The following is a 115,343-nucleotide window of genomic DNA, read 5'->3' as shown; positions in this document are numbered from 1 at the left end:
CAATGTCATTTTATTATTTTTCACGTATGATGCACCAAATCCGATTGAGTTCGGGATATCAAAAGCCTTACTCTTCGTAGTATCGGAAGCAACCACTTCCGCAGAACCTGAACTATTCGTCTTATAAGCCATATTAATATATGTAGCGTTCAAACGGTTTTTCGGAGAAAAGACCAAACCCAATGTAACATTTTCAGTTTTACTAATCGGATGAGTGTACTGAACACCGAAATCCAACTTAATATCTCTGACTTCCAGACTCTGAGCCCGAACAGAATTAAAACCGGAACTGTTTACAAACGAATTAGCCTGTTCGTGCTTAGTTGTACCAAAAAGATATCCGACATTTGCTCCGACAGCAAGACGCTTCTTCCATATATCTATAGACAATCCTAAATACAAATCGTTTAATCCGCCTGAACCATTATATGATTCTATATAAGTTCCTTCATCATTTGTCCTCAAAGCACCAAAGCTATATCCTACATAAGAATAAGGTAAAAGCCCGACACTCATGGCAATACGCTTATGAATAGGGAACTGTAAAGCGATATATTCAACATTACCATTTACATTATTTTGCTTATTGATCCCGTCATCAAACCACGAAAGCTGGCCGGATGCTCCGAAATCAAAAAGAAATGTCAACGAATCCATACAGCTGTAAGACGCAGGGTTCATGGGGTTTATCTGGCTCGACGATCTCAGTCCGAAACCAACACCACCCATTGCCCGTCCGGCTCCGAATGAACGATCAGCTAATTCACCATACCCAAAACGGGTATAGGGCGAGTTAGTGTTATTTTGTGCCGCTAGCGACAACTGTGTAAATATAAGAATGCTTGCTATTAGTAGCTTATTAATCTTCAACATTATACTCTAAGATTCTGTTTAATCCTGTCAACACTAAATTAATGTCTGCAAAGATGGAGTTTTTTAGCCGTCTTTCAAAATAAAACGAATGACCGCCTGTTAAAAAAACCAAAAGGTTAGGATATTTTATCCGTAACATTTCGATATATCCATCCATCTCGTAAACAATTCCATTTACTACTCCTGCCTGAATAGCACTCTCAGTACTGGTGCCTATCAGAGGTATTATCTCCTCTTCCGCCACCAAAGGTAGTTTTTTTGTATAAAAGTTCAAAGCCTTGAAACGCGTAGTCATACCCGGAGAAATATTTCCCCCGAGGAAAGTACCCGATGCTTCGATCAATTCGTAAGTAATTGCTGTGCCAGCGTCAATGACCAGCAGGTCTTTTCCCGGTTCCAGGTAATTCGCACCGACAGCCGCCGCCAGCCGGTCTTTCCCTAATGTTTCGGGCGTTTCATATTGAACCGAAATAGGCAACTTTACAGTTTCATCCAAAAAGATAAAGCGCCGAAGTTTACCCCGAAGGTAATCATTCAGCACTTCGTTTTTGCCTATCACAGTCGACAATATTCCATGTTTAAAATCGTATTTCCCAAAGAGAGACTCCAATTCATCAACATCGAATTTCTTGTATACGAAAGAGGCTACCATATGCTTCTTATCGTATACCGCAACTTTTGAAGAGGTGTTTCCTTGTTCTATTATTAAATTCACGTGACTGAAATTTTCCGCAAAGAAAAACAAAATTGACGAGATATCACGCATAACCAAGGGATAACCTGCTAAATTTCTTTGAAACTTTTCCTTTATCAATGAAAGCGACAGCTGCTAATTCTACTGTTGTCCAACTCCTTTCCCGGCTTCCAATTACAACTACCTGCCCGGAAAAATTGAATTATCTGGCAGAGAATGATATTCCCCCTTGACATATTCTTTGTCCGACAAGGGTCGAACAACTGTCCCACCTTTGTCAGACAGCTGTCTGACACCCGTCGGACAAAGAATATCCCGGGGGTTGGCAACTTTACATCAGGGCTGGTTGAATTTAAGAGCCGGATAGTTCTAATTAAAAGCGAGGCCGGACAAACAAAAGCCCGTATCCGTTTGTTCTATCTACAAACTAAAGAATAAGAGATTATGGGAATTATTGGTTCAATCGTTATTGGGATCCTGGCCGGTTTTCTGGCAGGAAAGATTTTGAAAGGGAGTGGATTCGGGTTGATCGTCAATCTGATTGTCGGTATAATCGGCGGTGTACTGGGTGGATGGCTATTCGGTTTGCTGGGACTGAGCGTAAACGGAGTGATCGGAAGTCTGGTTATGTCTACCATCGGTGCTATCGTTTTATTATGGATCGTTTCACTATTCAAAAAATAGCTCTACCTTTGTGCGGTAAAACAATTATCGTATGAAGAAGTACCTGCTTCTGCTTTTTTTGCTCCTTTTGCTGGTTCCGGCAAAGGCGCAGATCAAATTAAGCGACGAAGCTCAGATCAGTATATTAACAGCTGCTCCGTCTGATGAAGCAGTCTTTACCCTGTACGGACATACAGCCGTACGGGTTAAAGATAGTTTACATAAAATAGATCTGGTATTTAATTATGGTATATTCGATTTCTCCAAACCGAATTTCATCTACCGCTTTACGAAAGGGGAAACCGATTACAAGCTCGCCGCCTATAACTTTCAGCATTATATAATCGAATATCAAATGCGCGGAAGCGAAGTGACCGAACAGGTATTAAACTTCACACCCGATGAGATAAACAAGATTTGGAATGCATTATATATTAATGTACAACCGGAGAACTGCGTTTACCGTTACAACTTCTTTTTCGACAACTGCGCCACCCGTCCTGTCGCCATCGTGGAAGAACAGGTCGACGGGAAGATAAAATATAATGATCCGCCGGAACCGCAAACGTTCCGCGATCTTATTAATTATTGTACGCGCAATAACTCATGGCTAACCTTCGGATGCGACCTGGCACTGGGAAGTCCGACAGACCGCGTAGCTACTCCCCATGAAATGATGTTCCTTCCTGTCTATCTGAAAGAAGAATTCGACAAAGCAACGATCGTCAACCCAGACGGAACGGAAAGAAAGCTGGTGAAGTCGACCACCCGCCTGGCAGAAGAACTGACAGACGATGATCAGGGGGAAAAAGAATGGTTCACTCCTATGTTATGCAGCATGATTATTTTCCTGCTGGTATCACTGATCACTTATATGGAATGGAAGAAAAAAACATACTTCCGCCTGGTGGATTGTATCCTCTTTCTCCTTGCAGGAGTGGCCGGTACGGTATTGTTCTTCCTTTGCTTTATATCGACCCATCCCTGCATCTGGCCTAACTGGTCGATCGTGTGGTTGCAGCCGTTTGACCTGGTAGCTGTTATTTTGTTTGCAGTAAAAAAGTACGGAAAGGCTGCATATTATTATCATTTTATTAACTTTGCGGCGCTTACGCTGCTGTTGGCGGGTTGGTATTTCATCCCACAACACTTAAATATAGCCTTTATTCCGCTTGTCGCCACCCTTTGGCTACGTTCAGGATTCGGTGTTTACAGAGGGCGGATGCACATTTGAAGATATGGACAATCGAATGAGAAAAATAATAACGTCGCTTATTGCGATCCTGGTAGTCACTAACCTGGAGGCACAACAACGTACCCCGAAGTTAGTGGTTTGCATTACCGTCGATCAATTAAGGGGCGATTATGTGGAATACTTTTACAACACATTCGGCGAACGCGGCTTCAAGCGGTTGATGAACGAAGGATTGGTGTATAACAACATCAAATTCGAATTTTCCAACATCGACCAGGCCAGTGCCTTTGCCACCTTGTTTACCGGAAGCAATCCCTGCTTCAATGGCGTCAGCGGCGGTAAATACTACGATTTTGACAAGGACAAGGAAGTTTCCATCCTGTATGATGCAGAATATCTCGGTAACTATACACGTGAGAATTATTCTCCTAAAAAGTTATTCAGCTCCACGATCGGAGACGAACTGAAAATAGCTTCCAAAGGAAGAAGCGACGTTTATGCCATCGCCCCCGATGCGGAAAGTGCGATTCTTTCGGCCGGACATGCGGCGAACGGTGCTTTCTGGATGGACGATGTAAACGGAAAATGGGCAACAACAACCTATTATAAAGGTATACCCTGGTATGTTGACCGTTATAACAACGGAGTAGAATCGCTGTCGGCACGTCTGGACAAGATGGTGTGGACTCCTTCCCTCCCCTTGGAGAAGTATAACGCTTTCCCCTATGTACTGGACGAAATTCCTTTCAAATATACCTTTAATGAAAAGACAAACGATTGTTTTCCGAAGCTGAAAACGACGCCTTTCATTAATAAAGAGATAAACAGGTTAGCCCTGCAGTTCCTTGAATATGGCGCATTCGGTACACGAAGTTGTCCGGACATGCTGTCAGTTACCTATTATGCCGGTAATTATAAGGGGACAATGAGCAAGGACTATACCCGCGAGATCCAGGACACTTATTATCAGCTGGATAAAGACCTGGAGCAACTGCTCGATGCCATCGACAAAAAGATCGGCTTGGCAAACACACTGGTCGTATTTACCGGTTCCGGATATTACACGAGCGAGGAAGAATATGCCGACGGATTACTTATCAACGGCGGCGAATTCCATCCGAAACGTTGCGTAGCCTTGTTAAACATGTACCTGATGGCCATGTACGGGCAGCAAAGCAGTTGGGTAAAAGGTTTCTATAACAACCAGATATACCTGAACCGCAAGGCTATCGAAGATGCAAAGCTCGATCTGGTAACCATACAGGATAAAGCGGCTGCCTTCCTGATGGAATTCAGCGGTGTACAGCATGTCACTACCGACCACGCCCTGCTTGCCGGCGAATGGAACGAAGGTACAGTCAAGTTCCGTCAGGGAACCCATCACCTGAAACGTGGCGACCTGATCATCGAGCTGCAACCCGGCTGGATCATCAACAACGACAATCCGAAAGAAAAAGTAAAAATAATTCGTAATAATGCAGTAATTACCCCATTGGTATTTATGGGTAACGGTCTCAAACCGGAACATATCTACCGTGAAGTGAAAGCCACAGAGGTAGCCCCTACGGTAACCCATGTGCTGAGGATACGGCCACCGAATGCATCCCAAAATCTACCACTTTGGGAGTTGACAATCAAAAGATGAGACCTCTGACCGGTCGCATATATCAGATGGGATTAATTCTGGCACGGTATTTGATAGCAATATATCATTCCGGTGATCAATTAAATCCGATCGTCAACAAATAAACACTTTACGAAATAAAATAAATTAATATATATCATGGGATTTAATGAATTTATGACGAAGCTGTTCGGCAACAAGTCGCAGCGAGACCTGAAAGAGATTACTCCGTATGTGGATAAGATCAAGGCCGTATATCCGTCAATCCAACAGCTTTCTAACGATGAACTGAGAGCAAAAACAGATGAGATCAAACAACGTATCCAGGACTATGTAGCCGACGAGCGCGCGCAGGTTGAAGAACTCCGCAAAGGCATCGACGATAAAGAGCTGGAAGAACGTGAAGCCATCTGGGCAGAAGTAGATAAAATTGAAAAGGCGATCACCGATAAGATGGAAGTAGTTCTGGAAGAATCTCTGCCGGAAGTATTCTCTATCATGAAAGAAACAGCCCGTCGTTTCTCTGAAAATGAAGAAGTAGTTGTTACTGCTACTGATTTCGACCGCGACCTGGCTACCAAACATGACTTCGTACGTATCGAAGACGATAAAGCCATCTTCCTGAACCACTGGAAAGCCGGTGGTAACGAAATTACCTGGGACATGGTGCACTACGACGTTCAGTTATTCGGTGGTGTCGTTCTGCATAAAGGTAAAATCGCCGAAATGGCAACCGGTGAAGGTAAAACATTAGTGGCTACCCTCCCGGTATTCTTGAATGCCCTGACCCGCAATGGTGTACACGTTGTAACCGTGAACGACTATCTGTCAAAACGTGACTCGGAATGGATGGGGCCGCTTTATATGTTCCACGGACTTTCCGTAGACTGTATCGACAAACACCAGCCTAACTCGGATGCGCGCCGCGCCGCTTATAATGCAGATATCACCTTCGGTACAAACAACGAATTCGGTTTCGACTACCTGCGTGATAACATGGCGATCAGCCCGAACGACCTGGTACAACGCAAACATAATTACGCCATCGTCGATGAGGTCGACTCCGTATTGATCGATGATGCCCGTACCCCGTTGATCATTTCAGGCCCGATCCCCCGTGGTGAAGAACAGTTGTTCGAACAGTTCCGTCCGAACGTGGAAGTGGTGGTTAACGCACAGAAAGACCTATGTTCAAAACTGTTGATCGAAGCTAAAAAGAAAATGGCCAGCAGCGATCAGAAAGAAGTAGAAGAAGGATCTATCCAACTATACCGCTCATTCAAAGGATATCCGCGTAACAAAGCGTTGATCAAATTCCTGAGCGAACAAGGTATCAAAGCACAGATGTTAAAGACTGAAGAATACTTCATGTCTGAAAACATGCGCCACATGCACGAAGCAACCGACGAGTTGTATTTCGTGATCGACGAAAAAAATAACAGCGTCGAACTGTCCGACAAAGGTATCGACTTGCTGACCGGACGTACGGACGACCCGACGTTCTTCGTATTGCCGGATATCACTTCCGAACTTTCCCAGTTGGAAAACTTCCAAGGAACCGAAGAAGAAAAACAGGCAAAGAAAGACGAAATCCTGGCAAACTATTCTGTCAAGAGCGAACGTGTACATACGATCAACCAGTTATTGAAAGCCTATACTTTGTTTGAAAAAGACGATGAATACGTTGTGATGGATAACAAGGTAATGATCGTCGACGAACAGACCGGACGTATCATGGACGGCCGCCGTTACTCTGACGGTCTGCACCAGGCTATCGAAGCCAAGGAAGGTGTAAAAGTGGAAGCTGCCACACAGACTTTCGCTACCATAACCTTGCAGAACTATTTCCGTATGTATCATAAACTGTCAGGTATGACAGGTACGGCAGAAACGGAAGCCGGTGAATTCTGGGACATCTACAAACTGGATGTCGTAGTGATCCCGACTAACCGTCCGATCGCCCGTAACGATATGAACGACCGTATCTACAAGACCAAACGTGAAAAGTATGCCGCTGTGATCGAAGAGATCAGCGCATTGGTTGAAGCCGGACGCCCGGTACTGGTAGGTACGACTTCCGTAGAAATTTCGGAATTACTGAGCCGTATGCTTACCCTGCGTAAGATCCAGCATAATGTATTGAATGCGAAGTTGCACCAGCGTGAGGCCGAGATCGTATCGTTAGCCGGTCAGAGCGGAACGGTAACTATCGCAACCAACATGGCCGGTCGTGGTACCGACATTAAGCTGTCGGCTGAAGTGAAAGCCGCAGGTGGTTTGGCTATCATCGGTACGGAACGTCATGAGAGCCGCCGTGTAGACCGCCAGTTGCGTGGTCGTGCAGGACGTCAGGGTGACCCGGGTTCTTCTGTATTCTATGTATCACTGGAAGATAACCTGATGCGTCTGTTCGCTTCCGACAAGATTGCCGGACTGATGGATAAGCTGGGCTTCAAGGAAGGCGAAGTTCTGGAACACAACATGCTGAGCAAATCTGTTGAACGTGCACAGAAGAAAGTGGAAGAAAACAACTTCGGTATCCGTAAACGTTTGCTGGAATACGACGACGTAATGAACTCACAACGTAACGTGATCTATACCCGTCGCCGTCACGCCCTGATGGGAGAACGTATCGGTCTGGACGTATTGAACACGATTTACGATACTTCTATGGCTATTGCCGAACAGCATTCCGACGGTCTGGACTATGAAGGTTTCAAACTGGAATTGTTCAAAACATTCGCTATGGAAAGTCCGTTCGATGAGGAAGAATTCAAGAGCCTGAAGGCCGACAAACTGGCTGACAAGCTGTTTGAAAACGCATTGCAGACATTCAAACGCCGTATGGAACGCATGACCCAGGTTGCTAATCCGGTTATCAAACAGGTTTACGAACACCAAGGTGCCATGTATGAAAATATCATGATCCCGGTTACAGACGGAAAACGTATGTATAATGTTTCATGTAACCTGAAGGAAGCATACGAAACAGAAAGCAAGGCGATCACGAAAGCATTCCAGAAGTCAATCGTACTGCATACTATCGACGAAGCATGGAAAGAACACCTGCGCGAAATGGACGAACTGCGCCACTCCGTACAGAATGCAAGCTACGAAAACAAAGATCCATTGTTGATCTATAAATTGGAATCTTACAACCTGTTCAAGACAATGGTTGACGTTATGAACCGTAAAACTGCTGCTGTCCTGATGCGCGGTCAGATCCCTGTTCGCGAGGAACCGACTGAAGAGCAGAAACAGGCGATGGCTCAACAACAGGCTGCCGCAGCCGCAGCTGCCGAACGTCAGCGCATCGAAGTAAGACAGGCTGCTCCGGAACAACGCCAGGACATGAGCCGTTACCGTACTGAAAAAACGGATATCAGCGGAAACAATGACCCGGAAGAACGTGCTCCGCAACAACCCAAACAAGAACCGGTTCGTGCCGAAAAACGCGTAGGCCGTAACGATCTTTGCCCCTGCGGTAGTGGAAAGAAATACAAAAACTGTCACGGACAAGGTTTATAATACCTGACAGGATAACAGATAAGAAAAGGGTAGCCGTAAAAAAGCTGCCCTTTTTTGTATCTTTACCCCTCAAATGAAAGTATCATGAAGATAGTTATCGCCATCGACTCACTTAAAGGATGCCTCTCCTCCTCCGCCATTGCAGACGCAGCGGAAGAAGGGATACGGAATGTCATTCCCGGATGCGAAGTGGTAAAAGTCCCCATAGCCGACGGTGGCGAAGGGACGGTGGAAGCACTGACCGAAGCGACTCGGGGAAGTATCATAACGATCCCTGTCCATAACCCGCTGATGCAGCCGATCCGGGCCAGCTACGGCATAACCGGAGACAGCCGGACAGCTATTATCGAAATGTCGGCAGCCAGCGGCCTTGCCCTGATTCCCCCGAAAGCGGGCAACATCATGCATACTACCACGTATGGTACCGGGGAAATGATAGCAGACGCCATCCAACGCGGCTGCCATAACTTCATAATCGGCGTAGGCGGCAGTGCCACCAACGATGCAGGTGTCGGGATGATGCAGGCATTAGGTTTCCGTTTTACCGACCAGTCTGGCAACGAAATAGAGAAAGGAGGTAAAAGTCTTTCCTCCATTCAACGGATCGATACCCGTAATCAGCTTCCGCAACTACAGGAATGCACCTTTCATATCGCTACCGATGTTACCAATACTTTCTACGGGCCACAGGGCGCCGCCCGTATATTCGGCCCCCAAAAAGGAGGCAGCGAAACACAAATTGAAGAGTTGGACAAAGGTATGAAACACTTGGCAACCCTCATCCGCCAAACCTTCGGTAAGGAAATCGACAACCTCGCCGGGGCAGGAGCCGGTGGTGGTATGGGAGGGGGATGCGTAGGCTTTCTGCAGGCAAGCATTTCCCCGGGCATAGACCTGGTGATGGACTATCTTCATTTCAGCGAAACGGTCAAAGGTGCAGACCTGGTTATTACGGGAGAAGGTAAAATAGATCGGCAGACCTTATTCGGCAAAGTCCCGGTCGGAATAGCCGGAGTAGCTGCCGCACAAAATATTCCGGTCATCGCTATCACCGGGCAAGTGGATGTCGATCAGGAACTGAAACAGGCCGGTATATCCGCCATCTTCCCTATCCATCCGTCTCCTGTCAGCCTGGAAGAGGCCATGCAGCCCGTTTACGCCGTCCGCAACATCAAACGGACAATGGAACAAATCTGTCAAACACTACTTATTTTAGTCAAAAAGTAAAATAAAGAGCTTTTCCGGAGCATAATGTCATACTTTTCCGTATATTGCAGCATAATAACTATTAAACATTAACATTATGATCATCGGAATTCCCAAAGAAATCAAAAACAATGAGAACCGGGTAGCACTTACGCCTGCCGGGGCAAAAGAGTTGGTAAAAAAAGGGCACACCGTTTATGTACAGCATACAGCGGGTGAAAACAGTGGTTTTCCTGATTCAGCCTATGAGAAAGCAGGAGCACAGATACTCCCGTCGATCAATGACGTTTATCAAATTGCTGAAATGATCGTAAAGGTAAAGGAACCGATTGCCGTAGAATATCCGTTGGTACGGAAAGGGCAACTGGTCTTTACTTATTTCCATTTCGCCTCAGATGAAAAACTGACACTAGCTATGATGGATAGCGGTTCGATCTGCCTGGCTTACGAAACGGTAGAGAAACCGGACGCCTCACTCCCACTCCTTATTCCCATGAGTGAAGTCGCGGGACGTATGTCGGTACAGGAAGGAGCCCGCTTCCTCGAAAAACCCCAGGGAGGAAAAGGCATCCTGCTGGGCGGCGTACCGGGAGTAAAACCTGCCCGCGTATTGGTTCTGGGAGGTGGTATTGTCGGCTATAATGCAGCTTTAATGGCTGCCGGACTAGGAGCAGACGTTACGATAGCGGATATCTCACTTCCCCGTCTGCGTTACCTAAGCGAGGTTATGCCGGCAAATGTAAAGACACTGTATTCATCTACACATAATATAGAAACAGAGCTTCCGGCTACCGACCTGGTGATCGGTGCCGTATTGATCCCCGGAGCCAAAGCTCCCCACCTGGTCACAAAAGATATGCTGAAGCTTATGAAGCCGGGCAGTGTGCTGGCCGACGTAGCCATCGACCAGGGCGGTTGCTTCGAGACTTCGCATCCGACCACTCATGCCGACCCGGTTTACACGGTCGACGGTATCGTTCATTATTGCGTGGCAAACATTCCTGGAGCCGTTCCGCAAACATCCACCCTGGCATTGACCAATGCCACGCTGCCTTATGTTCTGAAACTGGCTGACAAGGGTTGGAAAAAAGCCTGCAAGGAAGATAGGAGCCTGCTGCTCGGATTAAACATTATCGAAGGTAAGATCGTTTATCCAGCTGTAGCCGAAGCGTTCAGATTACCCTGTTATCCGGCTGTATTATAAACAAAAAAGGTGCAGATTATGTGGAAACCTTCAGTTGTAAGGCGGCCATAATCTGCACATTCTTTTCCTCCTAAAAGAATTCTCATTCCCTTTTAATTCTAAAAAGATGTAAAATTGCTTTGATACTTTTATCATGGTTACTAACTTAGCGCATCATAAAATTAAATTTAAATCGTTTAACAACCATGAAGAAAATTGTTTTGTTATTGGCTTTTTGCCTGAGTATTGGAAACTTATTTGCACAAGACGCTGATAAACTGCGTGATGAAGGCGATGCAGCATTAAAAGCGAAAAACTATCCGGAAGCTTTTACAAAGTACGATGCATTCCTTAAACAGACGAACAACGAAGATGCCGACCGCGTTTTCAATTGCGGTTTCGCTGCTTTCCAGGCCAAGAAATATGAAGATGCCGTAAAATATTACGACCTGGCCATCCAGAAAAATAAAAACGTAGACGACGCTTACACCGGTAAGGCTATGGCATTACGTAACCTGAATAAACCCGCTGAGTTTACAGCTACTGTAGAAGCCGGATTGAAAGTTAAACCGGGTGATACAAATCTGGAAAAACTGCTTTACGGATATTGCATGAAGCAGGCACAGGCTGCGCAAAAGGCAGGAAAAACTGCTGATGCAGAAGAGTTGTTTAAAGATGTATTAATCGTTAGCAACGCGAAGTATAAAGAAAATGCGCTGTACAGCTTAGGTGCTATGTATTACAACGAAGGTGCAAAGATTCTGGCTGCTGCTACCGACCCTGCTAAATACGAAGCAGAAAAAGACAAAGCTGACGTTCAGATGAAGAAAGCAAAAGAATACATCGAACAGGCTGTTGCCCTGAATGCAGCAAATGCCAACGCCAAAAAGATCCTTGATTCTATCAACGAAACATTGGCAAAATAATTTCTATTACATTGCAACATGGGACTTGGTTCCCAATATATAGTAAAAGGGCTATCCAAAAGTTGGATAGCCCTTTTACTATTGTTCATTTCAGTTAAATTTAGTATCTTACCATTGCAAAAAATATTACATTTGGCTACAGGCTGCATTAAATCCTGTATTCTTTCGGAGAACATCCAACTATTCGTTTGAACGCTCTGCTGAAATATTGGGGATATTGATAACCCAACGCATAAGCAACGTCACTGATCGACTTGGACGGATCGGCTAATAGTTCTTTTGCAACAGCCATTGTTTTTACCAAAATATATTCCTGGGCGGACGTTCCGGTTTCTTTCTTGATTAAGTCACCGAAATAATTAGCAGACAAATGCAACTGATCCGCACAATAAGCAACGGTAGGAGTTCCTAAGGATAAAGGTTTTCCGGACGTAAAATAGTCATTCAGCAACTTTTCGAAATCGGTCAACGTATCTTTATTCGCCTTCTTACGAGTGATAAATTGCCGGTCGTAGAACCTGACACAATAGTTAAGCAACAACTCGATGGCCGAAGAAATAATTAAATTACTGTGTTTGTCCTTCGCCTCCCTGATCTCCTCGTCGATCTTCATCATGCAATCTATTATGGTCTGGCGTTCCTGCTTTGAGAGGTGCAACGCTTCATTTACAGCGTAGGAAAAGAAAGTGTAGTCCTGCATATGATGCCCGAGATGCGTGCCATGCAATAATTCGGGCTGAAAGGTCAGCCACCATCCCATTGGCTGAAATTCTTCTCCTGTATCGTCATTGCCGATCACTTGTCCGGGAGCCGCAAACACCAGGGTATTTTCCTGAAAATCATAATAATTCCTTCCGTATTTGATCTGATCGGCACATTGAATATCTTTCAGGTAAACGACGTAAAAACCAATATTCTTACGTACATGACGTAACGGACTGATCTTTGACGCATCGATCACACTAACCAACGGATGCGGTGTTTCGATACCCAGAAAGTCATTATAGTCTTTAACCGTATTCAGTTTTATGATTTTATCCATGCCGGTGCGTGATTTATGTTTTCGACAAATGTAATAAATATCTGCTAGTTATATGATCCGATCAGTAATAATTATACGTATATCCGTAATTCGTATCATACGGAATCTTTTCGGGTACGGTAATTTTGTAGTATGCTAAATAATAATTAAATGACAATAGAATAAATGAATAATAGGGCACTTATGACGATCGATCTGTTTAACAAATTGACGGGCCGGGAAACCCTGCATCCGCTGATTAGTATTATTGACCTGTCGAACGCAAATCTGAACCGCGATATCCGCATGACGTGTGATTTTTACGGACTTTTGTATTATGTAACGTTAGACGGAAATCAATATTCCGGGAAAGACAAACTCCGCCTCATCCATCCCGGAGAACTGGTAGAAATCCCATCGCTCGAACATCGTTCAACCAATGGCTATACGGGCATTATATTCCATCCCGATCTGTTATATGAGACATCATTAGAGGGGCGTATCGATAGTTATCCGACACGTTGCCGCTGCCGGGAACCGCTATCAGAACATGAGCAACAGGTCATATCGGACAGTCTTCAAAAGATCAGGGCAGAATTGCATCATGCCATCGACCGCCACAGCGCATCGATCATCGCTTCGCATATCGAGTTGCTACTCAATTACTGCGTGCGCTTTTGTAATCAGGCAAACTAGACACAGTTACTCATATCAGTAATAATTATACATGAATCTGTAATTTATGCCTGTTCCGGATGGTTTATACCTAGTAATTTTGTACCAGATAAATAAAAGTAGAAATAAATGAAAGTAAGACTCGGATTCGCTGCTACATTATTATATATCCTGTCGTTGGCGGGAAATATGGTAGCACAAGCTCCCCAAACAGAACAAATGATGGATAAGAAACGACAACACATTGTGGAGATTGCCGCCCTGACCGCCAAAGGCGATCTCGATAAATTGAAGACGGTCCTCATTGCCGGATTGGAAGACAGCATGACCGTCAATGAGATCAAAGAGACGATAGTACACGTACATGCTTATTGCGGATTTCCACGGGCATTGCGCGGCTTGCAGACTTTTGTCGATGTTCTCAACGAACGCAAGGCAAAAGGTATCGAAGATAAAGCCGGACGGGCAGCTTCACCGATAACCGATTCACGCAGTAAATATGAACGCGGACGGGATATTCTTGCCGAAATATCAGGTGTCCCTGCTGATGCTCCGAAAGCTGATTACGCTGTGCTGGCTCCCGAAATAGAAGTATTTCTGAAAGAGCATCTCTTTGCCGATCTCTTTGAACGGGATGTACTGACCTATGCTGAACGGGAGATTGCCACCGTATCGGTATTAGCTGCGATCGGCAACGTTGAACCGATGATGAAAGGACATATGAATATAGCTCTGAATGTGGGCGTTACTCCCAACGAACTGCGTAACCTGCTTGCTATTGTCGAGAAACTGGTCGGACGAAGTGAAGCCGATAAAACGGCAGTCCTGGAAACATCTTCGGCGACGGCGATATTTCCGAAGGGGAATGCCATAGAAGGAGTAAATTTCAATGGAACGGCTTATCTGCAACGTCTGATGACCGACAGCGAAACATTTGACGTGGTAGTGTCCGATGTTATATTTGAACCGTCAGCCCGTAACAGCTGGCATTCACATCCGGGAGGCCAGATTCTGATCGCGACTGCCGGTAAAGGGTATTATCAGGAAAAAGGGAAACCGATTCAGGTTCTTAAACCCGGAGATGTTATAGCTATTACTCCTGACGTGAAACATTGGCACGGTGCGGCCCCCGACAGCGGATTTACACATATTGCCATCAACACAAAGGTTTCACTGGGTGCGACCGAATGGTATGATCCGGTGACAGATGAAGAATATAATGATTATAAAGAATAATAGTATGAAACGAATATATATAAGTTTGTTGGCAGCATTTGCATGGATAGGAGTTCACGGACAGGATACAACAACCGATAGACCGCTCACTATCGCCAAACAAGGTAGTTTCGCTGTCAGCGGAACAGTTTTACAACGTCCGGGGACATACGACAACCATAAATTCATCGGTTGGGGAACCCCTGTCGAACAGGGACAAACATACCATGCAGACCATGCTGTCGTAGATTTTCAGATTCCGGTAGAAGCCCGTCAACTTCCGCTGGTGTTCGTACATGGTTACGGACAATCAGGACGTTGCTGGCAGATGACACCCGATGGTCGGGAAAGCTTTCAGACATTGATGCTGCGGCAGGGATTCGGTTCTTACGTAGTTGATATGCCCGGTCGGGGACGTTCGGGACGGACAACTGCCGAAACGGTATTGAAACCGAAAGCCGACGAACAGCTTTGGTTCGATATTTTCCGTATCGGCGAGTGGCCTTCGTTCAATCCCGGCGTACAGTTCCCTACCGATTCGTTATCGCTCGACCAGTTTTTCCGTCAAATGACGCCCGACATCAGTGCACATGATATGAAAACCGATCTTACCGCGCTTGATGCATTATTCGATCGAATCGGTAACGGGATTATCGTAACACATTCGGCCGGAGGTTTTCCGGGATGGTTGGCTGCTATAGAGAACCAGCATATTCAGGCTGTCGTTTCTTACGAACCGGGAGGATATGTCTTTCCCGAAAATGAAGTCCCCAACCCTATGCCAAGCCTCACAGGAACACTTTCCGGAACAGGCGTTTCGATGGAAGACTTTATGAAACTGACGAAAATCCCCATCGTACTCTATTTTGGCGATTACATACCGGAAGAAATGACAGATAAACTGGGCGGTGAAAACTGGCGCGTACGACTTCAAATGGGACGTAAGTTTGTTGAAGCAATTAACCGCCACGGAGGAAACGCCAGACTGGTTGAACTTCCCGAAATCGGCATCTATGGGAATACACATTTTATGATGTCCGATCTCAATAATGTCAAGATAGCCGATTTATTGACTGAATGGTTACATGAAAATAAATTAGACAAATAATATCCCAATAGAACAGTATGAAAAACTTATTATTAATCTCGCTTTTACTTTTCTCCGCAACAACAATAGGTGCCTGCTCGGAGAATAATGATATTTCTTTTCCAGATACGGAGCAGCCGGAGTCTTCCGACCTGCCTTCCGGGAACAGTAAAACATTAGTGGCCTATTTCTCGGCAACCGGCACAACACAAGCAATAGCCGAACGTATCACCGAACTGACCGGAGCTGACATATACCGTATTAATGCAGCCGATCCGTATGCGACGAATCCTTATGATGATACCGAACGGATACAAAACGAAGCATATAACGACCTGCGCCCCGGTGTAGCAAACCTTCCCGACAAAGAGGCGATTGCACAATACGACACGATATTCGTCGGATCGCCTTGCTGGTGGCATCAACCGGCAATGGTGGTCTGTACATTCCTCGAAAATTATAATTTAGGTAATAAAATAATCATTCCGTTTTTTACTTACGGTGCTACAACTTACCTGAACGAATCGATGCAAAAGATTTATAAGGTAACGCCTGAGGCTATTCATATTCCGGCAACATTACCCGAAGATCTTGATCCCGAGAATATCCGTGAACCACAAAATGATGATGCCGGGATAGATATGCCGAATGGTCCAGATGATGTAGAAGCATGGTTGTTGAGAATCAAATCGAATCAATGATAATTAATTACAAACGAATAAAATGGAAATAAATAAGACATCAACCTCACCCGGCGGACGTATTACAGTAATTGATGCCCTGCGTGGTTTTTCACTGATCGGTATCTGCCTGATTCATGCTATGCAACATTTTGGAGCGATAGGAACAATGGCCCCCCAAGCAATGTTTCCGTGGGAAGGAACGCTGAATGAGATTTTCAAGTGGTTTATAAATTATCTGGTTTTCGGCAAATTCTTCATTATCTTCTCTTGCCTGTTCGGTTTAAGTTTCTTTATCCAAATGGACCGGGCGGCAAAGAAAGGATTTGATTTCCGGAAACGTTTCTTGTGGAGATTGTTATTACTGGCAGTGATTGGCTATTTGCATGGTTTGATTGTTCGTGTGGACATCTTGCTGATATATGCGATATTAGGTTTCGTGTTGGTATTAATGTATAAATGGCCGACGAAATTACTGGCAGGTATCACCTTGTTTCTTTTCCTGGGAGGCGCCTCACTTGTACCGGTAGTCTATAAAAGTCTGACGGCACCGGCTATAGAGCAGGTGGAACAGGTTACTGCCAGACCTGCATCCCGTCCGTCAGGTCCCCGGCAGGTTCCTACTTTATCTGAAACGATAAAGAATAACGCCTGGAACGGACTGGTCGGTAAAATGAGATTCCAGGTATCGAGCGGACGTATCTACCAGACTTTAGGACTTTTTATCTTAGGACTTATTATAGGACGTATCCGTTTATTCGAACGCATGGATGAATTCCGGAAACGGTTAAATCGCTGGGCATTGGCTGCCCTCGTATTATTAGGTCTGCTTTACGTAGTGAGACCTTATATTCCGGCTGTTGCCTGGGGAGAAGTTTCTTTCTATTCATGGATGGGATCGACTACCACCAATCTGATTAATCTGCTGACCGCTTATCTGTGGGTAATCATTGTAATAGAAGTTTATCGTTCACAAAAAGTACAACGGGCTGTAGAACCATTGGTCAGTTACGGCCGTATGGGGTTGACAAACTATATCGTACAGTCTGTGGCCGGTGTCTTCATCTTTTCCGGTTTCGGATTGAATTGGAGTCATTTGGGAGTTTTCCTGAGCGTATTGGTTTGCCTTGCTTATACAGGCATACAAATCGCAATTAGTCATTATTGGCTGAAAGGTTTCCGTTATGGCCCAATGGAATGGCTGTGGCGAACGGGAACCTATATGAAATGGCAACCGCTGATACGCTAACTGTAAGTTTTTATATCTCCATCTAAAAAAACATCGTTCCGCTGATCATCAAGTATCACCGGAACGATGTTTTTTTGAAATCACTTTATCTCTTTGACCACCCGGCAAGGATTCCCTACCGCCAGTACATTCGATGGAATATCTTTTGTTACCACACTGCCGGCACCGATCACGGTATTATCACCGATGGTTACTCCCGGCAGGATATTTACACCGGCACCGATCCAGACATTATGTCCGATAGTTACGGGACGGGCATATTCAAGACCACGGTTTCGCTGCTCTGCATCCAACGGATGGCCTGCGGTATAAATGCCGACATTCGGAGCGATAAAAGCATTGTCACCGATACAGACCTTAGCCCCATCCAGAATAACCAGGTTTACATTGGCATAGAAATTCTCTCCTACTTCAATATTATATCCGTAATCACAAGCAAAAGGCGGTTCGATGATCAGACTGTTTCCGGTCTTACCCAAAAAGGATTTCAGTAATTGCGTCTTTTCTTCCTGCTGAGAAGGACGCAAACGGTTGTAATCGTAAAGCAGTTCTTTTACTCTTTCACGGTCTGCCAACAATTCTTTATCATAATTGGCATCGTACAACAGGCCAAGGTGGCACTTTTCTTTTTCTGTCATCTTGTTTATTTTATTTGTTACAACCGGATCCTTTTTCCCGCCGGTCACTGATTCAATACATGTATCGTATGACAAGCCACCAGCGCAGCTGTCTCCGTACGAAGACGGCTTTCTCCTAATGAAATAGGTTCAAAACCCTGCTGTAAAGCCAGCCCTATCTCTTCAGGGCTAAAGTCTCCTTCAGGGCCGATCAGCACTAAGGCGTTTTCACCCGGGCGATACGTTTGTTTCAATAATGTTTTATCTCCATCCTCACAATGAGCGATGAACTTACGACCGTCAAAAGGTTGGCTCACAAACGATTTAAAATCAGTCATTCCTTCCAGTAGAGGTAATGTAGCCTTTTGCGACTGCTTCATGGCACTGACCAGGATCTTTTCCAGACGGGCAGGTTTTATCTCCCGGCGTTCTGAAAAACGACAGTTCAGGCAGGTAATAGCATCAATACCGATCTCGGTCGCTTTCTCTGCAAACCATTCCATCCGATCCATATTTTTTGTCGGGGCAACTGCGATATGAAGACGGAAGTTCCATAAAGCCGGTTGCTGCCAACTCTCCAGAATGGACACTTCGCAATGTTTATGATGGGCACGACTGATAGCCGCCTTATAAAAAGCCCCTTTACCATCAGTCAGTAAAATTTCATCGCCTTCGGTCAGACGAAGTACACGGATGCAATGACCTGCTTCCTCTTCCGGTAGTTCCGGATTTACTGCAATATCCGGCGTGTAAAATATCTGCACAACTATTTAGTTTTCTATTATCAATATTCAATTAACCTAATATCATGCCTATAATCGTGGCTGACAACACAGAGACTAAAGCTCCCGCTATCATGGCCGGAAACCCGAAACGGGTTATCATTTCCTTCTTCTCAGGAGCCAATACGCCCATTCCGCCCAATAAAATCCCGATAGACGAGATATTGGCAAAGCCACATAATATATAGGTAGACATCAATATGGATTTCTGATACATGAACATACCGGCATCCTTCCACTCCTGCAACTGGAAATAAGCCACGAATTCATTCAGTATCGTCTTCTGTCCCAGTAACGAACCAACCAGCATAATGTCGGAAGACGGAATACCTATCAGCCACATGAACGGCGCCAGAATCACTCCCAGTATGAACTGGAATGTCAACCCCTGCGCTTTTCCATCCGTTATCGAAACGATCCAGTCGTTCAAACCGGTATACCGTCCGATCAGGCCATCCAATATATAATTAGCCAAAGCGACCAATGCAATAAAGACCAGCAACATAGCTGCGATATTCACCATCAGCCGGATACCCGTCGAAGTACCGGCAGCCAAAGCGTCCAACGCCGTCGGATGAGCACTTTTCTTTTCTAGGCTGGCAGCATGATCGACAGCCGGTTCCGTTTGCGGACAAAGCATCTTGGCCAGTACGATCGATCCGGGAGCCGCCATCAAAGAGGCTGAAATCAAATGTTTGGCAAATAAAACCCTTGCCACCGGATCACCACCGGACAACATACCGATATAAGTAGCCATCACCGTACCGGCAATGGTTCCCATTCCAGATACCATCACCAGAAAGATCTCAGAGCGGTTCATAGCCGGCAGATAATTCTTAATCAACACCGGCGACTCTGTCATTCCCATAAATATATTACCGGAAGTCACAAGACCTTCCGCTCCTGAAATATTCATAAACTTCCGCAGTAGCCAGGAAAAAGCCCCTACTACACGCTGGATAATCCCCCAATGATAAAACAAAGAGACCAAAGCCGAGAAGAAAATAACAACCGGCAAAGAGTGGATCAGGAATATAAAGCCATTACTTTTCGTGGCATACGGGCCTAATAGGAAACCAACCCCAGCCTGGGTAAAATCCATCAGTTTAATGAAAGCCTTTCCCATCAACTCAAGTGCTGTCCCGATAAACGGAATATACAGAACAGCCAAAGCAAATATTAATTGCATGAAAAGCCCACCGCCAATCAGTTTCCAGTCGATCCGTTTACGGTTATAACTCAGGGCATATGCGACAGCCAGAACCGTTATAATACCCAATATTCCACGCAAAAGCGATTCAAGGCTTATTCCACTCTGTTGTTCTATCATTCTGCTTCGTCCTCCTCTTCCCGCCGACGAATTTCGTCTTTATACATCTTTGCGTATTCGTAATTCTCATCGGAGACGGCTTCGTCCAACCGTTCGGTCAATTCGTCTTCATCCAGCAAAGAGAGCCATTTCTTCAGCTCTTCCGCGTCTTCGATATCTTCGGGTTCTTTATCCAATAGAGCATATTCTTCATCATCCTTATCGGTCATAGAAGAAGCATCTTCCAATACGACCCCACATTCGGCAACGATCTGGTCGGTGGTATAAATATCACATTTCACACGCAAAGCGATAGCGATCGCATCCGAAGTACGGGAGTCCAGGCGTACCTGCGTAATTCCATCATCGAATAACAATTCGGAATAAAATACCCCATCTTCAAACTTATAGATAAAGACCTCACGCAACTGAATGCCGAAAGCCTGTGCGAAAGTGACAAACAGATCATGAGTAAGAGGTCTGGGGGGGGTAATATGTTCCAACGCGATTGCGATAGATTGTGCCTCCGATGTCCCTACTATAATAGGTATACGACGGGCTCCTTCTTCTTCAGCCAATATCAGTGCATACGCACCCGATTGGATCTGACTATTAGTCAAGCCCTGAACCCGTAATTTTATTTTTGTATCCACACCATATAATTTTATAGTAACTATACAAAAGTAATATTATTTCGTAATTAAAAGAGGGAAAGTTATAAAATGATTGGTAAGGTGTATAAAAAAGAAAAGGTTGTCTCCCGACAACCAATCTTCATTGCTAACCTTAAATCTAATACCATGAAAAACACAGTGCAAATATAAGCACTTTATGTTATTCAGCATAGTTTTGCAGCATAAAACAACTGCTATTTAGCAATATTTCAGTAAAACACCTCGCTTAATAAGGTGTATTAACAATTAATTCTTATCCTTCATATATTCATCCGCCTTCTCCTTCATCCGTTGCACGCGTTTAGCTGTTTCCGGATGGCTTGAAAACATTTGACGGAATTTCGATGACTTCGGTGCTTCTTCACTCAAACTCATCAGTTTATTCAATGAATTATGCATGCTGTACGGATCGAGACCATTGGCCACACTGAATTCAAAACCATAATCATCCGCTTCATTTTCCTGTTTTTGCGAATATTGTGCACCAGCCAACGCTGTTGCCAGGTCACCCAACTGTGAATCAGACAATTTAGCGACAACATCACTTGTCGCTCCGGCGGCATTCTTTGCAGCAGAAGTAAGATAAGCATTCTTCATGGCATCTTTTGAATCGGAATGAAGCACATGCCCTATCTCATGTCCGATAACTGCCATCACTTCATTGTCGTCCATCACTTCCATCAATCCGCCGCAAACGCGAACACTACCATCACCACAAGCAAAAGCATTCACATCAATGACATTATAAACTTTGAAGTTCAGGTTCAATCCGTCTACCTTGATATCTTTGGTCAATCGTTCCAGACGTTGCCCCATTTCCGTATCGGAACCGGCCACTTCATTATGGGTATCCATCCACTCGATATATTCCCGGCTCATAGTTACGATATCGGCATCGCTCAGTGTAACAGCTTTAGCAACATCGGTTGCTGCATTTACCACCTTTTTGGTGTTAATCGTTTTCCCTCCGATCTTAAACTGTGCAGACGCCGTCAGACTGACACCTGCCAGAAACATGAATGATAATAACGTTGTTCTCATACTCTATTTGTTTATTGCATACTTAGTTTGTTTGCATCTGTAAGAATTCTGCCAACTGGTTAAAAGTAATATCTTTCAAAATGACCTTTTTGTCTTTATCCAGTAAATAAATTGTGGGTATGGCTTTCAGGTCATATATTTCATCATTTTTTAAAGAGATCGACTGATCATAAGCATTTATCCAACTTGCTGGAACATCTGGGATATGCTTTTTCCAGGCTTCCTGGTCCTCATCCGGATAAACTGCCAGTATCTTCAACGTCTTATCCGCCTGCATTTTGTCTAGCAACGGCCATCCCGCTATCTGTCCGGTTATTTCTTTACAGGCATGACAATCGGGATTATAGAAGAACAGCAATACATAAGGAGCTTTTACCCCATACAGTGTACCTGTTTTCCCATCTGCAAGCGTATAGGTGAAATCCGCCGCCGGCTCTCCCACCCTGTTTTTCAATGCTAATTCCAGCAAATGAGCCGGACGGATCTTGTTCACCTCATCAAAGACCGGGGCAGACAAGATGGACTCTAACACATAAATATACAGAGATTCATCGCGCATCGGTGAATTGGGATCGTATAAATATTTCTCATACAGACCGGCCATATGAGTAAACACGGTACTGTCGGCTTCTGCCTTGTGCATCATCCCTTTGATAGAAGACGAAGCGACTTCTGGAGTTACATACTTCATCAGATCGATATAATTGGAAACGGCTTGTTCCGTTACCTCCGGCATATGAACATATGCTGTATCGGTAAAATCAAATTTATCCCAATAATGCTCCACTAAATATTTAGCACGTTCGCCCGGTTCCGTGATCATACTGGGGACAGGAACCATTTCAAAGGTTCGCGGCGTTGTATCCTCTTTCTCTGTTTTTGCAGTTTGCTGACCGTGACATGAATTAAATATCAACGCAAATGCCAACAAACAAAGCATTCTGACTATCATATCTTTATGTTTTTATAGTGCAAATATAATAGTTACTACAGTTTAAGATATAACTTTATTCAATTATTTTACATAGAAGTTCAAATGAGTTCATCTGTTAACATTCCGATCTTACCGTATAATCACCTTTTCGGTTTTTTGTCGGTTACGAGTAGTTACAGTTATCAGAACTACTTGTTCGGGAATTAATACATTAAGTGAAACAGAACTCTGCCGGATGGATTGTTTGTTATACATCAATCTACCGCTCAAAGCATGTATCTTTACAGACTCGATCGGATCGTCCGCAGGACTGCTCGCTATGACCCGTCTCTTGTAGGTAGTAATACGTATACCAGCATCCGGAATATCGTCCTTATCTATTTCTCCTATTCGGAGGAATAATCTTCCTTTCACGGGGCCGGAGTGGTTATCGAATGTATATTCAGGGTTCTCCCTCATATTTTGTAACGTCCCAGTGTAAGTGTCCTGCAGATAGATATCCTGAGACGCATCAAAAGTCTCCATTCCTGACAAACGAAGAGTAAGCTCACCTTTGACATCGGTACGGATACCCAGTTCGACAGGTTCCGACAAATCCCCCAGCGTACGTATAGAAGCCGCCTTTCCATCCAACAACGTATATAAAACAGCCGGTTCCGTCTTTTCTTCCGAGAAGAGAGTCCACATATCTTTACGTGCACTATACCGATTATCTTCAAACGGAACATATTTCAGGCGGATATGGCTTTGGGATACCTGATCCCGCAACACATCCATCTGTAGTATCGCCTCTTCCATATTCCGGGTAGAGCGGAGGGTAACGCCAGAGGTTGTTGTCGACATCATGAAGTCGAACTGAAGACGGGATAGCTGACCTGTCTTTTCTACAATAAAAGATTGCATAGGTGCAATAAGCTTCGGATCACTTGAAAATACTCCCGGATTATACGCTTCAAATGTCTCATTATCCGACCATATATAATAGCCGCCTGTTATTTCCGGATTGGCTGTTTTAAATTGGCTAAAATCCAAATGCGACATAAAAGGGTTACCCAGCAGGGCAGTCGTATAGCTGTATTGATCATTATTTACAATCACATCAAAACCAGTGACATCCCTGTTCAAAGGCAAGTTACCATCCATACTAATACATTGTTCATAAATAAACCGCCCCAGACCGGAACGGTCTATTGTCGTTGTTTTACCCAGATAAACACCATGGTAGTTCCAAATTGAATAAGCAGTACTGTCTTTGGGAAAACGGAAAGATTGCAGTTTGGCAGCAATATCTTCTCCTTTATAAACTCCGATAGCATATCCCAACCCCGGAGACAGCTCTTCGGTTAGCGTATTGAAAGGGTTCGAGAAATCACCTGTCACTTTTGCCGGATTTTCTCCTGTCTGTGGATTGGATGTATTATATTTCATCATATAGACTGCCGGATTCTGCCGCTTCACACTTCCTTCGACAAAATAATCACCGGAATACATAGCACGCAAAGGAGCCGAAACCGTATACCAGCGACCATGCTTTACATCTAGATCCACCTCAGCAAATCTATAATTCAGATAATTCGTACGGGCCACTCCGCCTCCCATTTTAAAAGTTATCGTATCACAAGCAGGTCGGAGAGAAAAACCGCCATCATTCCGCTTTTCTTTCTGTAGATTCAGATTAGACTGATTCCGGGTATAATTATTTACTATATTCAATGAATCTACCGTCGGCTTTATCAGTAAAGGATAATGGTCTAACAGGGTAGTCTGATCCACAGTGATCGATTCATTGGGGATAATTACATTGGTGCAGTAACCAGGCACTCCGTTATCCCAGTTACGGAAATCGTTCCAGTTGTTTGTCTCGCCATTACCGGTCCAGGTGGTTACTTTAGGAAATAAGACAAACTCATGCATGGAAGCTTCGGTACACCCCACCGAGTTATTGGCTGTCAACGAAACGGTATAGAATCCGGGAGCATAGTCTTCCAACTTCAATTTCACCGCTTTTGCCGTAGTATCAGAGACTACTGTCCCCCCCACCATCCAGGTGTAACTTGCGTAAGGATTATTTTCACTGACTTGCGTATCCTGATTTGTAATAGTTATATACCCGTCTTCATCCACATCTGAATAACAGAAAGCTGTTCGATTGTCGGACAGTGAAGGAGCAGGAATCTTATCTACGGAAGCGGCAAAAAGCAGCTCACGAGGCTCTGATATAGCCATACAGGCATAATTCGGAGTACCGTCAAAAGATCCCGACTGCCCCACCACCAAACGATAATATCCATTATTGGCTGCAGTAAAAGGATATATTTCGAATTTAGATTTATCAGTTGTTATCACACCTGAAGTAACTTCTCCGATAACACTGGCAAGGGGTTGCCACGGGCCATCCTTGCCAATAGGGCTGTACTCCCATTGATAATCGAGGTAATTACCCAAGGTTCCGTCATCGGTATAGGTACCATGCAAGGTAAGCACTCCCTCATCTTTTCCACAAACATAACCGTTTACGGAGGGTACGAGGGTAACGGGTGGGATAACCAGATAGATTTCAATATCATCCATTAACACATCATTTCCCCCTCCGGTGCCAAAATTGTTATTAACGACTTCCAGAGTTATACCGGTTACTTCATCCGGGACAGGGAATCTGAATCCGAACTGTCTCCAATTATTACCTTCCCCATCGAGCATATTACCGGAAAGATATTCGGCTAATGTCTCTCCGGTATCTGTGTTTGTCAATATAAATTTAAGATTTACTTTTTCCAGTCCGTTCCATTTCACAAAGCTGGTAAACCAACCTGTAATAACTAATTCGATATTACGGCATGCACCCAGGTTCGTTAATTGATGAGTATAAAAACGTCCGGGAGTTTCCGTAGCGTTCACAGCTACCAAATAACCATGAGTCTCATTCGGAAGGTCTTCATAAATATGGTCTGGCATAGCCATCCATCCGTTTGAGCTCCCTGCTGGACTTTTCTTCGTAATCATATAACCACCTTCTGGTAAATTACCGTCACCGGATTTATACAGTTCGTAATCAATCTTTATATAATCGATTGGTTCTTGCTTAACATTTGGATCTCCGGGAGCTGTTCCTCCAAAGTTCTCCCTATGAATACGGCGGGCATTTGCCGGAGAAATAACAGCATCTACACTGCCGCACAGATAACCCGGCAACAAATAGTACGCAACTCTTTTGTCCAAAATAGGAACTCCATTCATATCGCATACCTCTACCCAATAGGTTCTTGCTTTAAACTGTCCGTCTGTATTTCTTTCGTTCTGGACAGATAAAGTATGTGTCATTCCGTCGGACAATATTATGGGATCCTTAATAGCCTCCACTGAAGAATATTTCTGATCATGATCATACTCATCCTGATCAGGCAACAGATCTTCCAAACCTCCGAATTCACTGGTATACCATTTATACGTAACACCAGTTATTTCCGGTGCTTCCATATGGATGAGCGAAGGCAAATAGCCTGGTTCACCCAGACTCACCATTCCGGGAAGATACACACTGCTTCCTCTGTAAGATCCAGCCTGATCCTCCGTCATGTTGTCCGGACATACGAAATAGGTTTTCGATTTAGATGCATCTTCCGGTATAAATTTAACCCAATCAGAATGGGTCGGCCCATTTTCCCCTGTTACTATAAAACGATAATAGACAGTTTCATTAATGGCATTTGTAGTATAATCGGTCATAAAATTTCCATTTGCGACAGTACCGGTAGCCCCGGTTCCACTACAATTGACCCATTCCCCGGTCTCGGTACGTTGCTGCCATTGATAGGTAAGCGAACCTGTCAAACTGCCACATGCATAAGATCCTGTAAGGGTTTCTTTCTTACCGGACAACACAATTATTTCCGTCTTTGCAGGTGTAAATATCTGTGCCGGACTTAATAGCTTTATTTCAATGTCATCCAACGCAAACCCCTTCCCCCAGTCCCAGGCTCCTTCCGCAAACAAGGAGAGTGTGGCGGTAGTAGCACCTTGCGGTACAAAAAAATCAAATCCGTATTGTATCCAAAGAGAATTACTACCTCCGCGGATATCTCCGGTTGTATATTCCTGGATATTCCCGTTGTCGAAACTGACAAGAAATTTGAAATTCTGCTTGGTATTGCTGTTTTTCTCCAGGTTAGCAATCCAGGCTTTAAACGAAAGTTTCGAACCACCACAGAGATTAGAAAGCATCGTTTTATAAAATGGCATATTTTCACCGTCCGACGTTCCCCTGGCATGAACCAGCAGAAAGTAACCGTCTTTACAACTGGAATGATCTGTTACATCCGTATTCCAGTTTGTCGTGCTTTCAGAGTGATCCTCATTTGTCCAGTAATTCAGATATACCTGATTCGTTATTATATAATTACCACTACCGGGGTTAGGCCTTACGGTTCCCTCCGATGCCGGAGTATATTCATACCCGGGAATAACGTATGGATTGTCGGCTTTATAAATAAAATTCTGTGTAGAACCACACCCTCCAAAATCTTCTCTGACCAGGTAGTTGGCATCCCGAAACAGTTGCACAGGTGCTGAAGCCAAAGCATCTGTAAAATCAGCATTATCGTCGTTTCCCTTGATCGCCAGGACTCGGTAATAGTAACCGTCTACCACAGCAGGTACAGTCACAGTAAAAGTCCCGCTTTCACCTGTCGCCGTACCGTCAGATCCGGCAATATCGGCCCATCCATTGCCGTCGGCACTTCTTTGCCATCTGTAATTGATAGTAGGACTGATATATTTATAATCGACCGTAAAATCCACATTGAAACCGACAATACTTCCCGACACAGGAGATTTGATAGTTATAAATGATTCATATCCGGTAAGGGAGATATCATCCAATCCAAGCCATAAGTTATCGCCCACGGATGATATACGTATTTTAATAGCATCGTCCTGGTAATTACCGGAAATGTAAAACAACAATTTTCTTTCCTCCCATTCGTCGCTAACCTTAAACTTAGCGAAGTCCATCACAACACCTGCAGCATCTTCAACCTCCAGCTTAAATTGATAGGGAAGAGTATCGACCCTTCCCCACAAGGCTACCTGCCATGTACTGAGAGAAAAGGTTTGTCCTAACATGTCCGTTGTTACCGGAATACTGGCTTCATAAACAGTCTTCTCTGTATTTGTACGGTTCACAGCATACATAAAATAACCTTTTGAATTGTCACCTGAGATACTGTGATCCTCAAAGCCTCCTTTGCCACCACCATCTCCATCTCCCCAATTCCATTCTATACCCGGAAAACCAGGAATAGGCAACTTCCATCCGGCCAGTTTTGTGATTGCGTAAGTGGCTGCTCCTCCTATATCCAGTTTGATCGGTCTTTCACCGTAAGCTTGCTCGGCTTTGTCCCTGTTGTATAATCTGTCATCCGGGTCTCCATAAGTAAAATCCGTTGTTATTGTCGGGTGCGGGCCAGCAGTGATCCACCAGTCACCCGAAGCTCCTGCTTGGTTTGTCGAATCGGTAGAAGGCCAACTTCCGCCAAAGTCCTCTTTAAACAGATAATCGGTCGCAGTGTACTCTACTGTTATTATGTCCGAATACAAAGTTTTACTACCGGCAGCGACCACAAGCCGGTAATAGACCGGACCTGGTGCACTTTCTGCCGCCGGGACGAACTCTGCTGTAAAAGATGTTCCATTAGCCCCTCCTGTCACTCCCGTACCGGTGGCCTGTACCCAAGAACTACCGTTGTATTTCTGCCATACATAGGAATATGCTTCATTACCTAAAGGATTATTGTATTTTGCCTGAAAAGGATCAGTAACCCGTGTATTGATTTTCGTATAGGTGTATAAAGAAGCAGGCGAAGCCATCTGTATAGCCTTCATGCTCACTGTAATATCGTCAACCCCAAATTTGTGCTTCTTATTATCATACCCATATTTATCAACAAGACTAAAAGTAATGGCTCCATCTTGTGTTGCCGTAACAGAATGAGACCAAAACACCCAGCCGCCATTCGAGTTCGCATAGTTAGCCGAAGTTTTTGTCTGACCGCCAAGTCCCGTTCCCGTGGCCTGTATTTCAAAATTATATCCGCCGTCCACATCATCATAATAAACACCGAACTGAACAGTTTCTCCCTTTTTTACATAAGGTATTGTAGCAGCATAGATTTTTTTGGGATTAGTGCCTGCTTCCTTTACGGCAAACAGGTAATAGCCGGATCCTGTAGTATGATCAGGATGAGGCCATTGCGGAGGTTCACCATGACCGACAAGGTTTGAATTTTTAGTGATGATACATTTTCCGGCATCATCGGCCATCGGTACAGAGGTTGCATAGGTGAAATCATAGAAATTCCATATGCCCGGATTCGGATCTATATAATTACCACTAAACCCGGGTCTCTCAAAATCTTCATTGACAACGTTTACTTTGGTTGCCTGCTGTGCTTCCACCTGTCCACCTACCAATAATAGTCCCAGGAATATGATGAATTGTATCTGCTTATAACAGATTGTCTTTTTTGAAATATTTGTCATAGCCCTTATACTTATTTAGAATATGATTGACTGATTTCTGATCAGAATATTCGCGTTACTTTTTGTCTCCGGTACAGCAGACCGGGTAGCATCCTCTATAAACTCAGATTTGGGTTCCGGCAAGACTGGTGCTCCGATTGAGATCATATTTTCTATATTCAGTTTATACCAGTTATTCCGCACCACACCGAAACGTCCGTATTTTCCGACACCTTGTGCTTCGGAGACGGAAAAATGCTCGATCGGCACTTCATAATATATTTCACCGTTTTTATAAAATGAAAGATTGGCCGATTGTGCCGGCTCCTCGTTTTTCCAGTCGGAGAAATTAAAGCTCGGATTATCTACTTTAAATTGGTTGATAGCTTCCAGAATACCATCCCGAAGATATATATGGATGTGTTCCGTTGTAGTAGCTGAAGCATAGATCGCCACATCTTCCGGACGGAGAATAAAAAATGTGGTATTGTCTTTGTTATAATTATTGTATTTATAATTTTCGATATCCGTATTCCCTCCTTTGAAGACGAAAAAACCTTCGACCGACTTTAACGGAAGTGTCGGATTCTCTTCCGTTTCACTCATATCAAACTGTTCTCTTTTTAGAACCGCTCTAAAGATAACCCGGGTTACGACATCTTTCTTTTGTTCATTCTGAGTCATAGTATTTTCAGGGATATACACCGGTTGGGTATCTCCTTGTTTCCATGACCAATAGTTATAGTATTTATAACCGGAGAGTTGGGGATACAGCTTTTTGGCCGTACTGCCGGATGCACCCGGAATTAATTCGTTGCTGTTTGATATATACCTGAAATTATTCTTGAGGTTGGTTTCCCCTGTCCCAGAAAGAGCGGAGAAATTAGGGTCTTCGGCATAAAAATACTCCCGATCTATGTGTCCCTGCTCTTCCATTTCGGTACCTCCGGCTTTATACGTAAGATGTCTGAGCCAATAGCTTTTTTTATTGATAACATCGACCTCCCAGGTAAGGTCGGTTGCCACCATGTAACGTACCCGGTCGGAAACAAGTCCCAGGCCGTCATACGTATGAAGATAAGGTTTGGCACTACACTGTTTCGTTTTCCGGTTAAACTTACCGTTACAACCTTGTACCGGACAGTCTATACAATCTTCCGGTATATCGTAATCGTCTCCCCAGGGAGCGGCAAGTTGGTTATTATAATCCAGTAGCATCACAAATCGTCCGTATGGAGCTACCGCCGTAGATTTGGTACTCGTTCCTCCCTTATAATCACAGGTGACTTTAGCCGCAACACGCTCCAGATTGATGAAGGCCGGGCTATTCACTGCTTTTTCTTTGGTGGCATAAAAGTGTCCCGGTACCAATTCGACAAGGTTCTGAGAATTCATCATCAGGAAATAAGCAGGTTCTTCGTATGTTCCCTCTACGCCGCTTACCGTACGGGAACGATACATACCGGCAGTATTGAATGCAGCATCAAGCGCTGTGAACGCTTGCCCCACTTCCGTTTTGGCTTCGATCGAATCATTCGGATTGATTACAACAAGCATATCATAGTTACCCCGTTCAAACGTACGGGCTGTTGTCTGAATAAATATCCTGTTCCCATCAGTAGCCCAGTTGTAAAGGTCGCCACCGGTTATTTTAAAGCCACTGTTTTCAGGTTGTACCTGTATATCCAAATCCAGACAGTATTTAACCACTTTACTTTCATAGAGTACCATTCTTATTCCATCTATCAGGATTTCCGAAATGCTTCCCCTGTCCACCCCATTATAGGCCTTTGTATCCATATAATCTTTGGGTAGAGGTATTCTCATAGCCAATGAAAAGATATTCCCGGTACCGTTGGGGGTGCTTTCTTCGGGTATGTTTCCGGGACCATCATCTATAAGGGTTTCTGTGCCCGTGCAAGAGACAAGCCATACGGCTAATCCCAATACTACCAAAATACGATACATATACTGCTTCATTCTTCTTATACTCTATTTAATCATTTGACACCTCCCTGAATATGCTCTCAGAGCCCTATCCCCTGCTCCCGCTCCACCCAGGGTAGGATTGTAAACTCAACGGATAACCAGGAGTCTTCTTTGTCATCCGGATCAGGCCTGTCTTTCGGTATCTCACCCGTGCCATAATTCCTTATACTGGTCAGTGACAGATTATACCAGCTATTGCGGACAACGCCATACCGACCATATGCCATGGGTTTACTTTGAAGCCCGTCTCTGAAATGCCGAATAGGCACATAGTAATAGTTAGGGGCGTTTGCTGCAAAGAAACTGACCGTTCCATTCGATTTAACAACATCTTTCGAGGTCTCGGGAACGTCCGTATATCTATTAAAATCCTCAGAGCCTTTCATTCCATTTAAAATATCAGGTAAAGCAATAATCCTGGTATTTGCAGCTTCCTCCGTAAGAACTTCCCATGTTTTACCAGCACTGGTAATAATCGTTGCCGGATTACTGTAAGCAGCATAAATCTGCTGTATATCCGTGAAAGTGAAAGCCATATTACGGAATAAGAAGTATGGAGAACCTAAGCCCAACGATGTTCCAAAATATGTTGTTTTTGGAGTAATGACCGCAGAGATCAGCACACAGGTAGTTACATCCTCCCATTGCTCCAAATCGGTCATTGTGTTTTCTGTGACGTATGCATCGACAGGATCACTGGATGTTGAAGGTACTAAAGTAAGAGCAATAGTTCCGGTTTTATAAGTAAACTCATTTGTAAGCGAAGTTATAAGAGTTGGATTGCGGCTATGGCTGATTCCATCCCAATTGGGGTCCGTAGCATACATATAGATACGATTCTCGGCTGTTGCTACTTCCTGGGTGGTCTGGGTAGCAGATCCTGACGAAATAGTAGTTTTGTCAAGCATGGGAGCCGCGTTTCTCATCCAGAATGTTTTTTTGTTTACCACATCGACATCCCACTTAATTTCACCAATAGTTGCCCCCAGCCTCGTTGAAGCAGCGGCTAGATTATCCGCAACACTCAAAGTCACTTTGGCTACTGCACGCTCAACATCTAGTTTTACCGGAGCAGCTTCAGCTTTGGCTTCGGTATCGTAAATATCGTTTCTAGCCACATCGGCCAATCCCGCAAAGTTACTCATCAGAAAATTGTCTCTTGTAGTCTTCCCTTTGGTAAGCAGGTCGACAGTGACCTTTGCAGCAGCCGTCATAACCCCCAGTTTCTGACCCTCGATCGTTAAGTCCTTCAGAACGGCAGGCGGATTAAGAAATACCGCAAGTTTATAATTATCTTTTTTAATTTTCCTGGCCTTTGTTTTATAAGTTGTAGTATTCGTCCCCAACGTTATACTGTGCATATCACTACCAGGCATAGCGGGAGTACCTATATCTGTAAATTCAATCTGATACTTTACCTCACTAGTAGCAGGATCGTCGCCATTATATAAAACAACAAGAGCTGAATTTACTTTATTTTCATTTGCAGTTCCATAATGCAGGTCATCATCCGCTTTTGTCTTCATGCCAGTTCCGCTACCGTTGATGAATGTAAGGGAGATATACCCCTCCAGCTCATCTTTATCACCCGCATTGCCCTTATCCTCATATTCGTGGGAATAGTCCAAGCAGGATGTAAAGATCAGTCCTCCTGTCAAAATAGCCAAAACGACCTTTTTAATAGATATAATTTTTATAATAATCTCCTTTCCAACTAAAGCTCTCATCATAGTTTTTACTCCACACAGCCACTCAAGGCCATGAATAATTATTCCTCATAAATCATGGGAGAGATTTCATTTCGTATAGCCGTTCGGTGACGCCTACATAAAAAACAGAGCCTGACTAATCATATCCGTACGAAAACGCACTGATACTTTTCCGGCTTTCACCTGCAATTTTTAATCGTGATCTATAACATTATTCATTATATATGGTCTCTACCCATGTCATATCTACAAAACACTCTTATGATTTTACAATCAAAACTGTGGTCTTAATGTATACAAAGGTAGCTTATTTGTACATACAATTGATTAATTACAATTAAAAAAAGCACAGAAACTCAGCATTTTAATATCTGTTTGCTTTTATTCATAAAGTCCTATCCGTCTCAGGATACGCTACTAATCTCTTTTAATTTGGAGGATAAAAAGAATCAGATGCCTTCGTAAATTATTATTAATAGCTATAAACAAAATTGTCGATAGCTGTCAGCAACATTACTGACGGCTATCGACAATTTCACACCCCACCAGGGAGCTTTTACTTGATACGACCTGTGCCATCCAGGAAGTTCAGGTAAGCCTTTTGGCCTGCTGAAACATTCACTGCTTCCTGATCACCTCCGTTTTTACGGTATTCGATCTTATTAGCCAGGATAGCAAACTCGGTGCGCCACCAGTCGGTTGACGGTAATTTAATGCACATACGTAAAGCGCCGCCAGCTACAAAAGCGGGTGAAACAAATTCGCCTTCACCGGAAGGTACGGTAAACTTGCGGGCATCGTCAAATGTGTCCCAGCCGCCGGAAGGATCACCGGTCAGGTAGATATCGGGAGCAAGGAATTCGAGGGTGTAATTCAAGTCCTTTCCTTCCAGTTCGGTTGTAACCACCATGATATACCAGCCTGCATTCTTCACACCGATATTCTGTCCGCCGCTTCCGTCATCCACTCCGGATACGCCGGCATAAGAGGCCGATGCAGCAGGAACAAGGCCTTCCGAATAAGCCACCTGGTTACCGTCCCAGGTTGGCTGGGCATTGAACTTCATTACATTATTACCTCCGAAATACTGTACAGACCAGAATTTACCCGGAGTATCCGTTACCGGAATCATTTCGACCCATTTGCCCCAGCTGCTACCCGAAGCAAAGTCGCCGACCAGGAACATCCGGGCAGGCAAAGTCACAGGCGACTCTACATTATATCCCAAGACTTTCGGCAGTTCGATGATATTGGAGTAGATCTGCCCCATGCCATTGTTGGATAAAGCGGCATTCAAACGGATATAGACCGGCATGGGTGTTTCCGGAAGGTCGGCATTATCGTTCGATGCTTTCCATAAGGAGAGCATGGCCATAGCGAACTCTACGGCATCCACTTTTAGTTGCGGTAGCGTATAAGTGGTAGAGAGGGTGGCATAATTGGCTGTTGTTCCGGCGGCTTCGTCGGCTTCCTTAAATGTATTCTCCAAAGAGAGTTGCACCTTATAGGCTGTAGCGGCCACATAACCATAGTCGGGCTGCGTACAGGTCAGTTCGATGGTTGAAAGATTTTCCAGGTCATACACATCGGTAGCCTGCGCCGGAGTATTCAGGTTAAACTCGGTCGGTTCCTGGAATACCGGATTATCGTCTCTGTCGTCTCCGCAACCGGCCCACAACAGGGAACCGGTCAGGAGAAGAACTAATATATTAAGTTTCTTCATTTGTTTACAGATTTAGATGTTATTACTTCAATGATTCGTAACCCGGATTCTGCACCAGATTCGGATTGGCTGTCAGGTCGCGGTCGCTGATCGGATAGATGTTGAAACGGCTATCGACATTGGCTACGCCTTCCAGTGTTCCGCCTTTATAAGCCCAGGCATAATCTTTCGTGAATTTGCCGAAGCGGACAAGGTCGGAACGGCGTTGGCCTTCCCAATATAATTCGCGGGCACGTTCGTCGAGGATGAAATCCAGAGACAGGTCGGATGCTGTGATGTTGGCACTCTTATCGCCATTGGCACGTTCACGAAGCAGGTTGACATACTCAACTGCCTGCTCCTTATTGGTTCCGGCCGCATTGCGGGCTGCACACTCGGCATAGATCAGATAGATATCCGCCAGGCGGAACAACGGGAAGTCAGTGTTCGGATCGGGTGTGGGCGTTACAGCTGCACCGTCCCATCCTAAATTGGTGAACTTATAGCAAAGGTAACCGGTATTCCAGTCCTGCATTTTCGATTCCGGCGTACGTGTACCGGCACCGTCGAAGAAGGCATACCGTTTATCTTTCTTGATGAGACTGCCGTGGCTATCGGTTCCTGCATCCGGGCTACCGCTGAAGAATTCGATCATCTGCTGTGTCGGCTTCAGGCAAGTCCATGAAGAAGACATCCCGAACCAGGTTTGATCCATATCGCCACCATAAGCGGCAGCAGTCAGCATGATCGTGCTACCGAAGCTCTTTGCATTCACATTATCGAAGGGGATGGCATAGATGATCTCGTTCTTATGCGTACCCGTCAGGTGGTTTTCACCACAGAACAGGTTGGCGTAATTATCTTCCAGACCGAAGCCGGCATCGATCACTTTCTTTGCATAAGCGGCTGCCTTGTCGTACATCGGAGTGCCGGTGTACACTTCCGCATTCAAATACATTTTAGCAAGAAGCGTATTAATAACCGGTTTCGTTACACGGCCATAAGTAGCCATAGAAGGAGTTTCATCCAGGTTACCGTTCTCTGACAGATCGACCAGTTCGGCAACGATCTTATCAAAAAGAGCCTCTGCTCCTATCTGTGACGGTTTCCATGATTTGTCGTCCGTAGGGCTGTCGTCCCAAACCACTCCCGGATTACGGTAAAGGTCGATCAGGTAATAATAGTTCATAGCACGCAGGCCACGTACCTGATCGCGGTATTTCTGAATATCAGGGATGTTGCTGTCGTCGGCATAAACATCCAGAAACTCTTTACAGTAACGAATGTTCAGCATGGCACGCTGGTAGAAAGAATAGGCATAGGGCAACGTATAATCCCAGTTGACCTGGCATAATTCCACGATACCTTCGTCCGCCCAGTTCCAGATAGCCTCATCGGTCGGGAACAACTGTAAAGAAAGCAATCCACGAAGGAATACGAGCGATCCCTGGTCTCCCCCCTGCAAGTCAGGTTCGACACTAGCATCGGACGAGTTACCCGACAGGCCGAAGCCGGAATATATCTTTGCCAGAAACGACTGGCAATCGGCTTCGTTATGAATAGAATTGCTGGATTTATCCAGTATAGGCTCCTGATCGAGGTCTTCCAGACAGGAAGTAGCCCAGACACAACAGAATGAAGCAATACCTAACGATATATATTTTTTCAGTTTCATGATCGATACGTTTTAGAAATTAATGTTAACTCCGAATAATACAGTCAGCGGACGAGGATAGACATTGTTATCCATACCATCGTTTACCTCAGGATCCAGGCCGTCATATTTAGTGATAATGATCGGGTTCTGTACGGTGGCGTAGAAGCGAGCATTCCAACCGGTCTTGATAAACTTGTCGACATTATATCCTAATGTGATATTATCGATCTTCAGGAACGAGGCATTCTGGATATAGTAATCCGACAGACGCTGGCGCGACTGGAAACCGGTCTTCAACGCTGATACAGGTTTGTTGCTCAACGCATTGTTACCGAACAATTCGTTGACGCCCAATGCTGCATTGGCGGCCGTTGCGTTAAAGTTGTAATTACCCAGGCTGACACGTCCGTTGAAACCGAGATCCCATTGCTTATAAGTAAACTTCGAGTTGAAGCCCATCAGGACATCTGCCACCGGATTCTTATAACGGTACAGGTCGTTGTCTGTTATCACGCCGTCGCCATTGCGGTCTACATATTCTCCTTCGATCGGATTGCCGGCGTCATCATACACCTGTTCGAACACATAGAAAGAACCCGGAGCATATCCGACACTGTGTATCTTCAGGCGCAAACCGCCATCACCACCGGTCGACTCGTAACGTTTACCCGGAGAGTCCGAGTTATCGTTGTAGGTCAGTTCCGTGATCTTTGTCTTGTTGTAGGCGATATTGAAGCCCAGATCCCAGCTGAAATCACGGCTTACGACCGGACGGGTATTGATAGAGAACTCAACGCCCTTATTTTCCAGTGAGCCGATATTTGAAACCACATACTCGGCAAAGTCCGTTCCGGCGGGAACGTTTACCTCGGCATTGATCAGGTCTTTCGTCTTCCGGTAATAACCGTCGATAGCACCGGTGATCCGTCCGTTGAGGAAGCCATAATCGAAACCTACGTTGTAAGTCGTCGTTGTTTCCCACTTCAGGTTCGGGTTGGCTGCTGTCGGAGCCATTACATTTACCCAGGTTACGTTTCCTGCCGCATCATAAGAAGGATACATCGCTCCACCTTTTCCGTCACGGTAGAAAGAAAGATACGGATAGTCGCCCTGGTTGATATCCTGCTGTCCGGTAACACCCCAGCCTAGACGCAGCTTCAGTTCATCCAGCTTGCTGAAATCTTTCATAAAACCTTCTTCATTGATCTTCCAACCCAAAGCCAGTGAAGGGAACAGTCCCCAGCGTTTGTCTTTGGCGAAACGGGAAGAGGCATCGTCGCGAAGGGTGAATGTCAACAGATATTTATCCATCAACGAATAATTCATACGTCCGTAGAAAGAAGCAAGTACATATTTCGTATCGGTTTCCTTAAACTCATTGCTTACCGTTGTGTTCTGTCCGAATGTTTCAGGCTTACGCGACAGATAGTAAGTTACATTGTCTGTCTTGGTCTGGTAACTCTGGTAAGAATATCCAGCCATGATATCGAAACGGCTGGCAAGGGTGGGCAATTCTTTCGCATATTGTGCATAGAAGTCAAACAGTTTGTTGTTGTGCGAACTGCCATAGATGCGGTTGCTTCCGGTGGCATCATCGTCCGGTTGGTAAGAACCGGGAGCGTTCGGATCGACATAATTCGTACCGTCCACAGTGGCATAATCGATACCCATATTCATATTGAAACGCAGTTCGGGCAGGAAATGCAGTTTGTAATCGAACTGTGCATTACCGATAAATGACTTGGCTGTCGAACGGTCGTCTCTCATTTCCAGCATGGATACCGGATTGACGCCGGCTGAAGTGGATCTTGTTCCATCGGGTGTATAATCACCTGTCCAAGTGAAGAAACCGCCGAATTTACTGTTATTATATACCGGTTTGGTCGGGTCGAAAGAAACGGCACTACCTAAGGCGCCTGTATCGGCAAAACGGTTCTTGATATATACACCTTTACCGTTCAGGTTCACATGCAGGTGATCGTTGAAGAAGGTCGGAGTCAACGAAACGCTACCAGTATAACGCTGGAAGTTGGATGTTTTCAGGATACCGTTCTGGTCGGTATATCCGAAAGAGACACGGTAAGGCATAAACTCTTTTACAGAACCATAGGCACTGATATTATGATCGGTAGAAACTGCCGTGCGCAACACTTCATCCTGCCAGTCTGTGCTGACACCCGGATGCAGGTTCAATGCAGTCAGCATACCTTCGGTCGTATTCGGTGAATTCGTTATATAATCGCGGAACTCATCGCCACTCATCACATCGATCGTGTTACGTTTCGTACTGATCGATACATTTCCGCTATAATTGATCTTCACGCTACCGCTCTTACCCTTCTTCGTCGTGATGATGATAACACCATTCGATGCACGCGAACCGTAGATAGCTGTAGCCGAAGCATCCTTCAAGACAGTAAAAGACTCGATATCAGCCGGATTGATCGTACTCAACGGGTTGCTTAACCCATCGGGAGCACTGTTGCTCATGATTACCCCGTCGATAACCACTAACGGATCATTCTTAGCAGACAAAGAGGAACCGCCACGAATACGGATCGTCGACGATGAACCGGGTTGTCCGGTAGAAGAAGCAACCGATACACCAGCCACTTTACCCATCAACATATCCTGCGGGCTCACCTGCAATCCCCGGTTCTTTTCATCCGGTTTGATGGCTGTAACAGATCCGGTGGCATCATTCTTCTTTACCGTACCATATCCGATCACCACTACGTCTTCCAGCATCTGGGAGTCTTCTTCCAACAAAATATTCATATTGGCGGCAGCCGGAAGTTCCATTGCCTTATAACCGATAAACGAAACCGAAAGGATATCCCCTTTGGATGCAGCCAGAATGAATTGGCCGTCTATATCGGTAACCGTACCGTTCGTCGTTCCTTTTATTATAACATTCGCACCGATAACCGGCTCTCCTGTAGGATCTTTCACAACACCTTTCACTGTTATCTGCTGAGCAAAAACAGAAAGGGACATACATAAGCCTGTGATCAACATCAACAGAGCTTTAAACCTTAAATGTTTCATGTACTTAAATTTAAGTTCTTTACAAGTTTACTTAATAACCTAAACAATCCTTTTACCTTATAGATTTTTTAACCCTTTTAATTCTTTCGGGTCGCTCACTTCCTGAATGCTGATGGCAAAGCCGCCGCCACTGGCTGCGTTCAAATTCAATTTGCTTTTGCTTGTCAACACACCTTTCTTTATAGTATATGCCTGCGGATTATTTTTCCAGTCGGCATCTTTTGCATCGGCATAAACTACGGCCACATATTTCTTTCCCGGATCGAGGAAGTCGAAAGAAAGGCGGGATTCGTGTCCGTTCTCATCGGCCGTACAGCCTACGAACCAGTTACCTGTTCCTTTTGCTTTACGGGCAATCGTGATATAGTCACCCGGCTCTGCTTCCAGATAGAGAGATTTGTCCCAATCAAGGGCAACGTCTTTGATGAACTGGAAAGCATCGGCATATTGTTCGTAATGTTCGGGAACATCGGCTGCCATCTGGAGCGGGCTGTACATCGTTACATAAAGTGCCAGCTGGCGTGCCAGTGTCGAACGAACCTGTGAAGTGTTCGACGGATTCATCGCGCTGCAATGTGTTTCGAAGATACCCGGCGTATAATCCATCGGGCCACCGATCAGGCGAGTGAAAGGGAGAATCGTTGTATGGTCGACATTGTTACCGCCGAATGATTCATATTCTGTTCCACGGGCCGATTCATTACCGATCAGGTTCGGATAGGTGCGGCACAGGCCGGTCGGGCGTGTTGCTTCGTGGGCGTTTACCATGATCTTGTAGTCGGCAGCTTTCTTCACGGCATACAGATAATGGTTACACATCCACTGTCCGTAATGATGCTCACCGCGGGGAATGATATCGCCTACGTAACCGCTCTTTACACTGGTATAACCATTGTCTACCATAAACTGATAGGCTTGTTCCATATGACGTTCGTAATTGCGGACGGAAGCGGATGTTTCATGGTGCATCATCATCTTGATACCTTTGCTGGCTGCATACCGATGGATTTCCTGTACATCGAAGTCCGGATAGGGAGTAACAAAGTCGAATACATAGTCCTTGCTCTTGCCGAACCAATCTTCCCAACCTTCGTTCCAACCTTCCACCAGGACGGCATCGAAACCGTTGGCGGCTGCAAAGTCGATATACCTTTTTACGTTCGTTGTATTGGCAGAGTGACGGCCGTTAGGTTTTGTTTTTGAATAATCGGTTTCGCCTAATTTGACACTGCTCAATTCGTCGGTATAAGCCCATGTTCCTTTGTTGGTAATCATATCCCACCATACACCGATATATTTAGTCGGCTTGATCCAGGATACATCGTCCAGCTTACACGGTTCGTTCAGGTTCAAGGTGATACGGGATGCCAAGATATTACGAGCGTCATCGCTTACGATAACCGTTCTCCACGGTGACTGACAAGGTGTCTGCATATATCCTTTATCGCCTTTTGCATCCGGTGTCAACCATGATTCGAACGTCATCGTTTTATCATCCAGATTCAGATGCATACAGGAATAATCAACTAAAGCAGCCTCATGCAGGTTGATATATAATCCGTTATCCGATTTCATCATTAACGGAGTCTGTACACCGGTCTGTGAGAAAGGTGTTTGTGATGAGTTGGGAGTAACAGCTTCTTTCATCAAACCGCGGATCTCGCTCAGGCGAGAGGTCATGGTGCTGTATTCCTGCGTATCGTAATCGCCCGGCAGCCAGAATGTTTTATGGTCGCCTGCCATAGCGAACTGCGACTTTTCTTCCTTGATCACGAAGTAGTTCAACTCTTTCTGTTGCGGGAATTCATAACGGAAACCCAATCCATCGTTGAACAGACGGAAACGAACTACGATAGAACGGTCGTTGGATGGCTGTTCCAAAGTGACTGCCAGTTCGTTGTAGTTATTCCGAATTTCTTTTTCCTCGCCCCAGACCGGTTGCCAGGTTTCATTGAAGCTGGAAGTACGGGTCTCCTTTATCCGGAAACCGTCATACAGATTCGTTTTCTTATCCAGTGCATCCACGTCCTTGCGTTGCTTGAACTCAAAGTCGACGGCGGCATCCGCATCTTCTTTCTTCAACTCCAGTCCCAGGTGGCTGGGTTTGATCACTTCTTTTTGTTTATAACTCAGGTCATAAACCGGTGCGCCTTTTTCATCCAACCGGAAATTCATTTCCAGGTTTCCGTCAGGCGACAACAATTGCTGTGCATAGCTGATCGTGCTGCATCCGAGCAGGGCGATCCATATTAATACTTTACTTCTCATGGTGTTATTATATGATTTAATTAACTTTTCCGAATTCAAGGATCAACACGCCCTTACCTTTCAGCGGTAAAGAGGTCTGCAAATCGATCTGCCGGTCGTTCAACAGGTCGTAAGCCCGGCGGGCGGGAAGAACTTCCTGATAAGGAGCCAGGTCGACCGTACGGTCGGCATCAGAGCCGTTCAGGAAAACGACAACGGAATGATTTCCGTACTTACGTTCGTAAACGTATACTTCGTTCTGCGTAATAAAATGTTTGAACGAACCTTTGGCTATCGCATCATTGCCTTTTCGCCAGTTGAGTAGCTTACTTATATATGTATAGGCTTCGTTCTGCTGAAGGGTGCGACCGGCCGGAGTAAATGCGTTTTGCTTGTCACCAGCCCATCCGCCAGGGAAGTCACGACGCAGAACGCCATCGCCTTCGGCTTTATCGGCTGCCATCAGTATTTCGGTGCCATAATAAATCTGCGGGATACCACGAACGGTCAACAGGAAAGCCAAAGCCTGTTTGTAGCGGTTCAGGTCGCCTGTAGGCGGTACTTTATAAAAACGGGAGGTATCGTGGTTATCGAGGAATACCAACAGATTCATCGGGTCGGCATACACGATATCCTGTGTCAGGTAATCATAAATACGTGCCAGTCCCCTATCCCAGCTGTTCGTCTCTTCATCGAATGCCGACGACATGATATTCATCAAAGGGAAATCCATTACCGTAGGCAGGTAAGAGTTCCGGGGATAAGCCACTTTGCTGTCTTTCTGCCAGAAAGAGACACCTACATTATTTCCGATCCACGTCTCCCCTACTATATTAAAATCGGGATATTCAGCATTGACAGCCCTGCACCAACGTGCCATCATATCGAAATCGGCATACGGATGCGTATCTTGTCGGATACCGTTGATCCCAGCATATTCAATCCACCAGATACTGTTCTGGATCAGGTAAGAAGCCACGTGCCGGTTACGTTGGTTCAGGTCGGGCATCGACTGGGTAAACCAGCCGTCTATATTTTTTACTTTGTCGTAATCAGAACGGTAAGCGTCGGCCTGCGGCATCGTCTGGTAACCGGTCTGCACGAAATTATCCTGGAAGTTGAACCAGTTGTCGGACGGTTTATCTTTAAAGAAGAAATGTTCGCTTCCGCAGTGGTTAAAGATCATATCCATTACGATCTTCAATCCCTTATCATGAGCCGCGCTAACCAGTTGGCGAAACTCTTCATTATCACCGAAGCGAGGATCGACTTCATAATAATCAGTAATGGCATACCCGTGATAGGAGCCTTCGGCCATATCGTTCTTCAGGATAGGATTCAGCCAAATAGCGGTAACGCCCAGGTCGGAGAAATAATCCAGATGATCGGCTATCCCTTTCAGGTCACCTCCGTGGCGGGCATACATATCCGTACGATCCACTTTCGACTCGCGCATTCCCGGAACGACATCATTCTTCGGATCACCGTTGGCGAAACGATCGGGCATGATCAGGTATAAAACGTCTGAAGCATGGAAACCTTCCCGGGCAGACGAGTCCTTCTCGCGTTCTTTTATCTGATAAGGAATGATCGTTTGTTCCCCGTTCTTTGTCAGTTGAATGTCGAATTGCTGCGGAGCAGTTTCCGACAGATCCAGATAAAGCAGTAAATAATTCGGATTTTGTAGCTTCACGATCTCTTTCACGCGAATATCGGAAGCAGTTATCGATACGCTATCGGTCGCGATATCCGTACCGTATAATAGGATTTGCAGTTCGGGATTCTTCATACCCGACCACCAGAAAGCAGGTTCCACTTTCTGTATTTTTACGCCTGACAAAACAGGCAGGCAAAAGCCCAGACATAATACAAAGGTTACAATTATCTTTTTCATGGAATGATTTGTTGGTGAACGATGCAAATGTAGCGGGATGGATTACCGGGAAAACGCATTAGAAAAAAAATCAAAACCCTTAAAACTCCTTTTCACCTGTAATACAACATAATAACATATTTCAACCAGGCAAAAAATCAAAACGCATTAGAAGGTATTTCAAATGTATTTCACTACCTTTGCGCTAGATGAATCAAATCAACAACATGAAAAACACGATATATTCTCTTTTTCTACTCCTTTTGTCGATATTGCCGGCACATGCATCCGGCGATAAGCCGACGATCAAATCCCTGCTCAAAGAGCTGGATCGTACCATCTCAATGAAAGCCGACTTTCACAAACAGCGGGAACACGAGATAGACAGTATCCGGAAACTGGCACATGCCACTCCTTCGCCGGAGGAAAAATATCACCTGTACAGTTCCCTGTACGGAATCTACCTACATTACCAGGCCGACTCGGCACTGCATTATCTGGAAAAAAGGAAAGCACTCCTTCCGTCCCTCCAAAATCCACAGTACGAGAACGACTTATGGATTGCAAGAGCCGAAGTACTGGGAATCATGGGACTTTACAATGAGGTGGCCGCCCAACTGGAACAGGTACGCCGGGATCAACTGGACAACCAAACCCTGCTTTACTATTATTATACCTGTCGTACTTACTACGGTTGGATAGCAGACTACACCCGTACCGACGAGCGGCACAAGTATATCGAGAAAACGAACGCTTACCGCGACTCCATCTTATCCCTCACTACCAACCAGCTCGACCACAGTGTGGTACTGGCCGACAAAATGATCGTAGACGGACAAGCGGATAAAGCAATCGAACTGATAAATAAAGAGTTGGAAGGTTTGGACAACCAGGAGTCACTGGTCTATCTGTTATATAACCTGTCGCAGGCCTATGCCCAGAAAGGCGACACCGAAAAACAAATCTATTACCTGGCACAAACCGCCATAGCCGACCTGAAAGCAGCCAAACGTGAATATATATCCTTGCAAAAACTGGCCTTGCTGATGTTTGAAAAGGGAGATATCGAACGGGCCTACAAATACCTGAGTTGCTCGATGGAAGATGCCGTTGCCTGTAATGCCCGTCTCCGTTCGGTAGAAGTAACCGAGTTTTTCCCGATCGTGGATAAAGTGTATAAACTGAAAATCGAGAAAGAGAAACAGATATCGCGCACGTTACTGATCAGTGTGAGCTTTTTATCCTTCTTGTTATTGGTAACGATCATCTACCTGTACCGGCAGATGAAGAAACTTTCCCTCATGCGAAAAGCAGTCAGTGCCTCCAATGAACAATTACAGGAGATCAATAAAGAGTTGAGCCAGGCCAGTAAAATAAAGGAAGAGTACATTGCCCTTTACCTGAACCAATGTGTCATTTATCTGGATAAACTGGATACTTATCGCCGTTCTTTAGCGAAACTGGCTATGGCCTCCAAACTGGACGACTTATTCAAAACAATCAAGTCCGAACAATTCATACGCGATGAACGGAAGAATTTCTACAATGAGTTCGATAAATCGTTCCTGAAGCTATTCCCCCATTTCATCAAATCGTTTAACGACCTGATGACGGAGGAAGGAAAACTAAGCCCAAAATCAGGAGAGATATTATCTACGGAACTCCGCATCTTCGCCCTGATCCGCCTGGGAATCAACGACAGCAGCAATATCGCCCATTTTCTGGGTTATTCGCTGGCTACCGTTTATTCGTATCGCAGCAAAGTGAGAAGCAAAGCGCTCGACAAAGATAAGTTTGAAGAGCTGGTTGCTACGCTGTAGCAGAATAGTTTTTGTCAGCAATATGTCACTACTCGTATTCGGAGCCGTTCAATTTTTCCAGCAGCCCCTTGCCCGGCTTAAATTTCACGCTGCGGCGCGGGGCGATCATGCAAGGGACTCCGGTTTTGGGGTTGCGGGCAGGGCGACCGGTTTGCTGCCAGGGGGAGAGAGTGCCGAAGCCCTGCAATGCGACAGGCTCTCCTTTCTCTAAGGCTTCGCCGAGGGTTTCCTCGAAGGCTTCCAGGTATTTTCTGGAGGCCGTACAGGGGATATCGAGCTTGGCTGCCAAGCGGGTGATGAGGTCGTTTTTGTTCATTTTAATATATGATATTTGATTTTATTGAATGGAAAATGATTTAAAAGGCAAAACAGAGGCGGGCATGATTTGCAGAGGTAGTAAGACCAAAACTACCAACACCGAAAAAGAGAATATAGTCATATTCAGAATATGCAGCGCTGCTACCTGCAATATAACGATCAACAGAGCTATCTGCCCATGCATTACCTCCTGATTTGGCAAAAAAACTATTCAACGTCTTTTTCATTGCTGTTACCCTATTATCACTAGGCGCATCACCAGGTTTAGCATCAAATGAAGAATCATACCTTCCGGTGCATAGATAATAGAGTTCGGCTTTACCCGGCAAATACCAGCCGGTAGTTCCGGATGGAGCTTTAGGAGAATAAGAGTTGACGATCGCAGAGCGGTCGACGCCATTTTCAAACACCCAGAAACCAGTGGGGCAGTCGTTTTTTGCCACCACCGTGCCATGTGTATAACTATCGCTACGATTGTACTGGTTGCCGACAGTTGCCACCACGCCGATACAATTGTCTTTATCCGGGGCATCGGTCGTCGTGCTACCGGGATAAAAGGCCAGTGTACCGCTATTTTTCCCATAGGCAAAATCGCCGATCCGGATAGTTTCGCTCACATTCCCCAAGGTAAATTTCTTATAACTCCCGGCGTTTACAGTCGAATTGTCCGTATAATTGAAGGCATTGCATAGGGTAGCCTTAAAATTTAATCCTGTACCGGGCTTTACCACTCTCCGGTAAGTCTTGCCGGAGATATTATAAAAGGAAACAGAGGTAGAGCTTAGCGAAAAAGATGCCGTTATCGACAGGGACGAGGGAGTATAAAGAGGAAAATTTTTTCCGTTGGCACTCATTGTCCCCTCCAGTTTATCCGGCAAAACAACCTCTACCATTGCCAGCGCATGTTTAAATCTGAAAGACAGCCGGTCGCCCGAGGGCGATACGCTACCGGAAGTAGATACCAGCAATTTGCTGTAAGTCATATAATTTGCCTGGCTGCTCTGATCCGGGTTACCGTTCAGGCGCGACTCAAATTCGCTCTGTATGGCGGCAAGACTGGTTTTGCCGTTCATGCCGGCTTCGTAGGGATAGTAAGCAAAATAAGTCGTTCCGCTTTCGTGATAGGTTTCGGGGCCCGACCAGGTACTGCCGTTTGTCGTTGTAAACCGGAGATTGTTGCAGACCAGGCTACCGTTCTTGACACCGAACACGCCAATCTCATCGCCGCTTTGAAAGGACAGGGTCGTACCGCTTTCGGAAGCGCGTGTACCTGTTTCCATATTGATGAAGTCCTGCGCGGAAGCGGTTAGAGAGAGAAGTTTGCCATTACTTCCATCGACAACCGGCGTTCCTTCTTCGGTAATCTCTTTGTCGCAACCGAAGAATAATGCCATAATGCCCGCCATAAGCAATCCGGCGGATAAAAATCTTTTTATTCCCATAATTATATTTGTTTTTAATTCCGGCTACCGGTTAAATTCGTGTTGCTACCATCTCCCCATGCCGCACCGGAACCCGATGATACCGACAGCGGGTAGGCATCCATCGTCAGCCGTGCATCCAGCCGGTTTTTGCCGCTGATGGTGATACTTACGGTATACATGGTATTTCGTTTCACATTATAATCATTCGTGTTGTTGCCCCCCAGGTAGAAACGGTAGGTGGCGCCAATGCCGTTGTATGTTCCTTTTATCTCTAAATAGGTGGCTTTGTCGCCGGCCGTTACCATCGCTGCCGTTTTCTCCGTTTCGTAACGGCCGCTGCCTGTGCCGCGACAGTTTTCGGGGATGTAAAAGTTTAGAGAGGGATTACTTGATGGCGTCGACTCGTAAAAAGTAATGCCGGTAACAGGATACGTACCGGTTGCCGTCGGTGCCAGTTGCAATACACCGGGGACGTTATGTAAAGATATTTGAAGGTCTGTAAATGAAAAGGGGACTTTGTTAATGACATTTATAGAAAGATTAGCCAGACCACGTGTCAGTTCCACTTCATCTTTATTTCCATCTGCATCGGTTATTTGGGGCGGGGTAGGCTCACCCACCCAGGTACCATACATGGGTACGTTATCTTCATCATTCCAGGAATCAAAGCCAGTACGACTAAGCGTTTTAGTTTCCAACACACTCGTCGTGAATGAAGACAGTGTAGCTTCTGTATCAAAAAAGTCAGCCTGGCCGGTATTTGCAAAGAAATAGAGTGTGCTCTTCTCTTTCTTTAGCAGCAGGGTTATCACTTTATCGTCGGCAACGGACGACACATATACCGGTGGGACCAGGGCAGCCGTACCATCCGCGTTGAGCTGAACGACCCATACATTGTTTATCGTAGCATCCGGTGTTGTTATGATTCCCCGTGTCTCCACCGAAACGGGTGTTCCCGCGTCTAGCCGGAAAGCGCATTCGATAAGCTCTCCCATACCGGTTTCCCGTTCCGGCATACTGTTGGTACAGCCTGCAAACAAGCCTGTCAGCAGGAGTAGCAAGCCTGCCCGGCAAGTGCCGGCAAAAGATTGAAAGTTTCGTTTCATATTTCGTTTCTTTGTTATTTTATGCCCTCGCGGCATGCCGGAAACGGATGGTGTTTTGCGCAGACAACCTGCGCCGGTCGGAGCAGACGGCATGCGCGCTTCGGCGCAGGTTGCATGCGCGCCTCGGAGCAGATACCATGCGCCGGTCGGCGCAGGCTCCCTGCGCAAAACGTTATTCGATGACCGGACGGTCGTCTTCGCCACCGCCGGCACTGCCGCCCACGACCAGCGACAAGGGGTAGACCAGCGTACGCTTCTCTTTCAGGAGCGTGCTGGTCGAGCTGAACCAGGTTTCGACCACCAACTGGTATTCGCCGTCGGCCAGGTCGGCCGGTAAGGTAAACATCAGGCGGCTGGGATCGTTGATACCCAACTGGGTGAAGGTGGCAGCTTCCGACTGGTCGGCTACCTTTACCAGCTTCACAGCACCCAGCCCGGTACCACCGGCGCCGACAGAGCGGATCTTCGTGCCTGTCACATCCAGCATGCCACCCGGCGTGATTGTACCGTCGGTCTTGCCGGTTGCCACATCGAGCACCAGAGAGATTCGGGCACCACCCATACGGCGGACAGTGCCGGAGAACTTCGGTTCAACCTTCGCCACCTCCGTACGCATGGGTAGCGCTGGGGTGATGTTGACCGCACATTTATTTATTTTCGGATCGATAACTCCTTTATCGCCGATGAATACACCGGGGATGGAAGGGGCATATTGTGCCGAGCCGGTCACTACCGTATACCCGTCGCAAACCAGCTGGCGGATCTTTTCATCGACCAGGTCTGTAATGTTTTTGATGGTGTCGATACGGTATTCCGTACGTTCGGCAGCGATTGAGTTGGCAATATCATCGATCGTCATCGACTTTTTCGTACGCACCGAGGCGACGAAATCTTCTTTGACATCTTTGGTCATCGTATTCTCCACGAGATCGAACGACCATACATAATTTGTTTTTATGTCTGCCATTGTATTATGATTTAAATGATTAAAAGAATCGCCCGGAGCTTCCGGGCAATGTTTATTTATCCGTTTCCAGCATGTCAAAGAGCGTCGGTTTATTTCCAATTAGCGGCTATCCGCAGGGAGTTTACCGCTGTGGGCGGATGCCCTGTCCTTCATTAATAGTCGCGTACACATGCTACACGTCCTGTGGCTGTGGGGCTAGCTGCATTCCAGCGTTCTACACCTTTATATCCCCCCACTACGGCCCTTCCCGAAGATGACATGAAAGTGGACGAGATATATCCAAAATTAGTCATCCAGGTAAGTTCATTCTCTGTGGGAAGCCGCCAGTCCGAATAACCACCCTTTTCCAGGCCACTGCAATAAGTCTTTGCAGCATCAAAGGTGATAAAGCCCGTTTCATTCCATTCCTGCTGCTTCATAAAACGTTGCGTGGCGCTCAGGTAAATTACAGGGAAACCATCTGAAGTGGTTCGTACAGTCGGATAAGTCAATTCTCCTATATCGCGTATACACAAGAGACGTAAACCTGACTCTTTATTAGCATCTCCCTTTTTGTTACCACCGGATAAAGCCCAGGCACAACCCGCGAAATTTGAACTATTATCCGTTATAGACCAATAAGATGAACCGCCGACAATTCCCAATTGTCTACCAAGTGCCAACTCATTTATATTAGGCAACCTCCATTCTGCCGCACCATAAACATCAGTGGAATGCCTACCTCTACATATTCTGATAGCAGGCTCCCATTTAAACCAACCAGCTTCTGTTTGTCCCCATCCGTCCCCTAAATAATCATAATAATATTCTGGTCCAAAGTAATAGGCTTTCGTCGCACTCTCGTACACAATCCCGTTCTTCGTAAACGGATACCCTGTTGTCGGCGCCTCTTCCCCCATCGTCCCGCTCACCGAACCACCATCCCAGCTTTTCACACTCAGCGTGATCTTCGTTTTGTTCTCGATGTTGAGCGTATAGGCGATCGTTTTGTTCATATCCCAGGCGGGGGAAGCGGGCAAGGCGACCTCTTTCGTTTCAAGGGTAGTACCGCCGTCTACAGTGAAGGTTAACCTAACGCTGTTGGCGTTCTGGGGAAGCAGGAAGAAGTCGCCCAGATCGGTCAACGTGTTGGCCGCGACAGTAGTTGCCGGCGAGAGTGTTCTGTAGAAAATTGGACTATCAGTAGAATATGAGAGGTAGTAATAACCATCCGCTTTGAATTGTATATATGAATAATTAGCACCACCGATCACTTCTACCTTGCTGACAGCAATCGCGCTCGTACTCTTCACCTTGAAAAGCACATGTGTCAAGACATGTCCCATCGTAAAGGCGAGCTTGCTTCCCTTTGTCTTGTTCGTCAGAGGAGACGCAAAGAGCAGGTCGGTTTGCTGGGTCGCATCCAAAGGCGGCTCATACCGGAGACGTGGATAACCGGAAGAATTATTAGTATATCCCAGTGTTGTCAGCCCTTTCATCTGGCTTTTATGCGGCGCATAGGCAAAGAAGCTGATTTTGTCGCCCGCCGTGTTCGGCCAGTATTTCACCGGGGTGTAGGTCCAGGTACCATTGGCGGCTTTCTCCACCAGCTGGTCAAACATGAAATTGGGTGTCGACGCGGCTCCATCCCAGTTGCTTTGCCCCGAATAACCGGCAAAGACCCCCATCGAGGTCAGGCTGGCGTTATCAATCACGCCTGCCGCCCGCGTCGCCTCTTCACCATCCATACGGGCGGTGAAGGCAACAGGCGTCTGTTCTGTCATATCGCCGTCTACCTCCCGCTCGCAACCGGTGGCGAGCAGGAGCAGAAGGGATAATATAAAGGGAGACTTCGGCATGGCGGGATTAGTTGTTTTTAGTCAGGATGAAGTTGTTGCTAGAACCTTTTACGACTGTCCAACCAGCCAAGGTTACACTTGACGGCTTAGTACTTGTCGGGAACTTCAGTTCAATCTGGTCGCCAAGCTTGAAGGCTGTTGTTGTTGCCGAAATACTCCAATCGGTAGCGCCAGCCGGTTCCGTTTTAAAGTTCACCACAAAGTAATTGCAGTTCTGATTGCTGCCTTTTATTGTATTCAAACTCGTAATGGCTGATCCGGCATTGGTGGCGCTGGCAACTTCAGTTACATCTACAGACGGGATGTAAACCTGATCGGCGTTTGCCCAATCGCTAACCGTTGCACTTACTTTAACCTCTTCCAGACCAATAGTCAGGATATATTCGTAAGCTTTTGAACGTTTCAATGTCCCGATAGGCAAAGATATCGTAGCGCTGGTAGATGTTTTAGAATGTCCCGCAGTTAATTTATTGTCCACCGTAACGATATCATAATCTACCTGCACACGTACATCGGTCGCTGCTGTAATACCGCCACCCGAGGTAAGATCGGTATTATCCGCGGGCGGGATCAGGAATAAGTATTGGTTTGTTTTAAATAGTTTTGTAAGATTTCCATCTTGAGTCACTTCCACACTCGAAGTCGCATATCCACCTTTATCTGAAGGTGATTTAAGATCCATTACCTTGTTTATGGAATAAGCTGCAGATTGCTTTGTAGGAGCTACTGTTGTGTAATCCCACGTTCCAGCAGACCAGTCGTAGGTAGCCGTACTGTAGAATTTAGAAACACTGTTTACACCGGAAGCATCTTTACCTGTTCCGTTGCTCGCTGTTCCCAGGATACGCATTCCGGTGATGAAAACATGCGTCTCATTGGTTGATGTAAGAGCTGCATCCAGCTTCGCCTTAAACTCGACACGCGACAGCAGATGGCCAAGCGTAAAAGCAACAGCTGTAGTCTGCTTTTGCTGGTCTTTCTGAAAACCGGCTACGAGGTCGACCATGTTTGTCGGATCTTCTTGCAATTTAAATGTGATGGTCGGCTTCGTTGTGGCAGCGGCTGCCGGTAGTTTAATACCGTACGTTTCACTGCTGCTCGTTTGTGTCGTACTATACGGTGCATAGGCAAAGAAAGAGATCTTATCGCCTTCTGTATTCGGCCAGTACTTGACAGGGGTGTATTTCCAGCCACTTCCATATTTCACCTGTTGGTTCCACATAAAATCCGGGTCGAAACCACTGGAACTATTCCACGTTGCCTGCCCGGTATAGTAGGCCAGAATGCCGAAGCCGGTGTTGTTTTTGATTCCGGTTCCAGTTGACTCGTTGTTCGTTACGGTCCCTTTTGTCTGTGCCCCGGTATAAATATCGAAGCCCACTGCCGGATTGGCATCCGGACTGATGTCTGTGATCTCGTTTTGTGAACAGCCGGCCATCACTATGAGGGCGGCGGTTGTCAGGAAATGATAGGTTTTCATATCTGTGAAATTTTAAATGTTAGTAATTCGTTCTATTTCGTTTGTTATAAAGGAAGTTCGCTCTCTATGGGGTTGCCCCATTCGTCGACGATGACGTCGAACCCGGAGTCGGGCACCCCTTCCGGCTTCACGTCGGGTAGCTTGCGGGCGGTCAGCCGGATACGTATCAGGATGTCGCCGTTCTCCTGCAGGATGTATTCGGGGGTGGTGTCGAAGGTTTCTTCCGTCCGTGTCTTACCGTCGGCCAGCAGGGTCTCGAGGGTCAGGCGGTGCGGCAGACTGCGGTCGAAACCAAACACATTGCAGCTGCCCGATATCGTTCCGTCGAACGGCGAGCCGGGGTCGAACTCTATCTTATCGAACGTGAACTGTTGTGTGACCCTTTCCGCCGAAGGCTGACCGGTGGCCGGGTAAACACCTTCGCTCACATTTTCGATCAGCCCGACGGCCGAACGCAGATTGTTCATTCCCGGCACCCGGATCTCGACCAGCACCTTACGCGTCAGCTTAGCCGGCAGAAAACGGATCACATAGCGGTTGGGGTCTGTTTCTTCCGCATCGCGGGAGTCGGCAGACGATTTGCATCCGGGATTGGCATTCTTATTCTTGTAATTTCCCAGCATGGTCTCGGTCACCTCAAACTCTTCGAGCGCATCGGATGCCAGCTCTTCGGGAGCATCGACAATGACACGGGTTTCCACTTTCGTCTCCATATCCACCCGCGTATCTACCTGTTTGGCCTGTGCCATGAAATTGTAGAAGTTGTTGCCGTTGAATGCGATAGTGCTGAAGTCGTCGTGCGAACGGTTGAAGACGAGCACCCGGTAAAGGCCTTCCCGCAAACGAACGGTTGTATACTCGCGGTTTCCCATCAGCAGCTTCATCGGGCTGCCTCCGTCGGCGGGATAGAACATGGCCGTAGCTCCGTAACCGCTTTCACTAAGCCCCGAACGGCTCCAATCTACTTCGACGTTTATTTCGGCTTCTTCGAAATAGGTCAGTTCGCGACGTTCGCAAGCAGCCGACAGAAGCAAGAGCACAAAGACACCGGCCAGTAGATATATATAATGTATAGCGTTCCGTTTCATCGTCTGCCTCCCTTCCTTACTTTACGTCCCAATACCCAGACGAGCGAGACTTTCACTTTAGTAGGGCCCACCCAGGTATAGTTGCCGTCGTTCTGCCAATGCAACACCTGATAGTTGTCGCGGGCGTGATAATGCCGATAGCCGGTGCGCAGAAGGCCTAAGCCGATTGTATATTCGAGCCGTAGGTGGCGTGATATCTTATGGGTATATCCGTAGCTAATGCCGGAGGCGATAAAGAACTCGCCCTGATAGCCTTCGCGTTCCCATTGCAGGTCGTATTTGCCGCCACCGGCATAGAAGCCGAGGAAATGGCCTGTCAGCGCGGGGCGTTTCGTGCGGTTACCCAGCCAGTAGCGGCCTTCCAGACCGCCGGCAAGGATTTGCAGGCAATATTTGTCGCCGCTAAACAGCCACCAGGGGAACATATATTCGCCGTTGAGCGACCAGCGACGGCCCAGCGGGAGCTCGATCTCCACGTTAGGCATCATGGCGGCGTCAAACAAAAGGTTTGTTTTCAGTGCGAGGAGAGGCGTTTTGAGTTCCGACCCCTCTTTATCCGTCTCCCTTTGTGCAAAACCGGGAGATACTAATACCTGCAGTAGAGAAATGCAAATGATTAGCCGTGTAAGATATTTACCCTTTATATACATATTAAACTAGTGTTTCGTGGATGTTACTTACCAAGTAACGGAAAAAAGATATCCCCCTACGGTGAGAAAAGGCGTTTTCCACCAGACGATTTTGAGATAAAAAGAGCTTTGCTGAAAAGTTTAGCGTGTAAAATGGCTGTCCGTTTTTGAAGTTTCAAAGATGGATAAGGGCTTCGTGTGTATTTTAGGGGAAGAAGCAGGGACTATATGATTTTCTCCTATTTTACTAGTGTGATTTAGTATGATATTTACTGGTTAACGAAAAAAACATTGACTTTTATTTGGTTAAGTAAAGGAATCTTTTCAACTTTGCGCCCGAAACATCCCGTTACTTGGTAATATTCTTAATCATCTTAAAAATATACACTTAAATATTTTATAATCAATATGTTATAAGAAAGGTGATTTTAGTGGAGAAACAAATAAGGAACAAAAATAGGAATTAAAGTGATTTCTCATTTTTCTATTTGCACTCTGTTTCTTTCTTTTCGTTTGTTTGCTTTCAGAGTGCATTCCGAGCAATTTTATCTGCTCTCATCATTCGAAGAATTTGCTCCTAACTTTAACTAACAAATTATTTGCAGCTCATAAAGAGAATACAAATTATTATCTCTTGAAGTTGTATTGCTTGTAGCAAAGATAATCTTTTTTGTACAGGCAGCCAAAAATGCCTGCCTATATTTAGTTTAATTTAGTTTAGCATATATAAGGCTAACAAACTAAACCAAACTGGATTTTCATGTTACTTTTTGTGATTTTCCCATTCTACCCATACAGCCAAAAGAGAAGATAAGCTCTTGCCTCTTTTCTCTTTTCGCTGCGATACTCTTTTACTTCATAGCCACCTTTTACACACATCCGTACCGAGCAAACTCCCACATGCTCGCATATCAACTTTCGGTCTGCCCGATGGGAATTGTGTCGCAAAGGTATTTGCCATGTCTTTATTGTATGCAAGGTTGTAACCTGAAGGTTCACTACAAAATCTCCACGCTCCGCTTCGCAGAGGTAGTATTTTGTAGTGAAACCCTGCATACATAGCCATGCCACCTGTTGAAGCGACATAATTTCAATCAAGCCCGAAAGTAAGTGAAATGCTACAGGAGGGAAAGTAACAAACTTAAAACTTGGTATTTATGGCAAATTATGCAACCAACATTTTCCACGCAAGAACGGAAAATAAAACAGACCTCGACAAAATAGAGGCTTTCTTGGATGACACTTTCAGCGAATTTACCAATCGATATGGTGATAGTGTAGATGCAGAATTTTCCTCTCGTTGGGTGTATCCAGAAGAAGAAATCAAAAAATTGGTAGAATCGTTGGAGGACAAAGATAAAGTCTATATCAAGATTCTAACCTATGAATTTGAAGACGAGTACGTGAGCTTTAGAATATTCTCTCAGGGAGAATGGAAGGTCAAATTAGTAACTGAATGAGTAGAAGAAGATAAAGTAAAATTATGGTCTATCCTACACTTTGCTTATTCTATAAGAGACACACGGATGGAACGATTGTCGGTGATTTCGACAACAAAATCACTGTTCGTTTCATCTGTGGCAAAGAGAGAGTATTAAATACTGTGATGAAGTAATTTTTACAATTTTACAACATAGAAACCATGACACAGATAGCAATGAAATTCGTCCAATGGGATGTGCCCGAATTGGAAAAACTGAAAGATAGCAAGGTTTACAAATTACGGGAACGTCTTGATAATGGCGACAAGTTGAGTCGGGAAGAAAAGAACTGGCTCACCCGCAATGTGAAAGAGTGCTGCCATTTCAAAAGAGGTATCGCTTTAATGGGCTACCGTTTTGACTTCTCCGATGTTCTCAAACGGTATTTCGTGAAACAACATGGACATATTGCCGAATATTATGCCATTGACAAAACCGCACTACGTTCTGTCCTATATGGTCGAATTGAAGATATAATCGAAGTACAATAAAAATCAAAAGAAGCATGAAAGTAACAATTGAACACAGCTTTTGCCCCTATTGTGACGAGGTAACTGAACTTTATTTCCGAATCATTAACACGATTCTTTTTTCTGGCAATGAGGCGGAATTGCGTGAAAGCATGAGACAGTTGGAGAAAAAAACTCCACTTGATGAATATTTCACATACGGTTACGGTGCACGACACCTTTGGGTTTGCCAGCGACGTCCCAGCGACAAAACCAAAATATTCGAGCATCGTATTATGATGGTTGAATTTCAATGACACCTTGGACAAATATCATCGACTGGCTGGAATGGAATCACCCATTTCAGCCTTACTTCCATTTTCCTTTTATAACTTTTTCTTTTGGCTGCGCCACTCCCTTTTGTAGAAACCAGCCATTCGCACAAAGCGAATTGGAAACCACTTTGTGAAAAGTCTGGTTCTTCCTGCCGTTTTTCCTTCCAGTTCCATTTTTTTTCGATGCGGATATCACTATCCTCCAAGGATGGGCTACCTACGCTTCTGTCCACTCTTGGCTGACACATTCCTTATGCAGTGGCCTTTTTTCTGATTGGATGGTATTCTGTTTGTTACAGTCTCAATTCAAGCCAGGCATGTCTCGCTTTGGCTTTGCTATTCTTCACTGACTTTCGGACGGATGTCTCGCCTTTGTGCCGACATTTGGATTTGCTCTTTTTCCTTATCATTACCGGTTTACTTGTTTCCCATTTTCCATAATCGCTTTTTATCGAAGCAATCATCATTTTTCCTCTGCAAAGATAGTATGCCGACGGGAACGACATGGTTGTCTTGACCAATGGCGTAGCCGCTTCAATCTTCCTTTATCGAGCCTTCGATTTTACCTGTGGCTAAAAATAAAGCGTATTGACGCGCTATCCTTGGTGCATCCCTTAAACGACATCTACTTTTTAGGCAGTGTAAAAATTGATTTAATAACTTCTAAAAGCAATTCAACATGAAAAAGATTGAAAACAATTTCACAGTAACCGGATTCTTAGGTAAAGACGCTGAAATCCGAGAGTTCACCAACAGCAGTGTCGCACGTTTCCCATTGGCCGTAAGCCGTCAGGAAAGGAATGCCGAGGAAACCAACCGCATTTCAGCCTTTATGAATATTGAGGCTTGGCGTAAAAACGAGAATACTGGGTCATTCGACCAACTGACCAAAGGTACGATGCTCACCATTGAAGGCTACTTTAAGCCTGAAGAGTGGACCGACAAGGTCGGTGTGAAGCACAATCGTGTTGTTATGGTGGCTGTCAAGTTTTATCCTCCTATCGAAAAGGAGGATGTTCCTGAAAAGCCGGTAAAGCCCGTGAAAAAAGGCAAAAAATAATTCTTGCCTTATCATGAACAAAGCGATCTTTTGGTCGCTTTTGTTTTGCTCATGACCGGATTAATACGCATCATACTTTTATAAGTGACTGTTGCGATGCCAAGCTCCAAATGAAATCTTCACCCGGTAATACTGTTATACTTAGCTCCACTTGATGAACAGGCAGATTACGATTTTCAATAGAAAAAAGAAGACTCTCTCAATTCCATACCTCTGAGCAGCTTTCCAGTCCCTCTTATAACCATATTTCTTCCCAAAAGTGAGGTTACGTCCGCCGTCCATTAATTTTACAGTGCGAAGTTAAGTCGGACGTGAACCTGCAAGGCGCGTTTCATTTGCAGTCAATGCCGTTCAAATGAAATCCTTCGGATTCCGCTTCCTCCTTGCATTGTTCCCTTCTTCCGCCTTGTGGTTTGCACGTAAAATCAAATCCCACCGGACGAGGTAAAAGCCTCTGAAGGGAAGGGAAAATAAAAAATTAGAATGTATGAAACAAATAATTTGGTCAAGTGATGCTCTATTGGATGAAACAGCAAGAGAGTATTATCAAAATTTCAAGCGAGAAGAACTGGACGATGATGCCTACAAGGTCAGCGATGAAGAGTGGTCGGACGAAGTGTATAATGAATTGGGGGATGAGCGGCAGAACCTAAACAAGGATGTCAATGGAGTCATTATTGCATTTGGAGATTTAGGATTGTGGAACGGACGCAAACAAGGCTATCAAATTTTGGGTGACAACATTGCCGGGATATTACAATCTACCCAGTATGATGCAGAGTGGTACGGTGACGGCTACGATATACGAGGCCGTATGTCGCACCATGATGGCACGAATTATGTTTTGTACCGTGTCGCTGAAAATCGTGACGACGCAGAACAGATTGCCGCAAAAATCTACAACTATGAAATTGACGAGAATGGTTTTCGCCAAGTTACACGTTCCCTCCACCCCTATGTGGCCGCAGTGTATGGCTGGAAAACTCTACAGGACAACCTCGTTCAGGTAAAATAGCCTGTAACCTGTACTTAAACAAATGCCGTAACGCTTTCTCAAGAGGCTGTTACGCACTTGTGTTTTATGCCGTATATATTCTGCATAAAATGTGGTGGGAAACTATTCCTTTTTACACATTTATGAATGTTCCCGCCCAACTGTTGTAGGTGGCCGCTTGTGCCAGTTTCCTTTTTTAGACTCCGGCCCTCCTTTATAGCCCCATCCAGCTACCCCCTATATTTCTATCCCGCAAGCCTGGTTATTTCCCTGCAAAATTCGATTGCCGGCTGTCCGTCCTGTCAAGGACCGCTGACACTTGCTGCTGTAAAATCTTCCTCTCCGAAATATCGAAGAGTGTATTTTCCGCATCCTCCTTGCCCGTTCTGGCCGCCAATCCCGTGGGCAGAAAAATAATCAACCTTTCGGTACAGGAAGTATCGAAGGGAAATAAATAAAATATTAATCTTAAAATTTGAGGCATTATGACATTCAGAGAATTTATGTTAGAGAACGGTTATGAATTGCAAACAACCTTTTGGAATGATTTTTCCATTGCTGACCGATTTGGTCTTTCGGCGATACAGGACACTTTCAACCGTGCTTTTAAGGAGTGGAAAGAGAACTACAAGTATCTCACGGAACTGGTTTTAGTGCTTAACCATAAGATATGGCAGTATTATGAAACAAGGCCGGAAATTGCGACATTGTATAATACCCTTTGGGCACAAGCCAGTCAATATGCAATGGAGTATCTGGAAGATGACGAGCTAAGCTATTATTATGATGTAACGGATTAAATGTCCCAGCTCCTCCCACAGGAACAAAAGAAAGCCGGCTTTTGTCGGCTGCTCTTTGTGGTCATTCCCTTTTTTATCACTCCGTTTTACCCTTGTATAAAACGAAATTATTTCGTTTCAGGCTGCTACCAGTCAGGACTTGTTTTTTCCTGTGCAAAGGTATTGCCACGGAAAAACATTCAAGTACCGCTACGCTATTTGAACACAATTTTTCAGTAGCTTTCCCGATTTTCAATCGCTCAAATGTCGTATACGCTCCATACCGCAACTGTAAAAATTCTGTCCAAATTCCTTGCCTGCTTTTCCTTAAAGGCAATCTTGAATGCACGTAAAAATCAAATCCCGACTGGAGAAGCCTAAAAGCTTCCGAAAAAAGGGAAAAAAAGAACATGATGTTTAATAGCTAAATTTTAAAAGTATGGAAATTCAATTTGTGATTGTTCGTTCAGAAAATGCAGAGTATTTGTGTCACAATGTAAATGGAACGTATGTGGATGTCAGTGACCCATCAACAGAATTTGTTTCTGGAGAGGATGATTTTCGCTTGGTAGATCCGGACAGCTCCCTAACGCGGAAAGAATACGAGTTTCGTGGAGAACGCTTTTATCTCATGCCTCAATTTTATGGCAATGGCTGGTTAGCACTTACTTTGCAAAGTGTGGAAGATGAAACAGAGTATATCGTGCTATCCGTCAATTTGGAGAGCATGGATGCACTCGATTTGCCAGACCGTACATTTATTGATGTGAATCATTATCCGGATGCAATGGAGTTTCTGGAGACAAATAATTTAGCGACCTATTCAGGTTACAAGCGTAGAAGCGGATTTGTGGAATATCCAATGGCGGTATTGAATCTTCCTTTGCTTTATCAGCACGCCCCGCAGATTTTCCAAGAGGCGAATATCGAATGTTTTTAAATGGTTTTCTGAAAGTATGGTACTGATGACTACCAAAGAGATACCGTATCGGTTAAATCCTATCGGTATGGTATCTTCTTTTGCCCGAAGACAGGTGGCATCCCCCCTTTTTTACAGATTGCTCCGTGCCCACTTTTTTAATTTCCTTGTTTCCCTTTTATAGCAGCGTAACTGCCTGCTTCTCTTTTACAGCCCTTATGTAATGAATGTTGATGTTTCCTGTCGTTATCCAGACTTTCGCCCGGTCTTGTTTTCGTGTGCAAAATTACGGCGAACGAACGCTATCCAAGTATCGCTACGCTATCCGAAATGAAATTTGACGTAATCTTCCTAAATCATAGATTTCGGTATTCATAAAATTTCATTTCCGATTCCTTGCACTGCGTTCCTGCTTCGTCGTTTGGGACGCACATGAAAAACAACCCTTCCGGCAAAGTCGAAAGACTTGAAAAAAGGGAAAATAAAAAACTTAATTAAAAACGAAAACGAGTATGACAATAGAAGAAGTATTACAGCACGATTTAAAATTCAGATATATGTTATTGGGTCGTTTGCAAGCCGACTGTGAATATTATCTTGGCTTTGGAAACAAAAGTTCTCGTCGTTTGTGGGCTGGTTCTGAAAAGACACAAATTGAATACATGACGAAAATTCACGACAGCTTCCGAGAAAACGAAAAACCCGAATGGCTGACAATGGAGCAAATCAAAGAATACAGCAATGCTATGGGAGTAACACAAGAATAATTCAAAAAAAATACCGTAATGACCTTTAACGGAGGTGTTGCGGTATTACAGTATTACAAATAAGGGTCGGAGTTTGAGAACATACCCTCTTATAATTGAGAGGGTAATAATAATCCCTCTTTTATAATTATATCATTCTATTCCTTTTTTATATTTCTGCAAAAGGAATAGCATTCTTCTTTTATATTAATTATTTTTCATTTTATCTCCCATCTATTCTTCATCCTATCACCGGTTTGGTTTTATCAGATGCAAAGGTCGGCTATCGCGCTTGATCCTGCTACTTGAAGTGTATTTCTTACAAAATTCTTCCTTCCTGCGCAAGAGTAATTTGGCAAGAAAAGTTGCCGTATGAAGCTGTATCGACATCCGTTTACCGCATCCATAAATCCCAAAACGGTTCAATCAGTAAAGAACCGACAATATGGGAAATAAAAGTTAATACTAACCAATTCTTTAAACATTAAAATCATGCCTAATTATGTAACAAACCGTTTAGAAATAAACGCAGACAGAGAAACAGTACAAAATGTGATGGATTTCTTAAAAGGAAAAACAGATGAAGACAGTACGCCTTGCTATATTGACTTCAACAACATTATCCCTATGCCAAAGGACTTACTGATAGAAGCGTCCACTTCTGGGGAATTTGGTATGCAGTATATCATAGCACAGCAACGTAAACCGTTCAATTCACAGGACGACCTGAAAGTCATTCAATGGATGGAAATTCAGGAGGAAAAAGTCAGGGAAGAAGCATTACAACTTGGAATGACATATCTGAAAAACTGGGGAAAATACGGTTATCCTACTTGGTATGAATGGTCTATCGCTAACTGGGGTACAAAATGGAATGCCTTTAATCAGAATTTTGAAGAACCGAACGTGCTTTGGTTTGATACGGCTTGGGAAGGTGTGCCGCTGCTTATCCAAACACTCTCCGAAATATTTCCGGACGTCGAGTTTCAATATGCCTATGCGGATGAAGACCTTGGTTCCAACGTGGGCAAAGGGACTATCCGAAATGGAGAAACCGACATGACATTCCCCGATAGCGGAAGTAACGATGCCTTTGAAATTGTCTTTTTCGTAAAACCGGGATTAGAGGAATACTTGGAACTGACAAACGAGGGGTATAGGTGGAAAGCCTAAACATCTCCGGACAGACAATATCCGACATGTATTCAGGGTATATCTCAACCGATATATCCTGGACTCCTGTTGCCGGAAGCTCCGTTTATATTTATTCCATTCCACTTCCTTTTTACAATTTCACGCCTCTTGAACCAGTCTTTTTTGACCGTATTTACCCATCCCTTGGCTGGCCTACTTATCATCTTTGAAGCTGCTTTTACTGAAACCGCCAAACACGCCCTTCAAGAGCTTGCCGACAACCCAGAATACCAGCAATACAATTATAATATCTCCCATAAGTCTTACTTTTATAGTTTTAACAATAATAAAAATACAAAATAATAACCGAAAAACAAATATACGATCCTGATTATCTGAAAATTCTATCAGGAGTCACCTTCATTTGTTCCGTCCTCTTTCGGGTTCTGTTTGACACGCGGACCGCTGGTTTGGCCACGATCAAGTTTTACGCCATATTTATTGAGTATGCGCCAAATAGAACTTTTGCTGCTAAAACCGCTTGCAGCCCAAATGTCATCGAAAGAATGCCCGTTGATATACATATCCACGATTGTCTTATCTCGTTCAGCTTTAGGTAATACCTTCGGCACAGCCGGGGCTTTGATATTCTGGCGTAACTTCTCGACATGAGCGGAATATTTTCGTAGCGCGGCAATTTCTTCCGGAAATGCCCCTATTATCCACAACACATCGGCTGCTGTCGTACCGGGGAATAATTCACCGCGAGTATCAACTCTGTCATGAATGGATATGACACGTACAATTTTGATACGGCATAGTTCGATGAACGCGGCCAGTTCTCTTAAACCGCGTGCAGCATTGCTGAATTTGGATATGACTATTTCATCGCCCCTTTGAAGATTCGCCATAAGCTGTTTCCACATAGGTCTCAATGTTTCATGTTCAACTGTTTCCTCTACGATTTGTACACAACCATATCGCTGCATCCATTCTCTCTCAGCATCAAAACTGTCATTATTTTCCTTGAATATATAGCCAACTTTTGCCATTTTAATATACACTGTTTTGATAACAAGTGCAAATATAGCACTTTCATTTTAATCTAAAATCATATCGTGGCAAAAATCTCGCTAAATCCTTTTTTTAGCTTTTTTCTTGCACTTGTTTTCATTGATAATCATATTATTAATATGATACCAAAAATTATACTAAATGCGATATAAAAGGGCTTTTACAATAAAAATAATATATAGATTTGCATCGTTAAATATGAATTGTTAAATATGAAAATTTTAAAATCATACTACAAGACTCCATCATTTTTGACTGGAAGATGTATCGTTTCATTGGCCATATTGGGCCTGATATCATGCAGCGATAGAAATGGCAAATCATTGTCTGAAGCTACGAACGATCCTGCCGGAATATACAGGGAGTACTTGTACAATATACGACGTCAGAAAGATTCCTCATTTCAAGTATTGACCAAGCATATCCTACAATGGCAAACAGTAAAAGACTCTGTTTTTAGGTATCTCCGGAATGATACGCTCAGCCACCCCCATTCCAATCAGCGTGAAGAGTGTATCAGACTGCATGATTCTATCCGCACTGAGTTCTCACGCTTAGCCCTCTCAAAGACGCGTACTTATCAGGAACTTTTGGCTCTCAAAGGAGAGTTCTCACCTTATAACAATGATGAGGAACTGCATCATGCCGCTGGAGAAATCCGCCCGTTTTTCAACTCACTGGATAATCTTCCGCTTCATAAGGGTAACAAAGAGGAAATCCTTGCGGCTTACCGTATGTTACTGACCCGAACTATCCGTAACGGCATACATAGCCGCAATGAACTGATTACTTATATCACTAAAGAAGATGCTATATTCCGTGCGTTCCTCTCTCACTTGCACGATTTCGAAGGTGAGAGTATGGCTGACATCACACGTGGTACTGAACAGTGTTGTTCGCAGATATTCTTTGCCGCTGAGAGAAAGGAGATTACCTATCGGGAGGCTATGCTTTATTTGACAATGCGCACCAATCGTCGCCAAATACAAAATATGCAGATTTGTATAGAAGATGTTCGGAACAAAAAAATCAAGACTTCTTCGCAAGCACATGCTTATATATGGATGCTTATCCACCCTTATACTTCACTGGACGGATTCTCTATGACATTGCTTTCCGATAAAGAACGGAAACAACTTGACAGGATGGCGGCACAGACACCTGTGGCGTTCAAAACCTTGAGCCGAATCCTGCAATCGGAAAGTGGTCAACTGACTGAACTGCCAGGAATGCTTATGGATATTTTCATACAGACGCTCTAACAATATAAAAAATGAATATGTTACGACATTTTTTCAATGACTTTATGACATTTGTCCCTCTGCAACTACCGCAACTACTCGATGTGACGACAATGGAGGAAGCACAATTCTACGGTGACTACGCCCTACTGACCTTCCCGCTACGCGACCCTTACGATTTGGAGGAAGTGATGGATCTGTTTGAGGACGATATGGAGCTTATAACTCTCTACCACCACATCCCCACGCACGCTGACAAATTCAGGCATAGCACCTGTGCATACTCCAACCCGGCATTTGGACAGATGTTCAAGATGAATTGCAAGACAGATGCAGACGGTAAGGTAAATAGCATTCTTGTCACCATCTATGATTCTCTTGAGCAGATGTACGGCGAGCTGTGCCTTGATTTGGATCTTCATTCCAAAAGTGGCACATTCAAGTATAAGAAGAACAAAGACGATCTCTTGATGGATTTCCTTTAATGGTCATGTTATGCGGGACACACTATACCGACAAATGGTTTATTGGATTAGGGAATACCGGACATGGATAGAGGTTGTTGATGACAATTTCTATAAGGAGTATGCTTTGTCAAGAAACGGATATATCAATTACATTGTTTCCCGCACGTTGGTACTGCGGGCTTGCAAAGACAAAGGCTCATACGCCAAAGGCATGACATGGACAATTCCGGAACATAAACTGGATAAGGCATTGGCAGCCTACCGTAAGCAGGAGCATACGTTCAAGCAACGTATTAAGAAAGCAGCGATATACCTTTCACCGAGGGACGCCGAAGTTATCATCCTATTGGCCACCCACAATATTGTCCAATTAGAGTTGATGATATCCCCCATTCAAATACGCGAGAAACCCTATTATTTATGATTTGGAATATACTACAACTTATCTTCTGTATAACGCTTTTCGTATTGCCATTAGCATTGTACAAAAGCCACCGTTCTTTTATGGTAAGGTTCTACGATGCTATGATACACAGTGTAAAGGCTCGTAAACTATATGTACAGGTCGTATTGATTCTGCTATTGCTCTTCCACTATGTTTACATCAGCGGACATGTTGGCGAGTTCGGTGTTTTTCTTTCAACTGCTATCTGTGCCACTATATATTCATTTAGGAGAGCGGACAGATTGTTAAGAGGTTTATGTGACCGACCATGTATGTTTGTCATACTCTCATTGGTGGCTTTGGCCATCAGTTTTGTTCCACACTTGTACACAACGGCGGTAACTGCCGCCTATCTTCTTTTGGCTGCCCTGTTCTATCCCTCTGTTCGGGTTATGACCGAATTTCAGGACATAGGCATAATCTCTGAATGGATGAAATTCCCCAGACTATTAGCCGAAAGTTATTATGACCATCATCACGCGATATTGCCGCAAGATGCGGATAGCGGCAACACTGATATATCCGCACAATAGTAATAATTAAAAAATGAAATGAAAATGAAAACCAAGCAGAAAATAGCTGTCCCTATATTGGCAGACAGAGAAGTATTTGACTACCTCAAGGAGAAAGTCGGTGAACGAAAAACAAAGACAGAAGCCTTCTGTGATTTATTGGATAAATCTTTGGCAGGTTTTGTTTCCCCTTTTTTAAGGAACAAAGGCTACGAACTTCAACCCAACCAGTGCCACGTGACTGTTTCTGACCTTTCATCGGAATGGCATTGGCATAGGGCTACTGTCCGTTCTTTTTTGGATGTAATGGAAGAGTTCGGCTTGTTGAATCGCATCCGGCTTTCCAAAAGCGTCATCATTACCATGACTGTGCAAACCAGCCAATCCACGGAGTCTTGCAATGGACAGAAGAAGTTGAACCTTGCAGAACAGCTACGTGAGGCATTGTCCGATTGGATAATCGGCAAAGTGTCCCTTGACGAGATCGGAATCAAGTGTGAGCAACTTGTTCGTCGGGCAATGGATGAAGCTGGCATATGCGATAGCTGCCCATCTCCGGACAGTATCACTCGCATCAATCCGGCAGCGGATGATGATGAACGAGCTGTCAAGATTCGTATGGTAGCTTTGGAGTGCATTACATTTGCCGCTATACAACGGGCACTGCGTAAGTCGAGATTCGATGACAGTACAGAGTTTATGGACTACTTCCGATTGGAATTGTATGGGGACTGGACAGGACTTATTGCAACTTCGAAAGGTATTGCCGGGCTTATTCTTGATGTAGATAGGGATGAAAATTCCGATTATGATGAAGATGACAGGGAGTTCCTTAAAACGCTTTTTAAGCCTTTTCTGGCATTTGCGGCAAAGGCACAGGAGGCAACGTATCAGATTGGAGGTTGAAAACAGAATGTATAACCGCAACAATCCACTTTTGTATCCAGTGAAGCCCCCCTGCCAGTTATAGAAGGCATCCGGGCTTGCCCGCCTGCCACGAACAAAGGGAAGGGGGAGCCTAATACCCCACCTGCCTGACGTTGGTGGGAAGGGTGTCCGAACAAGCAGCAAGCTGGGACACGGTAGATTGTCCGAAACAATATGAAAAACGTATGGCAAATCAAAAACAGGTACTCGACGTGCAGGTGTCGAAAGGGATTACCACCGCCCAAAGTAATGAACATCTGCGTGACCGTAGTGAAAAGGCAGAGAAGTACGCTATGAGTAAGGGAAATTATGATCCTACGCGTAAACGGCTGAACTTCGAGATTGCGCCCGGAGGTAAAATACATCCCATCGACACAAGCCGTAGCATTCCCAAACGGATGGCGGACATATTAAGTCACCGTGGAATCAAAGATCCTAATGAGGGGCTGCTCGAACCAAAATACCGCACGGTGGTAAATATCATCTTCGGCGGTTCACGGCAGCGAATGCAGGAACTTGCTTTCGGTACGCAACAGGTGGACTTTGAAAAAGGTGCGGACAATACCCGCATCGAACGGAAGCGTGACATTGAACGCTGGGCCAAGGATGTTTATTCATTCGTTTGTGGCAGATATGGTGAGCAGAACATCGCTGCATTCATTGTACATCTGGATGAATTGAACCCGCATATCCACTGTACGCTTCTGCCAATCAAGGATAGTCGCTTTGCGTACAAGGAAATCTTCGCCGGTAAGGATAAGTTTGAATATAGTGCAAGAATGAAACAACTTCATACGGACTTTTTCGCAGAAGTCAATACAAAGTGGGGAATGTCAAGAGGAACAAGCATATCCGAAACGGGTGCACGGCACAGAACGACTGAGGAATACCGCCGAATGTTGTCTGAAGAGTGTACAACAATCGAGGATAATATCAAACTCCATCAACAGGTATTGGGTGAACTTCAATCAGACATCCGGTTGGCAGAACGCAGAGTCAAAGGGCTTACGACAATGGTTAGCAATCTTGAAAAGCAGAAAACTGAAAAAGAAACCTTGTTATCGGCAGCCGAGTACAATTTAAAAGAAAACAAAGGCAATGCGGCAGAATTGGCAATCCAAATACAAATGTTGGAAAAAGAGCTGCAAGGAATCATCAGACAACTGGCAGACAAGCAGGAAAAGTTGCAGACGGCTGACCGGCAACTCATCGAACTGAAAAAGGATATGGGAGCCATTGAAGAACGTACCGAAGAACTCAAAGAGGAGGCCTATCAATATTCCCGTGATGTACACTCCAAAGTGGATAGCTTGTTTAAAGACGTCCTACTGGAGAGTGTAATCAGCGAGTATCGTAACGCATCGGCACAAATGAATGTTTCAGAACGGCAGCTCTTTGACGGTTCACTGGTACAGTCTATCGCCGAGCGGGGTACGGAAATCATGCACTGTGCGACAATGCTATTTCTCGGAATGGTAGATGATGCCACTACATTTGCCGAATCACATGGTGGTGGAGGCGGAGGGAGTGACCTCAAATGGGGACGCGACGAGGACGAGGACAACCGAGCATGGGCACTTCGCTGTATGAGGATGGCGAGCCGCATGATGCGCTCGACTATCGGCAAGAAATCTAAACGGTAAATGGCATACGCCTTACACCAGATTAAAAGTATAACTAATGAAATCATTGGAATATGACGAAACAAATTATTTTCATCTTCGCTTTGCTCTGCACGTTGCAGGCACAAGCAAGTGTACAACCCGTACAGAAGGACACTGTACGACACACTATTCATTATGAAGTAGCGGAATTGCTTCAACCGATGCAGCCCGTCTATCTCAACGGGGTGCTACTTCCGGCATCTCGAACCGGCAACTGGTTTGTTAGCATATCCGGAGGTGCGACAGTTATTCTTGGTACACCTCTCGGTTGTGAAGACCTTTTTGGACGAGTGAAACCTTCGTACAGCCTCGCCGTCGGCAAATGGTTTACTCCTTTGGTCGGCGCAAGGGTAAATTATAGTGGCTTGCAGTTTAAGGATGCACAATTATCTACGCAGGACTACCATTATATCCATGCAGATCTCCTGTGGAATCTCCTTGGACGCAGATATGCCCGACAGGAACAGGTACGTTGGAGGCTTGCACCCTTTATGGGTGTCGGTCTGCTACATAATGCCACCAACGGGAACAATCCCTTTGCGCTTTCTTACGGCATACTAACACAATACCGTATTTCCAAACGGGTTAGTGCTATGCTGGAACTCTCTAACACAACTACATTCCAGGATTTCGACGGATATGGCTATCCAAACCGTCTGGGCGATCACATGCTTTCGCTGACTGCCGGATTCACCTTTCATCTCGGTAAGGTCGGCTGGAAGCGCGCGGTGGATACGGCACCATACATCCATCGGAACGAACAGCTTGTCGATTATGGCAACTTCCTTTCGGAGGAGAACAGGCGTTATGTGGAACGTCACAATCAAGATAAGCGAACGCTCGTGGAATTAAAGAAAATTCTGGAAATCGAAGGACTACTCGATACATATAGCCATATCTTTGACAACGACGATATAACCGGATGCAGATATCCTATAAATAATTATAGCGGTTTGAACTCGCTTCGTGCAAGATTGAAGCATAGCTATTGGGACGGGTCGTCACCTCTTGACACGACTATTCTTCAGACAGAGAATGGAAAGCCATCATATAATTACACGGCTTCCCGAAATGTGCAGTCCGCCCATCAGGACACCCTCGCTATGGATTCCACGGTTCTTTCATACGCTGATGGAGAGTGCATCGGTACACCCATCTATTTCTTTTTTGCTCTCAATACGACACATCTGACGGATACCTCACAGAGGCTTAATCTTGACGAACTGGCTCGTGTAGCTAAGAAATACAGTTTATCCGTGAGGGTAACTGGTGCTGCTGACAGTTCTACAGGAACATCAAGTATCAATGATTCTTTGAGTATATCGAGAGCAAGTTTTATTACCGCAGAACTGGAACAACGTGGAATACCAGCCAAGCGGATTATCAGAGTTAGCAAAGGTGGAATTGCCGACTATACGCCCGTGGAAGCCAACAGACATACGAAAGTGGAGTTGTTTTTTCCAAAAGCGAAATAGAAATTTCGCATAATTGATGTTTAACTTTGTCATAATCAATGAAGCCTCTCCGCTGTGAAGCGAAGAGGCTTTTTCGATATGGTACACGTGAAGTTCGCCATTTTCCTACTGTCAGAACCAGAATGAAAATTATTTCGATGCTTCGAGTGACTCTTTTCTGAACTGTTTGAGAAGTTTTTCAAGTTCAAGTGATACTTTGCGGGCACGAGTTCCGGCAGCTTTGTTGCTTTTCTCCATCTGGAGGTTGGCATCTTTTGAGAATTGATCGAACAATTCACAGATTTGTGTAAATGTTTTTTCCATTGTTATGTTCTTAATATTATATAATACGCTGGCAAAGATAGCAAAAATATTTTTTTAGGACTTATATTAGCTCTGTTATATATTTCGCCTATAATATGATACCCCTTTTTATGTTTTTCCATTCTGAGTATTCCCTTATCGCACCATCGGCAAATCTGGCCGAAGAGATTTTATATGCAAAGGTACAGTGTCCGGACGATTGTCAAGCACCGCTATGCTAACGGTTCCTGGATATTTTACGGCAGCCTTCCTCAAATCAAAGATTGACTTTCAGTCCCCTTCTCATTGCAAGGTATAAAAGGACAAGCCTGCTTCTGCTCTTACATTCGAAGGTTGGGTATTCCGTTCCATTCCATTTACTGTTTACTTGTCTTATCGCCCTTATTCCACTGTTAATCCTGCATAAAAATCAATCCCCGGCAAGAAGCTGAAAGAGCTTCAAGCAAAGGGAAATAATAAATCAAAGAATATGGGAAAATACGATTTTATCAAGTTGGGTAATTTTCTTTATTGGCATGACCCAGATAGTGGTCTGTCTAATGGGGTTTACCAAGTGGCTTCTATTCCGGAAAACATTGAAGAGGATAGCGTTATTTTGATTGCATCTGATACTTCGGAAGCGGAGGTTTTTCCTTCTGAATTATCACCGATACATACCGGTAGAAGTCATAAAGAAGACTTTTTGCGTTGGAAAACAGAACGTGAAGCTGAAGGTATTGAGTTTTACGACCACCTTTCTAAGGTGATGGATACGGAAAACGACTTGAGTGTGGGAGATATGGTGGCGTTTACAAACGATTATGGAGTGATATTTGGACCTTGTGAGGTCTTAGCTTTTGGGAATCTCTGTAATAGTGGCAGATGTGTATATATTGACAGTGATTCTTATTGGTTTCCTAACCGTCCCGACCAACTCACCATCATGAGAGGTGCGAAATGACAATAACATATCCACCTGTAGCCAAAGCGGGTGGATAGCATTTCCTTGTATTGTATATTCAGCCCGATTACTCTTATAGCCATGCTCCACCGAACTCCCACTACCGGTCCTATTCCTTTTTTACTCGTCGTACTCCGTTTCTAAACAGTATAACACATTTATTGGCCTGACATTCTTGAAATTCACAACGGAAACAGTTTGGTTTCCGTGTGATGAAACACTTGAACTGGTATGTGAGAAATTCCCAACACTATGTTATTTCTATCAATCGGAAGAGTCGGGTCTGGCGGAGTACTGGACAAATGACCAAGAGGGTAAATACTTTCCCGACAAGTACATTGCAGACCTATGTACTCCAGACGACAAATGGTACAAGGAATATTTTGTCAACCAGACAGAAGTATTCAAGTGGTTTGAGGTGATAAGCGGTCAGTCTGTCGAATCAATAACAGAAATTCTTGCTATTGCCGAACAACGGAAAGATGAAAACGACAATTCTTTCTGTAACATCTATGAATATGCCGCAGGCTAAGACTAATCCGATGCAGAAAACGAAATGACGGTATGCTGACAGCGTGCAGCGAACTATCATTATCCGATAAGCTTCTCTGATTTGCCATGCAGATTGGGGAGACTTTGTCGCCTTCAGTCCTTTTATACAGTCTCAGAGTGCTTCTCCAGTCTTTTATATTCTTCCAATCCGGATATTCTTTATATCGCACATCGGCAGTTCTTATCTGAGAGATTTTGTATGCAAAGATACAGCTTTAGAATGGTCGTCAAGTAACGCTGCGCTAACAGTTCCCGGATACTTGTGGCAGCCTTCCGCATATCGAAGATTTGGGTATTCCACTTCATTCCATCCACTGTTTACTTGCCTTATCCATCCTTTCCTTGCTGTCAATTTCGCATAAAAATCATTCCTGACAAGAAGCCGGAAGAGCTTCAAGTAAAGGGAATAAAGTTTAATCATTTAAATTTCAAAATTATGCACAGCCGAATTTTTCAGATTTCTAAAATGTGGATAGAAAAAGAAAACTATCTGAATGAAGACACTCTCCATCAAGGAGATGGCAGTTTCTATGACTATTGTGCGGAGATAGATGACGAAGAACGTAAGGAGGATATTCGTTATTTGGTCAATACTGCTCTACCAAAAGATATGTTCGAACTTGTAGGTGATGACACCATACGCTACATTGGTGGTGTGGAACAATGGAAAGAGAACTTTGTGACTAACATCCGTAAGAAAGCTGAAGCTATTACGACGGAAAATATGTTGGAGTTTGTAGGCCCTGTTTATCAACTTGAAAAGGCATTGGAAAATCCATTGGATATTGCGTATCATTTCTATTTGGACGGAGAGGGATACCAGTCATTTGCCGAAAAATCTTTTGCATTTATGGAGTTTGTCTGTACGCTTGAACCGGGAACGATACTCTATATCGGAGGAGTCATCGACTATCACTTCTGATACTCCATATAATTTTTTTAAAGCCACCCGCAACTCAAGCGGGTGGTTATCATCTTCCTATATAACAGTCCGGTTACTTTTATAGACCATGTTCTGCCGAACCTCTGTTGCCAATTCATAGCCTCTTTTACCTATTCCATATTCCCTGTTCTAATTGTATTACATCCTTACAGTCCCGACATGTACCATTGTTTGTTTCGTGCGCGAAGGTACGGTGGCAAACGATGTTCAAGTACCGCTGTTGCTACCTGAAATGAAATTTGACGTAACCTTCCGCAATCACAGATTCCGGTATTCATAAAATTTCATTCCGGTTACTTGCTCATAGTTCTTGCATCCACCGTTGAAAATGCACATGAAACAACCTCTTGGGTAAAGTCGGAAGGCTTCAAGAAGAGGGAAATAAAAAACAACTTAAAAAAATAAATGCAATGAGAACTAAAACACTCTACAGATGCGATGCACAGAAAATAGACATCAGTCGTTTCCCTAACTTTCACATAACAGGAAGTATAACCGGAATGAAGAAACTCTATTATGGCAAGAATGCTCTATTGGTACGTTGCGGAAGCTGGATTTACAACGTGTCAAGTGAACCCGAAGTTTATTATAATATAGCACATTAGTAGTATGAAAAAAGGTTATAAAAAAGATTTTCAGAGTTGGAAAGGTATAGTAACTCTAAAATTACTTTGCTGCAATATAGCAGCAGGTCGTTTTGATTGGAAGAAATATTGTACGCCACAGCCTTATTGTGGTCAGGAGATTTGCGTTATACCGCTACATTGTTCTTATGGACAGATAGGCTACACTGTGTATTTCCCTTATTCTGATATGCCGGAAGTGGAATACGATTGGGAAATGAACAAATTAACTATTGACAAAGAGAATTGGGAGAATTATTTACAGAATTAATATTAAAAATATGGCACAGAATTTTTATACCAAATGGCAGAACGCAATCCTTGCAGATGCAGGAGTCTATGTTTCAAAAAAATACCGCAGTTTCCAAACTGCCTTAGTACGTGAGATTTCCAAGTACGCAACAGCCGTTGGCGCAAAAGTAACATTCAACTTAAAGGGGCATTATAATACCTCTTGTTTCATAGAACGTAACGGTAAATTCGTTTACATCAGTCACTCTTCCGGTTTGTCCCGAATGGGTAGCGGTGTAAAAATAGAACTCGATTCTTTCTTAATCCGGACAGCCCAACACGCGAAAGATTACAGAGGGGGACATAATCAGTATTGCGATATAACAAATTTACAGTCTATGATAGATAATTTGTTAGAGTAATAAAATAAATTCAAGAAAAGGTACGGAGCAAACAGCTCCGCATCTTTTTCCGTTTTATCGGCGCATTCCGCCGCTGTACTCTGCTTCTTGTAGCTCTTCCCGGTATTCCTCCATATTATTCAGCTTTTCGTTCACGGTTTGCAGGTTGGCATCCAACGAAGCATTATGGTCGTATGGGAAACGATGTTGTGCGACAAGTCCCGCATTAGTAACCGGCCCGATATCTATCATGTCGGATTCTTTATTATAGCTGACATACAGCACATCACCATTCGGCATTTCAAATGCAGGAATCTTTTGTTGTGTCATGATAGCGAATTGTTCCGCAGCCATCTCCTTGGCTACCCCTTTTAATGTATCTCCAGCATGTTCGATACCATAACGCCTGATATGGTCGCGTACTTCCTTTTCCGTGAATTTCAGCATCACTTCATAAGTTCCCCCGACACTCCCATTGTACACCACAGCAAAATCCTTGTCCTCAATCAAAAGATTGTCTCCTCGGTTCTGTATGGGAGAAGAATAAGTATATTCTTCGTTAATGCCGTTACCGTCATAATACTCCTTGGCGAGAGTCAGCAGTCCTTCGTAGTCCCCCTTATCCTTGAATGCGTCCAACCGCATCGTGTCATCGGTAAGCTGAAGATAGGCCACGGAAGAATAATACACTTTTTCTTTCGGTGCTACTGTTTGCTCTTCATCAATGTTCTGCTTCAATTCCAGTGCAATCTTATCCACCTTTTGGGTAATCAGAGAAGCCGCTCTTTTCACATCCAACAGAGTTGTCTTGATGAATTGTGGCGATTCCTTCAATTCGTCGAGCCATCCTTTGAGGTAGGCACAACTGTCCTCTTTTATATGTTTCGTCATGCCGTAACGTTGGGCAACCAATGCGCTGCCTAACTCGGCTACCAATTCTTCGCGCGCATACTCTGCCGAGCCGAAAGTTGTCGGCTTGATACGGTCGAGAACTCCTTCCGCACCGGTCGAGTGTGTCATCTCATGGAATAGTGTTCCATAGAACGCCTCTCCAGATTTGAACTGTTCCTTTTCCGGCACAACGATTTCATTTCTCGATATAGAGTAGTAAGCGTTATCCTGATGCTGTGGTTTGATCGGACAAATCCACAGATTGTCCTTTATCAGCGCATCGACGGGAGCGAAGCTGAAATACTCTCCGTTCTCAATCTTCGGTAGCGAATACTCCTTTTCGAGTTTTTGCCACAGCTCCGGTCTTGCCTCCTGCAAGTTGGTCTGTGCCACGTTAAAGACTCGGAATACCTGCATCTTAGGATAAACATTGTATTCCTTCTTCTCGTTATCAGATAGTTTTTTGTAGTCATCATACTTAATCTTCTCACCAGAATCCTTGTGTATGCAGGTGAATGTAGTCAGCATGATTGGGAATGATTTTTCTCCACGAAGTACAGAAACACGAGGTTTCTCCTGATTGTCCTTATCGGATTTGTTGAGCCGTTGTACACACTCAAAAGTGCAGAAGCGCGGAATCTTGTAACCTTCCTTTTCACAATGTATAAGCAACATAATGGCATTCATGCCATTATACTCGCGTCCGGAAAGATTGCAGGGCCATTGTAACGCTTCTTCCGTGAACCATGGCTTTCTCCAATCCTTACGGATACTCTCGATTTTCTCAATCATCATTTCAGCGAAGAGGTCTAATGCTTTATCTTCGCTGTTCGGCCCGTCCGTGTGCTGTTTTTTATATCCGGCCATATCCTTTACTGATTGGAATTAGACGAATCTGCTACATACTGTACAAGTTCTTCCACCTTGCATGAAACATTCAGCTTTCCGTTATATGCCGAAAGGGATATTTCACCTTTGGCATCCACTCGCACGCCCGGCTGTAACCATGCTTCGCGTTCTTTGCCAAAACAGAAAAAACGTACCCATTGGTATTCAAAGCCATTCTCTACTTTCTCCGTACTGAATGCCGAAAACATTGTGTAAGGCTGGTCTTTCTTATCCCTTTTTTCCTCGATATGCTGCCCGACCTTACCTCGAAATACTAATTCGCCCTTGACCGTATCTTTCGCATCTGCCGTAGCTGTACGAATTTCGTTAATAAAAAGATTGAAATAAAGTTTGTCACCACGGTGTTTGAGATACATTGTCCCCGAAACCTCGATGCGGGAACCATTTCGATATTTGGAAACCTCCTTTCCGGCAGTATCTTTGCTGACATCCACCTCAATAGGCATAGTCTTCCCGTCTGTGTCAGGGATCATTACTCGAAGAGGAAAAACCAGGAACGTTTTCCCTTCCTTATTGGTGCGTATCGACGCATCACGTCCGATAACGCCACATACCGTAACATTACATTTTATCATTTCTATTGTCTTTTAATGTGATACATAATCACCCGACAACTGTGTTGCCATGATTTGTTGTTGAACTGCTAAATCATTGCTCTTAATCGGGTGCTCGTATCATTGCCCAGATCAGCCATCCGGCAAGGAACAGTTGAACGCTCACGATAATGAGCGTTGCTACCCAGCCGAAGAGTTGGTAGCAGAGCAGGACATACAAGGCAAGGTAGGACAGTCCGAACAGACATCTGCATAGCTGTATCATCACGCATTTTACCATATCGCCACGCTTCTATCTTTTTAGGTTCTCTGTCTGTCCCTGCTGTTGGGACATCCCTTGTTCAAAATTCTGTGAAGCCGCTTCCGAGAGGATAACCGTATTCAGCATACCGGTTACACGTATCCTTTTGGCTTCTTCTGTGAGAGTATTGTTATTCAGTGTTGCCGACAGACGGCTTAACTCCGCAGTAGTCAACTCACGTGACATGCGCAGTTCTCCATTGTTCACTCGCAGAATAGCCTTTCCATTTTCACTGATTGCCAGTTCGCAGTTTTTCATGCCCGGTAATAATGATTTCAGATTGATGCGTCCACTATCCATTTGTTTGGATATGGCAGTCTTTTGCTCCTCCTCGTTCTTGTTGTCGATTTGTACGGCCAATAGCATAAGGGAACTAAAGGCTGTCATCGCCATCTCTACTATAGGGTCATTGCATCCTGACATTCCCACACCGCTATCCTCTGACGAAAGCAACTTCTTCATCCATCCGTCGGGCGAAAGGTTTTTGCCGGCGGCATTCTCTTCTGTTCCTTTATATCGGGTGAGCAGGCTGTTCCCGTTGTGCAACACTTCCAATTTGATATTACCTTTCTGTGCGATTTCAGTCAGATAAGCCGCAGGGTCGATGTCACGCTTTGTTCCGTCTGCATAGAAGTTTGTCACGCCGAAATGTAGATGTTCGCCCGTTGTACGTGTACCTGTGTTGCCCGATGTGCCGAGCTTCCCACCGGCTTGTACTACATCACCGACCTTTACAGTAACCTCCTTAAGGTGCATATAAGTACATTGTACCTTGCTGCCATCCGTTCTGGTATATTCCACAGTCAGCGATTTTCCACCGGGCGTGTTCTTATTCTGATTCACAGCCACCACCTTCCCGTTGTTCTCAGTAGCCAGTACCGCATCGCCATTGCAACGGATATCAATTCCCTTGTGCATCTGTTGTTTCGTGTTGTCCATCGGATCTTGCCGCATACCGAAAGGCGAGGTAACAAAAAGAAACTCTTCACGCTCTACCGGGAATGAGTACTTCGCACCATACTCTGAATTTTCAGACGTTCGGAGAGGATTATGTTCCGTACCGAACCGCTTACCCTGTGTCTCCATTTCCTGCATCACCAGTTTGTCATACTGCTGTAAGCCATTTTGCTCTATAATCCGTTGCAGACTCTCGGCATATTCTCCGCCTGTGGCATAACCGGCCTGTTCGATATTTTGTGTCCAACCCTTGTAATCGTCGGGCGAAAGTGCAAAACATTGGGCATAGCGGCTGTTTTCTTTTAAAAAACGGGAGTGGTGTTCGTATGAATCACCCACACTGTCATAACTGCAAAACTTCTCATTCGGCTTATCGTCAGTATATATACCATACCTTCCTCCTTCGGCAATCCATGCAGGCGTAGCCTTGATGCCAAAATGATTGTTCTCGTTCTGCGCCAAACGGCTTTGCCCGTTGGAACTTTCCAGTATGCCTTGTGCCAACGTCACGGATGCGGGGATTCCGTACCGGCGCATCTGCTCCATAGCATACTCTGCATATTTCATTGCGTATTGTTGGTTCTTGCTCATTTCCTTACTCCTTATCTATGAAAACCTCTGTGTGTTTCTTGTTCCTCCATGTCACTTATAGCAACCCGTGCCCCGGCACGGACGAGCTTAGACAGATAGTTGTCGAGCTGCTCCGTTGAAAATTCCGTTGAAGCCGTAATGTCCCCTTCCGGATACTCTTTTAGGGTTATGCCCAATATCTTTGCACCCTGTACCGCATCTTCGTTATAGAGCCGATAACCATCTTTCGTGCGAAGCAGTTGCAAGGCATCGGGATGATTCGCTTTAAGTTTGTCCCACAACTGCCGTTCCGGTGAAATACCCTTGTTGTCTGATTCCGTCCGTTCCTGCGCTACCGTTTCTATCGGCCACAACTCTGCTTCTTTCTGTTGTTTCTCTCCGGTGTGTGCCTCCTGCGATTGTCCTTTTTGTAGTACGTCTGCGAATAAGGTAGCTGCCAAATGACGTTTGTAGCTGTCACGCTCTTCCGCTATCCACATCCGCTGCCACTGTTGCGGAGTGACACTTCGGGCAGGCTGTTTCTGCCCATCAATAGTTGCGACGCATTGTATGCCGTCTTGTTTGGTTTTGAAAACCGAAACACGCTGGATACGGTTCAAGTCTATTTCCGGCATTTCGCTGCTGAACAAATCCACCTTCAGGTCAGGTTTGACCTCGGCCAGCGCATAATACTTGTGCGCCAGTTCCATCCGAACCTTACCGATGTTATCCATCGCTTGCTTGAGTGTTGAAAAGAAGCGGTTTATATCTTCTTTATCAGGATAGATGCTATATCCGCTCTTATTTTCGGGTTTGATATAAAGTGCCCATCGTTTCTTATCATCTTGAATCATCTCTACGTGGTCAAATCCGATCTCATTCGCCTGTTTGACCGCTGACGCCACGTCCAGTGTGGAGAGCTTCTCCATTGCCCAATTCTTCAGCCGGGCCAGCATAATCATCTTCTCGGCAAAATAACTGTCATCGGGTCGATAACCTAATGCACCATCCGTATTGTAGAAGCGTACCTGCTCGATTCCATCTTTCTGCAACGCTCGCATGATACGTCCCTTGTTCATTCCCGGTATCTCGTTATCTACCTCTGTAGAAGCCCCTGCTGGAAGAATTACATCTGCGGTTTTTGCCTGTGGGTCAATAACAAGCACAATTTTTTTCGTTTCTTTATCCGGATGCTGCCGAATCTCGTTCGACACAAAATAATGTTTGGGCATTTGCTCCTGCATGGTTGAAGTGTCTCGCCGGTTGCGCATGGTGGCGTATTCGATTTTCTCGCCCCGTTCCGCTTTATTGATTACTTCGATGGCATTGTTTACGTCACTTTCGAGAGCGTCCATCAAGTTCGGGTTCTCTTTCAGCTCCCGGCACCAGTATTCCACTGTCTTCAGACTTTCTTCAGACAACCGTGCTGGCAACCCCAGTTCCAACATTTTAATCCCTGAAGCCAGTTCCACTACCAACCGTTCCTGTCTGACAGCATCTTCCGAAGGAGCCACACCGTTCTTCATCACCATACCTTCACGCGCTAACCGTTGTTGGTGTCCGGTAGCACTCACGATTTGCCGCAAGGCTTCCTGTATATAGTCGTGATAATGTCTGAACTCTCTTTGTCGCGGCATATAGACCGCATCCTTATCTGTTTCGTAGTGGGGTACACCGCTTCCATCCAAACGAACAGGCACAAGGTTGTCTCGCATCCTCAGTAGGAAGTCGTTGAATTGAATATGCAACCGTCGGTTGTCAGCTTCCGTATATCCTCTTTCCACTGCACTTCCATACCGCCGCAACGTCGTTTCGTATCGCTCCTTATCCACGTAGGGTAGTGTCGTCTGGTCAATGTTGAACAAAGTGCGAATTTCACGGTTATGTACACCTTTATATAATTTTTGTTCCTCTTCATACAGTTTCATGTAGTCATCACGACTGATAACCTGTTCTGGATTATTGCGGTGAACGTACTTGTTCCAATTATAAAACAAAAATGGAACGCCTTGCTCATTCTCACGCACCGAGGCTCCTTGTGCCTTGGCATCGCTGAATAGCGTGAACTGGTTGGTTTTGCATCCATTTTTATCAGAATGCAGCGTCATGAATAGTGCATTGAATGCGCTGACAGAAACACCCTTTGGATAGAAGCGCGGGTATCCCTTTCCTGATGCGTTGAGCCAGTGTCCACCGGCATTCGAGGCTTCACTCAAAGCCGTAGAAAGCAAGGTGATTTGTTTTTCCTCGGCTTTCTTTTCGATTTGCGATTTTTCTTTCATATCGTTTATTTGATTATAGGATTATTGAATACCCCGTGGGCGCACGATGGTTTCCAGTTTTCCGTCCTCATAATTCCGTGCGGCAGCCTGGCGAAGCTGGTCGTTCTTGGCAAGGACAGCATTTGCCAGCGTGTTCAAAGGCAATGCCCCGGTACGGTAGGCTTCTGCTACAATCGGTGACAACTGGATGGTACACGGTACTCGGTCTATCGTGGCAATCAACGTACTATCTTGCAATACAGGGTTTACTATACGTGGGTTCAGAGTTTCATTTGTATAGCGTCGGTACTGCACATTGTTCTCATTTGTTACGTTCAGTTTTCCCTCTGTTCGTTCTTTCAAGGCTTCGTGTCCTGCCTTATTCAACAAGTTCATACCTCCCAGGCCTATCAGGAGCATTTTCAGCAACGGGTTACGCACAAACATACCCGCCACAATGCTCGCTATCGGTAACATATTGTCTTCCAAATGCAATGATTCTGTCTTGCCTGTGAATATTCCCAGTAGAACATCAGGGAGCATGGCCATTACATAACCGAGATTGCCTGTGATATTACCTATGCCATCCAGTCCCAGCATACCAAGCAGTCCGCCCCAACCGTTTCCGTTTCCCTGTGCTACTTGCGCACTTTGTATCGTTTGTACATGTTGTTCCGCATCATTGGCAGGAACAACAGTTTCATGCTTCTCTTCTTTCATAGTTTCATCCTGTTCTGTCCTGACCATTTTCGCTTTGTCACGTTGTTCCAAAGACTGCAAGTAGGCTTCTTCCTGTCCGGGAGCAACAACAATCGGCACATCCTTGTACCGTTCCTCATGTTTCTGTTCTTCCTTGCTCTGTACATTCGGCCACAATAAACCGCTATTCTGGTTTTGTGTCCATTCCATGAAGCCAAAGTCCATGACAGGGATTTTCTTTTTCAGTTGCTTGTTGTCTGTACCAATCGCCGTGTTCTCTTTGATTTGTATTTGGGCTGCCTCTTTGCGAAAATCGTCGAATACGTTTCTGTCTCTGCCGAACACTCCTTTACTGATGCACTGTTCTACTGAAAGGGTATCAGGCTTCTTGCCTTCAAAATGATTGGTGATGGCTGCAATAGCCACATCTGCACCGGTAAACTTTGCCAGTGCCGTCCATGAACCAGTACCACCCATCATCAGGGTATCTGCGGCTGTGCCCAACATCCATCCCGTACCTTTTTCCCATCTGTTCGGGCGGTAAGCTGCTTCGCCTCGTGCCTCTATTTCATCGGTCAGCGGTGAACGGCTTAACGTCTGCGATAATCCCAGCAGGCTCGATTCGGCAGCCTTTCGGATGATGTAGTCAGCGGAAGACTTGGGCATACGTTCTTTCACCAACCGGTCAATCATCAGTTCCTCTATCCGGTGGTCCATATAGGCATAGGCGAGGTCACAACCGAGCTGTTCTGACAACTCATTGTAACGTGCCCTTCCGATTTCCTGCACGACGGTATCCCGCCACTGCCCGGCCATATACGCAAGGTCTTGCTGCATTTCCTCGGAACCGGTAATCTCCGTCTTGCACATCTCGATATAGTCCTCTGTTGTTTTGGAGTTCCATTCGCCTGTGACCTTGAGTGCTTGATAGGGGTCGCTCATTGGTTGTGCCGAAGATGCCATCATACTGAGAATACCACCTAAAGAGGTGGAATATTCTTTCATTTCCTCTCCCTGATTCCGTATGAGGTCAGTCCGCGTTTTTGACATGATGGGTGCGATATGGCAGTTGAAATAGTCGTTCACGAGGCGTTCCATTTCTGCAAACCGTCCGCTATGCTTGATTCCGTCCATAGTGTATTATATGTTTATCCTATTCTATTCATTAATAATTGCTCTTTTGTCTGCTCGATGGCGTTGTGGTAAATTTCCATCTGTTTGGGATAAAACTCTTCCAGCCATACATCCTTCTCGATGTTGTCGTGAATGAAGCGTATCGCTTGTTCTCGCTCAATCTCCACCGATGCTTCGCCCTCTTCCCGGTTATTGAACCATGCTTTCGTCCACCAGCGCACACCGGCCCGGTCAGGATATACCGTGACTGCTCTCGGTATGTCAAAGCTCTGGATGTCTATGTCTAATTCTGCCAGTGGGTCAATGATACCACTATGGGTCAGGGATTCGTCGTAGAGTTTTTTTTTACATCATCGCCCATCGTCGATAAGTACACGCCATGCCGTAGGGCAAGGTAATGCAGGAAGTCCGCAATGAGTAGGTTCTGCACCTTACAAGCAAGCGGCATTGCTTTATGTCCCAGTCCGAGTGGGTTGGATATACTTGGCATATTTTCATAGAAGTATTCTTTGACTGCTCCCATTGTAAAGACATGGCGGAGTGACTGCTCCGTATGTGGAGGAAGTCGGTATGCACCACGCTGTAAGTCTTCCATGTAGTAGGGCAGGAAACGTAGCATCAATTCCTCTATTTCCTGTCTGTCCTGCTCGTAATCGGTGGTCAGTGCCATCTCCATGTTGGGAGATGTTGCCGCTTCGCCTCCATCAGCATGACACAATGCTTGGATATTCCCATACAGCATGGTTAGAAATTCCAGCGGATTCAGTTCCTCACCCTTGAAGCGTATCCCGATATGCAGCTTGTCACCGCTTAAAGCTACAGTCTGTCCGGCCTTGACACGCTGTCCGAACTGGGCGAAAACATTTGACAAATGCCCATAGGTCACTTCATACTCCCCATAGCGTATAGTTTGGCAGATGCCGAGTATAGGGTCATTGCCTATACCTGACACGATACCGCTGGCGACAGCCGCCAGCGTGTAGCACCGTACATCGAAGTCGATGCCATGATGAAAATATGTTTTGCCCGTTGTCGGATCGGTTTGTTCGCCGTAGCCGAGCGATAGTTTCACATCCTTGCCCTTCCGTTCTTCAAAAGGCATACAGTATCCACTTTCGGATTGCAGGATCATTTCTTCTGTATATTTCATTATGTGATTATATTTGATTCGTATTCTTATTCTTATCTTTTCATCCCTCCGCTATTCGTCTGTTCTTCAACGGGAAGAGCGGGTGTCTGTATTCGTTGTATGCTTCTCGTATCAGGTGTGCGGAAAATACCGGCATTGTTGCCGATAAGCATCATGCCGAGAAATGCACCGGCAATCTTGCCCAGCCAGCCGAAGCGTCCGAATATAAGAAATGCTGCTGCGACCAGTCCCGCTATACTCAATCCCGACACGTTACCCTGTCCGAGATTACGGAAAAAGTTACCGAACATATCGGAAACTCCGCCATTGGAGACTTGCCGTAGAAAATTCGATACTCCACCCAGTTTTGAGTCTATGCCGGCTACCGTACCGCTGACGGAACCGACTGCTTCTCCGGCTTTGCTTGTCAGTTCTCGCACACCGTCCGCTGCATCTGCAAGGGTATCCGTAGCCGATTTCCCTATGACCGCATCGCTTACGATATGTACCACGCTCTTATCTGTGGTTAGTTTCTCCCAACCCACATAACCGACTGCACCGCCGATGGCTGCGGTCTTGACGGCTTGTCCTGTGCCCCGTAAGGTTTGTGAAGGATGCAGTGCAGCATGTCCCATACTTCTTCCGGTAGCTTTTGCTGCTTTGCCGCCATATTTTAATATTGAATCCCAAATTCCCATATCATTACATTTTTAAGGTCTTACATTCTTTCCAATCTGTCGCCAACGTCGCTTGGCTGCGTCCACGATACTACGTTTATCGGCTTCGGGATGTGCACCCTCGTCGATTTCCCGCCAAATGTCGCCCATTGTCGTGTACTTTACCGCTTTGGTCAGTCGTTGCAGCTTTGTGTTCATTGTTTTGAGCTTTGGACGGATGCCAAAGACAATTTCCATACGCTCTTTTTCCGTCATCTTGTTCTCCGAAAGGCACGCTGTGCGTATATCGTTCACTATTTCCACGCTGTTCATCATCAGTTCCCTATAAATCTTGTTGCGCTGTGTGGATAGGGCTACGGCAAGCGTATTGGCTGGACTTCGCTTCAATTGTTTGGTGAAGTCGCCCATATTGTCTGTCAGCCTCGATACCTCATAATAGAACCCATAAGTTTGCGCCGCATAGCAGACTATTGACCGGAAAGAGTTTAGATAGTTATTAAACTCTCGTTGCAGGTCTGTTGTCGCCTGCACTTCTTCTTTTGTCCAAATATGTCCGGTGGTCTGCATCAGCATGACCTTTTCCTGATTCTTCAGCTCCTTCTCTGCCTTTTCGGTATATACTGCAATCATTCCGGCCAGTACAGGGTCATTCTGCGCTTGTACCTCACCGATACCGGTAAGACACAGCAGTAATATACTTATCCAAATTGTCCATTTCATAACTGATATATTTTATCGGACGAGAGCTGCCGCCCTGTGCCAATGGGACAGAGCCATACGAGCTGCCTCACCGTTGTCACGGTCAAGCATTCCTGCCGTTACGTTGTTCCACACATCATTGAAAGTATAGTACCGTATGCTCAAATAGAGCAGATGCAACTTCCGGCTAAAATCCGATAGTTGGTCGTTCAACGCCCATAGCGTCTTGCTGCGTTCTGCCCCCGTAAGCATGTTTTCGTTGCTACCTTTGGCCACAGCGTCATTCAGCAATGTAAAAACAGAGACAAGTTCCGTTGCTGTTTCTATATAGAGGTTGTTCATGTTCATACTGGCCACAATGCCCTGCGGATTGTTTTGGATGGCCTTGCCTAATTTCCCCAGCGTGAGGAAAATCCGCACACCGTCATTGTAGAGATGCGTACAGGCTTTCAGTGATGAAGCGTAACCGCTTGCTGTCTTGAGGTAACTGTTGTACTGCTTCTCCCACTTGTGAATTTGGTTGAACTCGGTAGCGATGCTGTTTTGGAGCAAGGCTGTTTGTGTCTGTCCCTTTATTTGTTTTTCAATCTGCCCGTTTATCAGTTCGTTACCTTCGGCCAATGCAGTCCATTCCAACGGATTGGAAGCCGCAATTTGGGCTTCTGCCACCTGTGGAAGCAGGCATACCAGCGAGGCAACCAGCCCCAGACTAATGATTCGTGATTTCATATATTCCCTTTTTTCGTTTGTTAGTTTCTACCCGTTCACGGATAATTGACACGAGGTCGTCCCGATGGAAGATACCGATCAGGTCAAGACGGGGCGTGTTTCGGTCCATTGAAAGGATACGTACGGTTTTCAGCCCACAAAATTGTTGCAGCAGGCTTTGGTGCTCTTGAAAATCCACGATACGATATAGCTCCATATAATCCACTTTGCGACGGATAATACCGTATTCGCTGACAAGTTGTTCCGTACCGATGCAATAACGGATTCGCCGCAGGTAGAGATAACGGTAGAGTAACAGTAACGAGAGCATCAAGGCAATTACTGTGGCAATAGCTGTCAATGGCAGCCCTTCCATGCCTCCGTACACCCATACAGTGCCGCACAGCACGAGAGTGGGCAGCTCGTTGATGACAAATTGCCCGGTATGTGGATGGATGACAATGGTTTTGTGACAAGTTCTCTGCATAGGTTTTATGGATTATCGGTGAAAACGGGAATGAAAGTCTTCTCTCATTCCGGAAAGAGAATTGGTTATATCCACTTCCAACCGAGCAAGTTCTTCCCGTATCTTGTACATTTCCTGAAAACCCTTATCTGACATTCCTTGGTCATTGGTTTCAAAGGAGAATATTACTCTGTCCGCACGTTCAAGACGCTTTCGCACAGCCTCATGGTCCGCTTCGTCGTATAATCCGTTTCGGATATGTTCCGGATTGACTTCGGGCAAATCGGACAAGGCATGATTCAGCGTGGCTTTACCGCTGATCTCCCAATCGTCAAGGTTGTCCTTCTCTGGTTTTATCCGTTTGCCGAGTAGCTGGTCGTTCCAATCCTTATAACCCTCTGCGGCAGATTCATACAAGATGCATCCTGTAGCTTCCGGACCGGAAATGGAAGCATCAATCGCTTTTTCGATGGCTTCCAGATTGCTTCTCATTTTCTCTAATTCTTCCTCACTGGCAGAACCTTCGTCACGAGCCATTTCGTACTCATCCATACAAACCATTCTCATTTCCTGTAGATAGCCGTCACCAATTCCCATGTCGTCACGCTCCCCATTCTTCAAATTTTGTTTTGCATCATTTATACCCAGTATGGCTGTAATCTTTTCAAAATTGAATGGTTCAAGTTCTATTTCATACTGTGAATAGTCTTCGCTGTTGTTCTGTACAATCAGTCTGCCGGTTTGTGACAGACAGGTGGAGAAGTTCCAGCCTGCATGAGTGAGAGCAAAGTGGATAGCATAGACTTGTCCGGCACGGTCATGATCGAAGCAAAGATGATGTGAGGCATGGGGAGTTGCTTTTATCGCTCCTTTGAATTGCTGCTGGCTCGGTGCCCCTCCGGTAGAGATGAATACCGCCTTTCGCAGATCCTTGTTCTGTGCCTGATGAAGTTGGTAATATGCCATCGCATCATAAGCACTTTCGAACCAATAGATATGTTTGGCGGAGGTGAGAGAAGTGCGGGCAGGGCTGGCAATCCACAGTCCCTCGCTTGAATTGCTCCCTGCGGCTTTGCCTTTGTAGCTGCCGCTCCCGTCCATACGGGCACGTCCTCGTTCTTCAAGTCCCACAATCGCTCCGTCGCCTTTGGGCAGGGTTAGTGGAAAGGACAGGTTCGTGTAGGTCGCACCGTCCTCCCGATGTTTCGTAGCCAGATAAAAATGCCGATGGAAGGCATATTGTGTATAAAGGTCGATACCTCGGCTTTTAAAATAAGGATAAAATTTTTTCTGCGTTTCCCGATTCTGCGGATTGAACTTATGAATGTCGTAATCCGCTATGTCAAATGGCTTTACATCTCGTTTAGGGTTCACTATTCGGGTTTTCCGTTCAGTGACAGGAATGTTCAGTAATCTGTTACAGACAAGATTCACCAGTCTGTCCGGAGACATACCCGCATGGTACTCCGTGAAAAAGTGCGGATGCTCCTTGATGAAGGAAATGATGTTATAAACTTTCTGTTGTTGTGCGTGGAAACAGCATTTTCCTTGTTGTGTCACAATAAATTTGTCACCACGGATACGTCTGCCGTCGCTGTCCAAACGAACATACGAGGGATAGCGCAGACCGTCACGACGGTTCAGGTGATACCCTGCGTCAATCAATACGTCCTGGATGTTTAGTCGTTGCAGAAAGTCATCGTATGTAAGGTCTCCGTCTCTCATAGGTTTACCTCCCTCTTCTCATTTCATTAATATCTTGATTCATCTGTGCCTCGAAATTACGGATGGCCACATCTCTCGGTGTATCTACGCCGGGCTTGAAGTATGGATGTGGCGGTCCGCTGAAACGTTCGCCATAGAACTCCGGAGAGTGGTGGTGATGGAAGCCATGTGCGACTTCCGATGCCACCACAGCACCGGCGGTAAGGGCAGCGAATATCTTCACGCCAAGCCCCTTGTTCGCTTCAGGACGTGTCTTCATATCCACCTCGTTGAAAATCTTCGAAAAAAGTTTCATCCGGTGGTAATCATCCACAGCAAGAAACTTGTCGTAGTCTTTCTGGCTGATTTCGTGGCTGATGACCTGTCCGTCAATAACAGCGGACATCTTGTATTTACCCTCCGTCTGTGCCGGTTGCACGGCAATGTCACTGACCTCTACTTCCCGGCCATGTTTCTCCTCACGATACCAGCCTTTGCTTTCGTTGAGTAGTTGCAGGTCACGACCGTCCACGGCTGCACCGATACTGCCCTGTATGTATTCCTGCCGCATCGGAGTTTCTTGCTGCATGAATAATTCTTGTTCCTGCCGCTGCCGTTCTTCCAGTTCATGCCGCACTTCGGGATGCAGGCCGATACTGATGCGTTGTTCGCTGTTGAGCTGTTCTATCGTTACTTTATCGGCAAAGTCCGCTCCGATAATGCCGTTCAGCAGATCCAACCGTTTCTCTACAGGTTGTTCCTCGATGGATGCGGTAGCCAGTTTTTTCACTTCTTCTTCCGTCAGGTCATAGACCATATCGGCATTGACACTTTCCGATTGTACGGTCAGTGTCCTCCGTTCCATATCCACGATAAGACCGTGCGAAGTAAGGCACTCCGACCATTTCTCGTTGGAAAAATAGACTGGTGAAGCAATCAACTCCTTGTATGCTTGTGCCGGTTCCTTGCTGCGCGGACGGCTGACAAGCGGTGTAATGACCTCCTGCAAGTTCTTCAATACATCTTGCTGTACAATGGGTTGCTCCTGTTGACCGCCTTTGTAGTAAAAGCCGTAGCCACCCGATTGCAGTTCGCCGGGCTTCATGCGCCCGTCTGGGCGTTCGGGTACGATGGATGGCCCCGGAAAGAAAAGCTGCCCACCAACTCTGCGTAGGTGGAAACCCCACTGTTCGCGTGGTGTCCAACCAAGGAATGGAGGGGGCATACCCAGTCGCCCCATGTGTCCGTACTCACCGATACCGATGCGGTAGCCATGTAGCCCCATTGCCACGCGACCGTTGGCATTGCGGGCATGGACGAAATTTTTCGGCATATAGAAGTCTTTTCCTATGATACTCGTGAGTATGTTGTAGGCTTTCTTGTTGGCCGTATTCGTTCCCCAGTCCGTCAGAGCCAACATCTGTCGTTCTGTTATAGGATAGACCAATAACGGTGAATCATGCCCTTGCACAATCAGCCGGTAGCCGCCTCCGTCAAATGCGACATGGGCTTGAAGTCCGTTACGCATCAGTAGATTGCGCATTTCGGGTTGCAAGTCCATCTGCCGAGGATTAGTATTTGTTCGTATCGTCATAGTCTGATGTTATGATGGTTACTTGTTATGCGTTGCCGTATTTCATAGCCGCTTCCAATTGTTCGTCTTTGAAACGGACAAACCCGGCGGCAGAATCTTCGCAGACCGTGAGTCCTTTTTCCTCACAGTAATGGGCGTACTCCTCCTGCCACTCGGCAGAAAAATGGTTGATGTAATCGAGCCAGCCGTATTCGCCGCTCTGCATCTTCTCGACGAGAATCTCTTCGGGATAATATTTCTGTTGTGCCATACGCTTATATTAAATAGGTTTTATTTGTGAATACCTGCCGTTCGGTTACGTTCACCGCTTTTCTTCTGTTCGTTCCACAGTTCTTCTGTGTATTCCTCCTCTGGAACGTAGTCGAGATTGCCGTCATCATCCATCACCCAGCAACCGTAGCAACCGAAGGTGTACTTATCCCATTCACGCTTGGGTTGTTCTTTCCATTTCTGCGCGTCACCTGCGCAGAAACGGATGCCCGTCTTGTTGTGAAGGTCGATGCCTACCGTGACAGGTTCGCCATCCACTGCCACCGTCAGAGGCTCACCATGCTGCATTCCGTTAACTTCTACTGTACCTAAGTGCATTACCTCTGCCAGCACTTTCAGGTTACGGGCGATGATGGGTGTCGGAACATACATCACCTGTTTTGTTTCCTCGTCGATTTGCACGAAAGCTTTACTGCGTCGTCCGTCCGCCATAGCCACGTCTGCAATGATGGATTTGCCGTCAAGCAACTGTTTTTGCTGCTCCTCGTTGTAGCATTCCAGTGGTGACGACTTCAGTGTGGGATAAAAAACCACATCCACCTCGCCGCTATCCATACGGATAAAGGCAAACCGACTGCGACTCTCGATTACTTCGCCATTCTCGTTAGTGACACGCATGGGCAGTACCGGCGAGTAGCCGCCTTTCCCGATTTCTTTCAGGATACACAGGGGCAAATCTTCAATCATTTCTTGGGTAAGCCCAAAGCGGGCCAATGTCGGATAAGGCAGTTCGTTGAACTCAAATTGTTCTTTTTTCATATTCTGAACGATGTTATAAAATTATACTCAGCAAATATAGAGCGATTTCTTATCTGATGACTAAAACATTTCTTTATAAGTGATTATAAAGTGGTATTTTTAATGTTTTGAATATGATTTTTCGCAAATAATCATATTCAAAATTGATTAAATAGTTATATTTGGAGAGAAAACAGTCGGCAATGGACAGACCATAAGAAGAGCGTGCTAACTTTGCTGCCATGAGAAAGATTTTATTATTGATGATGACGGGTGTCTCATTATGTATCACGCCAGCCAAAGCACAATTCAATACCGTTGCCGTTACCCCAACACGCTACAAGATGGAGGTATTGGATATGGGGTTAGACCAAGCGGAACCGGCATCCGAAAGCGAGATTTCCGTACAGGAAGTTTCAACAGGTATCCCGGTATCCGCAGATATGGATAAGAAAAAGTGGATGGATCGTTACTTGAGTGTAAGTTACCCGTTACGTTATATCAAGGTCACTTCGCCTTATGGCTACCGTAAGGACCCGTTTACGGGAAAGAGTAAATTTCATGGCGGACTGGACTTGCGCGCACGTGGCGACAAGGTGATGGCCATGATGGAGGGTGTGGTCGTGAAGGTCGGACAGGACAAGACTTCCGGCAAGTATGTAACCTTGCGGCATGGTAGGTACACCGTCAGTTATTGTCATCTCTCTAAAATTCTTATCGTCAAAGGGGCAATAGTTCATCCTCGTGATGTGGTTGGCATTACCGGCTCCACAGGACGCAGCACCGGCGAACACCTGCATATCACCTGCAAACTCAATGGCAGGAGTATCAGCCCCTCGCTTATACTCGATTATATCCAATCCATCCGGCAGGAGTGTATATCAGCATTGGCAGGTTTGTAAAAGAGAAGTGAAAAGGGCTGAAAACGTTCCGGTTACTTTGTCATCCGTTCAATAATATGGGCAATATGGTTGCCCCAGACGTGTATTTGTACAAGGAGCATCGAAGGCATGGAGAGCGTCTTGCCATAGAAGATAGCCGCCACTACTTTGCCACCGCACCGTTCTATCTCTTCCTTGTAATCCACCACGCTTTGCCCGGTTGTCAGCACATCATCTATGATGATAATCTCTTTCCCTTTGATTTTTCCGGTAATGAGGTAGTTTCGTTCGAGGATACGCTTCTCTCCACCTTTGGCCTCATGCAGGCTTTCTCGTGCATCGCAAATATCAACGTCGTACAGTCCTGAAGTTAAATCCTGTCGGTGCTTTCCGATGTACCAGTCGAGCCGTTTGAACCGTTGACCGTATTTTATCCAGTTGCTACACGGCATGAACATTATATGGTAAGGTCTCTTTTTCAGTTGCAAGGCATTCATACACGTTTTAAAGAACTCGATTCCGTGTATATCTCCTTGTTTGAACTGGTAGATGGAATGGCAGAAAGCCCTCTGTTCATCATTGAGCAGCGCATTGTATCGTGACGGATAGTAATATCCGTAAAAGGAGATTCGGATGCCTCGTAACTTGAACGGCTTATGGGGAGAATGGCCATCAAACCGTTCGGGATGCAAGAGACAGAACATACGGCAGGCTTCCCGATGACCGGCCATTACCGCCAGACGACAGTAACGTTCACGTTCCTCGCTCTTTTCGGTCAACCGTGCGGCGGCGAATGCCGCTTCTCCTGCTTTTCGTCGCCAGTAGCCGATAATATACCACAATGCCCCAATTGTGAAAAGCAGGAGTATGAACAATAGTCTTGCATTCATCGTATTTTTATTTGAATGAAGCAGCCCGTTTCAATCTGGTTATTTACAACATTACGGTGTATTTCGACATAATCGGATATGGGGGTTATGGCTTCATTACTTATATCAAATTCGTTTTCACTCACTTGCAAAGTTAGCAAAATCGTGGCACTAATCTAAAATAGCACCGATAATTTATAAGCCATATCACTTTTATATCATAAAGTCTTACCCATACAATTTCCTCTTTTAATTGTACATGCTCAACTTTTATAGAAGATGTTCGCCCTGACCGGTACACGGCAAATGGCATACAAGTCTGCTATATGCTGTGTACCAGTCTTTGGGATAAAGCAAGGACGATGGCATATTTGCCACAAGTGTCAATCAAGCCAATCTGTTGTCCTTGCAGCGACCTCTGCTATCTGTTCTTTTGTAACCGGCAATGCCGTCTGTTTGTTTTTATAGCTTCGCCCCACACCATCAGCGGAGCGTCACAGGACTTGTCCGCAAGAGACATTCACTCACCTTATGGCAGCAGAGCTGCTATGGGGTGAGTGAAAGACTCTTTACGGAAGCCAAACATGAAAAGACCGTACACCTCGGTCACAAACTGCCAAGGTTTACGCTTCGCCAGATTTGAGACTAAGTTGTATGGTCACTTCATCGGGAAGTTTGGACCGGCAAGCCACAGACGTTCCACTGCCCACCCATTCCTTTTATAAATCTTGCACCTATTCTACATGTCTATATGACAACCGCCTGTAGTAAGAAAGCATATTCTGTTTGTCGGTTAGCTCTGCTGTAGTCATATTTTCCGCAAAGTAAGCCGCCTTTTACCAAACATCAAATCGCCACTATCGCTGGAACGAAAAATCTTCCTCTGACACGTCAGAGCGTATTTCTTGTCCCCGTTTTGTCTTATCGGTATTCTTGGGCGGCAGTTGATGGCAGAAAATATCCCTCAGCAGGCTGAACAGCCTTCAAAAAGAGGGAAAAAGAAAAATTATCAGAGTTATGGCAAAGACGATAGACATAGAACTTCAAAAACAGTTGGACAAGCCACAGGCATGGTTCTGTAAGTATTTTCCTGCACGCATACGCAATGTGAGTGAGCGTGAGATAGCAGACCGCAAGTTAGTCTTTGATTTCAAGGATGGACGGGCATACGAAGAGGTTGCTCAACGCACGGCAGCCAACATGACCGAACGTTATGGAACATCATGTACTAACATTGTATTTTCTCCCGTACCGGCATCCACCGATAAGAAGAACGAGATACGTTACAAAGCATTCTGCCAAAGAGTATGCGAACTGACGGGAGCTATCAATGGTTATGACCATGTATCAGTGAGTGGTGAGAGGCTAACCATTCACGAAAACCGTAAGGCAGAGAAAGAAGTCCGTAAGGTAAACGTCATTGAGTTTGATTCGGCCTTTTTCAACGGCAGGTCTGTGGTAGTCTTTGATGATGTGATAACCAAAGGGCTGAGTTATGCTACCTATGCCAATCAGCTTGAAAGCCTTGGTGCTAATGTACTCGGAGGTATATTCCTCGCAAGAACCCATTACAAAGTGAAATAATATGACCCAGACAAAGTATGATAAGGCAGTGTCCGTTTGCTTCAGTGGACACCGCAATATTCCATTCCTATACAGGAAGCAACTGAAGCTGCAATTAAAGGCAGCGATAACCAAGGCATACGCTGGAGGTTATCGTCATTTTTACTGTGGTTGTGCCATGGGGTTTGATATGCTGGCGGCAGAAGTTGCTCTTGCGTTGCAGTCCGAATTGTCAGGTCTGCAAGTTATTGCCGTAGTACCGTATCGCGGACAATCCGAGCGGTGGAACGATGCGATGAAAGCCCGGTATGATACTATTCTCTGTAACTCGGATGATGTTATCATCCTGAGCGAACACTACTACCATGGCTGTTTGCTTCGACGCAACGACTATATGGTTTTTCAAAGTTCGTCTCTTATTGCCTGGTATGACGGCAAACCCAAGGGTGGTACGTTTTATACTTATCGTAAGGCTACAGCGAATGGACTAAAAGTTCTAAATCTCTATGGCAGCTCAATCGTATAACAGCCATCTTGTTTTCGCATATTCCGAGCCGTAGCGGTGACTCCTTTGCCATTCATGTAAAGGCTGTTTTGTCAGCCATAGCGTGATATGGCAAAGTACGCTATTAGTTCTGATGTATTGCCCGGCTTTACCTATGTGCCGGTTTAGTTGGTGTTGCTGTATTTTTATATCTTCGGAGGCTCCATCCTCCTTATATCTTTCTCTACCTTTTTTAGTATTCGGCTTAAAAAGTAATATACTTGCCTTACTTTTCGCCTATTTAGCATGTTTAAGGCACGTCTTTTTATAAATAAGTGCAGCAATTGGTTGCTGCACTTTTGCTATAATATCTATTTGTCATATTAGACCTTCCCGTACACCGTCCTCATTTTTCCGTCCACCAGCACCTTATTTGACCGCACAATCCAAGCTCTGCCGTCATTCAATCCGCATTCCAATGCCTTTTCGCCGCCGCCGATTAGTACCGGAACGGTTGTCACTGTGATTTCGTCCGCCAGCCCGTTATCCAAGAGTAAAGCCCCGATTTCCTCACCGTAAGCCACCACCATACCGTCGCCGTCTTCCTTCATCTGTCTCAGTTCTGCCACTGCATCTCCTTGGATGAACTTCACTCGTTCATTCTCCGTCAGGTCGATGCCGCCGTTCGTCACAACCAAAGTCTCTTTCGCCGTAATCGGCCAACCCAAATGGTTCATATAAATACGCAGGTAAGTTTCTTCGTCAATCAGCACACAACTGGAGGCATCCACAGCCGCATCAAAATGCTTGTCCGAAGGAGCCGGACAACCGTCGATGGACTGATACACGTGCAAGGAAATCTGTTTCATATTCAATGTGTTTTTAAGAATTATGTCCACCTTGCACCCTAAAGAACAGCATGAACCTACGCTATTCCGGAATAGAGGTACTGCCATACCTAAAAGGCAGATAAGCAAACCCTTGCTGTATAAACATACAGTATGAATATTTTGCTATACATCTTGTCTTTTTGATAAGTGTCAGTTTTCTATTCCAAGACGTTCAGTGAACGTATAATATGTATATCAATCTCCGCCTGTTTCCAAGCCGAGTATGAATCTTCCATGTCACGACAATGACCGTACCCGAAAGTACCGTCTGCTGTCTTCATTTTGACAAAGATAACGAAAAATTGGCGGATAAGCAAACAAAAAACATTGTTTTTCAGGTTGCCTGTTCCGAACTGCATTCTGCCTTATCAAAAAGACTTACTCATTCCCCATGATTTAATACAGTCGTCATTCTGCAATTATCAAGAGATGGGCCAATCCACCCGATTCCACCTCCCTTTATAGTTCACCTTCCTCCGATTATAGTACGGGCAATTCGTTCCGATTGTCCGTTACCCTGTTTTAACACCCCTGTTTTACAGTTTTATTCATCCCTTTCTATTTGATTGTCATTTATTATCGTTTTGCTGCTGCCGTGCGACCTCTCGTGGACTTATTTTCCCGCAAAGGTAATAGGCTGCTCCAATCTTGCTAATGCCGGCGTTCCGCCGCGAGTGAGCCGCAAAAATCTTCCTCTCCGTCTGTCAAGCGTATTTTTCCGCATCAGCCTTGTCAGATTGTTTCCGCCACCTTTTGGAGGCAGAAAAATAAATCCCAAAGGTCGCAAACAGGTTGAACAAAGGGAAATAGTAACAATAAAAAAATAACATTATGAAAACAGAGATTAGGCAGAATGGCAAAGTGATACTATCGAGTACAGACGATATATCCATTCCGATGATTTTCAAAAACTTATGTGGTAAGAACTTTTCTGGAAACGACTATCAAAACTATCTCAGAACAGCTTGTCAGGATATTGGTGTTACTACGGGGGCGATTGAGTATTATGCCGACAACGTTTTGATTGAGAAAGCAACTATTCCTGAATTTTAAAAACTATATACAATGAAAAGGAAAGAGAAAGCAGCAGTAGATGAATTTGTTGCCCTTGTAGGAGGCAAGACATGGGAACCTGTACGCCATAAATGTATGGGTAAATGGAGTGGTATGACCGATTACGGTTTTGTCATAGACGGACGGATAACGCTCTTTGTTTCCAATAGTATGGCATACTTTAAGAAACGGATTCGTGAGTGGATTAAGTCGATACATACCTTTGAAGCGAAGAAAGATTGCTATCTCCGCTTGCTACGTGAACAAATTGAAAAGGACAACGACAAGGCAAAGGACGAAAAGTTAAATCCTGTCAGACTCATAGACATCGGTATCTTATCCCCCGAAAGCAATAGCCCGTTTGATTTTTTTGCCCCTTATGTGTTAGTCGAAATAAACGGCAGGCGGTTCAAGCATCAAACAGCGGAGTTAAGTTGCGCTATTATGGTGGATAGTTTGGCAGGATACCTTGAAGAATGCAACTGCAAGGATATATACACGGCAAGGGCAGTGCGTACACCTGACTACATTTTTTGCGGTGTGCGGTTTGACTCCCGTGATAATATGTATAAGATTGGAAAGTAGAGATTAATGATGTCTGAAGAAGTTATTACTTACAACGATAACTCCAGTCGTTTTATAGGACGGCATCAGCATTTGACCTACTAAATACATAAGTTCCCAATTTACGATTGGAAACTTATGTATTTTTCTGTATGGAAAACTAATCAAATAATCGCTGACTTATCATCCAGTCATTAAGCACGTCCAGATCTACACGATTTGTAAGATTCACATTTTTACTCAAACAACCGATTTTCTCACCTCTTAAATAAATAACTGGTGGGGTTAATGTATTCGGATTGTATGGACTTAACGATGAACTGGGACTTCCATATATGGAATACCGATTCTTGAAAGATATACTTGAAAAGTGACTACCGTATATATTCTCGTTGTTGGATATGGAATCAGGAGTAGATGTGTTCAACGACAATCTGCCTAAATACAAACCGTCATTTGCCAATAGAAACGATTCTTTCCTTGAAATTCTGGTATCTAAACCTATTCTATCCATTCCCTATGATTTAACGCCATTATTTAATAATGCCATAACGTCTTTTAGTTGCATTATCGAACACCTCTGTCTCTCTTAGAAACTGCATTACCCGTTCCCTGTCTTCGGAAATCAGGCAACCTTTCAGTTTACCGTTCTTTTCCGTGATTTTTAATTTTGAAAGTTCGAATATATCGGAACAATCCAGCCAACTGTCATAGTCCAGAATATCACGATAGTTCCGAACCATCAAAGAATATTGGCAGTCCAGTAGCTCTTCCGACCTCTTGGAAGAATCTATTTCCGAATTTATCAGTAAAGCACCGATAGCGACACCTTCCGGAGTAAAGCCGATAATAACAATATATTTATTGCGGTCTTTATATCCGTCTTTTAGTATCAGTCCGTCCTCTTCGTCCAAGGGGACATAAATAATGTCACCAATTTTGACTGATGACATATCTACTTGCTCAGCTTTGGCCATTATAGCTTTCAGCTTTTCCAATGCACCGGTTTTGTCGTCCATTTGATTTAAGATAAAGCGTTCTTGACAATCTGCTTTTCTCGGATATAATCTACCATGTCCTTGGTAGCTTTTCCTGCCCGGGCTATATCTATAATGGTAATGAAGTTTTTTTGAGGATCATCCTGAATGCGTGTCATCGCTTCTTCCCATGCCGAGTCATGCGACAAATCGGACAAGTCATAAGGGTCTGTATCCTTATATTTAGCGATAGCAGCGTCAAGACAACGTTTGTTGGCACCTGATATATAGTCCATATCGGGTACGGCAGAAGTATATACCTTCTTGTCACGAACCTCTATGTCTGAAAGGAACTCGTCAAAATTCCCATCCAAGGGTTTGCCTTCTGCAATTTGCAGTGCCTTGTAGGTATAGGCTGGCACCGGGCCATGCTTCAATGCTCTGAAAGAGTCTTCGACAATCACTTTGCCATATTTGACAAGATGGTCCTGTTGGGCAAAATAAAGTATTTTAAATAACTTTATATAGTCCACTCCTTGAGTGAAACTCTGCATGATGTAGAGTACCACTGCTCTTATTTTAGCAATCTGTATAGCTGTTTTCATTTCAAAAAAATCTATGCGATTACAAAGATACAACTAATTTGCTGAATAATACGCTCATGATACAAAAAAAATAGTCCGTTGCATTTTTTTACGACATTTAATATAGTCGTCATTCTGAGAGTAATAGTCTGCAATTATCAAGAGATGGGCCAATCCACCCGATTCCACCTCCCTTTATAGTTCACCTTCCTCCGATTATAGTACGGGCAATCCGTTCCGATTGTCCGTTACCCTGTTTTAACACCCCTGTTTTACAGTTTTATTCATCCCTTTCTATTTGATTGTCATTTATTATCGTTTTGCTGCTGCCGTGCGACCTCTCGTGGACTTATTTTCCCGCAAAGGTAATAGGCTGCTCCAATCTTGCCAATGCCGGCGTTCCGCTGCGAGTGAGCCGTAAAAATCTTCCTCTCCGTCTGTCGAGCGTATTTTTCCGCATCAGCCTTGTCAGATTGTTTCCGCCACCTTTTGGAGGCAGAAAATAAATCCCAAAGGTCGCAAACAGGCCGAAAAAAGGGAAAAAAAGAAAGGTTAAATTATGAGTTACAACAAATTGAAATCATTGGTAGCGAACGTGGAAGCCATAGAAACGGCAATGAAAATCCAAGTTCAAGGCAGGCAGGCCACTGCGGAAGAAAAAGAAATTTTATCCCGATATTCTGGTTTCGGGGGTATCAAAGAAGTGTTGAATATAGGTACGGACAAGCCCATAGGTGGTGATATGCAAGAACCGATACAAAGATTGCAGGAGTTAATCAATGCTTACCCTCATTTCACAGAACCCATGCGACACAATGTCATAGAGGGTATCAAAGCATCTGTACTGACAGCATTTTACACTCCTAAATTCCTTGTTGATGCAGTGGTGCGGCAGATACACGCCACGTTCAGCGAAAACGGCCTCAAAATGCGTTCATTTCTCGAACCGAGTGCAGGTATAGGCGGTTTTCTGCCCATAGCCATGTCCGGCACGTATGACTATGCCATTGAGAAAGATCTCATTTCGGGGATGATACTTTCCCTGCTCCATGAGAACACGCTAACACGGACGGCTGCATTTGAAACCATTGGAGAACAAGGTTTTGAGCATACAACTTTCGATGTCATAGCCTCCAACATCCCGTTTGGCAATTTCCGGGTATTCGATGCGGAGCTGTGGAAGAAAGGCGGTATGTACGAACAGGCCACCAAGACCATACACAACTACTTTTTTGTCAAAGCGATGGAGTTGTTGAATGAGGGTGGATTATTGGCTTTCATCACATCGAGGGGCATAGCCGACACGCCCGGTAACAAGTTCGTGCGTGAATATCTTGTAAATCATGCAGACCTGATAAGTGCAATCCGTCTGCCCGATATGCTTTTCATGCAGACAAGCGGTATAGAGGTAGGCAGTGACCTGCTGATATTCCAAAAGCACACGCACAAGACGGTACTCTCACAACGGGAACAACTGTTTTTACAAGTAGGCAGGGAAAAGGCGGACGCCATAGGCACAATGACCGAATACGCCAACAAATTGTTTACCATGCCGAAAACTACCCTTGCAACAGGTAGCCGCATTGTACAGAACCAATACGGAAAATATGTGCGCAAATACCAATGGCAGGGAAATGAAAATGCCATGTCGCAATATCTCGCCGCACTGCTGAAACTCGACTTTGGTCGATATTTCCGCAAAAGTCTTTTCACAGGGAACGGACAGGGCAGCGAACATATGCAAATGTCCCTTTTCGGGAATGTAGCGATGAAACAAGTAGAAAAAGGTAAACGAGCCTACACGGATGGGGTGGAAGCATGGATGAAAGACGGCGCAATGGTACTGTTTGAGGGCCAGGTGGGTACTATCCAATATCGAAAATCAAGTCTTTATCAAGAGGTAGCCATTGATTTTGTGCCGGTGGACGAGGGTAAGGTCAATACAGATAGGGCGAAAGATTATTTTCCTATACGCAAAGCATACTTTGAACTGTCAATCAAAGAAAGGGAAGAACAAAAAGAGGATAACGGATTGCGTAGAGAGCTGAACGCCCGATACGATGCCTTTGTTGCCAAATGGGGCTGTTTCCACGAGAACGACAACAAGGAGTTTATCATGCTTGACAGCCTCGGTGTGGAAGTCTTTACAATAGAAATGCAGCTTGGAAAAGATTTAGTCAAGTCCGACATCATGCGTGAACCTGTGGCGTTCAAGAAGATAGACCCGAACAAACGGCTGACACCGATTGAAGCGTTGGCAAGCAGCTTGAATTTCTACGGCAAGGTTGATATGGACTACCTGATGCAGTCCACGGACAGTGCCGAGGAAGAAATCATCGGCGACCTCAAAGGTGAAATATTTTACAATCCCGCTATCGGGGAGTGGGAGCATAAAGGCAAGTTCCTTTCAGGCAATGTCATAGCCAAATGCAAGGAGATAGGTTCTTACTTGTCCGAACTCACGGACAGGGAAAAAGATTGGACGGAAACTGCTGTAAGGGCTTTGGCGGATGCGACACCCGAAGCGATACCCTACGAGGAACTCGATATTAACATGGGCGAGCGTTGGATTGACACAAAGTTATACGCCGATTTTGCAACTGAACTTTTCAAGGTAGAGACAAGTGTAATGTATTTCGATGTGAACGACACCTACATGGTACGTCTGCAAAGTTACTCTCCGGTGGCTTACAACACCTATTTCGTCCGCAACTATAACGGTGAGGATTTGTTTGTTCATGCCCTGCATGATACTGTACCCGAAATTACGAAAAAGATATACCGCAATGGTGATAAGGTGCGTGTGCCGGACGAGGAAGCCATACAAGAGGCAGCCACCAAGATACAGGAGATTAGAGACCGTTTCAACTGCTGGCTTGACAGGCAGCCGATAGAGGTTCGGGACGAGCTGGTAAGGGTATATAACGAGCGTTTCAACTGCTATGTTAGGCCGCACTATGACGGTTCGGCACAAACCTTTCCGCAGCTCTCTTTCGGGCAATTTCCATACGATAGCCTCTATCCCTCACAGAAAGATGCTATCTGGATGATTAAGCAGAACGGAGGCGGTATCTGTTGGCATGAGGTAGGCACAGGCAAGACGATGATAATGTGTGTTACCGCTTACGAAATGAAACGTCTCGGACTGGTACACAAGCCGCTTATTATCGGACTGAAAGCGAATGTGCACGAAATTGCTGATACGTTCCGCAAGGCATACCCTACGGCCAAAGTTCTCTATCCGGGCAAGGAAGATTTTACCCTTGCCAACAGGCAAGAGGTCTTTTCAAAAATCAAGAACAACAACTGGGACTGCATCATACTGACCCACGACCAGTTCGCCAAGATACCGCAGTCAGAAGAGACCATGATAGATATATTCACGGAAGAGCTTGCCGATGTGGAACGTAACCTTGAATTTTTGGAGCAGTCCACCATGCGTTACCGTAGCGGAAAGATGCAGGAGGGATTAGAAAAGCGCAAACAGAACCTTGGGGCTAAATTACAAGAACTGCGTATGAAAATCAATAATCGGAAAGACGATGCTGTGGACTTCCACACAATGGGAATAGACCATATTTTTGTAGATGAGTGCCATATTTTCAAGAACTTAATGTTTCAGACACGCCATAACCGTGTGGCAGGTATCGGCAACACCAAAGGCTCTCAAAGGGCAATGAACCTCTTGTTCGCCATTCGTGACATCCAACTTCGTACAGGTCGTGACCTTGGGGCTACGTTTCTGTCGGGTACGGTGGTCGTGAACGCCCTTACCGAACTATATGTGATGTTCAAGTATTTGCGTCCGCAGGAGCTTCAACGGCAACGGATTAGCTGTTTCGATGCGTGGGCAGCCATATTCACAAAGAAAACGGCAGATTATGAGTTGAATGTGACAGGCTCGGTGAAGCGCAAAGAGCGTTTCCGTACTTACATCAAAGTACCGGAGCTGGCAATGTTCCTGCGTGAGATTACGGATTACTGTACAGCCGACATGATAAATCTTGACGTGCCTGAGAAGAACGTGCGTTTCCTCTCTTATCCCCCGACAATCGAGCAGGAGGAAATGATAGGACGCTTGATTTCTTTTGCCGGTAGCGGCCAGTGGAAGGACTTGGGACTTGACGTTCCGCAACCCGACAATCTCGATAAGGCAAAAATGCTGGTTGCGACCAATGTAGCCCGAAAAATGGCTCTTGATATGCGCTTGTTGGGTTGCAAGTTCAAGGATGATGCCGATAACAAGGCTTCTATCTGTGCGAGGACAATCTATGACTACTATATACGCTCGAATGACAATCGGGGTACACAGTTCGTGTTCAGCGATCTTGGTACATACAAACCGAACGAATGGAACATATATGCCGACATCAAAGAAAAGTTGGTACAACTCGGTATTCCTGCTGATGAAATACAGTTTATCCAATGCGCCACTACCGAGAGGGCAAGAAAAAAGCTGTTTGAAGAAATGAACAACGGCAAGGTGCGAGTTCTTTTTGGAAGTACGACCATGTTAGGCACAGGTGTGAACGCCCAGCAAAGGGCTGTGGCAGTGCATCACCTTGAAATACCTTGGGTGCGACATGAAGTCGCATAGATAATTGTTGGAATGATACTTACGGGTATCAGTTTTAACCCGCTGTTCCGTCAGCGGTAGCCTACCGACCGGTGCACCTTAATGTTGTATTAAGCGGACGGGACAAAGTACACTTTCGCAAGACAAGACAGAACCGTGAGGGGAAGTCAAGTACGGTTAGTATCATACCGTAGAGTGGCGAGGCTGGATAGTATGGTTAGCGCAAGCGAACTGTTAGTAAACTTCGTAATGTCACGAAAGAGTGTAAGATACTGGCACACTCTACCCAAAAGGGAAGCGGTCGGTTAATCCTCTCCATGGTAGGATTACACGGATATAAGCACCGCCGGAGGATGAGACAGAACCTAACCTATCCGTTAGTTATCTATGTGGAACATGGTAAGCCTGTATATCTCCTGTCATGTAAAAATGGCAGGTAAGCTGACAGCAATGAAAGCCGAATGGTGTGCAGGTATAAGATAACAGAAAAAGCGAATGCCGTTCTGTAATGGAGCGGATACGGATTGAACCGACATCACGGGCTGATGTGGGCGACATCATCCGACACGAAAGTGGGCAGACTTCTGTGACGACATTAGGTAGGCAATCAAACCGAATGTTGTCAAATGGTGATTCTTTACAATTAACTTTTAGAACTTTCAAAAGGAGGAAAGCAAATGAACGAAAACAAGACATCGTGTGCGCCTGCTGACAATCAGCAAACACTTTGGGACAGAATAGACTGGACTAAAGCGGAGTTGGCTGTCAGAAAGCTACAAGCACGAATTGTAAAGGCTCAGAAGGAAGGCAGATACAACAAGGTGAAAGCCTTGCAGTGGACGCTGACCCACTCTTTTTACGCAAAAGCCTTAGCCGTAAAGAGAGTTACTTCTAACGGAGGTGGCAACACCCCCGGAGTGGACATGGAAACATGGGAGAAACCCGAAGCAAAAACACAAGCGATAAGCGAACTCAAACGCAGAGGCTACCAGCCGAAGCCATTGAGAAGAGTCCACATCAAAAAGAGTAATGGCAAACTGCGACCGTTGGGAATACCGACAATGAAAGACAGAGCCATGCAAGCACTCTACCTTATGGCATTAGAACCAGTGTCGGAAACAACAGCCGACTCACGTTCATACGGTTTCCGCAAGGAACGCCGCTGTATGGACGCGGTAATGCAATGCCATAACATTCTCCGAAAAGGCTATTCTCCCGAATGGATTCTGGAGGGTGACATAAAGGGGTGCTTCGACCATATCAGCCATGAATGGCTGCTTGCCAACATCCCTATGGACAAGGCAATACTCCGAAAATGGTTGAAATGCGGCTATATCTTCAACAAACAGATGTTCCCGACAGAGGAGGGAACGCCACAAGGTGGCATTATCTCTCCCACGCTTGCCAATATGACATTGGACGGATTGCAGAAAGTCCTTGCAGAGAAATATAAACGAGTTAGAATCAAAGGTAAGTTATATTCGCCAATGGTGAATCTTGTCCGTTACGCTGATGACTTTATAATTACCTGCGAGAACCGTGAAACACTTGAAAAGGAAATCAAGCCATTGGTAGCCGACTTTATGTCTGAAAGAGGTCTGACCTTATCAGAAGAAAAGACGGTGATAACCAATATCCGTGACGGTTTCGATTTTCTCGGTTTCAACATCCGCAAATTCGGCAATGAAATATTGACCAAGCCGACCAAGAAAGCCGAAAAACGCTTTATGGAGAATATCCGTAAGGTGACAAAAGGTCATAAGGGTTGCAAGCAGGAATCATTAATCAGGATGTTGAATGCTAAAATCCGAGGATGGGGAGCATATTATCAGCATGGGGCGACACGTGATTCTTTTCACAGAATTGACCATCAGATATTTCTCGCCTTGTGGCAATGGGCTAAACGCCGTCATTCCAAGAAAGGGAAACGGTGGATAAAAGACCGTTATTGGCACAATATCCGAGGGAACAGCTGGACTTTTGCGGCTAAGTTCAAGAAATCAAACGGCAAAGAAGACCAACTTACCTTGTTGAAACTGGCATCTTCGTTTCCTTTCCTGCAATATACGCAGATAAAGGGGGACATGAATCCGTTTGACGCAGACTGCCGCCTGTACTTCAATAAAAGAATGAAGTCAAAGATGCTTGTGACACTGAAAGGACGTAAGTCCCTGCTTTACCTATGGGAAAAGCAAGGTCGGAAATGTCCGATATGTGGTGAACCGATTGACACGCATAAGGCATGGAACGTAATGCCAACCGTCCAAGACGGACGGAAATGTAATCTGTTGGTTCATGATGAATGTTTCAAATTATCCCGTAAAACCAATGGAAACAAGAAGTAGTATGAGCCGGTCTCTGCACACGAACAGAGACTTAGAAAAGCTTGAGCCGTATGAGGGGAAACCCTCATGTACGGTTCTGAGGGGGGAAGAGGGCAGTAATGCCCTTGACCTACCCGATCGACCTGCTGACATGGAGCAACGAAACGGCAGGGCGGTACGCAAAGGCAACACTGTAAAGCTGTGGGGTGGCAATGTGGTAGATATTGTAATTTACGGCACGGAAAAGACCCTTGACGCCTACAAGTTCAATCTGTTGAGAAACAAGCAGATGTTTATCAATCAAATTAACAACGGCACAATCGCCGTGCGTCGTATTGACGAGGGAGGCATGGATGAGGACAGCGGTATGAACTTCGCCGAGTTCGTGGCTATTCTGTCAGGCAATAACGACTTGCTGAACAAGACGAAGCTCGACAACAAGATTATGCAGCTTGAAAAGGAACAGGCTATTTTCAAGAAAGAACGCATCCGTGCCGAGCGTAAAATAGCTGCCGGTCAGGGAGAAATCGAAAAGGCAAAGCGTACTGAGGCCGATTTCAAGAGGGATTTGGAATACATCAACTCGTATAATGGGGCAAAGGCAACCCTGCTTTTGAACTTGCCGCAAGCCAGTACCGAGGAAGTTGGCCGGGAGTTGCACCGTATCGCCAAGACCTACCGCAACGGAGCGTATGGTACAGTTGGCACGTATGCAGGGCTAAACTTGTTGGTGCATAGCGAGTATAATATGGACGGTACGTTTGACCGCAATACATTCTTTGTAGAGGGTATAAGTGGATTGAAATACCGATGCGGTCTGAGCGGTGCGCTGCCGCTTGGTTTTGTTGAGTCGGCACAATATCCGCATGGAGCATTAAGCAAATTGCCCTCTCTTATCGAGAAGCAACAAAAGGCGGTAGAGCGGATAGAAAGCGAAATTCCCACATTGCAGGACATCATTTGCCGTCAGTGGAGCAAAGCCGATGAACTGTCAAGGCTCAAACAGGAATGTAAGGAACTCCAGCACAGGATTGATGAAAGCCTGAAAGAGGCCGAACAACCGCAGGCTGCCAAACACGAAGCTATTGCCGAAGCTGCTTGACATAATCATAATTCAACCGTTCCCTCTGCATGGTCGCGATGACTGGGCAGAGGGATTTTTTTGCGCTCCGGTCTGCCGACGGCTCTACTCTTTTATGGCATCCTTTCTCCCTTTATAACCTCCCGATTCCCCGCCACCACCCATTCTCATTTATAGCTATTAATATCTTCTGTTTTTAGTCAAATAGAGATAATATTCTTTCATCGCATATCCGTTTTTTGCGATACGCCATTTTTAGCTTCTACATTGGTGGCAATGTATCACTTTTGCCTTCACACCTCCTAATAGCTTCAATCAAGGCATCTTTTAATCTTATGAAGGCAAGTTTATCCACTCCTTTTGATATACTGATTTCATTACCGACCAAATCTTTCAACTTGAGTAAACAAGGAACATCTGCCTTATATCTGTCTCCCACATCTTGTAAATCATAGTCAAAATTATAATGATAAGCAAGAAATTGCGTAAAAGTATTTCTGCTTTTATTGCTTAGTTTGCAGATAGCATCAAAAAGAGCATTGGCATCTTCATATGCAAATATAGCACGAAGTTCGTATGTACAACTTTTATCTGGATAAGGCAATCTGTCTATGATTATAAGTTGTTCTACTGTTCCTTCAGTCAAATTACGCAGTGCTTTTTGCATTTGATCCGGCAACTCATTTATCTTTGATTTCATCTTCTGCAAGAAATAGTCCACAATATCATCCGTTATGGAGGTCTTGGAATCTGTGGTTACATAATTACATCCACTAATAAAAAGCCCTCTTAGCTGATAAAGTTCCTCTAAACTGGTTTGACTATTAATTATTTCTGCTATTCTTACTTTTATTAAAGAGACATAAGCCTGTATAAAATAGAAAATGCCAATAGCATGAAAATATGATAGATACGCAATACTATAACCAAGTTGATAAGCGTCTTTTATCTCTCTATCCAATATGGATTTTATAGTGTCCTGACAAATACTTTCAAGTTTTTGCTGCTCCATATCGAAAAAGCCGGATAACATTTCCCAAGGTTTCAATTCTTTTTGCTTATCCCTTATCTCCGTAACAATAAATTCTACAAGTGGAGCACCTGTAATAATATAGTGTATAATAGCCGTAACATACTCCGGATTTAAGACATCATAAATTAGCTCTTTGTTTAAAGAGTGATATTTTTCCCTTAGATGCTGTATCCTTTGCTTATCCTCATTATTATCTTGGAGTAGAGAAATCCGACAATCTCTACTCCAATTACAAATTACCTCTTTATTCTCACTATTATTATACTCTGCATACACTGCAATAAATGACCCAAGAATATTTTTAAGAAAGATATTATCCTTTTCAACCAGATCGGGAGGAAGTTTGTTTAAGTGGCTTTTAAAATCATATAAACATTGTCTCAAAACCCGTAAGTTGTCGGATTTTGTACACTTAAAACAGGCAATAATGAAATCACGCATTTCTTTCAAATAATCGGATACCGGTACTTCGCCAAGGAAGTATTCGATGGCTTCTTCTATGTCAGGTTGTATTTCAAATTCCTTGCCTATGGTCTTTTCCTTAAACTCATCCAATACAGCCTTGGGAAGTTTTTCAAGGTGGTTCTCATCTCCAATTACGACAACATGACAATTACAATGCTCTACAAAATAGTTGATAAAGCCTAACAATTCCTTCATCTCTATCAGGCACCTTTCGATGTCATCGAATATCAGAAACTTTACACCTTTTATACTGTCGTCTTTCACTTGTAGTAACGACAACGAATCCAGTGTTGCGGAAAAGGAACCATCCTCTTTAGAGTCTTCATTAAAATCCATACTTGTCTTGAAGACTACCTTACCGGCTAATTTCAAAACTCCCTTTATGAAACGCCCCGTTTTCGAATAGAAGAAAGGATTTAATTCCCTATCTATAGCTGTCTTGATGTCATTCACGCTATCCATTCCATAGGTCGAAATATAAATGGGCTTTAGCGTAATTTCCTCGTCGGTATCTGCGGTTCCATCAAACCTCTTCTTCCATTCTTTTATAAGATGAGTTTTGCCACATCCCCATTTTCCTTTCAGCATCACGGCATACTGAGGATTAGTATTATCAGCATAGCTGTTTAAAAAATCAAGAATCAAAGTATTCATACCTTTGTTATTAACATAATTCTATTTTAACTCCATTGGAAAACAAAAATGTAGCAATAAGAACATTAAATATTGAAATAGTAAACGACGCTGCAAATCCATTATCACCACATCCACAATGAACAAAGTTAGTGATATTTCTTAATACAATAATATCCAAACAACTAAATTTCATGTTTCTTCTTTGAAAGATCCAATAAAGGCTTGCAGGAATCGTCAGTCTTACCATTGATTGCTTAAACATGCGTCTCCTATCATAATAATATCCGCAGAAAATGTGATGGTGGAATACATTTGGCGTTTCCTGTCAACATTGTAAACCTCTTTGTAATATACGATATACGCATATTTGAACTCCACGACACGAAAGATTGAATTATCCTTAGTGTTGTAATAAATCACCTTGCCGCTTATCGCTTTGAAAGGACTGTTTACCATTGCTTCAAGAATAGTAGTTTCTCTGGTAGATTCAACGGTTATGGTAATACGTCCGCCAATAACATTTGTCACTGGCCTTCCTTTATTATCTGTCTTGCGGTTAAATTCAATATGTGATGAAATCACTTCTATATCCTTCCCTTGCAAGCACACGGTTGCCTTTAATTCTGCCATGCTGATCTTATTATTTATTATAAAACCAAGACATTTCGCCTTGGTTAAAGCAGTCAGACCGCTTTCAAGACAAGAAAGAGGATATCATATTTCGCAAATATAGAATTTTCCTTTGAACATAACAAACAATCAATTAAATTTATTAACCAGCAAAATAGAAGAAACTCTATTTACAGGCTATCCTCCCTTCTAAGTATTATTTATACAAAGTAGAGAAATGCCTGCAAGTTCAAGATGTACCACAAGATTAAGACTTGATGTAATTTTTTCAAGTTGAGAGCCGAGCTATCCGCGTAATAGCTCGGCTTGTTTTTTAAAATGAGGGAAAAGATTATTTAGACAGATGGTATTTGTCCTTTATATGCTCGGCCACGTGTTCGACTTCTGGGAACAACGTTGATTTATCTATGCCGAGGGCTTCAAGCTGCTTCCTGATCTTCTGCTTCTGCGCTTTATTGATGATGTACATTTTGTATCTGAAGTTAAGCTGTGCAGGCTTGCTTTTATTGCCATTGATACCATAAAGGAAAAATGCCCCGGACTGCCGGATTATGCGAGGATTGTCAAACATAGGTTTCACGCAAAAGACTCTCTCGATATCCTTTGAGTCAATCACATTCTGAAAATGAGGTTTCTCGTACTTAATTTCATGCAGAAGATATTGGATTTCCTCTTCGGAGTTGAACTCCTTCCTATCCAGTTCTCTCAAATCTTCGATACTGAAATCTATTGGGCGTTTGGCGATATTAGAAACGACACTGACAGCATCGCTATCAAAATATTTAATATCTGACATTTGAACTTCGAATCGGAACAGTTTTCCGTCAACGGCATCATTCTCGCACGCAAAATACAGAGCTACCAAAGGATTTGTAGTAATATCCAAGAGGCGTGTCGGCAAGGAGTAATGCTGCATCTTGACCAACTTCTCAAAGGTAGATGTACACCCTTTGAAATCAGCTGGACTTTGAGCGATAATATCTCTGAAAATTCTATTTTCATTCTGGATTAAGAATTTCTCTCGATAGATGGAGGGAATCAATCCAAAACTCTTATCTGACTGTCCTCGATAAAAGATATGGTAATCCATATCGTCCTCTAATTCATCTTCAAGTTTCTCGAATAGAGTCCGGATGCTACCAATACTTGATGAATCACTCTCCGGTGTATAATTATATGCCTCGTATGAAATCTCCCACGGACGTTTCCCAAGAGTCTTGACTATTTTTTCTGACAACTCATTATATGATGCAAAACTATCATAAGTGTAGCCCAGTTTTTTACTTCTTAGATACGATGAAGTGTTGGAGTCCAAAGGAACATATCTTTCCGGATTAGCGTAGAACAGAACAATGCTGAGTTTTCCCTTTCCGACACTTTTAATGTTCAATGCAGTTTGAAAAAGTCGTTCATCTACTTTCCCTCCTTTTACTTGTCCGAACAATTCCCATAATACATTTATATCATTGTTGCCCCTGATTGTCTTCCATGGGAATAGATGTACTTTCATGGGATGTGTTGTCGGGATGCCTGATACATCTGTTGGTTCTGGACAACTAAAATTTAGCTTACGCCTTAAATCCTGTAGGATTTCTACTCTTCTTTCATCGGAGTGAAACTTGTTGAGATACGAAAAGAATGTAAATGGGTCGATCTCTTCCAAAACAATCTCTTTGCCTCCTTCTGAACCATCACGAAAACCGGAAATGCCGATTTCTTTTAGCGTAGATATAAGTTCCGGTTGGCTATTCTGTTTTCCAAGTAGCCAGTCGGATAGTTCTTTGTAGAGAGGTATCCATGTAAATTTAGAAGCTATGTTCATCTTGAAAAGGAATAGGCTTATTCGTTTGGTATTTACGATCTCTTGACTATTATTGGTATGTTATTGTTAAATAAATTAATTAAATCGTTTTTAGTTTTTCAAATAAAATAAAATGATGAGATTCGGGAAGGGATAATAAATACTCTTTTAATATGTCGTTGACTATTGAATAGCATCTCCCATACGGACTCCAGTTCTTTAAAAAGAAGCCATCTATTTCTTGGGGAATTAGAGAGCTATTTAATACTAAATCCTTATATATAGGATAGTTATCATTTTTTGAACAATCCCAATTAATACAATCAATAATATTATTAAAAATCAACGCTTTATATTTAACCGTGAAGTCCCCAATTATATCTACATCATACACTTCTCCCCCGTTAATATTAATATTAGGGAAGGAATTGTATATATCTTCCCTAATCATACATATCTCATTAATTCTTGCATAAGGAGGAAAATACGTATTTACAAAATCTGTTTCAGAATTAGACAAAATACCTTTGCCTTTGATTAATGCTTTTATAAATATATGGTTATTTACATTGTCAACAATGTCGTTTAAAGAAGAAGTACCGTTAGAATCTAATAGTATATCCTCAGAAAAAGTTACAAATTTTTTCCATAATTTGTTAGACGAATTTGTGTATAGAAAATAATAATTCATATTCGTTTCTTTTTAGTTATAGTATCATTCATTTTAGTACCTGGAGTTACACATTCAATTTTCATTTTTGCTAATTCTTCTCTAAAACCTTCTTCACCACCAATTTCTCCTGCCTGTTTTAATCTATCATATATCTCGCTGTGAAATCCTTCTTCACTATGTGGTCCTTTGTGTCCTGGCACATATACTTTATTAAGTGGATCATTTAAAACATCTTTTCGTTCATTGCCATTTTTAAATTTACCTAAACCATATTTACGGAATAATTCTCTAAATTTATCAGACCACTCTTCATTTTTATTAGTGCATATATGATGAACGTGCAATCCAAACACATCAATCCAAGTATTCGGATCATCTACATATCCATATAATGTTGGATTTCCCCCTGCGAGCCCGATAGAATCTTGCGATATGTATGCACCTGTCTTAGGGTCGTAGTAGCGGAAGCGATTATAGGCCAGCCCGGTCTCAGGGTCGTAGTACTGCCCCTGGAACAGGAACGGTATCATACCCCTGTTGCCTGTTTCCTCAATGACGTTGCCGTCCATGTCGAGCACGCGGCTCCACACCTCGTTGCCGTCGGCATCGTATGCCTCCGTCGGGGTTCCCAGCTGGTCTGTCAGTATCGAGTATGCCTTGCCGCCCCTTATCATCGCCGACGGCACGAACGAGTCCTCGTCGAAGAGCCACACGGTCATGTCACGGCGTTCCGGAGCCGTGTTCCACCTGTCCTCCATGACGGAGTACTCCCTGCGCTCCTTCCACTGGTGCAGCGGCACGTTGCCGTTCCACACCCACCGCGTCACCGTCGTGCCGAAGCTCTTGGAGAGCCTGCGCCCGAGCGCGTCGTATGTGAACTCCACCTCCCTCTTGTCGGGCCGCACCACCTTTGCCAGAGAGCCGTCGGCGTTCCACCGGTATCTCCAGCGGTCCTTCTTGCCGTCAAGCCACCTTCCCGTGCCGAGGTAGCGTTCCGTCAGGTTCCCGTCCGCGTCGTACTCGCAGTGCCATTCGCCGTCCTGCTCCAGCCGCCCGCCACCGAGGTAGCGGCGCAACTTCATGTCCGGGTCGGGATACAGGTTTCCCGTCTGGTCGCTCTTCCTCCACTGCTCCCTGCCGTCGGGATATTCCGCCCTTTCGAGCTGCCCCGTCGGGGTATAGGAGTAGCGGGTCTCGCCACGCCTGCTGTCCTCCACGGACAACAGCCTGTCGGCGACGCCCCAGCGGTAGCGGCGCATATGCCGTGTGCGCGAGTCCTTGCGTGTGCGGGCATCCACCAGACGGCCTATGTCATCATAGGCGAACGAGCGGACAATGCCTCCCGGAAGGATGCGTTCCACCTCGAAGCCCAGCGTGTCGTGGCGGTGTGCCGATTCCCACGAGCCCGCGCCGTCGGCGTCGCTGCCGCCGGTGGCAGTGAACCCCTCAAGCTCCCCGTAGCCGTTGCGGGTGTAGCGCAGCGAGGCCCCCGCCGTGCTGTCGAGCGTGAGTATCCTGCCGGTATGGTCGTAGGTGCGGAGTATGGTGTTGCCGTCGGCCGTTTCCCGTGTCGGAAGTCCCAGGGAGTTGTATGCGAACTCCACCGTGCTTTCCCCCCTCGATGCCTGCACCAGCCTGCCGGACAGCCCGTAGGCGTAGGTCTGGTCGGGGTCGCCGGCCGTGGGGTATGAGACGCGCGTCACGCGCGAGCAGGCGTCATAGCCGTATTCCCTTTCCGTTCCCGACGGCAGCGTCTCCCTGACGACGCGTCCGCCCCTGTCACGCAGGTAATGACGGACGGCCCCGTCGAAGCCTTTCTCGGCGGTGACGTTTCCCACAGCGTCGAGGGTGAACTCGTAGCTCTGGAGCCTCTCGTTTGTCACACGGCGCAGGCGTTCCTCCCGGTCATAGCGGAAGTTCACCACGCCCCGGTGGTCGCGGCGCCTTGTCAGCTTCCACATGCCGGAGTAGCCGTACTCCACGTGCTGGACGTTGTCACGGTATTCGGTGAGGTTGTCTATCCCGTCGTAGGACAGGCGTATGTCGTTGCCGTCGAAGTCGAGCACGCGCACCACGCGGCCCACAGGGTCGTATTCCCTTTTCTGCACCGCACCCTTGGGGTTGGTGACGCTCACGCACCTGCCCAGCAGGTCGTAGCCGTACAGCGAGGTGTTCCCCCGGCTGTCGGAGGCTTCCGTGAGGTTATGGAAACGGTCATAGGCGAGCCTCGTTGCCACGCCGTAGGGGTCTTTCACCGATGCCACCGCACCGTTGCGGTAGGTCATCCTCGTGACGGCACCTTCGGGGTTGGTGCGGCTCACCAGATTGCCGGAGCGGTCATAGCCGAACTCCCACGTGCCGCCGTCCGGCGTGGTAACGGATACGGGACGGTTGCGCAGGTTCCCCTTGGCAGGGTACACGGCGGACACGCTGCCGCCGCACGGGTCGGAGCTGTCGGTGCAGTTCCCCCAGCGGTCATATTTGTACAGGGTACTGTTACCGAGCGGGTCCGTCTGTGCGAGTAGCCGGCGACTGTCGTCGTAACGCCACAGGTGTTCCCCGCCGTTGGCATCGACCTTCTTCCACACAAGGCCGCCGCGGTGGTGGTACACCGTCAGCTCCCCGTGGCTGTCGAGCACCTCGGTCACTCCCTCCCGGAACGTGAGCCTGTGGTCGTATATGCCGCCGTCGCCCCACGTGTGCACGCAGCGCGAACCCACGCCCGTACCGTCGTACTCGAAGTACCACGCAAGGCCGTTGCGCCATGTCTCCTTCACGATGAGCCTTCCGGCATATTCGTATGTCATCACGTCGCCCGCCGCGTTGCGCTGGAGGGTCATGTTGCCGTCGGCGTCGTACTCGTAGGAGGCGAGGGTAATTTCTTTCTCCGGATCTTCCGGATGCGGGCCGCATATTTCAAGGATGCGTCCGCTTCTCGTGTCGTGCTCCACCCTCAGGCGGCGGCCCGCGCTGTCGGTGATGGAGCGCAGCAGGCCCTCTTTCGTGTAGTCGAAGCGGATGCCCAGGCCGTTGCAGTCGGTCACGCTCTCAAGCAGGCGCACGGAATCGTACTCCTTGCGCGTGAAGCGGTAGTAGAGGTCCTCGGCCATGTCCCACACGCAGTAGCCGCCGTCCTGTTCCAGACGGGCTTCCTTGCGCTCGGAGAGGATGAACGAGGGTTCCTCCGATGTAGGCAGGGGGAAGGCCACCGGGATGCCGTCACTCATGCGGAGCGTCAGCGTGCCCTCTTCCGTGTCCGCGACGACGCCCATGTCGTAGGCGTGGTGCCACCCGTTGCCCAGAGGCCCCCGGTAGTCGCTGCGGCTGTACCACGTGCGCTCCCATGACAGGGGCACCGGGCCGTCGAGCCAGAAGTCCTCCTCGTCGGTGAAGAACGTGCCGCTGGCCACGTCCACCGGGTGGCCCGTGACCGTACAGATGGCCTTGTGGAGCATGTTCTTCAGGGATTTGCTCTTTATATTGTCGTTGACCTTGCTGTGCAGCCTGTCCGCCAGCTTCCTGGTCTTTTTCTTGTAGAAACGCCCGAACGCCCCCGTGCACTTGCGGGCGAGTGCCGCCATGGGGTTGAGGGGGACGGGAACCGGGCTGGTGAGTATCTGTCTGGCGGGAGGTATCGGGTTGATGACACCCGTGGGCAGGAACATGCCCGGAACCTTGTGCACGCTCGGTATGCCCACGTCGTTGCAGTCAAGGTG

95 protein-coding genes and 5 pseudogenes (1 of these 100 only partly in view) are annotated in these 115,343 nt (G+C 45.2%); 44 read left to right on the top strand and 56 right to left on the bottom strand.

Features of this window, described 5'->3' with window-relative positions; genetic code table 11:
* On the bottom strand, nt 1-873 hold the 5' portion of the coding sequence (locus tag HMPREF1536_RS01020; protein WP_028730550.1) for a BamG family beta-barrel-assembly machinery protein. It extends 408 nt beyond the left edge of the window; only the first 873 of its 1,281 coding nucleotides appear in the window; it begins with the start codon at nt 871-873; its stop codon lies off the left edge, out of view.
* Nucleotides 860-1,639 (bottom strand): type III pantothenate kinase, encoded by a 780-nt coding sequence (locus HMPREF1536_RS01015; protein WP_081693458.1) that lies wholly within the window; start codon nt 1,637-1,639, stop codon nt 860-862. The genes HMPREF1536_RS01020 and HMPREF1536_RS01015 overlap by 14 nt, the downstream gene beginning before the upstream one ends.
* Before the next feature lie 372 nt (nt 1,640-2,011).
* Between HMPREF1536_RS01015 and HMPREF1536_RS01010 the strand changes: the two genes are divergently transcribed.
* From HMPREF1536_RS01010 to HMPREF1536_RS00980, 7 genes are all read left to right on the top strand, one after another.
* The gene (locus HMPREF1536_RS01010) at nt 2,012-2,251 is read left to right on the top strand and encodes a GlsB/YeaQ/YmgE family stress response membrane protein (RefSeq protein WP_028730548.1); all 240 of its coding nucleotides are present in this window, start codon (nt 2,012-2,014) and stop codon (nt 2,249-2,251) included.
* Nucleotides 2,252-2,282: 31 nt separating this feature from the next.
* Complete coding sequence (locus HMPREF1536_RS01005; RefSeq protein ID WP_028730547.1) at nt 2,283-3,464, top strand: lipoprotein N-acyltransferase Lnb domain-containing protein; 1,182 nt, start codon at nt 2,283-2,285, stop codon at nt 3,462-3,464.
* 16 nt (nt 3,465-3,480) lie between these two features.
* Nucleotides 3,481-5,070, top strand: a complete 1,590-nt coding sequence (locus HMPREF1536_RS01000; RefSeq protein WP_028730546.1) for an alkaline phosphatase family protein — start codon at nt 3,481-3,483, stop codon at nt 5,068-5,070.
* A 138-nt stretch (nt 5,071-5,208) separates the two neighbouring features.
* On the top strand, nt 5,209-8,577 hold the full coding sequence (gene secA / locus HMPREF1536_RS00995) for a preprotein translocase subunit SecA (protein ID WP_028730545.1): 3,369 nt from the start codon (nt 5,209-5,211) through the stop codon (nt 8,575-8,577).
* An 81-nt stretch (nt 8,578-8,658) separates the two neighbouring features.
* The gene (locus tag HMPREF1536_RS00990; protein WP_028730544.1) at nt 8,659-9,804 is read left to right on the top strand and encodes a glycerate kinase family protein; all 1,146 of its coding nucleotides are present in this window, start codon (nt 8,659-8,661) and stop codon (nt 9,802-9,804) included.
* 76 nt (nt 9,805-9,880) lie between these two features.
* Nucleotides 9,881-10,987 carry an alanine dehydrogenase gene (ald, locus tag HMPREF1536_RS00985; RefSeq protein ID WP_028730543.1) on the top strand — a complete coding sequence of 369 codons (1,107 nt, stop codon included), beginning with the start codon at nt 9,881-9,883 and terminating at the stop codon, nt 10,985-10,987.
* Between the two features lie 185 nt (nt 10,988-11,172).
* The gene (locus tag HMPREF1536_RS00980; RefSeq protein WP_028730542.1) at nt 11,173-11,892 is read left to right on the top strand and encodes a tetratricopeptide repeat protein; all 720 of its coding nucleotides are present in this window, start codon (nt 11,173-11,175) and stop codon (nt 11,890-11,892) included.
* Between the two features lie 148 nt (nt 11,893-12,040).
* On the opposite strand, the gene HMPREF1536_RS00975 is transcribed toward HMPREF1536_RS00980, so the two are convergent.
* The gene (locus HMPREF1536_RS00975) at nt 12,041-12,934 is read right to left on the bottom strand and encodes a helix-turn-helix domain-containing protein (protein ID WP_028730541.1); all 894 of its coding nucleotides are present in this window, start codon (nt 12,932-12,934) and stop codon (nt 12,041-12,043) included.
* Nucleotides 12,935-13,099: 165 nt separating this feature from the next.
* Between HMPREF1536_RS00975 and HMPREF1536_RS00970 the strand changes: the two genes are divergently transcribed.
* From HMPREF1536_RS00970 to HMPREF1536_RS00950, 6 genes and pseudogenes are all read left to right on the top strand, one after another.
* Entirely contained in the window at nt 13,100-13,609 is a 510-nt protein-coding gene (locus tag HMPREF1536_RS00970) for a hypothetical protein (RefSeq protein ID WP_044193794.1), read from the top strand.
* A 168-nt stretch (nt 13,610-13,777) separates the two neighbouring features.
* Nucleotides 13,778-14,401, top strand: a pseudogene (locus HMPREF1536_RS27800) (carboxymuconolactone decarboxylase family protein); the annotation flags it as partial.
* Nucleotides 14,402-14,434: 33 nt separating this feature from the next.
* Nucleotides 14,435-14,824 (top strand): annotated as a pseudogene (locus tag HMPREF1536_RS28040) (cupin domain-containing protein); the annotation flags it as partial.
* 4 nt (nt 14,825-14,828) lie between these two features.
* Nucleotides 14,829-15,911, top strand: a complete 1,083-nt coding sequence (locus HMPREF1536_RS00960; protein WP_028730539.1) for an alpha/beta hydrolase — start codon at nt 14,829-14,831, stop codon at nt 15,909-15,911.
* A gap of 17 nt (nt 15,912-15,928) precedes the next feature.
* On the top strand, nt 15,929-16,591 hold the full coding sequence (locus HMPREF1536_RS00955; protein ID WP_028730538.1) for a flavodoxin: 663 nt from the start codon (nt 15,929-15,931) through the stop codon (nt 16,589-16,591).
* A gap of 22 nt (nt 16,592-16,613) precedes the next feature.
* Complete coding sequence (locus HMPREF1536_RS00950) at nt 16,614-17,819, top strand: DUF418 domain-containing protein (protein ID WP_028730537.1); 1,206 nt, start codon at nt 16,614-16,616, stop codon at nt 17,817-17,819.
* 80 nt (nt 17,820-17,899) lie between these two features.
* On the opposite strand, the gene HMPREF1536_RS00945 is transcribed toward HMPREF1536_RS00950, so the two are convergent.
* The 14 genes from HMPREF1536_RS00945 to HMPREF1536_RS00880 all read right to left on the bottom strand — a co-directional run bounded on the left by HMPREF1536_RS00945 (nt 17,900) and on the right by HMPREF1536_RS00880 (nt 43,938).
* Nucleotides 17,900-18,457, bottom strand: a complete 558-nt coding sequence (locus HMPREF1536_RS00945; protein ID WP_028730536.1) for a sugar O-acetyltransferase — start codon at nt 18,455-18,457, stop codon at nt 17,900-17,902.
* 44 nt (nt 18,458-18,501) lie between these two features.
* Nucleotides 18,502-19,200 (bottom strand): 16S rRNA (uracil(1498)-N(3))-methyltransferase, encoded by a 699-nt coding sequence (locus tag HMPREF1536_RS00940; protein WP_028730535.1) that lies wholly within the window; start codon nt 19,198-19,200, stop codon nt 18,502-18,504.
* Between the two features lie 31 nt (nt 19,201-19,231).
* Complete coding sequence (locus HMPREF1536_RS00935; RefSeq protein WP_028730534.1) at nt 19,232-20,548, bottom strand: NupC/NupG family nucleoside CNT transporter; 1,317 nt, start codon at nt 20,546-20,548, stop codon at nt 19,232-19,234.
* A complete protein-coding gene (locus HMPREF1536_RS00930; RefSeq protein ID WP_028730533.1) occupies nt 20,545-21,180 on the bottom strand; it encodes a bifunctional nuclease family protein in 636 nt (211 codons plus the stop codon). The genes HMPREF1536_RS00935 and HMPREF1536_RS00930 overlap by 4 nt, the downstream gene beginning before the upstream one ends.
* A 267-nt stretch (nt 21,181-21,447) precedes the next feature.
* Complete coding sequence (locus HMPREF1536_RS00925; RefSeq protein ID WP_028730532.1) at nt 21,448-22,242, bottom strand: M48 family metallopeptidase; 795 nt, start codon at nt 22,240-22,242, stop codon at nt 21,448-21,450.
* 22 nt (nt 22,243-22,264) lie between these two features.
* Nucleotides 22,265-23,194, bottom strand: coding sequence for a DUF5106 domain-containing protein (locus HMPREF1536_RS00920; protein ID WP_028730531.1), 930 nt, complete (start codon nt 23,192-23,194; stop codon nt 22,265-22,267).
* Between the two features lie 111 nt (nt 23,195-23,305).
* Nucleotides 23,306-29,713 (bottom strand): hypothetical protein, encoded by a 6,408-nt coding sequence (locus tag HMPREF1536_RS00915; protein ID WP_028730530.1) that lies wholly within the window; start codon nt 29,711-29,713, stop codon nt 23,306-23,308.
* Between the two features lie 15 nt (nt 29,714-29,728).
* Entirely contained in the window at nt 29,729-31,672 is a 1,944-nt protein-coding gene (locus tag HMPREF1536_RS00910; RefSeq protein WP_028730529.1) for a fimbria major subunit, read from the bottom strand.
* Nucleotides 31,673-31,719: 47 nt separating this feature from the next.
* The gene (locus HMPREF1536_RS00905; protein WP_225607995.1) at nt 31,720-33,411 is read right to left on the bottom strand and encodes an Mfa1 family fimbria major subunit; all 1,692 of its coding nucleotides are present in this window, start codon (nt 33,409-33,411) and stop codon (nt 31,720-31,722) included.
* A gap of 535 nt (nt 33,412-33,946) precedes the next feature.
* Nucleotides 33,947-35,113 (bottom strand): SusF/SusE family carbohydrate-binding protein, encoded by a 1,167-nt coding sequence (locus HMPREF1536_RS00900; protein ID WP_028730527.1) that lies wholly within the window; start codon nt 35,111-35,113, stop codon nt 33,947-33,949.
* A gap of 22 nt (nt 35,114-35,135) precedes the next feature.
* Nucleotides 35,136-36,767: a RagB/SusD family nutrient uptake outer membrane protein gene (locus HMPREF1536_RS00895; RefSeq protein ID WP_028730526.1), complete on the bottom strand. Its 1,632-nt coding sequence runs from the start codon at nt 36,765-36,767 to the stop codon at nt 35,136-35,138.
* A 12-nt stretch (nt 36,768-36,779) separates the two neighbouring features.
* Complete coding sequence (locus HMPREF1536_RS00890) at nt 36,780-39,797, bottom strand: SusC/RagA family TonB-linked outer membrane protein (protein ID WP_028730525.1); 3,018 nt, start codon at nt 39,795-39,797, stop codon at nt 36,780-36,782.
* A gap of 57 nt (nt 39,798-39,854) precedes the next feature.
* Complete coding sequence (locus tag HMPREF1536_RS00885) at nt 39,855-42,065, bottom strand: glycoside hydrolase family 97 protein (RefSeq protein ID WP_028730524.1); 2,211 nt, start codon at nt 42,063-42,065, stop codon at nt 39,855-39,857.
* 16 nt (nt 42,066-42,081) lie between these two features.
* Nucleotides 42,082-43,938, bottom strand: coding sequence for a glycoside hydrolase family 13 protein (locus tag HMPREF1536_RS00880; protein ID WP_028730523.1), 1,857 nt, complete (start codon nt 43,936-43,938; stop codon nt 42,082-42,084).
* Nucleotides 43,939-44,144: 206 nt separating this feature from the next.
* Between HMPREF1536_RS00880 and HMPREF1536_RS00875 the strand changes: the two genes are divergently transcribed.
* Complete coding sequence (locus HMPREF1536_RS00875; protein ID WP_028730522.1) at nt 44,145-45,737, top strand: DUF6377 domain-containing protein; 1,593 nt, start codon at nt 44,145-44,147, stop codon at nt 45,735-45,737.
* Between the two features lie 28 nt (nt 45,738-45,765).
* Here the strand turns inward: HMPREF1536_RS00875 and HMPREF1536_RS00870 are convergent, their stop codons facing one another.
* The 9 genes and pseudogenes from HMPREF1536_RS00870 to HMPREF1536_RS26910 form a co-directional block, all read right to left on the bottom strand.
* Complete coding sequence (locus HMPREF1536_RS00870) at nt 45,766-46,053, bottom strand: HU family DNA-binding protein (protein ID WP_028730521.1); 288 nt, start codon at nt 46,051-46,053, stop codon at nt 45,766-45,768.
* Nucleotides 46,054-46,093: 40 nt separating this feature from the next.
* Nucleotides 46,094-47,497, bottom strand: coding sequence for a fimbrillin family protein (locus HMPREF1536_RS00865; RefSeq protein ID WP_028730520.1), 1,404 nt, complete (start codon nt 47,495-47,497; stop codon nt 46,094-46,096).
* Nucleotides 47,498-47,511: 14 nt separating this feature from the next.
* Nucleotides 47,512-48,585, bottom strand: a complete 1,074-nt coding sequence (locus HMPREF1536_RS00860) for a DUF4906 domain-containing protein (protein WP_028730519.1) — start codon at nt 48,583-48,585, stop codon at nt 47,512-47,514.
* A 172-nt stretch (nt 48,586-48,757) separates the two neighbouring features.
* A complete protein-coding gene (locus tag HMPREF1536_RS00855) occupies nt 48,758-49,552 on the bottom strand; it encodes a DNA-binding domain-containing protein (RefSeq protein ID WP_028730518.1) in 795 nt (264 codons plus the stop codon).
* A gap of 152 nt (nt 49,553-49,704) precedes the next feature.
* A complete protein-coding gene (locus HMPREF1536_RS26510) occupies nt 49,705-51,390 on the bottom strand; it encodes a fimbrillin family protein (RefSeq protein ID WP_028730517.1) in 1,686 nt (561 codons plus the stop codon).
* A 7-nt stretch (nt 51,391-51,397) separates the two neighbouring features.
* Entirely contained in the window at nt 51,398-52,870 is a 1,473-nt protein-coding gene (locus HMPREF1536_RS00845; RefSeq protein WP_028730516.1) for a fimbrillin family protein, read from the bottom strand.
* A gap of 44 nt (nt 52,871-52,914) precedes the next feature.
* Nucleotides 52,915-53,958, bottom strand: coding sequence for a DUF5119 domain-containing protein (locus tag HMPREF1536_RS00840; protein ID WP_028730515.1), 1,044 nt, complete (start codon nt 53,956-53,958; stop codon nt 52,915-52,917).
* Nucleotides 53,955-54,494, bottom strand: a pseudogene (locus HMPREF1536_RS00835) (DUF3575 domain-containing protein); the annotation flags it as partial. The pseudogene HMPREF1536_RS00835 and the gene HMPREF1536_RS00840, both read right to left, overlap by 4 nt.
* A gap of 879 nt (nt 54,495-55,373) precedes the next feature.
* Entirely contained in the window at nt 55,374-55,673 is a 300-nt protein-coding gene (locus HMPREF1536_RS26910) for a hypothetical protein (RefSeq protein ID WP_008777440.1), read from the bottom strand.
* Nucleotides 55,674-55,744: 71 nt separating this feature from the next.
* Here HMPREF1536_RS26910 and HMPREF1536_RS00830 point away from each other — a divergent pair, with 71 nt between their 5' ends.
* The 9 genes from HMPREF1536_RS00830 (at nt 55,745) to HMPREF1536_RS00775 (ending at nt 62,523) form a co-directional block, all read left to right on the top strand.
* On the top strand, nt 55,745-56,047 hold the full coding sequence (locus tag HMPREF1536_RS00830) for a hypothetical protein (protein WP_004323452.1): 303 nt from the start codon (nt 55,745-55,747) through the stop codon (nt 56,045-56,047).
* A 182-nt stretch (nt 56,048-56,229) separates the two neighbouring features.
* Nucleotides 56,230-56,559 carry a hypothetical protein gene (locus HMPREF1536_RS00825; protein ID WP_004323450.1) on the top strand — a complete coding sequence of 110 codons (330 nt, stop codon included), beginning with the start codon at nt 56,230-56,232 and terminating at the stop codon, nt 56,557-56,559.
* A gap of 14 nt (nt 56,560-56,573) precedes the next feature.
* Complete coding sequence (locus HMPREF1536_RS00820; RefSeq protein WP_004308737.1) at nt 56,574-56,834, top strand: hypothetical protein; 261 nt, start codon at nt 56,574-56,576, stop codon at nt 56,832-56,834.
* A 697-nt stretch (nt 56,835-57,531) separates the two neighbouring features.
* Nucleotides 57,532-57,912 (top strand): single-stranded DNA-binding protein, encoded by a 381-nt coding sequence (locus tag HMPREF1536_RS00810; protein WP_004308735.1) that lies wholly within the window; start codon nt 57,532-57,534, stop codon nt 57,910-57,912.
* A gap of 487 nt (nt 57,913-58,399) precedes the next feature.
* Nucleotides 58,400-58,927, top strand: a complete 528-nt coding sequence (locus HMPREF1536_RS00805) for a hypothetical protein (protein ID WP_004323448.1) — start codon at nt 58,400-58,402, stop codon at nt 58,925-58,927.
* A 464-nt stretch (nt 58,928-59,391) separates the two neighbouring features.
* Entirely contained in the window at nt 59,392-59,706 is a 315-nt protein-coding gene (locus HMPREF1536_RS00795; RefSeq protein WP_004323447.1) for a hypothetical protein, read from the top strand.
* Between the two features lie 418 nt (nt 59,707-60,124).
* Complete coding sequence (locus HMPREF1536_RS00785) at nt 60,125-60,625, top strand: DUF4313 domain-containing protein (protein ID WP_004323445.1); 501 nt, start codon at nt 60,125-60,127, stop codon at nt 60,623-60,625.
* A gap of 491 nt (nt 60,626-61,116) precedes the next feature.
* Nucleotides 61,117-61,371, top strand: a complete 255-nt coding sequence (locus tag HMPREF1536_RS00780; RefSeq protein ID WP_004323443.1) for an LPD11 domain-containing protein — start codon at nt 61,117-61,119, stop codon at nt 61,369-61,371.
* Nucleotides 61,372-61,842: 471 nt separating this feature from the next.
* Entirely contained in the window at nt 61,843-62,523 is a 681-nt protein-coding gene (locus HMPREF1536_RS00775) for a DUF1281 family ferredoxin-like fold protein (protein ID WP_004323442.1), read from the top strand.
* Between the two features lie 368 nt (nt 62,524-62,891).
* Here HMPREF1536_RS00775 and HMPREF1536_RS00770 read toward each other — a convergent pair whose 3' ends face one another.
* Nucleotides 62,892-63,536, bottom strand: coding sequence for a recombinase family protein (locus HMPREF1536_RS00770; protein WP_004323440.1), 645 nt, complete (start codon nt 63,534-63,536; stop codon nt 62,892-62,894).
* A gap of 234 nt (nt 63,537-63,770) precedes the next feature.
* Here HMPREF1536_RS00770 and HMPREF1536_RS00765 point away from each other — a divergent pair, with 234 nt between their 5' ends.
* The 7 genes from HMPREF1536_RS00765 (at nt 63,771) to HMPREF1536_RS00735 (ending at nt 70,289) form a co-directional block, all read left to right on the top strand.
* Nucleotides 63,771-64,820: a hypothetical protein gene (locus HMPREF1536_RS00765; protein WP_004323439.1), complete on the top strand. Its 1,050-nt coding sequence runs from the start codon at nt 63,771-63,773 to the stop codon at nt 64,818-64,820.
* Nucleotides 64,821-64,837: 17 nt separating this feature from the next.
* Nucleotides 64,838-65,284 carry a hypothetical protein gene (locus HMPREF1536_RS00760; RefSeq protein WP_004323438.1) on the top strand — a complete coding sequence of 149 codons (447 nt, stop codon included), beginning with the start codon at nt 64,838-64,840 and terminating at the stop codon, nt 65,282-65,284.
* Between the two features lie 10 nt (nt 65,285-65,294).
* The gene (locus HMPREF1536_RS00755) at nt 65,295-65,690 is read left to right on the top strand and encodes a hypothetical protein (RefSeq protein WP_004323437.1); all 396 of its coding nucleotides are present in this window, start codon (nt 65,295-65,297) and stop codon (nt 65,688-65,690) included.
* Entirely contained in the window at nt 65,687-66,244 is a 558-nt protein-coding gene (locus HMPREF1536_RS00750; RefSeq protein ID WP_004323436.1) for a hypothetical protein, read from the top strand. Before HMPREF1536_RS00755 ends, HMPREF1536_RS00750 begins: the two co-directional genes overlap by 4 nt.
* A 24-nt stretch (nt 66,245-66,268) precedes the next feature.
* Complete coding sequence (locus HMPREF1536_RS00745) at nt 66,269-67,129, top strand: hypothetical protein (protein WP_004323435.1); 861 nt, start codon at nt 66,269-66,271, stop codon at nt 67,127-67,129.
* Between the two features lie 206 nt (nt 67,130-67,335).
* On the top strand, nt 67,336-68,793 hold the full coding sequence (mobV, locus tag HMPREF1536_RS00740) for a MobV family relaxase (RefSeq protein WP_004323434.1): 1,458 nt from the start codon (nt 67,336-67,338) through the stop codon (nt 68,791-68,793).
* A gap of 53 nt (nt 68,794-68,846) precedes the next feature.
* Nucleotides 68,847-70,289, top strand: coding sequence for an OmpA family protein (locus HMPREF1536_RS00735; RefSeq protein WP_011203051.1), 1,443 nt, complete (start codon nt 68,847-68,849; stop codon nt 70,287-70,289).
* A gap of 129 nt (nt 70,290-70,418) precedes the next feature.
* Here the strand turns inward: HMPREF1536_RS00735 and HMPREF1536_RS00730 are convergent, their stop codons facing one another.
* On the bottom strand, nt 70,419-70,592 hold the full coding sequence (locus HMPREF1536_RS00730) for a histone H1 (protein ID WP_004323432.1): 174 nt from the start codon (nt 70,590-70,592) through the stop codon (nt 70,419-70,421).
* A gap of 469 nt (nt 70,593-71,061) precedes the next feature.
* Here HMPREF1536_RS00730 and HMPREF1536_RS00725 point away from each other — a divergent pair, with 469 nt between their 5' ends.
* Nucleotides 71,062-71,532, top strand: coding sequence for a hypothetical protein (locus HMPREF1536_RS00725; RefSeq protein ID WP_011203050.1), 471 nt, complete (start codon nt 71,062-71,064; stop codon nt 71,530-71,532).
* A 175-nt stretch (nt 71,533-71,707) separates the two neighbouring features.
* Complete coding sequence (locus HMPREF1536_RS00720) at nt 71,708-72,064, top strand: hypothetical protein (protein ID WP_011203049.1); 357 nt, start codon at nt 71,708-71,710, stop codon at nt 72,062-72,064.
* A gap of 201 nt (nt 72,065-72,265) precedes the next feature.
* On the opposite strand, the gene HMPREF1536_RS28375 is transcribed toward HMPREF1536_RS00720, so the two are convergent.
* Entirely contained in the window at nt 72,266-72,505 is a 240-nt protein-coding gene (locus tag HMPREF1536_RS28375) for a hypothetical protein (protein ID WP_004323430.1), read from the bottom strand.
* Between the two features lie 15 nt (nt 72,506-72,520).
* Between HMPREF1536_RS28375 and HMPREF1536_RS00710 the strand changes: the two genes are divergently transcribed.
* The 4 genes from HMPREF1536_RS00710 to HMPREF1536_RS00695 all read left to right on the top strand — a co-directional run bounded on the left by HMPREF1536_RS00710 (nt 72,521) and on the right by HMPREF1536_RS00695 (nt 74,303).
* The gene (locus HMPREF1536_RS00710) at nt 72,521-73,006 is read left to right on the top strand and encodes a hypothetical protein (protein ID WP_004323429.1); all 486 of its coding nucleotides are present in this window, start codon (nt 72,521-72,523) and stop codon (nt 73,004-73,006) included.
* Nucleotides 73,007-73,437: 431 nt separating this feature from the next.
* On the top strand, nt 73,438-73,632 hold the full coding sequence (locus tag HMPREF1536_RS00705) for a hypothetical protein (protein ID WP_004313635.1): 195 nt from the start codon (nt 73,438-73,440) through the stop codon (nt 73,630-73,632).
* 4 nt (nt 73,633-73,636) lie between these two features.
* Nucleotides 73,637-73,921, top strand: coding sequence for a hypothetical protein (locus tag HMPREF1536_RS00700; protein ID WP_004308705.1), 285 nt, complete (start codon nt 73,637-73,639; stop codon nt 73,919-73,921).
* A gap of 10 nt (nt 73,922-73,931) precedes the next feature.
* On the top strand, nt 73,932-74,303 hold the full coding sequence (locus tag HMPREF1536_RS00695; protein ID WP_004308703.1) for a hypothetical protein: 372 nt from the start codon (nt 73,932-73,934) through the stop codon (nt 74,301-74,303).
* 54 nt (nt 74,304-74,357) lie between these two features.
* Here HMPREF1536_RS00695 and HMPREF1536_RS00690 read toward each other — a convergent pair whose 3' ends face one another.
* The 16 genes from HMPREF1536_RS00690 to HMPREF1536_RS00620 all read right to left on the bottom strand — a co-directional run bounded on the left by HMPREF1536_RS00690 (nt 74,358) and on the right by HMPREF1536_RS00620 (nt 90,564).
* A complete protein-coding gene (locus HMPREF1536_RS00690; RefSeq protein WP_004323428.1) occupies nt 74,358-76,040 on the bottom strand; it encodes a zincin-like metallopeptidase domain-containing protein in 1,683 nt (560 codons plus the stop codon).
* 5 nt (nt 76,041-76,045) lie between these two features.
* Entirely contained in the window at nt 76,046-76,657 is a 612-nt protein-coding gene (locus HMPREF1536_RS00685) for a hypothetical protein (RefSeq protein ID WP_004323427.1), read from the bottom strand.
* A gap of 82 nt (nt 76,658-76,739) precedes the next feature.
* Nucleotides 76,740-76,916 (bottom strand): hypothetical protein, encoded by a 177-nt coding sequence (locus HMPREF1536_RS27445; RefSeq protein ID WP_004313634.1) that lies wholly within the window; start codon nt 76,914-76,916, stop codon nt 76,740-76,742.
* Nucleotides 76,917-76,928: 12 nt separating this feature from the next.
* Nucleotides 76,929-78,485 (bottom strand): glucosaminidase domain-containing protein, encoded by a 1,557-nt coding sequence (locus tag HMPREF1536_RS00680; protein ID WP_004308692.1) that lies wholly within the window; start codon nt 78,483-78,485, stop codon nt 76,929-76,931.
* A gap of 11 nt (nt 78,486-78,496) precedes the next feature.
* The gene (locus HMPREF1536_RS00675; protein WP_005777234.1) at nt 78,497-80,746 is read right to left on the bottom strand and encodes a MutS N-terminal domain-containing protein; all 2,250 of its coding nucleotides are present in this window, start codon (nt 80,744-80,746) and stop codon (nt 78,497-78,499) included.
* Between the two features lie 21 nt (nt 80,747-80,767).
* A complete protein-coding gene (locus HMPREF1536_RS00670; RefSeq protein WP_011203047.1) occupies nt 80,768-82,558 on the bottom strand; it encodes a hypothetical protein in 1,791 nt (596 codons plus the stop codon).
* A 14-nt stretch (nt 82,559-82,572) separates the two neighbouring features.
* Nucleotides 82,573-82,854, bottom strand: a complete 282-nt coding sequence (locus HMPREF1536_RS00665) for a hypothetical protein (protein ID WP_009017568.1) — start codon at nt 82,852-82,854, stop codon at nt 82,573-82,575.
* 23 nt (nt 82,855-82,877) lie between these two features.
* Nucleotides 82,878-83,708, bottom strand: coding sequence for a M23 family metallopeptidase (locus HMPREF1536_RS00660; protein WP_011203045.1), 831 nt, complete (start codon nt 83,706-83,708; stop codon nt 82,878-82,880).
* Between the two features lie 32 nt (nt 83,709-83,740).
* Nucleotides 83,741-84,385, bottom strand: coding sequence for a hypothetical protein (locus HMPREF1536_RS00655; protein WP_004308686.1), 645 nt, complete (start codon nt 84,383-84,385; stop codon nt 83,741-83,743).
* 12 nt (nt 84,386-84,397) lie between these two features.
* Entirely contained in the window at nt 84,398-85,084 is a 687-nt protein-coding gene (locus HMPREF1536_RS00650) for a hypothetical protein (RefSeq protein ID WP_004323423.1), read from the bottom strand.
* Between the two features lie 12 nt (nt 85,085-85,096).
* Nucleotides 85,097-85,792, bottom strand: coding sequence for a hypothetical protein (locus tag HMPREF1536_RS00645; protein WP_004308684.1), 696 nt, complete (start codon nt 85,790-85,792; stop codon nt 85,097-85,099).
* Complete coding sequence (locus HMPREF1536_RS00640) at nt 85,773-86,258, bottom strand: PH domain-containing protein (RefSeq protein WP_005777243.1); 486 nt, start codon at nt 86,256-86,258, stop codon at nt 85,773-85,775. The genes HMPREF1536_RS00645 and HMPREF1536_RS00640 overlap by 20 nt, the downstream gene beginning before the upstream one ends.
* Before the next feature lie 12 nt (nt 86,259-86,270).
* Complete coding sequence (locus tag HMPREF1536_RS00635) at nt 86,271-87,962, bottom strand: toprim domain-containing protein (RefSeq protein WP_005777245.1); 1,692 nt, start codon at nt 87,960-87,962, stop codon at nt 86,271-86,273.
* Nucleotides 87,963-87,966: 4 nt separating this feature from the next.
* Nucleotides 87,967-89,535 (bottom strand): hypothetical protein, encoded by a 1,569-nt coding sequence (locus tag HMPREF1536_RS00630; protein ID WP_011203044.1) that lies wholly within the window; start codon nt 89,533-89,535, stop codon nt 87,967-87,969.
* Between the two features lie 25 nt (nt 89,536-89,560).
* Nucleotides 89,561-89,785: a hypothetical protein gene (locus tag HMPREF1536_RS00625; RefSeq protein WP_005836766.1), complete on the bottom strand. Its 225-nt coding sequence runs from the start codon at nt 89,783-89,785 to the stop codon at nt 89,561-89,563.
* A gap of 20 nt (nt 89,786-89,805) precedes the next feature.
* Nucleotides 89,806-90,564 carry a DUF4099 domain-containing protein gene (locus HMPREF1536_RS00620; protein ID WP_011203043.1) on the bottom strand — a complete coding sequence of 253 codons (759 nt, stop codon included), beginning with the start codon at nt 90,562-90,564 and terminating at the stop codon, nt 89,806-89,808.
* 221 nt (nt 90,565-90,785) lie between these two features.
* Between HMPREF1536_RS00620 and HMPREF1536_RS00615 the strand changes: the two genes are divergently transcribed.
* On the top strand, nt 90,786-91,445 hold the full coding sequence (locus HMPREF1536_RS00615; protein ID WP_004323419.1) for a M23 family metallopeptidase: 660 nt from the start codon (nt 90,786-90,788) through the stop codon (nt 91,443-91,445).
* Between the two features lie 32 nt (nt 91,446-91,477).
* Here HMPREF1536_RS00615 and HMPREF1536_RS00610 read toward each other — a convergent pair whose 3' ends face one another.
* Nucleotides 91,478-92,314: a phosphoribosyltransferase family protein gene (locus HMPREF1536_RS00610; RefSeq protein ID WP_004308677.1), complete on the bottom strand. Its 837-nt coding sequence runs from the start codon at nt 92,312-92,314 to the stop codon at nt 91,478-91,480.
* A 996-nt stretch (nt 92,315-93,310) separates the two neighbouring features.
* On the opposite strand from HMPREF1536_RS00610, the gene HMPREF1536_RS00605 reads away from it, so the two are divergent.
* Entirely contained in the window at nt 93,311-93,877 is a 567-nt protein-coding gene (locus HMPREF1536_RS00605) for a type I phosphoribosyltransferase (protein WP_004323418.1), read from the top strand.
* A gap of 1 nt (nt 93,878) precedes the next feature.
* Nucleotides 93,879-94,382: an SLOG family protein gene (locus HMPREF1536_RS00600; protein WP_004323417.1), complete on the top strand. Its 504-nt coding sequence runs from the start codon at nt 93,879-93,881 to the stop codon at nt 94,380-94,382.
* 341 nt (nt 94,383-94,723) lie between these two features.
* Here HMPREF1536_RS00600 and HMPREF1536_RS00595 read toward each other — a convergent pair whose 3' ends face one another.
* Both HMPREF1536_RS00595 and HMPREF1536_RS00590 read right to left on the bottom strand, forming a co-directional pair.
* Complete coding sequence (locus tag HMPREF1536_RS00595) at nt 94,724-95,209, bottom strand: dihydrofolate reductase family protein (RefSeq protein ID WP_004308674.1); 486 nt, start codon at nt 95,207-95,209, stop codon at nt 94,724-94,726.
* 179 nt (nt 95,210-95,388) lie between these two features.
* Nucleotides 95,389-95,589: a hypothetical protein gene (locus HMPREF1536_RS00590; RefSeq protein WP_011203041.1), complete on the bottom strand. Its 201-nt coding sequence runs from the start codon at nt 95,587-95,589 to the stop codon at nt 95,389-95,391.
* A 472-nt stretch (nt 95,590-96,061) separates the two neighbouring features.
* On the opposite strand from HMPREF1536_RS00590, the gene HMPREF1536_RS00585 reads away from it, so the two are divergent.
* Nucleotides 96,062-96,283 carry a DUF7688 family protein gene (locus tag HMPREF1536_RS00585; RefSeq protein ID WP_011203040.1) on the top strand — a complete coding sequence of 74 codons (222 nt, stop codon included), beginning with the start codon at nt 96,062-96,064 and terminating at the stop codon, nt 96,281-96,283.
* 12 nt (nt 96,284-96,295) lie between these two features.
* Entirely contained in the window at nt 96,296-96,868 is a 573-nt protein-coding gene (locus HMPREF1536_RS00580) for a hypothetical protein (RefSeq protein ID WP_004308671.1), read from the top strand.
* Between the two features lie 139 nt (nt 96,869-97,007).
* On the opposite strand, the gene HMPREF1536_RS28370 is transcribed toward HMPREF1536_RS00580, so the two are convergent.
* The 3 genes from HMPREF1536_RS28370 to HMPREF1536_RS00570 are packed head-to-tail and all read right to left on the bottom strand — an operon-like array spanning nt 97,008 to nt 98,429.
* Nucleotides 97,008-97,361, bottom strand: coding sequence for a hypothetical protein (locus HMPREF1536_RS28370; RefSeq protein ID WP_011203039.1), 354 nt, complete (start codon nt 97,359-97,361; stop codon nt 97,008-97,010).
* A 19-nt stretch (nt 97,362-97,380) separates the two neighbouring features.
* Complete coding sequence (locus HMPREF1536_RS00575; protein WP_011203038.1) at nt 97,381-97,866, bottom strand: hypothetical protein; 486 nt, start codon at nt 97,864-97,866, stop codon at nt 97,381-97,383.
* 5 nt (nt 97,867-97,871) lie between these two features.
* Complete coding sequence (locus tag HMPREF1536_RS00570) at nt 97,872-98,429, bottom strand: Panacea domain-containing protein (protein ID WP_004308669.1); 558 nt, start codon at nt 98,427-98,429, stop codon at nt 97,872-97,874.
* Nucleotides 98,430-98,967: 538 nt separating this feature from the next.
* On the opposite strand from HMPREF1536_RS00570, the pseudogene HMPREF1536_RS00565 reads away from it, so the two are divergent.
* The 3 genes and pseudogenes from HMPREF1536_RS00565 to HMPREF1536_RS00555 form a co-directional block, all read left to right on the top strand.
* A pseudogene (locus tag HMPREF1536_RS00565) lies at nt 98,968-102,984 on the top strand (N-6 DNA methylase); the annotation flags it as partial.
* 677 nt (nt 102,985-103,661) lie between these two features.
* Entirely contained in the window at nt 103,662-105,329 is a 1,668-nt protein-coding gene (ltrA, locus tag HMPREF1536_RS00560) for a group II intron reverse transcriptase/maturase (protein ID WP_028730512.1), read from the top strand.
* Between the two features lie 103 nt (nt 105,330-105,432).
* Nucleotides 105,433-106,410, top strand: a pseudogene (locus HMPREF1536_RS00555) (DNA methylase); the annotation flags it as partial.
* A 241-nt stretch (nt 106,411-106,651) separates the two neighbouring features.
* Here the strand turns inward: HMPREF1536_RS00555 and HMPREF1536_RS00550 are convergent.
* The 5 genes from HMPREF1536_RS00550 to HMPREF1536_RS00530 all read right to left on the bottom strand — a co-directional run.
* Nucleotides 106,652-108,541: a P-loop NTPase fold protein gene (locus tag HMPREF1536_RS00550; protein WP_011203036.1), complete on the bottom strand. Its 1,890-nt coding sequence runs from the start codon at nt 108,539-108,541 to the stop codon at nt 106,652-106,654.
* A 222-nt stretch (nt 108,542-108,763) separates the two neighbouring features.
* Nucleotides 108,764-109,153: a type VI secretion system tube protein TssD gene (gene tssD / locus HMPREF1536_RS00545; RefSeq protein ID WP_011203034.1), complete on the bottom strand. Its 390-nt coding sequence runs from the start codon at nt 109,151-109,153 to the stop codon at nt 108,764-108,766.
* Nucleotides 109,154-109,484: 331 nt separating this feature from the next.
* Nucleotides 109,485-110,969, bottom strand: a complete 1,485-nt coding sequence (locus tag HMPREF1536_RS00540; protein ID WP_028730510.1) for an FRG domain-containing protein — start codon at nt 110,967-110,969, stop codon at nt 109,485-109,487.
* A gap of 85 nt (nt 110,970-111,054) precedes the next feature.
* Complete coding sequence (locus HMPREF1536_RS00535; protein ID WP_011203032.1) at nt 111,055-111,645, bottom strand: hypothetical protein; 591 nt, start codon at nt 111,643-111,645, stop codon at nt 111,055-111,057.
* On the bottom strand, nt 111,642-115,343 hold a 3,702-nt coding region (locus HMPREF1536_RS00530; RefSeq protein WP_046151774.1), incomplete at its 5' end, for a DUF6531 domain-containing protein. The genes HMPREF1536_RS00530 and HMPREF1536_RS00535, both read right to left, overlap by 4 nt.

Origin of the sequence: Parabacteroides gordonii MS-1 = DSM 23371 (genome assembly GCF_000969825.1) — a bacterium.
In the GTDB taxonomy this organism is placed as follows: Bacteria; Bacteroidota; Bacteroidia; order Bacteroidales; family Tannerellaceae; genus Parabacteroides; species Parabacteroides gordonii.
The sequence above is the reverse complement of the archived record's forward strand: the minus strand, read 5'-3'. Positions and strand labels throughout refer to the sequence as shown.

Coding starts and splice junctions, on each gene's coding strand:
- HMPREF1536_RS00980 (WP_028730542.1), top strand. CDS start 11,173: ATGAAGAAAATTGTTTTGTTATTGGCTTTTTGCCTGAGTATTGGAAAC.
- HMPREF1536_RS00905 (WP_225607995.1), bottom strand. CDS start 33,411: ATGATGAGAGCTTTAGTTGGAAAGGAGATTATTATAAAAATTATATCT.
- HMPREF1536_RS00635 (WP_005777245.1), bottom strand. CDS start 87,962: ATGAGAGACGGAGACCTTACATACGATGACTTTCTGCAACGACTAAAC.
- HMPREF1536_RS28375 (WP_004323430.1), bottom strand. CDS start 72,505: ATGATTAAACTTTATTCCCTTTACTTGAAGCTCTTCCGGCTTCTTGTC.
- HMPREF1536_RS00775 (WP_004323442.1), top strand. CDS start 61,843: ATGCCTAATTATGTAACAAACCGTTTAGAAATAAACGCAGACAGAGAA.
- HMPREF1536_RS00630 (WP_011203044.1), bottom strand. CDS start 89,535: ATGACGATACGAACAAATACTAATCCTCGGCAGATGGACTTGCAACCC.
- HMPREF1536_RS00885 (WP_028730524.1), bottom strand. CDS start 42,065: ATGAGAAGTAAAGTATTAATATGGATCGCCCTGCTCGGATGCAGCACG.
- HMPREF1536_RS00670 (WP_011203047.1), bottom strand. CDS start 82,558: ATGGACGGAATCAAGCATAGCGGACGGTTTGCAGAAATGGAACGCCTC.
- HMPREF1536_RS00655 (WP_004308686.1), bottom strand. CDS start 84,385: ATGGGAATTTGGGATTCAATATTAAAATATGGCGGCAAAGCAGCAAAA.
- HMPREF1536_RS00830 (WP_004323452.1), top strand. CDS start 55,745: ATGGCAAATTATGCAACCAACATTTTCCACGCAAGAACGGAAAATAAA.
- HMPREF1536_RS00920 (WP_028730531.1), bottom strand. CDS start 23,194: ATGATAGTCAGAATGCTTTGTTTGTTGGCATTTGCGTTGATATTTAAT.
- HMPREF1536_RS00650 (WP_004323423.1), bottom strand. CDS start 85,084: ATGAAATGGACAATTTGGATAAGTATATTACTGCTGTGTCTTACCGGT.
- HMPREF1536_RS00785 (WP_004323445.1), top strand. CDS start 60,125: ATGGAAATTCAATTTGTGATTGTTCGTTCAGAAAATGCAGAGTATTTG.
- HMPREF1536_RS00570 (WP_004308669.1), bottom strand. CDS start 98,429: ATGAAAACAGCTATACAGATTGCTAAAATAAGAGCAGTGGTACTCTAC.
- HMPREF1536_RS00960 (WP_028730539.1), top strand. CDS start 14,829: ATGAAACGAATATATATAAGTTTGTTGGCAGCATTTGCATGGATAGGA.
- HMPREF1536_RS00900 (WP_028730527.1), bottom strand. CDS start 35,113: ATGAAGAAACTTAATATATTAGTTCTTCTCCTGACCGGTTCCCTGTTG.
- HMPREF1536_RS00690 (WP_004323428.1), bottom strand. CDS start 76,040: ATGGCCGGATATAAAAAACAGCACACGGACGGGCCGAACAGCGAAGAT.
- HMPREF1536_RS00760 (WP_004323438.1), top strand. CDS start 64,838: ATGTTACGACATTTTTTCAATGACTTTATGACATTTGTCCCTCTGCAA.
- HMPREF1536_RS00640 (WP_005777243.1), bottom strand. CDS start 86,258: ATGCAGAGAACTTGTCACAAAACCATTGTCATCCATCCACATACCGGG.
- HMPREF1536_RS00875 (WP_028730522.1), top strand. CDS start 44,145: ATGAAAAACACGATATATTCTCTTTTTCTACTCCTTTTGTCGATATTG.
- HMPREF1536_RS00605 (WP_004323418.1), top strand. CDS start 93,311: ATGGCAAAGACGATAGACATAGAACTTCAAAAACAGTTGGACAAGCCA.
- HMPREF1536_RS00735 (WP_011203051.1), top strand. CDS start 68,847: ATGACGAAACAAATTATTTTCATCTTCGCTTTGCTCTGCACGTTGCAG.
- HMPREF1536_RS00705 (WP_004313635.1), top strand. CDS start 73,438: ATGAGAACTAAAACACTCTACAGATGCGATGCACAGAAAATAGACATC.
- HMPREF1536_RS00620 (WP_011203043.1), bottom strand. CDS start 90,564: ATGAAAAAAGAACAATTTGAGTTCAACGAACTGCCTTATCCGACATTG.
- HMPREF1536_RS00580 (WP_004308671.1), top strand. CDS start 96,296: ATGAAAAGGAAAGAGAAAGCAGCAGTAGATGAATTTGTTGCCCTTGTA.
- HMPREF1536_RS26510 (WP_028730517.1), bottom strand. CDS start 51,390: ATGCCGAAGTCTCCCTTTATATTATCCCTTCTGCTCCTGCTCGCCACC.
- HMPREF1536_RS00615 (WP_004323419.1), top strand. CDS start 90,786: ATGAGAAAGATTTTATTATTGATGATGACGGGTGTCTCATTATGTATC.
- HMPREF1536_RS00590 (WP_011203041.1), bottom strand. CDS start 95,589: ATGCAGTTCGGAACAGGCAACCTGAAAAACAATGTTTTTTGTTTGCTT.
- HMPREF1536_RS00910 (WP_028730529.1), bottom strand. CDS start 31,672: ATGAAGCAGTATATGTATCGTATTTTGGTAGTATTGGGATTAGCCGTA.
- HMPREF1536_RS00955 (WP_028730538.1), top strand. CDS start 15,929: ATGAAAAACTTATTATTAATCTCGCTTTTACTTTTCTCCGCAACAACA.
- HMPREF1536_RS00880 (WP_028730523.1), bottom strand. CDS start 43,938: ATGAAAAAGATAATTGTAACCTTTGTATTATGTCTGGGCTTTTGCCTG.
- HMPREF1536_RS00575 (WP_011203038.1), bottom strand. CDS start 97,866: ATGGACGACAAAACCGGTGCATTGGAAAAGCTGAAAGCTATAATGGCC.
- HMPREF1536_RS00585 (WP_011203040.1), top strand. CDS start 96,062: ATGAAAACAGAGATTAGGCAGAATGGCAAAGTGATACTATCGAGTACA.
- HMPREF1536_RS00680 (WP_004308692.1), bottom strand. CDS start 78,485: ATGAGCAAGAACCAACAATACGCAATGAAATATGCAGAGTATGCTATG.
- HMPREF1536_RS00600 (WP_004323417.1), top strand. CDS start 93,879: ATGACCCAGACAAAGTATGATAAGGCAGTGTCCGTTTGCTTCAGTGGA.
- HMPREF1536_RS00685 (WP_004323427.1), bottom strand. CDS start 76,657: ATGATAAAATGTAATGTTACGGTATGTGGCGTTATCGGACGTGATGCG.
- HMPREF1536_RS00730 (WP_004323432.1), bottom strand. CDS start 70,592: ATGGAAAAAACATTTACACAAATCTGTGAATTGTTCGATCAATTCTCA.
- HMPREF1536_RS00820 (WP_004308737.1), top strand. CDS start 56,574: ATGAAAGTAACAATTGAACACAGCTTTTGCCCCTATTGTGACGAGGTA.
- HMPREF1536_RS00675 (WP_005777234.1), bottom strand. CDS start 80,746: ATGAAAGAAAAATCGCAAATCGAAAAGAAAGCCGAGGAAAAACAAATC.
- HMPREF1536_RS00770 (WP_004323440.1), bottom strand. CDS start 63,536: ATGGCAAAAGTTGGCTATATATTCAAGGAAAATAATGACAGTTTTGAT.
- HMPREF1536_RS00765 (WP_004323439.1), top strand. CDS start 63,771: ATGAAAATTTTAAAATCATACTACAAGACTCCATCATTTTTGACTGGA.
- HMPREF1536_RS00805 (WP_004323448.1), top strand. CDS start 58,400: ATGAAACAAATAATTTGGTCAAGTGATGCTCTATTGGATGAAACAGCA.
- HMPREF1536_RS28370 (WP_011203039.1), bottom strand. CDS start 97,361: ATGGATAGAATAGGTTTAGATACCAGAATTTCAAGGAAAGAATCGTTT.
- HMPREF1536_RS00625 (WP_005836766.1), bottom strand. CDS start 89,785: ATGGCACAACAGAAATATTATCCCGAAGAGATTCTCGTCGAGAAGATG.
- HMPREF1536_RS00535 (WP_011203032.1), bottom strand. CDS start 111,645: ATGAATTATTATTTTCTATACACAAATTCGTCTAACAAATTATGGAAA.
- HMPREF1536_RS01000 (WP_028730546.1), top strand. CDS start 3,481: ATGAGAAAAATAATAACGTCGCTTATTGCGATCCTGGTAGTCACTAAC.
- HMPREF1536_RS00825 (WP_004323450.1), top strand. CDS start 56,230: ATGACACAGATAGCAATGAAATTCGTCCAATGGGATGTGCCCGAATTG.
- HMPREF1536_RS00840 (WP_028730515.1), bottom strand. CDS start 53,958: ATGAAACGGAACGCTATACATTATATATATCTACTGGCCGGTGTCTTT.
- HMPREF1536_RS00610 (WP_004308677.1), bottom strand. CDS start 92,314: ATGAATGCAAGACTATTGTTCATACTCCTGCTTTTCACAATTGGGGCA.
- HMPREF1536_RS00925 (WP_028730532.1), bottom strand. CDS start 22,242: ATGAGAACAACGTTATTATCATTCATGTTTCTGGCAGGTGTCAGTCTG.
- ald (WP_028730543.1), top strand. CDS start 9,881: ATGATCATCGGAATTCCCAAAGAAATCAAAAACAATGAGAACCGGGTA.
- HMPREF1536_RS00745 (WP_004323435.1), top strand. CDS start 66,269: ATGAAAACCAAGCAGAAAATAGCTGTCCCTATATTGGCAGACAGAGAA.
- HMPREF1536_RS00975 (WP_028730541.1), bottom strand. CDS start 12,934: ATGGATAAAATCATAAAACTGAATACGGTTAAAGACTATAATGACTTT.
- HMPREF1536_RS00755 (WP_004323437.1), top strand. CDS start 65,295: ATGCGGGACACACTATACCGACAAATGGTTTATTGGATTAGGGAATAC.
- HMPREF1536_RS00695 (WP_004308703.1), top strand. CDS start 73,932: ATGGCACAGAATTTTTATACCAAATGGCAGAACGCAATCCTTGCAGAT.
- secA (WP_028730545.1), top strand. CDS start 5,209: ATGGGATTTAATGAATTTATGACGAAGCTGTTCGGCAACAAGTCGCAG.
- HMPREF1536_RS00710 (WP_004323429.1), top strand. CDS start 72,521: ATGCACAGCCGAATTTTTCAGATTTCTAAAATGTGGATAGAAAAAGAA.
- HMPREF1536_RS00935 (WP_028730534.1), bottom strand. CDS start 20,548: ATGATAGAACAACAGAGTGGAATAAGCCTTGAATCGCTTTTGCGTGGA.
- HMPREF1536_RS00845 (WP_028730516.1), bottom strand. CDS start 52,870: ATGAAAACCTATCATTTCCTGACAACCGCCGCCCTCATAGTGATGGCC.
- HMPREF1536_RS00860 (WP_028730519.1), bottom strand. CDS start 48,585: ATGAAACGAAACTTTCAATCTTTTGCCGGCACTTGCCGGGCAGGCTTG.
- HMPREF1536_RS00865 (WP_028730520.1), bottom strand. CDS start 47,497: ATGGGAATAAAAAGATTTTTATCCGCCGGATTGCTTATGGCGGGCATT.
- HMPREF1536_RS00700 (WP_004308705.1), top strand. CDS start 73,637: ATGAAAAAAGGTTATAAAAAAGATTTTCAGAGTTGGAAAGGTATAGTA.
- HMPREF1536_RS00780 (WP_004323443.1), top strand. CDS start 61,117: ATGACAATAGAAGAAGTATTACAGCACGATTTAAAATTCAGATATATG.
- HMPREF1536_RS00660 (WP_011203045.1), bottom strand. CDS start 83,708: ATGAAATATACAGAAGAAATGATCCTGCAATCCGAAAGTGGATACTGT.
- tssD (WP_011203034.1), bottom strand. CDS start 109,153: ATGGCAGAATTAAAGGCAACCGTGTGCTTGCAAGGGAAGGATATAGAA.
- HMPREF1536_RS01005 (WP_028730547.1), top strand. CDS start 2,283: ATGAAGAAGTACCTGCTTCTGCTTTTTTTGCTCCTTTTGCTGGTTCCG.
- HMPREF1536_RS00795 (WP_004323447.1), top strand. CDS start 59,392: ATGACATTCAGAGAATTTATGTTAGAGAACGGTTATGAATTGCAAACA.
- HMPREF1536_RS00750 (WP_004323436.1), top strand. CDS start 65,687: ATGATTTGGAATATACTACAACTTATCTTCTGTATAACGCTTTTCGTA.
- HMPREF1536_RS00725 (WP_011203050.1), top strand. CDS start 71,062: ATGGGAAAATACGATTTTATCAAGTTGGGTAATTTTCTTTATTGGCAT.
- HMPREF1536_RS00950 (WP_028730537.1), top strand. CDS start 16,614: ATGGAAATAAATAAGACATCAACCTCACCCGGCGGACGTATTACAGTA.
- HMPREF1536_RS27445 (WP_004313634.1), bottom strand. CDS start 76,916: ATGGTAAAATGCGTGATGATACAGCTATGCAGATGTCTGTTCGGACTG.
- HMPREF1536_RS01015 (WP_081693458.1), bottom strand. CDS start 1,639: ATGCGTGATATCTCGTCAATTTTGTTTTTCTTTGCGGAAAATTTCAGT.
- HMPREF1536_RS00890 (WP_028730525.1), bottom strand. CDS start 39,797: ATGAAACATTTAAGGTTTAAAGCTCTGTTGATGTTGATCACAGGCTTA.
- mobV (WP_004323434.1), top strand. CDS start 67,336: ATGGCAAATCAAAAACAGGTACTCGACGTGCAGGTGTCGAAAGGGATT.
- HMPREF1536_RS01010 (WP_028730548.1), top strand. CDS start 2,012: ATGGGAATTATTGGTTCAATCGTTATTGGGATCCTGGCCGGTTTTCTG.
- HMPREF1536_RS00810 (WP_004308735.1), top strand. CDS start 57,532: ATGAAAAAGATTGAAAACAATTTCACAGTAACCGGATTCTTAGGTAAA.
- HMPREF1536_RS00855 (WP_028730518.1), bottom strand. CDS start 49,552: ATGGCAGACATAAAAACAAATTATGTATGGTCGTTCGATCTCGTGGAG.
- HMPREF1536_RS00645 (WP_004308684.1), bottom strand. CDS start 85,792: ATGAAATCACGAATCATTAGTCTGGGGCTGGTTGCCTCGCTGGTATGC.
- HMPREF1536_RS00970 (WP_044193794.1), top strand. CDS start 13,100: ATGAATAATAGGGCACTTATGACGATCGATCTGTTTAACAAATTGACG.
- HMPREF1536_RS00895 (WP_028730526.1), bottom strand. CDS start 36,767: ATGAAACTGAAAAAATATATATCGTTAGGTATTGCTTCATTCTGTTGT.
- HMPREF1536_RS00595 (WP_004308674.1), bottom strand. CDS start 95,209: ATGAAACAGATTTCCTTGCACGTGTATCAGTCCATCGACGGTTGTCCG.
- HMPREF1536_RS00945 (WP_028730536.1), bottom strand. CDS start 18,457: ATGACAGAAAAAGAAAAGTGCCACCTTGGCCTGTTGTACGATGCCAAT.
- ltrA (WP_028730512.1), top strand. CDS start 103,662: ATGAACGAAAACAAGACATCGTGTGCGCCTGCTGACAATCAGCAAACA.
- HMPREF1536_RS00870 (WP_028730521.1), bottom strand. CDS start 46,053: ATGAACAAAAACGACCTCATCACCCGCTTGGCAGCCAAGCTCGATATC.
- HMPREF1536_RS00915 (WP_028730530.1), bottom strand. CDS start 29,713: ATGACAAATATTTCAAAAAAGACAATCTGTTATAAGCAGATACAATTC.
- HMPREF1536_RS26910 (WP_008777440.1), bottom strand. CDS start 55,673: ATGTCGCTTCAACAGGTGGCATGGCTATGTATGCAGGGTTTCACTACA.
- HMPREF1536_RS00550 (WP_011203036.1), bottom strand. CDS start 108,541: ATGAATACTTTGATTCTTGATTTTTTAAACAGCTATGCTGATAATACT.